This window comes from Pseudomonas arcuscaelestis, assembly GCF_016881005.1.
Lineage (GTDB): Bacteria > Pseudomonadota > Gammaproteobacteria > Pseudomonadales > Pseudomonadaceae > Aquipseudomonas > Aquipseudomonas arcuscaelestis.
Genome location: NZ_JACOPV010000004.1, coordinates 285,674 through 401,016, shown reverse-complemented (window position 1 = coordinate 401,016; position 115,343 = coordinate 285,674). Strand labels below are relative to the sequence as shown.

The window sequence follows — 115,343 nt, the reverse complement described above, 5'->3', positions numbered from 1 at the left end:
GGCAGCTGCCAGTCATCGACACTTGAGTGCCACTTCTGGCCCGATGCTTTTTAATTACGCACAAAAAAGCCCAGCAACTGCCAGGCTTGGTTGAAAGATGGGCGGTACGATCACGCGCGCGATGGTGCCATAACCTCAACATTACTCAGGGTCTCATGGGGTTGGCCTCAGCAATCCTCAAGTTTGCTTGCCGGTTTACGCCTCGGTCCGGTCGATAGGCCACCATGCAAGCGACAACGGCCACTGGCGTATAGATCTCGGCGCTTGCATGGCGTACCCGCTCGGGTTTTGGCCCCGCATGTCATGCCGCGCAGCTCATCAGGGAATGGCAGGCTACAGGGTTGCCCGCGCTGCATCCGTCCTGCAAACCAGGCCAGCATAACCGCCTTATTGGCTCTGTGATACGCCTTCCACAGCTTGCGCAATGCGTCCTGTTGGCTGGTCATGGTTCCTACCTTTGTTCTGTTCCTGTTCAGCTATGCGGTGCAGGAAATTTGCGCCGTTGCGCCGATCCGCGCCGATCCCGGTTTTCAGGACTGGCGCGCAAGGCCAGCCCGATAGGGCGATGCGCCGCTGCGCTGACGGGGGGTATGGGGGGCAGCGCGGCGCACTTTTTAGCCTTCATCACTGGCGCTCTGCTTGTCGTTTTGCGTCGATCCCTCAGCCAGTACTAGCCTCACCCGGTCTTTGCGTTGTGGTGTGCGGTAATTCTCCTCACGCACTCGGCCTGAGCGGCGCAGCGCTACCAATGCACGAGCCGCCCGCTTGCTGCCTGCGCTCCCCCTGAAGGTCTGCCCATACTCGGGCAAAGGCTCCAGCGCTTTCATGGCTGAATGCGCGCCCGGGGTCAGGCTGGCCGGAACGTTAATGCCTGCTTCAATTGCAGCTCGAAGGGCGCGGACAATCTCGGTTTGGTCGAAGTGCTCAGTAGTCAGCATGGCCCCATCGCTTCCGGCTTCAGGCATCAGTACATCATCTGTGAACACTAGGCGCAGTGGGTCGGCTCGGGTAGATAGGTTGGCTTTTTCATGTTCGAGCACAATCGCGCCATCTTGCTCCGTGAGCGCTAGACGTGACCGGGCGCTGTTGTGCCAAGCTGTGGAACCGCTGTAGCTGTTGCCCTGGCTGCCATTGCGGGCGGCTGACTTGTCGATATGCGCCAGCAGCACCACAGCCGCATCATGATTGCGCGCTATGGTCGCCAAGGCACGGACAAAGGCACGGACGGCGCGGCGGCTGTTTTCGTTGGCGTCGAATGCGTCTGAAGCGTTGTCGATGATTATCAACCCAGCACCTTGCGCACACTCGGCAAGCTCACGGAATGCCCTTGTAAACTCTGGCTGTGCGTTAAAACCATCGCCCTCGGTCATCAGTGCAGAGAACGCCTGCGTGCCGTCCAGCAGACTCATATGTGGCAACACCTCGTCAGACTCCAGCTTGAACGCTTCAATAATCCGGCGCAGACGTAGGCGCACAATGCTTGGCTCGTCCTCCAGGCTCACGAACAGCACCGGCAAGCGCTCGGTATCATGCCCAGCAAACGGACGGCCAGCAGCCACATGCGCACCTATTGCCAGCGCCAGACTCGACTTGCCGATGCCACCATGCCCACCGAACAGAGTTACATGGCGACGGGGCAGCCAAGGCTTTACGGCAAAGCGCACAGGCTCCAGGCTGGCGCTCATTACGTCATCAAGCGCAATGGCAATCAGTGCCGGCTCGGGGATCGGCTCCAGAAACTCGGGAACATAAGGGCGGTTAGGCACAGTACGTGTTCGCTTGTTTTTTTGCTGAGCTTTATCGGGAGTGAGGCCGTTAGCCTTAGCCGCTGCAACAAGCATTTCAGGCGTCCAAGGTTTATCGTCGGGCAATCGGCCAGAATCAGCAGGCGGCGATCCAGCAATGGGATCATCATTCACTTGGTCGATGTGCTGACCATTGTCACTCTGCATGGCCTCCATGTCGGTATAGGCATCCACGGGAATCTGTTCCCAGTCGGGCGGCGTAAGGTCGCTCATGTTCACGCCTCCCCGGTGGATTGCTGATCAATCGGGCCAGCGAGGTAATACTGCGCGATACCGTGATGGGTACGCCCTTGGTCGTCAGTTTTGCTTATACGTACGGCGTCTATCGCATGGCCACGCTCTTTCAGCTCCTTAATACGTGCGGCGGGCATTAGGATATTCAGCACACGGCGGGCTGTGATTGTGTCTATCGGGCCAAGTTTCAGGCGTGCGAGAAGGCGGGCACGTTGGGCGCTGGTGCTGCTATGATCGGGGCGCGTTGAACTATTAGGGCTGGCCTGTTGGTCGGCCTTATTCTTGTCTGTCATCTCATGCCACCTCGCCCTGACGGGTGGCCAGCCAAGCATCAAGCTCAGACTTGCGGTAGCCCACTGCACGAGCGCTCAATTTAATCTTGCGCGGGAAGTCTGCGGTCTGGCTCAGGCGCCAAAGCGTGACAAGGGAAATGCCGCCCAAGTAATCGGCGGCTGATTGGTTGCTGCGGATGATGTCGGATTGATGTTGCATATTGTGAAGCCTCCTGTAATGAGAGACCTCAAGCTATTGGCACCGGCTTTGACGTTCAGGGGTCAACAATTCAGTTCATTTCTGATCTTTTTCCCAGCACTCCACGATTTTAGGGGCTAGCTCATTTGACGGGGAGTTATCTAGCAGCAGCGTGCAGCGGCAGAATAGCCGGGCCTTAATGATGTTCAGTTCCGCGATATCGCTAGCCATTGCTGGCCTCACAGACGCATCAGTGCGCTGAAACCCCGATCTCTTAAAGTCACGAACCATGCGCTTGATATTCGGCCCACTAAGCCCCGGAACACCATCCACGCGCAGAGGGATTAGCTCCTCTGTTAGATGCGCCGATATGCGCTCATAGCGTTCATCGGTTAGGCCGCCTTTGAACCTCTCGTCCATATGGAAGCAATACCACGCCCACATGGTGAGCGATTCGTGCTCATCCTTTGGCCGGCCCACTTCGTTGTGCCAGCCTTTCGCTCCACCTTCTAGCTGGCGCTGCAATCCATCGAGGATGAAGTTTTGCAGGTCATCAGGGACGCTCATTCCGTGCTTACGGCGCCGGATATATTGGCGCAATGCGCGCTCAGCATCTTCACGTCCGACTTTCTCGCCTCTCAGTGCTGAATAATCATCACCTGACCTGATACGAAACATCATTTGGCCAACTCCTTAACCGTCCCAGTTCCAAAATGTTTGGCCATCACACACGCCCCCGCAGTTGCACCACGTTGCCCGCAGGCACGACTCCCACAAGGTCATCCAAGTAGCGCGCCCACCTGTCCAAATCAGCGCGCTTTTCCGGTAGATAGCTCCAACGGTCATAGTGCTTTGCCTGTACCCCGCTCCGACCATGCGACAGCAGCCAAGCGCGGCGCTCCTGATTCACGCCCAACGCTGCCAAATGGGTTTCGATAGTTGCGCGCATGTTGCGCCAGGTGAAACGGCGGGCCTTGCCCTCTCCCGCCAGGCGTTCACCTAGACCCTGAAAAATATCCAGTGCAGTACCCGGCGCAATCGTCACTTTGCCTCGCAGAGAGAACGGGCCAGGGGCTTTACCTTCGCTCTCTAGGGCTAGCAACGGGGCCAAAATCTCGCCCAGACGTTCGACCATTGGCAGAAGATGCTCACGCGGCGGGGTGCCCTTTCCACCTTTCAGATCCAGCAAACGCATTACCGGGCCATGCTCGCCATCGTCGTATAGGTCCTGCCAAGTAACACGGCAAAGCATTTCCACGCGCTGCCCGGCGAGATAAAGCATGGCCTTGGCGATAGCACGGCGACGCTCAGGTAGATCCTCGACAGCGAGAACGGCAGCCCTCAATTCATCCTTGGTCAGCGCCCAAGTGTTCGCCTGGTTAGCGCCCTCGATGGTCGGTACGTCACGCGCCGGATTGAATTTCAATCCATATTGAACGGCGTCACCCGCACGCAGTGGGTTAAGGTCGTTCGCCAGCCCAAAGGAGAATGCCGCTTGCAGATAGCTGCGTAGCTTGTCCGCTTGGCGCTTCTTGCCATTGGTGGCGTTAGCTGTGGTGAGCCGCACCCCGCGCCCTTTGCTGGCGGCTGGCCGGTTTAGGCAATGGCGCAGAAGCTCAGCAATATCACCGGGCTCGACCTCCTTAGCTTTACGCGCGGACAGCTCAGGAAATGGGGTTAGCACGTTCAGTTTTAGAGCGCCGCGCACTTCCTTGGCACTGGTCTTGCCACGTCTTTCCATATCCTCGACATAGGCGTCGAGCAACTGCGCAAAAGTGCCTTGCCTGGCCTCCAGATTCGCGGCTCGCTGCGCGGTGCGCTGGCGTTCACTTTGGGCGTTCTGGTAATCCTCAATGGTAGAGAACCCGCGCACCTCCAGCGACCTAGCAGCGGCATAAGTCCGCCAATCAGTCAGGGGCCTATCGGTATAGCTGCCCAGCTTGAGCCTCTCTTGCTTACCGTCACGGCGCAGACTCAGATAGACCAGTATTCCACTAATCCTGCGTTCAAAGATCAGCGAGCCTGAGCCCTTCACGTCCAGCGCCTCGGACAAAGTGCCTTTTTTCAAGGCATTGATTCTGCTGTGAGCTAGTTTCTGCGCCACTTTCAGCCCCTAAAACCGCTTAACGAATTGCTCAACGAATGCCAGCAATATAGGGGATTTTTGGGAAATGTCACGAAACGAATGATCTGGCCAAAAGCCTTGTATTTACTGGATTTATTACTCCATAACGTTACACAAAATTAAGCAATCTTATGCCTCATAATCCTTTGGTCCACGGTTCGAGTCCGTGTGGGCCCACCAAACAGAAAGCCGCGCATTGCGCGGCTTTTTTATGCCCGTAAGGAAAACGCCGCCACTACCAGTGTTAGCCACCTCTCGACTTACACCGGATGATCGTCTTACAAGCACGTGACAAACGGGGCGAACGCATTGCTAACTCGTTGATTCAAGACATCTTTCAATAAAGCAATTGGCCATCAGCGCCACGGATGGCTGATATCCCGGTAGAATGCCCTGCGCGTCCCTGCGAGCTGCCAACGCAGCAGGGACCATAGGTTCAAAGCACAGCAGTTTTGGTGGCGGGGGACTCCATGGAGGTCGCCAAAACGACGATTGAAAGACACGTGCGGTACACGTGCATTCCATTAGCTAAGATCAAGATGAGGGCTCGTACGCTTGAGCGCGCCTTCTGCAGATGTGAGCTGCGAAGTACTCATGCGGTACAGTACAACTTAGGGGTTTTTGTTTATGTCTGCTCAGCGTCACGATGCTACTGATTCGCCGTTGGTGACAGTGATCATCGCGTCCTACAATCATGCGCGTTATATCGAAACGTGCATCAACAGCGTCATTAACCAGACTTATAAGAATATAGAGTTACTGGTCATCGACGATGGTTCCAAGGATGACAGCCAGGCAATTTTGCAGCGACTGCAAGCGCAGCACGGTTTCGATTTGAAGTTGCAAGCCAACCAAGGCCTGGCTCGCACCCTGAATGATGCAATTGAGCGCGCACGCGGTGAGCTGATTGTGCCGTTCGGCTCCGACGACATTATGTTCCCCCATCGCATCGCCACCCAGGTCGAGTACATGCGTGACAAGCCTGAGGTGGGGATCTGCTCGGCCAACATCGAAACCATCGACCAGGATGGTAAGGTGATGGGTCCTCGCGAGCAGCGTAAGCGCAATCTGCCCTTTCGCCGCCTGGATTTCGATGATCTGTTTCTCGACCGCAAGCCTGGGCCAATGGCAGCAACGTTGATGCTGCGCCGTGAGGCCTTGGATAAAGTGGGCGGTTTCAATGCCAATATCCGCCTGGAAGACGTCTATATCGAGCTGGCAATCACCCGCGCCGGTTACTTTATTGACGTGCTCGGCGAGGTGCTGGCTCAGTACCGCGACCACCCCAGCAATACCTTCAAGAACGGCCGCTTCATGGTGGATAACGTACTAAGGACGTATGAGGTGTTCCGCGATCATCCACGCTACGAGTGGGTGTGCATGAATTTCCGTAACTCCATGCTGCTCAAGTACGCCAACCGCGATAAGGCCCTTGCCCGGGAGATCCTGGCGGAAATCCCGGTCAAGTTCTGGAACAAGAAAACCTTGCGCGGTATGTGGCGACTGATCAGCTCTGCGAAGATGCGCGGTCACGCTTCCAGTAAATAAGCGATTGCCCGTAAACCATCGCCAACGGTAGCCAGATCAAGAACCAGTGTTCTTTTGGGCGTGACATGAAGGCGCTGCCTTCAGTCAGGCCCGAGGCGAAACCGAACACCAGCCAGGTGGCCGCCAGGGTAACGGCTGGATGCTTGCGATAGATCCAGCTGAAATACATCGCCAGGCCATAAAGCGTCATCCACAGCACCAATCCTACGATACCGCCCGCGTACAACACACCCAGCTCAATGTTGTGGGGGTCGGAAAGCTTGCGTATTCCGGGAATGGCCACCGTCATGGGGCTGTCGTATCCATGGCCCAGCCATGGGTGCTCGCCAATCTGGCGCAACGCGTCCATCCAGATAGCCGGACGGTAAGAGATACCGCGCTGAGTGACCGCTTCAGGGTGAAGAATCGCGACGCCCAACAAAGCCAGCGCCGCCAACCCCAGCGCAATCATCCCGCGACGTCGATCGCCGACGATCAGCAACCAGATCAGCGCCCCCGCAAGACCAACCAAGGGTGTCCGTGAACCAGTGGCAAGGATGGCAGCGCCTAGCAGCGCCAGGCAAATAATCGGCAAAGGACTCAGTGGGCTCCGCGCCTGAAACCACGAAGCCAGCCAGAATGCAGCGAATGCCCCAAAGACGTGACCAGTGAGAAGCGGGTTGTAGAGCGCGCCGTACCCAGTCAGTCGGTAACGAAAGATGGAAGGGGTGTTGAAGGCGAAATACAGAAGCGAAAGCCCCGCAGCTACAGCAGCGATGATAGCTGCCAGGCGCGTGAGCTGCCCAAGGCGCTCAGGGGTACGCAGGGCAATGATGCCTGCGGCAAACATCAGCATGGCAATGTACAGCGGGCGCTTGAGCAAGCTGCCGACCGAGTTCTCGGTATCGGACCAGGCAAGACTCAGCATGGTGTAGGCGCTGAAGGTCAGGAAAGCAATAAATAAAGGGTTACTCGTCAGGGGCTTGAGCAAGCGCGGACGCAGGATCAAGGCCAGCAGAGTTGGAAAGGCGAGAAAGATATAAAAGGATTTATGGTAGTGCGGGCGCTCCCAGGCCCAGAACATTCCTGTCAGCGTGACCAGCCAGCCAAGCGGCAGCAAGTAGCCAATGATTAGATTCCCCAGACGCTGGGGGGTGGATTGGGTCAATACATCCGTTGACATGAAGCGTGCTCGTCAAGTTGAGAGGCTAGATTGTATGTGTTGAGCGAGCTTGTAGCGAGGCTGAACCCGCACTAGCACACTCCAGCACAGGTATTCACCGCGTGAGGAAGCTTGCCGGGCAGCGTGGGGTATGGATAGGCTAACGGGTTTACCTCGTCCGCCACGCTACGCGCCAACCCAGAGAATATCCATGTCCGACAGTCGCCCCATCGCCCTCGATGAAATCGACCGCCAACTGATTTCGCTCTTGCAGATCAATGCCCGCGAAAGCGTTGCCATGCTTGCCCGGCAGTTGGGCATCGCCCGCACGACTGTCACCTCGCGCCTGGCGCGACTGGAAAAAACCAAGGTCATCAGCGGCTATGGCGTGCGCCTTGGACAGCGTTTGATTGACGGTGGGTTGCAAGCCTATGTCGGGATCAAGGTGCAACCACGCTCGGGCAAGGAGGTGGTACGCCGCCTTGGTGCCATGGGCCAAGTGCAGCAGCTCTGTGCAGTGAGCGGTGAGTTTGATTATGTGGCCTGGCTGCGCAGCGATTCGCCGGAGCAGTTGGATCAGTTGCTGGATCAAATCGGCAGTGTCGAGGGTGTGGAGAAGACCACCACTTCGATCATTCTCAGTAGCAAGGTGGACCGTGGCTGGAACTGATCGCGAGGCAAGTCCCCTACTAGCGCAGTTGTCGATATGACGGAAGCGACATGCAAATAGGCGACTTGAAGTGCAAATAGACGACACTCTGCTTCTTAATTACGTAACTCACACGCTCTAAACTGACCGCCAGCGTTTTCTATACTCAAGCTTCGCGTGCAGCGCAGCCCTGGCAAGGTCATCCCATGAATAAGAATAATCGTCATCCCGCCGACGGAAAAAAACCTGTCACCATTTTTGGCCCGGATTTCCCGTTCGCTTTTGATAACTGGATTGAACACCCGGCCGGCCTGGGCAGTATTCCGGCCGAACGCCACGGTGAAGAGGTGGCGATTGTCGGTGCCGGTATTGCCGGCCTGGTAGCGGCGTACGAGCTGATGAAGCTCGGCCTTAAGCCGGTGGTGTATGAAGCGTCGAAGATGGGTGGCCGACTGCGTTCGCAAACCTTCGAAGGCACCGATGGAATCATCGCCGAATTGGGCGGCATGCGTTTCCCCGTTTCCTCCACTGCGTTCTACCACTATGTAGACAAGCTGGGCCTACAGACCAAGCCTTTTCCTAACCCGCTGACACCCGCTTCGGGCAGCACGGTTATCGACCTGGAAGGCCAGACCCACTACGCCGAAAAACTTTCGGACCTGCCGCAACTGTTCCAGGAAGTTGCCGATGCCTGGGCCGATGCGCTCGAGGAAGGTTCCCGTTTCGCAGAGATTCAACAAGCTATTCGCGACCGAGATGTGCCGCGTCTCAAGGAACTCTGGAACACCTTGGTGCCGCTGTGGGATGACCGCACCTTCTACGACTTCGTCGCCACCTCCAAAGCCTTTGCCAAACTCAGCTTTCTGCACCGGGAAGTGTTCGGTCAGGTCGGATTCGGCACCGGCGGCTGGGACTCGGACTTCCCTAACTCGATGCTGGAAATCTTTCGCGTGGTGATGACCAACTGCGACGACCACCAGCATTTGGTCGTAGGTGGCGTCGAGCAGGTTCCGCTGGGCATCTGGCGCCATGTGCCCCAACGTTGCGCCCACTGGCCGGAGGGCACCAGTCTCAGTTCACTGCACCGGGGTGCGCCGCGTCCTGGGGTCAAAAGCATTGCTCGCCATGCCGATGGGCGACTGGCGGTTACCGACAATTGGGGCGACACTCGCCACTATGGCGCCGTGCTGACAACCTGCCAGAGTTGGTTGCTGACCACCCAGATCGAATGCGAGGAATCGCTGTTCTCGCAAAAAATGTGGATGGCCCTGGACCGTACCCGCTATATGCAGTCGTCGAAGACCTTTGTCATGGTCGACCGGCCATTCTGGAAAGATAAAGACCCAGAAACCGGCCGTGATCTGATGAGCATGACCCTCACCGACCGCCTGACCCGTGGTACTTACCTGTTCGACAACGGTGACGATAAGCCGGGGGTGATCTGCCTGTCCTATTCCTGGATGAGCGACGCCCTGAAGATGCTTCCGCACCCGGTGGAAAAGCGTGTAAAGCTAGCCTTGGATGCACTGAAGAAAATCTATCCAAAAGTAGACATCGCCGGGCACATCATCGGGGATCCGATCACCGTGTCCTGGGAAGCCGATCCGCATTTCCTCGGTGCCTTCAAAGGCGCCCTGCCCGGCCACTACCGCTACAACCAACGCATGTACGCGCACTTCATGCAGCAGGAGTTGCCTAGCGAGCAACGCGGTATCTTCATCGCCGGTGATGACGTGTCCTGGACTCCAGCCTGGGTCGAAGGTGCCGTGCAAACGTCGCTCAATGCGGTGTGGGGTATCATGACTCACTTCGGGGGGCACACCCATCCGGATAACCCAGGCCCAGGGGATGTGTTCCACGAAATCGGCCCCATCGCCCTGGCCGACTGACGGGAGTAAGGCCATGCGCATCGCGCTGTATCAAGGTGCACCGCAACCATTGGATGTACCCGGCAACCTCGAGCGCCTGCACCAGCAGGCGCAGCTGGCAGCCGCCCGCGGTGCCGAGTTGCTGGTATGTCCGGAAATGTTCCTGACCGGCTACAACATTGGCAGCGAAGCAGTGGCACGTTTGGCCGAGGCCGATGACGGGCCGTCGGCCATGGCCGTGGTGGAGATAGCCCAGAGCAATCGCATCGCCATTGCCTATGGCTATCCGGAACTGTCCGACGACGGTCGGGTGTACAACGCGGTGCAACTGATCGACGCTCACGGCAGCAGCTTGTGCAACTACCGCAAGACCCACCTATTTGGCGGTCTGGACCGGGCCATGTTCAGTCCAGGTCCAGACCACTTTCCAGTCGTGGAACTGAACGGATGGCGCCTGGGGTTGCTGATCTGCTATGACATCGAGTTTCCAGAGAGCGCTCGGCGCCTGGCATTGGCCGGCGCTGAATTGATTCTGGTGCCCACTGCGAACATGGTGCCCTACGATTTCGTTGCCCAAGTCACCGTGCGCGCCCGTGCCTACGAAAACCAGTGCTACCTGGCATACGCCAACTACTGTGCAGCAGAAGACGAGATCCACTATTGCGGGCAAAGCAGTATCGTCGGCCCCGACGGCAGCATTCTGGCCATGGCCAGTCGCGACCCGTGCCTGCTGATGGCAGACCTGGAGCTGCAACGGGTACATGAAGGCCGCGCCAACACTCCTTACCTGCACGACTTGCGACCCGAGCTGTATGGCGATCCGCGCAATCGCGGATAATCCGTTAGCATGACGGTTCGCGCTTCAACGGAACCGTCATGCCCAGCACTGTGCAACACCTCACTCTCGACAATGGCCTGCAAGTCACGCTACGCCATGCCCCGCAGCTCAAGCGCTGTGCGGCCGCGATACGGGTGATGGCAGGCAGTCATGACGCCCCACCTACTCATCCGGGCCTGGCCCACTTTCTTGAGCACCTGCTGTTTCTGGGCAATGACCGCTTCCCCCTCGACGATGGCCTGATGCGCTATGTGCAACGCCACGGTGGGCAAGTCAATGCAAGCACCCGCGAGCGCACCACTGACTACTTTTTCGAAGTCCCGCAGGCAGCATTTGCCGGTGGGCTCGAGCGCTTATGCGAAATGCTCGCCCGTCCGCTATTTGATTTACAGCGCCAGTCGCGCGAGCGCGAAGTGATTCATGCCGAATTCATCGCCTGGTCACGCAATCCTCAAGCTCAGGCGCAGTTTGCATTGCTGCAGAGGGTTTCCAGGGGGCACCCGCTGAGTGCTTTCCATGCAGGCAATCGCTATAGCCTGCCGATCCACTGCCACGCCTTTCAGACGGCCTTGCGAACGTATCACCAACGTTTCTACCAGGCCGGACAAATGGTCTTGAGCCTGAGCGGACCACAAAGCCTTGAACAGCTACAAACCATGGCATGCGCTGCTGCCAACAATTTCGCCACAGGCGAACGAGTAGAACAGGCCGCAGCGGCGCGACTTGCCGACAACACGCTCACACCACAGCGCAGTGAGCAGCAACTGGACCTTTTGCACGCCATCGAAAACCAGCCTACGGGGATGGAACACGCCATCGAATTTCTCGCCACCTGGCTCACCGATGCGCGCCCCGGCGGGCTGCTGTCAGCGCTACGTCGGCGAGGCTGGGGGCAAGCACTGGAGTTCTCGTCCCTATACAGCTTTGCAGGGCAGGCGCTGCTGCACACCCGGCTGAAGCTTAACGGAGGGGCCACAGATACGCAGGTACGAACGCTGCTTGCGGATTGGTTGAGGTTTTTCCGCGACGTGGACCGAACTTCGATAAACCAGGAGTACGCAAAGTTACAGCGCCGTCGTGCACAAACCGCCACAGCCTTGGAGTTAGCCTGTCGTGACAGCGCCTCTCGCCCCTATCAGGCCCTGGACACCCAAGCCGAGCAAGCCTTGAACAGTTTGCTCGAGGCGCTTGTGCAGCACACCTTGCCGTCGGCCACCGAACAGTGGCATTTGCCCGCTGCAGAGCCGTTGCTCGCGGTACATCGACCTGCTGATCAGTACAGCCACGTAACGCCTACAGGCTTATCCATCAGTTCGCTGCTGCCGCCGATGCGCCAGCAAGGCTTTGTCTACGTGCGCTGGCAAGTTAGCGCGGGAATCGATGAACGACTCTGGCAGGTGCTCGACCGCGCATTGCAGCCACTGCGCGAGCGCGCAGAAAGAGCCGGGGTGACATTACAGTTCGATTCCTGTGCCAGGTTCTGGCAGTTACGCTGCACGGGCAGCCCTGACGCTGTCGTTGCGACAATGGCAGAGACCCTGCACGCACTGCAGCATCCAGATGCCTCCAGCTGGATTGCGAGGTCTGCCGATGAAGTCGATAAGATGCCAATCCGTGCCTTGCTCCGGCAACTTCCCGAGCAACTCATCGGTGGCCCCGACGCCACCCTGCACGCAGGCGAAGTTTGTCAAAGCGATCTCCAGCGGCTCTGGGCCCACGCTCGTTGGCAGGCAATGGCAACAGGGCTGGACGAGCTTGCACAGCAAGCCCTCAACAGTGTGCTGCAAGATATACCCGGGAAGCCGGGACTGCTTTGCCCCGCGCCTGCGAAAACTGCGCGCGCTTGGCAAATGCTGCCCCCTGCGGCCAATGAACAGGCTGTGCTGCTGTTCTGCCCGTTATCCAGCGAAGACGAAGCCTGCGCACGCTTGCTGGCACAGCACATTCAGGGGCCGTTCTATCAACGCTTTCGCGTCGAATTGCAGCTGGGCTACGCCGTTTTCAGCGCCTTCCGTCAGATCCAGGGCATCAACGGGCTGGTGTTCGGCGTGCAGTCACCGAATACAAGCCATGAGCAAATCCTCACGCATATCCATGGGTTTCTCACCGCGCTGCCTTCTACCCTGCACTGCGACGCCGGGATCCGCCAAGCACTGGCCGAACAAATGAGCGAGCCGACAATGAGCAACGCCGAGGTCGCCGAGTGGGCCTGGCAGGCGCTCTTGGCTGGGCGAGGCAAGGCGTCCTTGCACGCACTTCAACAACAGATTCACGCCGTTGATGAGGTAACGCTGCGCCAGTGTGCAGATGACCTGCTGCACGCCAAGCGGGGCTGGCTGTGCCTGGCCAATGGTCCAGCACCTCTTCACGGCAATTGGTCGAAGCACTGATTCTTACTGAATATGTAACGACGTTTATCGAGGATTTAACCATTCAGTACGTAGAATTTTAGTAAGATAGCGCAATCCCAGCTATTTGAACCCCTCATGACCCGAGAGGACTAAATAGGTAGCTGTCAAACCCCAGACCCATCCGGAAGGAGTCAATCCATGTGGACCAAACCTGCTTACACTGATCTGCGTATCGGCTTTGAAGTGACCATGTATTTCGCAAGCCGCTGAGTCAGCCTGCGGTACAACGCCTCGGTCAGCCGGGGCGTTTTTATTTCAAAACCCGGCAGGAGCAGCTATGTACATCCAGATTCTAGGTTCCGCCGCAGGTGGCGGTTTCCCGCAGTGGAACTGCAACTGCGTGAACTGCAAAGGCTTTCGCGACGGCACATTGCGCGCCACGGCGCGCACCCAATCGTCGATTGCCCTGTCTGACGACGGTATTCACTGGGTACTGTGCAACGCCTCGCCGGATATTCGCGCACAACTGCAGGCGTTCGCGCCCATGCAGCCCGCGCGCGCCTTGCGCGACAGCGGTATCAACGCCATTGTTCTGCTCGACAGCCAGATCGATCACACCACCGGCCTGCTGAGCCTGCGTGAAGGCTGCCCGCATCAGGTGTGGTGCACCGAGATGGTCCATCAAGACCTCTCCAGCGGTTTTCCCTTGTTCACCATGCTCAGTCATTGGAATGGCGGCCTGCAATGGAACCGCATCGAGCTACAAGGCAGCTTTGTCGTCGAAGCATGCCCGAACCTGCGCTTTACCCCCTTCCCGCTGCGCAGCGCAGCCCCGCCCTACTCGCCACACCGTTTCGACCCACACCCAGGCGATAACCTCGGCTTGATGGTCGAAGACCTGCGTACCGGTGGCAAACTGTTCTACGCCCCGGGGCTGGGCCAGGTGGACGACAATCTGCTGCAGATGATGGGTGACGCCGATTGCCTGCTGGTGGATGGCACCTTGTGGGAGGACGATGAAATGCAGCGCCGTGGTGTCGGCACTCGCACCGGCCGCGAAATGGGTCATTTGGCGCAGAATGGACCGGGTGGGATGCTGGAAGTCCTTGAGGGTTTTCCAACCCAACGCAAGGTGCTTATCCACATCAACAACACCAACCCGATTCTCGATGAAGACTCGGCCGAACGCGCCGAACTGGATCGCCGTGGCGTCGAAGTAGCCTTCGACGGCATGAGCATCACCCTTTAGCAGGAGCTGACATGAGCGACGCCACAGCGCTGTCCCCCGCCGAATTCGAACATGCCCTGCGCGCCAAAGGCGCGTACTACCACATCCATCACCCCTATCATGTGGCGATGTACGAAGGCCGGGCCAGCCGCGAGCAGATTCAGGGCTGGGTAGCCAACCGGTTCTACTACCAGGTCAACATCCCCCTCAAGGATGCGGCAATTCTGGCCAACTGCCCGGACCGCGAGATTCGTCGAGAGTGGATCCAGCGCCTGCTCGACCATGACGGTGCGCCTGGCGAGGACGGTGGCATCGAGGCGTGGCTGCGCCTGGGCCAGGCGGTAGGGCTGGATCCCGAGCAGTTGCGCTCCCAAGAGCTGGTGCTTCCCGGTGTACGCTTTGCTGTGGACGCCTATGTGAATTTTGCTCGCCGTGCCAGCTGGCAGGAAGCCGCCAGCAGTTCGCTGACCGAACTGTTTGCCCCGCAGATCCACCAATCGCGCCTGGACAGCTGGCCGCAACACTATCCCTGGATCGACCCGGCTGGTTACGAGTACTTCCGTACGCGCCTGGGCCAGGCGCGCCGAGATGTCGAACATGGGCTGGCAATCACGCTGCAGCACTACACTACTGTTGAGGGCCAGCAGCGCATGCTGGAGATCCTGCAGTTCAAGCTGGATATTTTGTGGAGCATGCTCGACGCCATGAGCATGGCCTATGAGCTGAACCGTCCGCCCTACCACAGCGTTACCAGCGAACGGGTCTGGCACAAAGGAATCACCTTATGAGTTTTGATCGTACGCAAACCCCAAAATGGCGCCCTGGCTACCGCTTCCAGTACGAGCCGGCGCAAAAGGGACATGTCTTGCTCTACCCCGAGGGCATGATCAAACTGAACGAAAGTGCAGCCCTGATTGGCGGGCTGATCGATGGCCAGCGTGATGTTGCCGGGATCATTGCCGAGCTGGACACGCAATTCCCCGGGGTAGCCGAGCTCGGTGATGATATCGAGCAGTTCATGGAGGTCGCCCGTGCCGAACACTGGATCGTCCTTGAGTGAAGTACCGGCCAAGCCTGAGGTCGGGTTACCGCTGTGGCTGCTGGCCGAGCTGACCTACCGCTGCCCACTGCAATGCCCCTACTGCTCGAACCCATTGGATTTCGCCGCCCAAGGCCAGGAACTGAGCACCGACCAGTGGTTCAAGGTTATGGCCGAGGCCCGGGAAATGGGCGCCGCACAGCTGGGGTTTTCCGGTGGCGAGCCGCTGGTGCGCCAGGACTTGGCCGAGTTGATCGGCGAAGGCCGGCGCCTGGGCTACTACACCAACTTGATCACCTCCGGCATCGGGCTAACCGAGGAAAAAATAGCGACCTTCAAAGAAGCTGGCCTGGACCATATCCAGATCAGTTTTCAGGCCAGCGACGAACAGGTGAACAACTTGCTGGCCGGCTCGAAAAAAGCTTTTGCACAAAAGCTCGAGATGGCTCGAGCGGTGAAAGCTCACGGCTATCCGATGGTGCTCAATTTCGTCACCCACCGTCACAACATCGACAAGATCGATCGCATCATTGAGCTGTGCATCGCGCTTGAGGCCGATTTTGTCGAGCTGGCCACCTGCCAATTCTACGGCTGGGCCCATTTGAACCGGGTCGGCCTGCTACCAACCCGTGCACAGCTGGAGCGCGCCGAACGCATTACCAATGAGTATCGCGAGCGACTCAAGGCGGCCGGTAATCCGTGCAAGCTAATTTTTGTCACACCCGACTATTACGAAGAACGCCCCAAAGGCTGCATGAACGGATGGGGCAGCGTATTCCTTACCGTGACACCGGATGGCACCGCCTTGCCTTGCCACGGCGCGCGACAACTACCGGTGCAGTTCCCCAACGTGCGCGATCACAGCATGCAGCACATCTGGTACGACTCATTCGGTTTCAACCGTTTCCGCGGTTATGACTGGATGCCCGAGCCGTGCCGCTCCTGCGATGAAAAGGAAAAGGACTTCGGCGGCTGTCGCTGCCAGGCCTACATGCTCACCGGTGACGCCAGTAATGCTGACCCGGTCTGCGCCAAATCTGCGGACCACGGGATTATTCTCAAGGCCCGCGAGGAAGCCGAGCACGCCCAGTTGAACATTGATGAGTTGACCTTCCGCAATGAGCGTAACTCCCGAGTCATCTTCCGCGGCTGAGCGATTCAGCGCCGAACAGGCAGTCGCTGCCGGCACCGATTTCGCCGAATTGAAGGTTGGGCCGCAAGGCCTGTTCTGGAATGAGTTCCGTCCCCGCGATGGTGCTTGCCGAGTCTGGCACTGGCGCAACGGCCAGGCGCACTGTCTGACGCCGGATGGCTATAGCGTTCGCAGCCGCGTCTATGAATACGGCGGTGGCAGCTTTTGCCTGAACGATGAGGGCTTGGTGTTCGTCAACGAGGCCGACCAACAACTCTACACCCAGGATCTGCTCGGCGGCCTGCCTCAACCGCTTACACAAGGCGAGCGTCGTTACGGTGATCTGCGCTGGGCTGCTGGTCAGGTTCTGGCCGTTGAAGAAACCCATTGCGCAGACCGAGTGGAACATCGCCTGGTGGCAATAGCCCCGCAATTGCGCGAGGTGTTGGCCCAAGGTGCGGATTTTTATGCCGCACCCACCTTGAGCGATGATGGCTCGCGCCTGGCGTGGATCGAATGGAGCAGGCCCGACCAGCCCTGGACCGCTACGCGGCTACTCTGCAGTGTGCGCAAAGCTGATGGTCAGTGGGGACAGCCACGCTGTATCGCAGGCAACCAAGGGCCAGCGCAATCCCTGCAGCAACCGCGTTTCGACAGCCATGGACGCTTGTATTGCCTGTCAGATCGCAACGGCTTCTGGCAACCCTGGGCAGAAACTGCACAAGGCTGGAGCGCCCTGCCTGCCGCACATGCCGATCATGCCGCCGCACCGTGGCAATTGGGCGCCAGCACCTGGCTTGGGCTGGATGAACACCACTATCTGGCTACCTGGTTCGAAGATGGCTTCAGCCGTTTGGGTCAGTGCCACAACGATGGTACCCAGCAACTGATAGACACGCATTACAGCCGTTTACGCTGCCTGGACCTGGATCAGGACTTTCTCTACGCCATCGCTGCGTCACCGACCCGCCCGTCGGCTGTCATTGCCATCGATCGCGTCAACCATTGCGTAAAAGTGCTGGCGGGTGGCGCACCGCCTTTGCCTGCAGAGCGCATCAGCTGTCCGCAGCCGTTGCGCTATCCCAGCGGTAACGGCATCGCCCACGGTTTCTTTTATCCGGCGATGAACGATGTACAGCGCCCGCCTCTGATCGTCTTCGTGCATGGTGGACCAACCTCGGCCTGCTACCCGGCCCTTGATCCACGTATTCAATACTGGACCCAGCGCGGTTTCGCCGTGGCCGATCTCAACTACCGCGGCAGCAGCGGCTACGGTCGGGCATACCGCCAAGCCCTGCATCTGCGCTGGGGAGAAATAGATGTCGAAGATGCCTGTTCGGTGGTTGCGCACTTGGCCTCACGTGGCCTGATCGATCCGGCCAAGGCATTTATTCGCGGCGGCAGTGCCGGTGGCTACACCACACTTTGCGCGCTGGCCTTTCACTCTATATTCCGCGCTGGCGCCAGTCTTTATGGTGTCAGTGATCCCCAAGCCCTGGCTCGCGCAACGCACAAATTCGAAGGGGATTACCTGGACTGGCTGATCGGTGATCCGCTCAAGGATGCCGAGCGCTATAAACAACGCACACCGCTGTTGCACGCAGCGAACATCAAGGCACCGGTGATTTTCTTTCAGGGGGAACTGGACGCCGTGGTAGTGCCAGAACAGACACGCTCAATGCTCGCGGCCCTCAAAGCCAACGGTATTCGTGCCGAGGGGCATTTCTACCCCTCGGAGCGCCACGGTTTTCGCACGGCGGCCAACCTTGCCCACGCGCTGGAAGAGGAATGGAAGTTTTATCGGCAGGTGCTGGAAGACAACTGATGGGTTGGCTTGGCCATGTGTGCACTGCCAGCACCGTTGAAAGTTATCGCTTGGCGATGATGTACACCGCATGGACGATGCCCGGAATATAGCCCAGCAACGTCAGCAGAATGTTGAGCCAGAAGGCGCCGCCAAAGCCGACCTGCAGGAATACGCCAAGTGGCGGCAGGAGAATGGCGATGATGATGCGAATAAAGTCCATTGGGCAGTTCCCTTCAAAGATGTACTAGAACTGACTGTAGCGCTGCCCCAGGGTTCAACCCACCCAGAGCAGATAAAAAAACGCCCCAGGCCAAAAACTACAGGCCCGGGGCGATGCGCAGGAACGCGAGACGGTTCGGTTACTTCACCAAAGGTGAAAAAAATCAGGCAGTGGCTTCACGCCGCTGGTGCTGTTGCGCCGAATGCACCCGGGCAAAAGCCCTGGCCAGACGCAACAGCATTTCATCGATATTGCCCTTGCTTACGGTCAGTGCTGGCGACAAACGCAGCACATCGGCTTGCGGCGCATTGAGCAGCAGTCCTTCATGCAGGGCGGCCTTGACCAGTTCAGCGGCATTGTCTTCGCTAAGCTGCAGCGCCCACAACAGGCCCTGGCCGCGTACTTCGCTCTGTCCATAGCGGCCGGCGAGGCGGCTCAAGCCATCGCGTAAATGGCGGCCGGAGTCCTGAACTTGCTCGAAAAAGCCCGGCTCCAGCACAGTCTCCAATACCGCAAGACCGGCAGCACTCATCAGCGCATTGCCATGGTGGCTGCCTTCAAGTTCGCCCGCTTCGGCGCAGCAGGCACTGCCACGGGCCAGTAAAGCGGCCAGTGGTACACCACCCCCCAAGCCCTTGCCCAAGGTGATGATGTCGGCGCGCACGTCGTAGGTTTGCTCGGCGAGCAGTGCGCCACAGCGGCCGACACCGGTCTGCACTTCATCGAGAATCAACAGGATGCCCAACTCACGGCATAGACGTTCGACGCCCTTGAGGTAGGCAGCAGTAGCCGGAATGACACCGGCTTCGCCCTGAATAGGCTCAAGCATGATCGCCACGGTGCGCGAATCGACAGCGGCGTGCAGCGCCTCCAAATCATTGAAGGGTACCTTGCTGAAGCCTGGCAGTTCCGGCTCACAGCGAATGCACTGTGAAGGATCGGAAGCCGACAACGCACCCAGGCTCCGGCCGTGGCAGCTCTGGCTTGCAGTAATGATGTGGTAGGCGCCGTTACGGTGCAGCTGACCCCATTTACGCGCCAGCTTGATCGCCCCTTCGCAGGCTTCGGCCCCGCTGTTGAGCAGATAGGCCTGATCACTGCCCGTACTCTGGCAAAGCAGACTTACCAACTTGAGCAAGCCACGATTGTGAAAACCGGCACCCGGATTGATCAACGCCTGGGCCTGACTGCCCAAGGCTTTCACCAGCACACTCGGGCTATGGCCGAGGCTGTTGACTGCACAGCCTTGCGTGAAATCGAGATAAGCGTGACCTTCGCTGTCCCATAGCCAGGAACCCTGGCCGCGGACAAAAACCTGCGCTGCGCGTTCAGTGGCAGGCATCAGGTAATCAATAGGAAGCACCTCGGGGCTGGCAGCAACCGGCACCGGCTTGGGCTCGGCCACAACGGGCGCTGGACGTCGAAAATTGAACAAATTCATATTTTCAACCCTTTTGCCAAGCCTATGTAAACAACATCCCGATACATGGTGTTCATCGCGCCTTGTGGCCCTGCAAGCCTTGTGAATACGGGATAGACTAGGCGTATTAGCGGCTAACAGCCATTTGGTTTTTCGAGCATTTTTGATAAGTATTACTTATGGATTTTCGCCAACTGCGTTATTTCGTCGCGGTGTATGAAGAGGGCCATGTCGGGCGGGCCGCCGAGCGCCTTTCCTTGTCGCAACCGGCGCTCTCGCAACAGATTCGGCAACTGGAACACAGCCTGGATGTCAGCCTGTTCGAGCGCAGCAACAAGCGCTTGCTGCCGACCCTCGCTGCGCACACGTTATACAACCATGCCCTGCCCCTGCTCGATGGGCTGCAACGGGCCCGCGAGGCGCTGCGCAACTTCAAGGGACAATCACTGCGCACTCTGGCCATTGGTGTATTGCAGATTGTAAGGCCGAGCCTGGTGCCACAGCTTCTGGATCGAGTGCGCAAGGCTCAACCCAACCTGGTAGTACAAATTTACGAGCTGTCGGGGCTGGAGGTCGAAAGGCGCTTGCTCAATGGCACGCTGGATATCGGCATCAGCTACCTGCCGCCACGCCAACCAGGTCTACACGGCTTGATGCTGTACGAAGATGAGCTGCAGCTTGTAATCCCCAAGACTCACCCTCTGCGGGAATTCAAGAAGGTCTCGCTTAAACAGGCGGCAGAGTTGCCCATGCTGCTGCTCGGCGAAGAGTTCCAGGTGCGCCAGATCTGGCAGACGCAACTGGCCAACCTCGGACGGCGACCGCACGTGCAGGCAGAAATGAACAACATGGCCGGTATTCTCGACAGTCTCGGTCACACCTCCCTCGCAACAGTGCTGCCCGGGCGCGCCAAGGAAGTGGTCGAAGACGATCAGGAACTGCTCTGGAAGCCGCTGAGCGAGCCTCGCGTGCCACTCAAGATAGGCCTGGTGTTTCGAGATGCGCAGCGCCAGCAGGCCACTGTCGAACTGTTGCGCACACTGCTGGAAGAAGAAGCTGATCCGAGGCAGATGGGGGTATCACCGCTGGATGTGCTCGGCTGACGTGGACCCGGACTTTTCTGCAGGCAAAAGAAAACCCCGCCGAGGCGGGGTTTTGCAGACTGTTTCCCTGACATCCATTTCGCCCCACCATCCTGGCAGGAATCCTTCGTGTCCGTGTTCTATCCTTGGCGCTTCCTGCGCTACGTCCATGCAAGTAGATTAGCGGTGGATCCAATCTTTCGATAGAGGCGAAAAGTCACCACGTCGTGTAGGAAAAAGCTTACACGACGTGAGGCTATCAGAACTGTGCGGCATCCAGCAGATACAGCGATTCGCTACCGGCTTTCACCGAGGCGCTGAGCGAGTGAATCCGCGGCAGCAGGCGAGCGAAGTAAAAGCGAGCAGTGCCTAGCTTACTGGCATAGAAATCATCTTCGCCATGCTTGGCCATCGCCGTGCGCGCCATAAGCGCCCACATATAGGCGTAGGCGGTATAGCCAAACGCTTGCAGGTATTCCACCGATGCAGCGCCGATTTCGTTGGGGTTGTTCTTCGCTCGATCAAGCACCCAGGCAGTCAGGTCATCCAGATTGTCCAGGGCAGCGTTCAGCGGCGTGACGAACTCGCTCAATTCATTGCCAGCAGTGGCGGTGAAATGGCGAATTTCGTCGGCGAACAGCTTGTACAGAGCACCGCCACTGCCTACTACTTTACGGCCCATCAGATCCAGCGCCTGAATACCGTTGGTGCCCTCATAGATCTGGGTAATGCGCACGTCGCGAACCAGTTGCTCCTGGCCCCACTCACGAATGTAGCCGTGACCGCCGAAGACTTGCTGACCATGCACCGTGGTCTCAAGGCCCAGGTCGGTCAAGAAAGCCTTGGATACCGGGGTCAGCAACGCGACGAGTTCCTCGGCACGCTTGCGGGTCGGTGCATCTTCGCTGTACTTGGCGGTGTCCAGTTGCATGGCTACATAGGTAGAGAACGCGCGACCACCTTCGTTGAACGCTTTCATCGTCAGCAGCATGCGACGTACGTCCGGGTGAACGATGATCGGGTCGGCCGCCTTGTCCTGGGCCTGCGGCCCGGTAGGGGCACGACTCTGCAAACGGTCACGCGCATATTCGATAGCATTTTGGTACGAGCGCTCTGCCGAAGCCAGGCCCTGGATTCCTACGCCAAGACGCTCGTAGTTCATCATGGTGAACATGGCCGCCAGGCCCTTGTTGGGCTCGCCAACCAGATAGCCCACCGCTTCGTCGAAGTTCATGACGCAGGTGGCCGAAGCCTGGATACCCATCTTGTGTTCAATCGAACCACAGTTGGCCGGGTTGCGCGCACCCAGGCTGCCGTCGGCGTTGACCATGAACTTGGGCACCAGGAACAGGGAAATGCCCTTGGGACCCGCGGGTGCATCCGGAAGTTTGGCCAAGACCAGATGAATGATGTTTTCAGTCAGGTCGTGCTCGCCACCGGTAATGAATATCTTCGTGCCACTGACTTTGTAGCTGCCGTCAGCCTGGGGCTCAGCCTTGGTGCGAATGATGCCCAGGTCGGTACCTGCGTGAGGTTCGGTCAGGCACATGGAGCCAGCCCAGATACCGGCATACATGTTCGGCAGGTACTTTTCCTTGAGCGCTTCGCTGGCATGGGCGTTGATCGACAGGCAGGCGCCAGCGGTCAGCATTGGGTATAGCCCGAACGCCAGGCTCGAAGAGTTGACCATTTCCTCGACCTGGGCCGAGATCACCTTGGGCATACCCATGCCGCCATAGGCAGGATCCCCACCTACACCCACCCAGCCACCTTCGGCGTAAGTTTTGTAGGCTTCGATGAAACCGGCTGGCGTGCGCACAGCGCCGTCGTCCCAATGGCAACCCTCTTCGTCACCGCTGCGGCTCAGCGGCGCGATGCTCTTGCCAGTGACTTTGCCAGCCTCCTCCAGCACCGCCAGGGCGGTCTCCTCGTCAACCGCATCCGCCAAACCCGGCAACTGAGCCCAGAGTTTGGCGACTTCGAAGACTTCATTGAGGACGAAGCGCATATCACGCAGGGGCGCTTTATAGTCAGCCATGGCAACCTCTCACACTTGAGTCGGGGACGGTCCCGCAGGACCGTGTCACTGTTATGCGAGCAGTGTAACCGAACAACTTTTGCGAGACATAGGGTCATCACATGACCAGGCAGTCAAATCAAGTCACGCCGTGCGCACAGCCCCGCGCTTGGCTTGGTACCCATGAGCCATGACGCAATTGCGACCCGCGCCCTTGGCGCTGTAGAGCGCCTGATCCGCCGACTTGAGCACTGCATCGGGTGAGCGATGATCGATGAGGCGCTCGCTCACCCCAATGCTGATAGTCACCGATACGCTCGCTGCGCCCGTCCCACTGCGTCGTTGACGACCTTGTTGATCGTCCTGAGGACGGTTGTCCTGGTTACGCAACTGGATGTTGTAATTGGCGATCACTTCACGCACCGCTTCCAGGTGCGGCATGCATTCCTCGATGCTCTTGCCGGCGAACACCAAGGCGAACTCTTCACCGCCATAGCGATAGGCTCGACCGCCACCGGTGACCTTGGACAGCTTGCTGGCGACCAGGCGTAGCACCTGGTCGCCAACATCGTGACCGTGGGTATCGTTGAATTTCTTGAAGTGATCGACGTCAGTCATGGCCAGCACGTAATTGCGCCCCAGGCGCTGCATACGCTCATTGAGTGCTCGACGGCCAGGCAAGCCGGTCAGCTCATCACGGAAGGCCATTTGATAAGCCTCGTGGGACACCGCAGCAGCAATCATCAACATCACCTGACTGCACATGATGTTGAGGGTGAAGGGTAGGATGAACGTCTTCGGCAGCATCCAGAATATGCCGATCAGGCCTATGACCTGTGCGGCATGCAAGGGCCTCGGCTCACGCAGGTATTGCACCACCAGCACGGCGAAGGCGACGAAGAACACCGGATAGGCCAGCTGGATCAAGCTCATCCATTGACCGTGCAGGGCAGGCCAGCGAATCTCGGCCAGCCACCCCAGCAGTGCCTGGGGAAAACTCTGCTCCAGGCCCAGGGCAACACTGCCGACAGCCAGTAGCACCGCGAAGCGTGCAACCATGTCCTGGAACAGATGCGTGCGCTCCTGCCAGGCGCCGTATAGCGCGAACATCAGCGGCAGCAGCAAACAGACAAGATGGAACACCACCGCTGCGTCTTCACGGACAAGGCCATTGTCGCGGTAGAAATCGGTTTGGGTATCGAGCAGAAAATAGGCGATGTACACCGTGACCATCAGAAACAGTTCACGCTGACGGCGATAAACAGCGCAGTAGGCGCCACCCAGTAACAGCACCAGGGTAGGCAGGACATTGAACAGCGATGTGAAGAAGACACTCAGGTCTCTGACATAAGCGGCGGCGAGCCCGGAAACCAACAGGCAGACAGACGGCAAAAAGTGACTTGGTCGTACAGCGGATAAACGAAACAAGGGTAATCTCCGACCCGGCAGATCAATAATGGCATTGTGCCTTTAATGTGTCGGCAGCGCACATGAATAGATGAATACACTTGGTCGGAACTGCATAACTCTTTTCCCGAGCGTTTACCCTGCACTCGGATTTCACCGTCGCTGCGCGCCCATTCCTACGCTTTATGCAGAAAAAAAAACGCCTGCCGATTAGGGCAGGCGTTTTTCGCTACAGCAGATGACTTAGTACGAAAGACCGAAATGCTCTTCGTTCATGTCCATCAGGTTATTGGCACCCGACAGCATCGTGGCAACATGAGTGCGAGTACGCGGCAGGATACGCTGGAAGTAGAAGCGTGCAGTCTGCAGCTTGGCGGTGTAGAACGCTTCATCGCTAGTGCCGGCAGCTAGTTTCTCGGCAGCCAGACGAGCCATGTCGGCCCAGAAGTAAGCCAGGCAGGCGTAACCGGAATACATCAGGTAGTCCACCGAGGCAGCACCGACTTCTTCGCGATCTTTCATCGCAGCCATACCAACCTTCATGGTCAGCTCGCCCCACTCTTTGTTCAGTTGGGCCAGCGGTGTGACGAACTCGCTGATAGCTTCGTTGCCTTCATTGCCCTGGCAGAACTTGTGCACGATCTTGGTGAAGCCCTTGAGTGCTTCGCCTTGTGTCATCAACACTTTACGGCCGAGCAGGTCCAGTGCCTGGATACCGGTGGTGCCTTCGTACAACATCGAGATACGGCTGTCGCGAACGTTTTGCTCCATGCCCCACTCGGCGATGAAGCCGTGGCCGCCATAGATCTGTACACCGTGGTTGGCCGACTCAAAGCCAACTTCGGTCATGAATGCCTTGGCAATCGGCGTCATGAACGCCAGCAGGGCATCGGCTTTCTTCTTCTCTTCTTCGTCCTGGCTGTACTTGACGATGTCGACCTGCTTGGCAGTGAAGTAAACCATGGCGCGGTTACCTTCAGCGAAGGCCTTCATGGTCAGCAGCATGCGACGTACATCCGGGTGGACGATGATCGGGTCAGCAGCTTTTTCCGGCGCTTTGGGCCCCGTCAGCGAGCGCATTTGCAGGCGGTCGCGAGCGTATTTCAAGCCACCCTGGAACGCTACTTCAGCATGTGCCAGGCCTTGCAGTGCGGTACCCAGGCGCGCAGTGTTCATGAAGGTGAACATGCAGTTCAGGCCTTTGTTGGCCGGGCCGATCAGGTAGCCGGTAGCGGCGTCGAAGTTCATCACGCAGGTGGCGTTACCGTGAATGCCCATCTTGTGCTCAAGCGAGCCACAGGACACTGCGTTGCGCTCACCCACAGTGCCTTCGGCGGTCGGCATGAACTTCGGCACGATGAACAGGGAAATGCCTTTGGTGCCAGCCGGTGCATCCGGCAGGCGTGCCAGCACGATGTGGACGATGTTGTCGGCCATGTCGTGTTCACCGGCCGAGATGAAGATCTTGGTGCCGGTAACTTTGTAGGAACCGTCGGCCTGAGGCTCGGCCTTGGTGCGCAGCATGCCCAGGTCGGTACCGCAGTGAGGCTCGGTCAAGCACATGGTGCCGGTCCACTCGCCGGACACCAGCTTGGTCAGATAGGTTTCCTGCTGCTCGGGCGTACCGTGCTCGGAGATGGTGTTCATCGCCCCGTGGGACAGGCCAGGGTACATGCCCCACGACCAGTTCGACTCACCCACCATTTCGCTGACTGCCAGGCCCAGCGACTCGGGCAGACCTTGACCACCGTGGTCGACGTCATGCGCCAGGCTTGGCCAGCCGCCTTCGACGAACTGCTTGTAGGCTTCCTTGAAACCGGTCGGGGTCTTAACACCCGACTCGCTCCAGGTGCAGCCTTCCAGATCACCAACGCGGTTCAGCGGAGCCAGAACCTGTTCACAAAACTTGGCGCCCTCTTCAAGAATGGCGTTAACCATGTCTGGAGTGGCGTCCTGGCAAGCCGGCAGGCTCTGATAATGCGCTTCGTAACCCAGCAGCTCGTCACGAACGAAGCGAATATCACGCAAGGGGGCTTTGTAATCCGGCATAGCGATGAACCTCTGCTGATGAATCCTGGATAGGGAGACCGCGACAGACCGACCAGCGCTTGGCGACTTTCGGTCAAACAGTTGTTTGAAACATACGTTTACGTCGAAAACTTGTCAAGCGTCAACCAGGCAGCGGTTCACGCGTGCAAGACTATCCCGTTCAGCCAGCAAAACGCTTCGCGCACGCGCAGGCAAGCACCTGGCAGCAAGGCCAAGGTGCTGATACTCAAAGATTAGAGGGAAGCGCTCAAAGTGCGCGGCGTGGTGCTCAGGCGTAGGTGTCGATCAGCGTGCCAAGCATTTCGTCGGATGCTTTGGCGACTTTGACCCCGAGCTCAACCTGATGTTTGCCCAAGGCCATTTCCACAGTACTGGTAGCCAGGTCCATCTGTTGGCTGCGATCAACCGCACGCAGGCGCTCGGCCTGATAGTCACTGGATTGGCTGGTGGCGGCACGTTCGACGGTAGTATTGGCGATCTGGCTGGCGGCCTGATCAACGCGGTTCTGTCCGGCCTGGATCGTGCCGAGTCCTGCGTAGAATGCTGAGTTGCCTGAGATTTCCATGTCGAGACTCCATGCCGCAAAAAGGCGAACAGCCACTATTGAAACAAACAATCAGGCAAAAGGCCCGTTGAAATGAATAATGGCATGCTGCCATGTGATAGAGCCTGACTAGTCCAGCAGGTCCAGTTGCAGGTACTCCGCCACCGCCTCGGCGCTTGCCTGCTTGAGTTTAGGCACTCGACCAAGACAGGGCGCAGGCAAACGCTCAGCCAGGCTCGCCAGGTTTTCTTCCAGACGCGAGGTACGCGGGTCAACGATGTTGGCCACCCAGCCAGCCAGTTGCAGGCCGTCGCGAGCGATGGCTTCAGCGCTGAGCAACGCATGGCTGATGCATCCCAGGCGAACACCCACTACCAGTATCACCGGCAGTTGCAAGGCAATGGCGAGATCCGACAGGTTGGCCTGGTCGCAAAGCGGCACGCGCCACCCACCCGCACCTTCGATCAAGGTGAAGTCCGCGCCCTGCTCCAGAATCTGGCGCATGGGCGTCAGAAGCCCTTGCACACTTAACACCACCCCTGCCTCTCGAGCCGCCAAGTGAGGCGCAATGGCAGGTTCGAAAGCAAAGGGATTGACCTGCTCGTAGGGCAACTTGATCGAGCTTTGCGCAATCAGCGCCATGGCATCGTCGTTGCGTAGTCCTTTGGCGGTGGCAATGCACCCCGATGCCACCGGCTTGGCACCGAGGGTAGTCAGGCCTGCCAATTGCGCGGCGTGCAGCAAGCCGGCAGCGACGGTGGTCTTGCCGACATCGGTATCGGTTCCCGCAATGAAGTAGCCCGGGCTCATATCACTTCCCTTCCATCAACGGTTTTTGCAGTATCCCGTAGACCACCTGATAAGTAGCTGGCAACCCTTGGCTTTGACGAAACTGCTCGTAGGCACGTAACAGTCCTTGCATCCGCTCTCGACCGGTCAACCCCGCGGGTCGGCCCGGATTGAGATTATGCGCACCCAGGGCCTTGAGCTCGTGGGTCAGGCTGCGCACATCGCTGTAGTGCAAGACATGCGGCCGAACCTCCAGTGCCTGCACGTGCAGCCCGCTCGCGGCACACAGACGCTGATACTCCTGCATTGGGCGGAAGCGATTGACATGCACCATGCCATCGACTGCCTGCCAGCTTTCGCGCAGCTCATGCAACGTGCCTGCACAAAGGCTGGTAAAGGCCAGCACGCCGCCTGGCTGCAAAACCCGTCTGGCCTCATCGAGCACCGCACCAAAATCGCTGCACCATTGCACTGCCAGGCTGGTAAAGATCAGTTCGACACTTGAGTCCTGAAGTGGCAGGCGTTCGGCATCGCCGACCACATGAGCATGGGCTCCACCCTGCGACCGTGCGTGCTGGAGCATACCCTCGGCGATATCCACGGCTACACCTGCAGCCTGAGGAAAGCGACGGTGCAAGGCGCGACTGAAGTAGCCGGTGCCGCTGCCAAGGTCTAGCCAACGATGAGCTTCAAGGCGCACGGGCAGTTGCTGAAGCAACGCATTGCCCACCGCTCGCTGCAACTCTGCAACGCTGTCGTAACTGGCGGCAGCGCGCGAGAACGAGGCGGCCACCTGACGCTTGTCGGGCAACGCACCGGGCAAGGCCGGCAGGGAAAGATCAGTCATCGCCACTCTCATGTACAAAGGCCTTTATGGCAGCTGCCAACTCATGAGGTGTTTCCATAACAAAACCATGAGCACTGTCTTCAAGCAGCCCGACTTCCACGTCGGGTAATTCCTCGAGCAATACACCGGCAACCTCCGCCGGAACCAGGCCGTCACGGCCTGCAAACAGATGCAACTGCGGGCCCGCGTAGGCTTGCAGGGCAGGTCGGGTATCCAGCCTGCCAAGCACTTCGAGCCCGGCTACCAATTGTTCTGGAGCAGGTTCAGGCATGCTGGCACTGAGCAGGCGGGCCAGGCTGCGGGCATCCTCGGCCCCTTGGCTGCACAGCGAAACAAAGCGCTTGAGCGTCACTTGGGTGTGATAGCGGCAGCCCTCGACGAACGTCTGGAACGTATCCACAGCCATGCCATGCTGCCAATCTGGACGACTGACAAAACTGAGGTTACTGCCCAGGGTGATCAGCCCGCAGCACTCATCCCCCCGCCGCGCAGCCAACTCGGCAGCCAGCATCCCGCCCAACGACCAACCGCCAAGCCAGACATTGCGCGGCAACTGCCGGTCGAGCTTGTCGAGCCAGTCATTGGGGTCGTTGGATACCAGGCTGGGCAAGTCCTGAATTTCAACCTGCAGGCCGGGGTCGATAGCACGCAACGTTGCCACCAACGGCTGTAATGCAGAACGGCCCAGGCCCCAGCCCGGCAGAAGTATCAATCGATTACGCATCAGCGGGCTCCAGCAGCGGATAACAGTCGGCCAATGCATCCAACAATAGCTGCACCTGGGCTTCACTGTGCGCCGCGCTCAAGGTGACTCGCAGACGAGCACTGCCAGCCGGCACTGTCGGTGGGCGAATTGCCGTGACCAGCAGGCCACGCTCTCGCAGCATCTGCGAAAGGCGCAATGCCCGCGCACTGTCACCGATCAGGATCGGCTGAATGGGGGTAAAGCTGTCCATCAACTGCAAACCGATCTGCTCTGCACCGCTGCGAAACTGCTGAATCAGCGCGGCCAGATGCTCGCGGCGCCAGTGCTCGCTGCGCAACAGTTGCAGGCTGCGCAAGGTTGCGCACGCCAATGCCGGGGGCTGGCTGGTGGTATAGATGTAGGGACGCGCGAATTGAATCAGACACTCAATCAATTCCTCGCTACCCGCTACAAAGGCACCGGCCGTGCCACAAGCCTTGCCCAGTGTGCCGATCAATACCGGTACCTGCTCACAGCTCAAGCCGAAATGCTCAACGATTCCGCCGCCGTTACGGCCCAGCGTTCCCAGGCCATGGGCATCATCAACCATCAGCCAGGCATCGCCAGCCTTGGCTGTCGCCGCCAGCGCCGGCAGATCGGCGATGTCGCCATCCATGCTGAAAACGCCATCGGTAACGACCAGGGTATTGCCCACCGCCTTTTCCAGACGACTGGCCAGGCTCTTGGCGTCATTGTGCAGATAACGGTTGAAGCGGGCGCCGCTGAGCAACCCGGCATCGAGCAAAGAGGCGTGATTGAGACGATCCTGCAACACCGTATCACCCTGGCCGACCAATGCCGTGAGCGCGCCGAGGTTGGCCATGTAGCCTGTGGAAAACAGCAGCGCACGCGGACGGCCGGTAAGTTCGGCGAGCGCCTCTTCCACCTCGTGATGGGGAGTGCTGTGGCCGATCACCAGATGCGATGCTCCACCGCCCACGCCCCAGCGCTCGGCCCCGGCACGCCAGGCTGCGATAACCTCGGGATGATTGGCCAAGCCAAGATAATCGTTGCTGCAAAAGGCCAGCAATGGTTGACCATCAACCACTACCTGCGGGCCTTGCGGGCTCTCCAGCAATGGCCGCTGGCGATACAGGTCGGCGGCGCGACGTTGCTCCAGCCGCGCGCGCAGATCAAATGCCATGACCGCCTCAGGCCGAGGCGGCGTTGTAGAACAGCTCGCTGCTCTTGTGCTCGATCAGCGCCTGCTCGATGGCTGCCTGATGAACTTCGTCGGCATGCTCCTCCCGGGCTTCGGGCTGGATTCCCAGACGGGCGAACAGCTGCATATCCTTGTCAGCTTGAGGGTTGGCAGTGGTCAGCAGTTTCTCACCGTAGAAAATCGAGTTGGCACCGGCAAAGAAGGCCAAGGCCTGCATCTGCTCGTTCATCGCCTCGCGCCCCGCCGACAAGCGCACATGCGACTTCGGCATCAGGATCCGCGCGACCGCGAGCATGCGAATAAAGTCGAATGGGTCGACTTCTTCGGCGTTCTCCAGCGGCGTACCGGCAACCTTGACCAGCATGTTGATCGGTACCGATTCAGGGTGCTCCGGCAGGTTAGCCAACTGAATAAGCAAGCCGGCACGGTCATCCAGCGACTCGCCCATACCCAGGATCCCGCCCGAGCAGATCTTCATGCCGGCGTCACGCACGTAGGACAGCGTTTGAAGGCGCTCGCTGTAAGTGCGGGTGGTAATGATGCTGCCGTAGAACTCAGGCGAGGTATCGAGGTTGTGGTTGTAGTAGTCCAGCCCGGCCTGCGCCAACGCCTCGGTCTGTTCCTGGTCGAGCTTGCCCAGGGTCATGCAGGTTTCCAGGCCCATTGCCTTCACCCCTTTGACCATCTGCAGCACATAAGGCATGTCTTTAGCCGACGGGTGTTTCCAGGCGGCGCCCATGCAGAAACGAGTTGAACCAATGGCTTTGGCGCGGGCAGCCTCTTCGAGGACCTTCTGCACTTCCATCAACTTCTGCTTTTCCAGTCCGGTGTTGTAGTGGCCGGACTGTGGACAATATTTGCAATCCTCCGGGCAGGCGCCGGTCTTGATCGACAACAAAGTCGAAACCTGAACACGGTTGGCGTCGAAATGCGCACGGTGCACGGTTTGCGCCTGGAACATCAGGTCATTGAACGGCTGCTGGAACAGCGCCTTGACCTCGGCCAGGGTCCAGTCGTGACGTGTTGTTGCAGTTGTGCTGGCGCTCATCGGCGATTCCTTGTTTAGGCTTATCAAGCGCCGGACAAGGATTGCCCGCCAGCGCATCACGGATAGTTCGCATAGTTAAGGAAGCCAGATGCGCTGTCAACTGCAACTGAAACGCATGGTTTACAAGTGTACAAATATTAATCAGCAGTGTTTGCTCTGCAACGAAACCACCGAGCAGCCTTACCCGCTCTGCGTGGCCTGCGAGATCGAACTGCCCTGGCTGGGCGATGGCTGCCAGGTTTGCGCACTGCCGTTGCCCATGCATGGCTTGACCTGCGCACAGTGCACGCGTCGCGCACCCGCGTTCTACCGGGTTGAAACACCTTGGCATTACGGTTTTCCGCTGGATGCTCTGATCAGTCGGTTCAAGTACAACAGCCAGTGGCCAACAGGACGCCTGCTGGCTCAGTTGCTCGGTCGCTGGTTAACACATCGCTTTGGCGAAGGTCTACCGCGTCCGACGCTGCTTTTGCCTGTTCCCTTGAGCCGTCGCAAGTTGCGTCAGCGTGGCTATAACCAGGCCGCAATGCTGGCTCGCTGGTTGGCCACGCACACTGGAATTCCCTGCACAGAGCTAAGCCTCAAGCGTCTGGTCGATACGCCAGCACAGCAAGGACTGAAGGCCCGCGAGCGTAAGCGCAACCTGCACCAGGCCTTTGCCATTGAGGATACCCAGGCACTCGAAGGTCGACATGTGGCGCTCATAGACGATGTGCTAACTACCGGCGCCACTGCGCAAGCGATCGCCAGTCTGCTGCGCAAGGCTGGAGTCCGCCGGGTCGATGTCTACTGCCTGGCGCGCACCGCCAAGCCTGGCAGTGCTTGACTTGCCGCCAGGGTACGGGCACTTTCATGCCAGATACCATCCTCGATATCCGTCTAGTCCCATGCCCTTGCCTGCCCTGCTCACTCAACACATTGTGCGTCGCCCCCAGCGCATTGCCCTGCTCCAGCACATTGCCGAGCAAGGCTCGATAACCCGTGCGGCAAAGAGTGCCGGCATGAGTTACAAGGCCGCCTGGGACGCCATTGACGAGCTCAACAATCTCGCCGCAAGTCCGTTGGTGGAACGCAGTGTTGGCGGGCGCGGCGGTGGTGGCGCGAAGCTGTCCAAGGAAGGCCTGCGAGTATTGCGCCTCTACCAGCGCCTGCAGGCATTGCAGGCGCAAATTCTAGAAGCGGCCGAAGACGCCAGTGATCTCGACCTGCTGGGCCGCCTGATGCTGCGCACCAGTGCGCGCAACCAGTTGCAGGGTCGTGTTCAAGCCATTCAGGCAGAAGGACAATACGACCGAATCTGCCTGGCCCTGGCCGGCGACCTGAACATTGAAGCGCTGATTACCCGTGACAGCACCCAGCGCCTTGAGCTTGCGCCCGGAGCAACTGTAATTGCCTTGATCAAGGCTGGCTGGTTGACCCTGCTGGCGCCTCAGGAAACCCTAGAAGAGGGTTACAACTGTTTGCAGGCCAGGGTCGAATCCTTGCTTGCAGAAGTTTCGTCGCCCACTGAAGTTCGTCTGGCACTGACCAACGGACAAACGCTGTGTGCCTTCGCCGAACCTGCCTGGCTCGACCGTCATGCCGTGGTTCCCGGGAGCGAGTTACGCGTTCAGTTTCAACCGTCCTACGTACTTATCGGAACGCCTGCATAAAAAGCGACACAAAACCGTCATAAGTGCTGACTAAGGTGACTGCCAAACCCGCAGGAAGCCTGTCATGAACCTATTAGAAGAACACCAACCAACCGATCTTGAACAACTGGCGAGCTTGAGTCGGCGCCGCTTCATCGGCGCCGGTGCCCTGTGCGGCGCCGCCTTGTTCCTGGGCGGCAACCTGCTTAGCCGCAGCGTGATGGCCGCCAGTGTCAGTACGGCCAATAGCAGTCTGCTCGGCTTTGCCAGCATTCCCGCCGCAACCGCCGACAGCATCAGCCTGCCCGCCGGCTACAAGGCCTCAGTGCTGATCAGTTGGGGGCAACCGCTGCACGCCAATGCCCCCGCGTTCGATGTATCCGGACAAGGCACAGCCAAGGCTCAGGAAGTGCAGTTTGGTGACAACAATGACGGTATGAGCCTATTTCCCTTCCCGGGTGATGAAAATCGCGCGTTGATGGCCATCAACAACGAATACACCAACTACCGCTACCTGTACCCACACGGCGGTCAGCCGACTTCGGCTGAAGAGGTGCACAAGGCTCAGGCGGCCGAAGGTGTATCGGTAATCGAAATCCAGCGCAGCAACGGTCAATGGCAGTTTGTCCAGGACTCGCGCTATAACCGGCGCATCCACGGCAACTCACCGATCCGAATCAGCGGCCCTGCCGCTGGCGATGCGTGGCTCAAGACCGCTGCCGACAACAGCGGCCGCAAGGCCCTCGGCACGTTCCAGAATTGCGCCAACGGCAAGACGCCCTGGGGTACCTATCTGACCTGCGAAGAAAACTTCACCGACTGCTTCGGCAGCAGCGATCAGGCACAGCAATTCGATGCCGGGCAAAAGCGCTACGGTGCTTCGGTCAGCGGCAAAGAGATCGGCTGGCATCCCCACGACCCCCGCTTCGATCTGGCGAAGAACCCCAACGAACTAAACCGCCACGGCTGGGTGGTGGAAATCGACCCGTTCGATCCTGATTCAACCCCCATCAAGCGCACGGCGCTGGGTCGCTTCAAACACGAGAATGCGGCGCTGAGTGAAACCCGTGATGGCCGGGCTGTGGTCTACATGGGCGACGATGAGCGCGGCGAGTTCATTTACAAGTTCATCAGCCGCGACCGCATCGACCATAAGACACCCAGCGCCAACCGCAGCCTGCTTGATCACGGCACGCTCTATGTTGCTCGCTTCGACGACGGCGATCAGCACGCCGACCACCCGCGCGGCAAAGGCCAGTGGCTGGAAATGACCCACGGCAAGAATGGCCTGATCGCTGCCAACGGCTTCGCCAGCCAGGCACAGGTGCTGATCCATGCTCGCCTGGCCGCCAGCCAGCTCAAGGCAACGCGCATGGACCGCCCGGAGTGGATCGTTGTCAGCCCCAAGGACGGCCAGGTGTATTGCACCCTGACCAACAACGTCAAACGTGGAGAGGAAGGCCAGCCTGCAGGGGGCCCCAACCCGCGCGAAAAAAACCTCTATGGGCAAATCCTGCGCTGGAAGGAAAGCGCTGACGATCATGGCGCCATGAGTTTCGACTGGGATCTGTTCGTAGTGGCTGGCAACCCGTCGGTACATCCGCACGATGCCAAGGGTGGCTCCAGCAACATCACCCCGCAAAACATGTTCAACAGCCCCGATGGGCTGGGGTTCGATGCCGATGGTCGCTTGTGGATCCTTACCGATGGCGACTACAGCAACAGCGGTGATTTTGCCGGCATGGGCAACAACCAGATGCTGTGCGCCGACCCGGTCAGCGGTGAAATCCGTCGCTTCATGGTTGGCCCGGTGGCGTGTGAGGTAACCGGCATCGCTTTCGCCGCAGACCAGCGCACCCTGTTCGTGGGTATCCAGCATCCAGGTGAAACCGGCGGGTCGACCTTCCCCGAGCACCTGCCCAATGGCAAGCCGCGCTCATCGGTCATGGCTATCCGCCGAGAGGATGGTGGAATCGTCGGGACCTGAGCCGGGCTAAGCGGCGGGGTGAATGTGCGATACCATGCAGGGAACCGCACAGCAGGAACTGACATGTCCCATCCCTTCGAAACGCTCACGCCCGACCTGGTTCTCGACGCCGTAGAGAGCATCGGCTTTCTCAGCGATGCTCGCGTTCTGGCGCTCAACAGCTACGAGAACCGTGTCTATCAAGTGGGTATCGAAGATGCCGAGCCGCTGATCGCCAAGTTCTATCGCCCGGATCGCTGGAGCAACGCTGCAATTCTCGAAGAACACAGCTTCACTGCTGAACTGGCCGATTGTGAAGTACCCGTGGTGGCGCCACTTATCCACAACGGTGAGACCCTGTTCGAACACAGCGGCTTCCGCTTCACCTTGTTTCCTCGCCGCGGTGGCCGCGCGCCGGAGCCTGGCAACCTGGACCAGCTCTATCGCCTCGGCCAATTGCTCGGTCGCTTGCACGCAGTCGGCGCCACTCGACCATTCGAACACCGCGAAGCACTGGCGGTGGATAACTTCGGACACGCCTCACTGGCCACGCTGCTCGAGGGCAACTTTGTACCCAAGAGCCTGCTACCGGCCTTTGAATCAGTAGCCCGGGACTTGCTCAAGCGGGTAGAAAACGTTTACGCCAACACTCCACACAAAACCATTCGCCTGCATGGTGACTGCCACCCCGGCAACATGATGTGCCGCGATGAAGTTTTCCACATCGTCGACCTTGACGATTGCCGCATGGGGCCAGCTGTCCAGGACCTGTGGATGATGCTCGCCGGTGATCGCCACGAGCGCCTCGGGCAACTGGCCGAGTTGATGGATGGCTACAACGAATTCCATGAATTCGACCCACGCGAACTGGCATTGATCGAGCCACTGCGCGCCCTGCGCCTGCTGCATTACAGCGCCTGGCTTGCCCGGCGCTGGGACGACCCGGCGTTTCCGCGCAGTTTCCCCTGGTTTGGACAGGAGCGTTATTGGGGTGATCAGATACTCGCCTTGCGCGAGCAAATGGCCGCTCTTGACGAAGAACCACTGAAATTGTTCTGAAGCGCGCCCGAGTCTGTCTACAATAGCGGTGCTTTTAGTTAGCTGCCTAAGCAAGGAATCTGCATGCACGCTGCCAACCCCCGCCGCGGTTATATCCTGGGCCTGAGTGCCTACATCATTTGGGGTTTGTTTCCCCTATATTTCAAAGCACTACAAAGCGTTCCGGCGGTGGAAATCATTGTCCATCGCGTGCTCTGGTCAGCCCTGTTCGGCTCCCTGCTTCTCTTGGTGTGGAAACACCCGGGCTGGTGGCGCGAATTACGCGAGAACCCCAAGCGCCTGGCAATTCTAGCCCTTAGCGGCTCGTTGATTGCTGGCAACTGGCTGACCTACGTCTGGTCGGTGAACAACGGTCGCATGCTCGAAGCCAGTTTGGGCTACTACATCAACCCACTGATCAACGTGCTTCTGGGCATGCTGCTCTTGGGTGAACGCTTGCGCCGTCTGCAATGGGTTGCCGTCGGCCTGGCAGCACTGGGGGTGGCTCAGCAGGTCTGGCAGGTTGGTAGCCTGCCCTGGGTTTCATTGGTGCTGGCGTTGAGCTTTGGCTTCTATGGACTGATCCGCAAACAAGCGCCGGTTGCAGCCCTGCCCGGACTAGTGGTGGAAACCTGGATGCTGGTACCCCTGGCAGTCGGTTGGCTGCTTCTGAACCCCCTGGCGGCAAGTGCCAATCCAGACTTCTACACCAGCAGCGAAGCGCTCTGGCTGGTTGCCGCAGGCCCTGTCACGCTGATCCCGCTGGTATGTTTCAACGCGGCAGCCCGCCATCTGCCCTATACCACTCTGGGCTTCCTGCAGTACCTGGCGCCTACCCTTGTTTTGCTGCAGGCGGTACTGCTTTTTGGTGAGCATTTGTCGAACAGCACACTGGTTGCCTTCATGTTCATCTGGGCAGGCCTTGCCCTCTACAGCGTCGATGCGTGGTTGAGCCTGCGCCGACGTCGCTGATCAAAAAACGTACAAACCCGTGCAAGCCACGCCCGTCGTGGCCTGCAGCAACCTCTCCCAAGGTTATCCACACCCTCATCCCCGTACTTTGTGCACAAGCTGCTGATTATTGGTGGTTTTTTGCTCAACCTTCGCAAAGCCACGACCCACCTGGGCTAGCGCCAGCTTCCCCCAGCTTATCCACAGGCCGGTCCCCGGCAAATCGGGATAACTATTCTTCCGGGCGCAGCTTGAGTTCAACCATCAGGTCGTCGGCCAGCGCTTCGAGCTTGGTTTGCAACGACTCCAGGGAAAGGGTCAGTGGCATCGCCAACAAAGCGTCGGCGTGAAACAGCGGCTCGCTGCTCATGGGCGCTGGTCGTACATCCGTGGTGAAGCGCTCCAGATTGACCCCCTGCTCGGCAAGCAGACGCGTTATGTCCCTGACAATGCCCGGGCGGTCATTGCCGACCAGTTCCATCGCGATCGGTTTCCAGGTGCATGAGGGTTCAATACCACTCTCGGCAATCAACACGCGAATGTCGTACTTGCTCAATGCCTTCAGAGCGCCGACTAACTCGTCGTAGGATTCAGCCGGCACCGCCACGCGCAGGATGCCGGCGAACTGACCGGCCATGCGCGACATGCGGCTTTCCAGCCAGTTGCCGTTGTGCTCGGCAATGCATTCGGCGATGCGTTCTACCTGGCCTGCCTTGTCTGGGGCGATTACTGTCAAAACGAGATGATCCACGCGCCATTCCTCTGCTGATTGCCTTGAAACGCCCAAAAACTCGGGGCGCGCAGAAAGTATAGGCAAGCCGCGGCAACCTGCCGCAGCAGCTTTTTCAAAGCAATCGTGTACTGTTTCAAGATTTATCTGGAACAATCCGTCACTTTTTTGAGAACATGCTGTCTCCCGGCGTGAATTTCTGCGACTTATTAGTCGCAGAACGACGTATTTAGTCTGATTTTCACAACTGCGGCGCATCATGTAGTATGCCGCTGCGTGGACTACAAAACGTTCAAACCGATGTCTGCCAAGGCGCCTGCGAAAATACGCAACCGCCCGCCAGCCCGTCTGGCAGGCCGCACCCAGCCGCCCAAAGGGCAAGTTCTGGTGCCGTATTTAGAGAAGCGCGAAAGGCTTAAATAGAAGAGCAATAGCTGAGCAGAGAGAGTGAGGCAAGCAATGACTGAACACGTTCAAGTCGGTGGCCTTCAGGTCGCCAAAGTCCTGTTCGACTTCGTGAACAACGAAGCCATTCCTGGAACCGGCGTCAACGCCGAGCAGTTCTGGGTGGGGGCAGAAAAGATCATCAACGACCTCGCTCCAAAGAACAAAGCACTGCTGGCCAAACGTGACGCACTGCAGGCACAGATCGATGCCTGGCACCAGGCGCGTCAAGGCCAGGCTCACGATGCCGTGGCTTACAAAGCCTTCCTCCAGGACATCGGTTACTTGCTGCCAGAAGCAGCAGACTTCCAGGCTTCGACCCAGAACGTCGACGACGAAATTGCCCGCATGGCCGGTCCACAGTTGGTTGTGCCGGTGATGAATGCGCGCTTTGCCCTGAACGCGTCCAACGCCCGCTGGGGCTCGCTGTACGATGCCCTGTACGGCACCGATGCCATCAGCGAAGCTGGCGGTGCGGAAAAAGGCAAAGGCTACAACAAGGTTCGCGGTGACAAGGTTATCGCCTTCGCCCGTGCCTTCCTCGATGAGTCCGCACCACTGGCTGCTGGCTCGCACGTCGATTCCACTGCCTACCGCATCGAAGGCGGCAAACTGGTCGTTGCCCTCAAAGGCGGCAGCAACAGTGGCCTGCGCGATGACGCACAGCTGATCGGTTTCCTCGGCGACGCTTCAGCGCCAACGTCCATTCTGCTCAAGCACAATGGCCTGCACTTCGAAATCCAGTTCGACGCCAGCACTCCGGTCGGCCAGACCGACGCTGCCGGGGTCAAGGACGTGCTGATGGAAGCCGCCCTGACCACCATCATGGACTGCGAAGACTCGGTTGCCGCTGTCGATGCCGACGACAAGGTAGTGATCTACCGCAACTGGCTCGGCCTGATGAAAGGCGACCTGTCGGAAAGCGTCAGCAAAGGCGGTCAGACCTTCACCCGGACCATGAACCCGGACCGCGAATACACCGCACCTAACGGTGGAACAGTGACCCTGCACGGTCGCTCCTTGCTGTTTGTGCGTAACGTCGGCCACTTGATGACCATCGACGCAATCCTCGACAAAGATGGCAATGAAGTGCCAGAGGGTATTCTCGACGGCCTGATCACCAACCTTGCCGCAATTCACAACATCAACGGCAACACCAGCCGTAAGAACAGCCGTACCGGTTCGGTCTACATCGTTAAGCCGAAGATGCACGGTCCGGAAGAAGCAGCGTTCACCAACGAGCTGTTCGGCCGCATCGAAGACGTTCTGGGTATGAAGCGTAATACCCTGAAGGTCGGCATCATGGACGAGGAGCGCCGTACCACGGTCAACCTCAAGGCCTGTATCAAAGCCGCCAGTGAGCGTGTGGTGTTCATCAACACCGGCTTCCTCGACCGCACCGGTGACGAAATCCACACCTCCATGGAAGCAGGCGCTGTCGTGCGCAAGGGCGCCATGAAAACCCAGAAGTGGATTGGCGCCTACGAGAACTCCAACGTCGATATCGGCCTGGCTACCGGTCTGCAAGGCCGCGCCCAGATCGGCAAAGGCATGTGGGCCATGCCTGATCTGATGGCCGACATGCTCGAGCAGAAAATCGCTCACCCGCTGGCAGGCGCCAACACTGCCTGGGTACCGTCGCCGACTGCCGCAGCACTGCATGCATTGCACTACCACAAGGTTGACGTATTCGCTCGCCAGGCCGAACTGGCCAAGCGTGCGCCTGCGTCGGTGGATGACATTCTGACCATTCCGCTGGCAACAGACACCAATTGGTCCGAAGAAGAAATCCGCAACGAGCTGGACAACAACGCCCAGGGCATCCTCGGTTACGTTGTGCGCTGGATCGACCAGGGTGTCGGTTGTTCGAAGGTGCCAGACATCAATGACGTCGGCTTGATGGAAGACCGCGCGACCCTGCGCATTTCCGCCCAGCTTCTGGCCAACTGGCTGCGTCACGGCATTGTCAACGAGGCCCAGGTACTGGAAAGCCTCAAGCGCATGGCTCCGGTAGTCGACAAGCAGAACGCCAACGACCCGCTGTACCGTCCGCTGGCACCAAACTTCGACGACAATATCGCCTTCCAGGCGGCCGTCGAGCTGGTGGTAGAAGGCACCAAGCAGCCGAACGGCTACACCGAGCCGGTCCTGCATCGTCGTCGTCGTGAGTTCAAGGCCAAGAACGGCCTGTAATCGCGTCGCCTTTATCGCGAGACAGGCCCGCTCCCTCAGTGGAGCGGGCTTGCCCCGCGATTTGCTTCAAGTAATCCCCAATTCCTTACGCACCAACTCCATCAATTTGTCCAAATCAATCGGCTTGAGCAGAAAGTCGACAACACTCAAATGCATCGCCGCAATGGCATCAGGAACATCGGCATCACCGGACACGATGATGATCGGCAGGGCTGCCTTTTCCGATTCGCGAATCTGGCGGATCAATTCAAGTCCATCGAAAGGCTGCATGCGCAAATCTGTAATCAACAGACCAATTCCGCGCTCACCCTTTAGATACGCCAGCGCCCGCTGGGCATTTTCCGCCGTCACGCATTTGATACCTTGGGCTTTCAGGTAACTGGCCAGCGCCTCCCGAGCCAGCTCATTGTCATCGACGATCAACACTTTCTGCGCAGCAGCCTTCGGCGCTGTAATCGTTGCCAGCGCTTCGCGCTCGGCATCACTGAGGATGTCGTCTTGGTCGGGCATAGCTCTCTCATCATCGATGACGCGGAAAAATCTCCCTTGAATCAAGTTCAGACCGCTTTTGATCGCCTTGCAACCCGCCTTTCGTCGGCAATTTGACAGCCGGCGTGTTTCTCAACCTGTCCGTCGCATTGTTTAGACTTACGTCCAATGGGCACCGGCGACACTGCAACCGACCATGAAGGTCGAAAACAACAAGGTCGATGTATACAGCTCGACATAAATTTGCGGTAACGCTCATGAGCAAAATGGACGCCTTCACCCAGGCCGGAAAGACTGCAGTCATGCAGAACATCCAGGGGACCCTGCAGTTTCTGCAACGCTTTCCTCCTTTCAACCAGATGGAGAACGCTCACCTGGCGTTTCTCGTCGAACAATGCCAGCTGCGTTTCTATGCAGCCAATGACAGCATCATCAAACCCAATGACGGGCCCGTAGAGCACTTCTACATCGTCAAGCAGGGTCGAGTTGTCGGCGAGCGCCAACATGAAACGCGCCCCGGTACTGAAACCACATTCGAGATCACCACTGGCGAGTGCTTTCCCCTCGCCGCATTGCTTGGCGAACGTGCCACCCGCACAGAACACCTGGCCGGCGAAGACACCTTTTGCCTGCAACTGAACAAAGCGGCATTCATTCGCCTGTTCGCGCTTTCCGAGGTTTTTCGCGACTTCGCCCTGCGGGGCGTCAGCAGCCTGCTCGATCAGGTCAATCAACAGGTCCAGCGCCGTGCCGTGGAAACCCTCGGTACCCAGTACTCACTCAACACCCGCCTCGGTGAGTTGGCCATGCGCCACCCGGTGACCTGTGAATCGAATACACCAGTACGCCAAGCCGTGGCACTGATGCATGAGCAGCAAGTCGGCAGTATTGTGATCGTCGACGGGCAGCGCTTTCCCATCGGTATCTTTACCCTGCGCGACCTGCGCCAGGTAGTCGCCGATGCCAGCGCTGATGTCTCGGGTCCCATTGCCGAGCACATGACCGCCGATCCGTTCTACCTCAGCCCGCAGGCCAGCGCTTTTGACGCCGCCATTGCCATGACCGAACGCCACATTGCGCATGTGTGCCTGGTGGAGGACAGACGCCTTTGCGGCGTGGTGTCGGAGCGCGATCTGTTCTCTCTGCAGCGTGTTGACCTGGTGCACCTGGCCCGCACCATTCGCCACGCCGCGCGGATCGAGAACCTGGTGTCGTTGCGTGGCGAAATTGGGCTACTGGTCGAGCGCATGCTCGCCCACGGCGCCTCCTCGACGCAGATCACGCAGATCATCACACTGCTCAACGACCATACCGTATGCCGGGTGATCGAACTCGCTATCCAGGACAAGGGCGATCCCGGTGTGCCCTTCAGTTGGCTGTGTTTTGGCAGTGAAGGCCGGCGTGAGCAAACCCTGCACACCGACCAGGACAACGGCATTCTTTTTGAAGCCCGCGATGCAGCCCAGGCTGCGGAAATTCGCGGTCGCCTGCTGCCACTGGCCCAGTACATCAATCAGGGCCTGGCTCAATGCGGTTTTACCCTGTGCAAGGGCAACATCATGGCCGGCAATCCCGAGCTCTGCCTGTCGCGCTCGGAATGGGCACGCCGATTTGCCGCGTTCATTCGCGAGGCCACGCCGGAAAATCTCCTGGCCTCCAGCATCTATTTTGACCTGCGAGTGGTCTGGGGCAATGAAAGCGCCTGCGAACAGCTACGCCAGAGCATTCTCGAGCAAGTAGCCGATAACCGTCTGTTTCAACGCATGATGGCTGGCAACGCCTTGCGCCAGCGCCCGCCCGTAGGTCGTTTCCGCGAATTCGTACTGACCCGCCAGGGCAGCGATAAAGCCGCCACGCTCGACCTCAAGGTCCAGGGGCTGACCCCCTTTGTCGACGGCGCCCGTCTTCTGGCATTGGCCAATGGCATCAGCGCCAACAATACCCTGGAACGCCTGCGCGAACTGGTTAGCCGTGAAGTGATCGACCCACTCGACGGTGCCGCGTATGAAGAGGCCTACCACTTCATCCAGCAAACCCGCATGCAGCAGCATCAGTTGCAAAGCCGGCAGAACCTGCCCTACTCCAACCGCGTTGACCCGGACAGCCTCAATCATCTGGACCGGCGTATCCTGCGCGAATCATTGCGCCAGGCGCAGCGACTGCAGAGCAGCCTGGCATTGAGGTATCAGTTGTGAGTCTTTTTGCCTGGCTACGCCCTCGACAAATCGATGAGCAGATCTGCCAGCGCGTCGCCCAGCTGGCACCTGCGGCCGCGCTCGGTGACAACACCTTGCGCTCTCAACGCTGGGTTGTGCTCGACCTGGAAACCAGCGGCCTGAACACCCAACGTGACCAGGTACTTTCGATTGGCGCAGTGGTCATCGAAGATGGCGCGATAGATTTCAGTCAGCAGTTCGAGCGCACGCTCTATCAACGCGACCACAAGCTGACCTCCAGCGTGTTGATCCATGGCCTGGGACCCAGCGCTATTGCAGCAGGTTGCGATCCAGCCGAGGCACTGCTCGACCTGATGGCTTTTATTGGCGACAGCCCCGTATTGGCCTTTCATGCCCCATTCGACCAGCGCATGCTCGCACGCGCCCTGAAAGACAACCTCGGCTATCGCCTGCAGCACCCGTTCATCGACGTCGCTGAACTGGCTCCCCTGCTGAACCCGCAGCTAACCCTGCGCGAAGCCGGGCTGGACGACTGGACAGCCTGTTTCGGCCTCGAAGCGGTAGAACGCCACAACGCCAGTGCCGATGCCATGGTTACTGCCGAACTGGCCCTGATTTTATTCAGCCAGGCGCGGCGCCAGCAGTTGGACAGCCCGGCCCAGCTCGACCAACAGTTGCAACGTTGGCGGCGCCGACGTCAACAAAGTCACGGCTTTTAACATCATCCGATGAGCGTCAATTGCGTTTCACAAGGAGATTCTGTAACAATCGCGAATAATTCTCGTTAGTTAACACATCTTTTTCGGGGAACGCCTTGTCGTCCGCACAAAGCCCACACAGTGAGCTGGTCGGTACGCTCTACCGCGACCATCGCAGTTGGCTACTCGGCTGGCTACGGCGTAATATCGCCTGCGCCGACCGTGCCGAAGACCTCAGCCAGGACACCTTCGTGCGCTTGCTGGGTCGCGATCAATTGTCGGCGCCGCGTGAACCTCGAGCCTTTATCCTGGCGATCGCCAAGGGTCTGTTGTTCGATCATTTTCGCCGTGCGGCACTGGAACAGGCCTATCTGGCCGAGCTGATGCTGATCCCCGAAGCCGAACAACCTTCCCCGGAAGAACAACATCTGATTCTTGAAGACCTCAAAGCCATTGACCGCCTGCTGGGCAAACTGTCGAGCAAAGCGCGAGCGGCTTTCCTCTACAACCGCCTCGACGGCCTGAACCATTCGCAAATTGCCGAACGCCTGGGTGTGTCCGTTTCCCGCGTGCGCCAGTACCTGGCCCAAGGCATGCGTCAGTGCTACATCGCGCTGTACGGCGAGCCGACATGAACAGCAAGCCGGTCAGCGCCACGGTACTGGACGCCGCGATTGCCTGGCAGCTGTGCCTGGATTCAGGCAGTGGCAGTTGCGACGAACGCGCAGAGTTTGCCCTGTGGCTGGCTGCCAGCGAAGAACACCAACGGGCATGGATGCAATTAGGCATGCTTGACCAGCGCTTCAGCGCCGCAGCCGGGCCTGCGCGCCAGGCGTTGCTGCAATCACGCGCCGGGCTGCGCCAGCGCGTGCGCAAATTGGGAGGTGGCCTGGCCAGCCTGGTGGTGGCAGTTGGCTTTTTGGGCTGGGTCAGCAGCTATCAATCGCTGGGCTATTGGCTGGCAGATCAACGTACAGCCACCGGCGAGCAACGCAGCATGCGCCTCACCGACGGCACCTTGATCAGCCTGAATACCCATTCGGCGGTGGATATTCGCTTTGATGAAAAAGAACGCCTGATCGTCCTTCACGAAGGTGAGATCTCCATCGAGACCGGCCACAAGGATGATCGTCCTTTCATCGTCGCCACCGAGGACGGACGCATGCGGGCGCTCGGTACGCGCTTCCTGGTCAAGCTCGAAGACCAGGGGACGCGCTTGAGCGTATTGCAATCGGCCGTGGCCGCCAGGCCACAGGACAGCGGCAACGAGCAAATCCTGCACGAAGGTCAGCAAGTGTTGATGAGCCAAGACCAGCTCAGCCAGATCGATGGGCTGAGTATGGGCGCCGACGCCTGGACACGCGGCATGCTGGTGGTCGACAACGTGCGCCTGGGCGACCTGGTCGAAGAACTTGCCCGATACCGCAGTGGCTACCTGAGCGTGGCACCGGAGGTGGCCGACCTGCGCATCACCGGCAGCTTCCCGCTGAACAACATCGATCTGGCCCTGACGTCGTTGCTGCCGACCCTGCCCGTGCAGATCGAACAGCACACCCCCTGGTGGGTGACGGTGGCAGCGAAGCCCGACACCCCTTAGACAATCCCGTGGGAGCCGGCCTTGCCGGCGTTAAACCACGTCCGCAGCGCTGGTTGAAATATTAATCTAAATTATTTTCACTAAGCCCTATCACTTTTCCAATCTCACTCGGCAAGGAAGCTAGTTAGCACTTATTCGTCGAGGAGTTGCTGCATGTCCCGCGTTTTCGATACCTTCCTGCGCCCTAGCCTGCTGGCGTTGGCCATTGCCCTGTCCGCTCCGGTGGTGAGCACTTCGCTGGTTGCTGCCGAGCAATCCAGCCAGCGCACCTACAACCTGCCAGCAGCGCCGCTGTCGAGCACCCTGAACCAGATCGCAAGCCAGGCCGGCATTGCCCTGTCGATGGACCCGGGACTGACCAACGGACTTACCTCGGCCCCGGTCAACGGTCAATACAACGGCGTCGGCGCATTGCAGGCCGCGCTGCGTGGCACGGGTTTGCAACTGCAGCAAAGCAGTGCGGGCACCTACAGCCTCGTCGCGGCGCCGGAAGGTGTCATGGCCTTGCCGGAGACCAGTATCAATGCCACCGGTGATCTGGAAAGCGCGTGGGGGCCGGTAGAAGGTTACGTAGCAACTCGCACCGCTGCGGGCACCAAGACTGATACAGCACTTGTCGAAGCACCTCGCTCAATCTCTGTCGCCACCCGGGAGCAGATGAGCGACCGCGGCGTGCAAAATCTCGATGACGCCGTTCGCTACATGCCTGGCATCGTTGCCAGCAGTTTCGGTAGCGACACCCGCGCCGATTGGCTGCGTGTACGTGGTTTCGAACCCACCCAGTTTCTTGATGGCCTTCCGTTACCAAAAGGCGTGTATGCCAACCCCAAGCAGGAAACCTGGAATCTCGATCGCCTCGCCCTGCTGCGCGGTCCGGCATCGTCGGTATACGGCCAGACTCCACCGGGTGGCATGCTGGACATGGTCAGCCGCCGCCCCAGCGAAGAGTCGAGCAATGAAATCGAAGTCCAGTACGGCAGCGACAACCATCGTCAAATTAACTTCGCCAGCACCGGGAAGATCGACGACGAAGGGCAATTCCTTTATGGCCTCAGTGGTGTGGTACGCGACAGCGGTACTCAAATCGATCATGTCGATAACAAACGCTACAACATTGCGCCCAGCCTGACCTGGAATATCGATACCGATACCAAACTGACCCTGCTCTCGCAGTTCACTCGTGACGATACTGGTATTACCAGTCAGTTCCATCCACTGCAGGGCACCAAGCTCGACTCACCTTTCGGTGATATATCCCACCACAAGAATCTGGGCGATCCTGATTGGGAATACTACGACCGCACCTACTACGCACTGGGTTATGCCTTTGAACATCGTTTGAATGATGTCTGGCAGTTCCGCCAGAACCTGCGATACACCAAATCGGAATTGTCATTCCAAGCCGTTACTGTCGGCTCCTATCCTTTCAGCCAAGTGGATGATGAGGGCAACATTGCTCGTTCTACCACCAGCACTGACGAAGACATCAGCCAATTTGCAGTAGACAACAACCTGCAGGCTAACTTCGACACCGGTGCTATCAGCCATACCCTGCTGATCGGGCTTGATCACCAACGTTCCGATACCACTTACACATCGATCTTCGGATCGGCCCCGCCAATCAACGTCAACAACCCGATTTATGGCCAGCCAATCGTCCGCCCTCCGCGCTCGGATGCCTTCTACGACTACAACCAAAAGACCGTCCAGACCGGCCTGTATGTACAGGATCAGATGGCCCTCGATCAATGGCGCCTGACTCTGGGTGGACGCGAAGACTGGGTCCACACCGGCACTACTTATTACAGTGACGACGATGCAACCAACACCGACCGCTATAAAAACTTCAGCGGCAATGCGGCAATCAGTTATGTCTTTGACTCAGGCTTCGTGCCCTACCTCTCTTATGCTGAGTCCTTCCAGACTGCGACCAACGCGGGCACATCCCCTGACCAATCTTTCAAACCCACCGAAGGTAAACAATGGGAGCTGGGCATCAAGTACCAACCTCCCGGCTCCAACACGCTGTTGAGCGCTGCCGTTTACGACCTGACACAGAAAAATGTCTCGGTTACCTCGAACGTCGGAAACGTGACCATCACCAGCCAGACCGGCGAAGTGAAGGTGAAGGGTCTCGAACTGGAGGCGGTCTCCGATGTGACCGAAAATCTCAAAATTATCGCTGCTTACACCTTGGCCAAGTCAGAAGTGCAAAAAGGCATTTATAAGGGCAATCGCCTGCAGCTTATGCCTAACCAACAGGCATCCCTGTGGGCAGACTACACCTGGCGCAGCGGAGTATTGGACGGTTTCGGCATCGGCGCAGGTGCGCGCTATACCGGCAATACCTATGGAGACCAAGGCAATACCTGGTTGGGGAAGGCTGATGCGTTCACTGTGTTTGACGCAACTGTTCACTATGACCTGGGCCGCCTGGATAACAGCTTGAAAGGCGCGTCTATCAAATTGAACGCCACTAACCTGTTCGACAAAGATTACATCTCTACCTGTGACGGCTACTACTGCTACTACGGTGATCAACGCAGCGTAGTGGCCAGTGCTACCTATCAGTGGTAACGCGTTTAGTTGGCAGCATCACTAGCCGCCCCACAGGGCGGTTTTGGCTTGTTCTGAAGGCTGTAGCATGAAAAGTAAAACCATACGCCGCTGGTCCTTTGTCCACACCTGGACCAGCCTGATCTGCACACTGTTCCTGCTGATGCTGGCAGTGACCGGTTTGCCGCTGATCTTTCACCATGAGATCGACCACCTGCTGGGCGATGCACCGCAGTTGCAGGAGATGCCGGCCAACACGCCAAAACTCGACCTGCAACAGCTGGTGCTCAAGGCCCAGGCTCACCGTCCGGGTGAGGTCATGCAGTACTTTGGCTGGGACGAGGATGACAGTAACGGTGTAATAGCGATCATGGCGGCCACCGCCGGTACCGAGCCGAATTCCTCGCATACTTTCATGCTCGATGCCCGCACCGGCGATGCCGTGGAAATGCCCTCGGCCAATGGCGGCTTTATGATGACCATGCTGCGCCTGCACGTGGATATGTTTGCCGGACTGCCCGGAAAACTGCTGCTGGCGTTCATGGGCTTGCTGTTTGTGGTGGCGATCATCTCCGGTGTGGTGCTCTACGCACCGTTCATGCGCCGCTTGGAGTTCGCCACCGTGCGTCATGAAAAATCGCGTCGCCTGCGCTGGCTCGACCTGCACAACCTGATCGGCATCGTCACCTTGACCTGGGCTTTGGTGGTTGGTGTTACCGGGGTGATCAGCGCCCTCTCGGACCTGGTCATCGCAGCGTGGCGCAACGACAGCTTGAGCGCCATGGTTGCGCCATACCGTGATGCGCCACCGCTCACCGAACTGGCGCCGGTCAGCCGCGTACTGGACATTGCCAGCGAAGCAGCACCAGCAATGGTGCCGGACTTTATCGCCTTCCCAGGCACGCGGTTTTCCAGCGAACATCATTACGCGGTGTTCATGAAAGGCGGTACGCACCTGACAGCACATCTGCTGACACCGGTACTGATCGACGCCTCGACGCTGGACGTCACGGCAATCGGCGATCGCCCCTGGTACATGGATGCAATGGGACTGTCACAGCCGCTGCACTTCGGTGACTACGGCGGACGACCGATGCAGATTCTCTGGGCTGTGCTGGATGTGCTAACCATCATTGTATTGGGCAGCGGCGTGTATCTCTGGCTGGTACGTCGCCGTGCCGCCAGGCCAGTAGTCGCAGCACAAGCGGGAACCGTGCAATGAAGCGCAAGTCTTCGGGTTTTGGCGCCGTTTTCGGCATGCCAACGCTGATTGCCCTACTTGGCTCGCTGGGGCTGTTCGCCGCTTTGTTGGGTGACGGCTGGTGGGATGCGCTGGCCTGGGTCGGTCTGGGCTTGCCAGCCTGGTACGGCTTGCGCGGTTTCTGGCCAGTCGCCAAGTAAGCTTCACCGGGCAGCCCCCGCCCACGGCACTCATGGGCTGTGGGAGGGGGCCTGTCCCGCGATGGCGCTACGTCAGTCAGCCAGATTCGGCAAACACTCATCCAGCCGCTTGTACAATGCGCTGCCACTTGGCCAGTTACGCAACAACCGCGCCCGATCACGGGCAAAGGCTGGGGCGAAGCTGAGTTGAGTGACGTGCTGGCACATGGCGTCCAGGTCAATCAGAGACCAATGATCGTTCTGCCAGAACAGGTTGTGTCCCTTCATGTCGCCGTGGCTGATGCGCTCATGAATCAGTTGCTTCAACAATGCCTGCAAGGCCTGGAGCTGCGCTTCAGGCACTTCGCCGCTGTCGACATACGGGGCGAAACATTCGATCAGGTCCGGCCCATCGGCGTACTCGGTCACCAGGTAGGCGCGGCTGCGCAAGCCCATCACCCGCTGTTCCAGCACCGCTAGTGGCCGTGGCGTGGCGATGCCGAGAAACTCCAGGCGATGCCCTTCGATCCATGAATGCCAGGCGCGGCTTGGACGCCAGAAACGCTTGAGCCAGTGTGCCGTGTTTTTGATGTTGTAGCGTTTGAGTACCAGTGGCCGACCGTTCACGTCGATACGCGCGACACTGGCGGCACCTCCGGTCTTGTACATATGGCCCTGGTCGATCAGCGTGTCGGCCTGCTCCAGCACTGGCAGCAGGGCCGCCACTTCGTCGCGGCGAATCGAGCGCAGGCCGGAAGGGCCACGCTCGACGCTGAACAACGTGCACTCACGCCCCGCCTTTTCTAGGTAATCCTTCAGGCGCCAGCTGCGCACCTTGTCGATCTGCTTCTGCAAGGCTTCCAATGGCAAGGCATGCTCGGCATTGGCTAGCAGGTAATGCACCAGCAGCTCTTCGATGAAAGGTTCCAGGCGCTTGGGTAATTGGGCGAAAAACACCCCAAGGTTTTGCAACACTTGTGGGCGCGACAATGGCTTGCCCGGCGTTTGCGCCTTGATTCCGGCACCGTCGATCAGGTACAGCTTGCCGCCTTGACGCAACAGGTTGTCCAGGTGCAGGTCTTCTTGCCACAGTCCTTTGGCGTGCATCCCAGCCACAGCAGCCAGGGCTTCGCCGAGCACCAATTGCTGCTCGTCCGCGAGCGGCGGCAGGGCTTCAACCGCTGCCCAGGCATCGGCCAAGCTCTGCGCACCTTCCAGAAACTCGAACAGCAACCAACCGCCTTCGCCCTCGCGCAGACCATCGGCCAGTAGCAACGGCGTAGTCAGGCCCTGGGCCGCTAGCAAGCGCACCCCTTCGAGTTCACGCTGAAAATGCCGAGAGGCACTGCTGCCTACTAACAACTTTGCCAGCACCGGCTTACCACGCCAGACACCGGCCCCTACATAACGCTGCCCTGGCAACACGCGCAGCAGCGTGAGCAACTGCAGATCAGCACTGCCTGCGGCATCGGCCAGGCCAATGCTCAGGGGAAGTTCCGGGTGACGCCCGGCATTGTTCAGTTCGGACAAACGCATCAGCGAGCCTCTTTCTCACGGCGACGGCGCACCAGGCGCTGCAGCCAGCTATCGACCAGCGGACTATCGGCCGGCTGGTCCAGGTAACTGGCCAGCAGCAGACGCACTTCAGCCTCGCTCCAGTTCGGCGCGCGGCGCAACAGTGGTTCAAGATCCTTGAGGCGGTCACGCATTCCCAGCAACAGCGGCCGGGTCTTTTCCAGATCGATCAGTTGCGCCAACCAGCCATCGCTGCGTTCACGCAGGAAAATATGTTTGGGATAGAAGCAGCCATGCACCTGACCGGCAGTGTGCAACGTCCGCGCCAGTTGCCCGCAGGCGCGCAGGATGCCCTGGCGCTGGCCGATGTCCAGCGTCGACCATAACCCCAGCAGACCATCCAGGTCGCTCCACTCATCCAGTGCACGGGTAAGCAGAATCGCCCGGCGCTCGCCTTCGATCTTGCGCTCACCGTAATAGACCGCCTGCAGGGCCGGAATCCCCAGCTTTTGGTAGCGGCAGATATTGCGGAACTCGCGGGCAAAGGTCGGCTCCCCAAAGGGCCGGTGCAAGGTGCGGGTCAGGTAGTCGCTCTGACGCTTGAGGTAGTAACCCTTACCCTCCAGCTCCAAACGGAAAACGCTACTCCAACCACCGCGACCGGTATTGGGCTCATCCACCGCGTCGAGCTGAAGCGCCCATAGCTGGTCAAAACCATTGAGGCCGTGGCGCTCAAGCAGTGCCAGCTCGGCCTTGGCCAGAAAATCAGTCATTCCCGTCCCTCGAAAAACGTCACCACATGCCGTACACGACGCTTGTCCGCCGCGTTCAGGCGCTCCCGCCCGCGATACTGCAGATAGAAGCGCAAACGCTGGGTGGCCGACAAATGATACTTGGCCACTTTGTCCAGGCACGCCAGGTCTTTGGTGATTCGATAACGCAGCATGAAGCCCCACCAGAAATCGCCCGTCGGGCAATCGATCAAGAACAGGCGAGCCTGGTCATCAACCAGCAGGTTGCGCCACTTCAGATCGTTATGGGTGAAGTGGTGATCATGCATCACCCGGGTGTGCCGGGCCAACTGGCGACTGACATGGTCAACCCAGCCGCGATCAGCCAGGCGTGGGTCCTTGCGCTCCGCCAACGCCGAAAGGTCTTCGGTGCGCGGCAACTCGCGGGTGATCATCGCGCCACGGGCAAAACTCAGGCCGCTGCGCTCCAGCCCCCAGGCCACCACCTCGGCAGTGGGAATATCCCACTTGGCGAACTGCTTGAGGTTCTGCCACTCAGCCTTGATGCGCGGGCGCCCAAGGTAACGGCGCAAGCCTTTGCCAGCACCGGTATAGCGCTTGACGTAGTAGTTGACCCCGTCGCGCTCGATGCGGATTACCTCACTGAGCGGATCGTGAGTCAGGCGCTCGCCCTGCAAGGCAAAAACCGCTTCGATACTGCCAAAGTCCGCCGCCAGTGCCTGATAACCAGGCGCCAGTGTCCAACTCGCCATCAGAGCGCGTCCCCGTATCGTTGTTTACGCTCGTAGAGCTTCTGGGCCTTGCCTTCCAGCCAGCGCAGCAGCGCGGCTTCCTCGGCAAGGATCTGGCGCAGCGGCTGCTGGAAGTAACCACGCAAGAAGCGCAGTTTGTCACGCCGGGTAAGACCGATATCCAGCGCCGAGAAATACAGCGCGGCCAGGTCCTTGTTGCGCCAGCGTCGGGAAATGGTGGCCCGAGTCTGCGCGCGGTGCAGATCGATCACCGACAACTTGAAATCATCGGCCGTCACTTCGCGGTCGGCGTGCAGCAAAAAGTGACAGATGTAGCAGTCACGATGATTGACCCCGGCCCGGTGCATCATTCCGGTCATGCGCGCCACTTCGGCGATCAGCGCATGTTTGAGGCGCGGCGCAGGCGGCTGCTTGACCCAGTCAATACTGAAGTCTTCCAGGCTGACGGTCGGCGCCAGTTCTTCGGTAACGATGAACGAGTGCTGTGCCGCCGGGTTGCTGCCACGTTCGCCATAGGCAACCGCGGTCATGGTAGGCACCCCGACCTCGTGCAAGCGCTGGACTGCCCGCCACTCCTGGCCGGCACCGAGCACCGGCAGTTTGGCGGTGAACAGATTCTTGAAGATCTCACCCCAGCCAATGCCACGGTGAATCTTGACGAAGTAGCCACGTCCCTCGACTTCGGTGCGCAAGGTGCGACGCCCTTCCAGCTCGCGGTACACCTGGCCTTGCAGGTTCTCCACGGCATCGAAGGCATCGCGCCCGGCCCAAAGGCGTTTGAACGGTTCGGCCAATATCAGTTTCATTTACGCTCCGTGGCCAGAATCACATCGGCGGCATGCTCGGGCATGCTGTAGAGGTCGGCACTGTCGGCGAACGCCAGCCCGTTACGCGCCCAGGTGGCACGGGCACTGTCATCTTCGAGCATCCGTTGCAGATACGCATTGGCCTGTTGCTGCTCGAACGGCTCATCCAGTACCAGGCCGCTATCGGCCTCGGCAATGTAATGGGCATATCCACACACAGCCGACACCAGCACCGGCAGGCCGGCAACCAGCGCTTCCAGCAACACCGTGCCGGTGTTTTCGTTGTAGGCCGGGTGAATCAACAGGTCAGCGCCAAGCAGGAAGCGCGGAATATCGCTGCGACCCTTGAGGAACTGAACCTGATCGGTCAAACCAAGGGCGGCGCTTTGCAGTTGGAACACCTTGGGATCATCCTGGCCGATTACCATCAGTCGGGTACGTTTACGCAACGCCGAAGGCAAGGACGCCAGCGCCTTGAGACTGCGGTCGACGCCCTTGGTCTTGAACCCCGAACCAATCTGCACCATCAGCAGTTGGTCATCCTTGAGGTCGAACTCACGGCGGAACTCAGCACGTATCTCGGCGGCATTGGCAGGGGCGCGACGGTCCTGGGAAATGCCCGGTGGCAGCAAGTGGAAGCGCTCCAATGGCGTGCCGTAATGCTTGATGAACAAGGGTTGCTGGACCTCCGAGATCATCAGGACCTCGGTCTTGGCGTCCTTGGCAAACACCGCCCGCTCATACTCGGCAAAGTGCCGGTAGCGGCCCCAACGCCGATACATCGAGTTGCGCAGGTTCTGCGCCTTGTCTTCGAAGCAACCGTCGGCAGCGTAGTAAACGTCCAGCCCCGGCATTTTGTTGAAGCCGATCAGGCGATCCACCGGACGCTTGGCAAGGTCTGCCTCCATCCAGGCGGTAAGCTTTTCGTTACGCCGATGGTTGAACAGTGCCTTCACGGGCGCAACCAGCACCTCAAAGCCTTCAGGCACCTCGCCTTCCCAGATCAGCGTGTAGACGCGGATCTGATGGCCTCGGCGCTGGCATTCCAACGCGATACGCATAAAGTCGCGCTGCAGGCCGCCGAAGGGGAAATATTTGTACAGCACAAAAGCCAGTTGCATTAACGAACATCCTCAGCCAGCAGCAACGCGCGCAATTGGCTCGCCACACGCTCGGGATTCAGGCGAGTGAAGCACAGCGGCCACTCGCGTTTGAGATCGAACCGGCGCTGATCTTCAGCGCTCGGTTTGTAAGTGCATTTTTTCTGCAGGCACGGTGCGCAGGAAAAATCGCTGCCCAGGTGCACCTGCGACTTGCCATAGGCACCGGTCAGGCCGGGGTTGGTCGGGCCGAACAGGGACAGCGTCGGCACATCGAGCGCCGCTGCCAGGTGGCCAAGGCCGGTGTCTACCGCCACACACGCTTTGGCAGCTGCCAACACGCGGGCGACACCCACCAGGTTCAATTTGGGCAGTACCTGACAGTTGTTCAAGCCTTTGGCGATTCGCTCGGCGCGAGCTTGCTCTGCCGCGTTGCCCCATGGCAAGCGCACCTCAAGACCTTGTTGGCCCATACGCTCGGCCAGTTGCCGCCAATAGGCCTCGGGCCAATGTTTGGTCGCCCAGGTAGTACCGTGCAGGAACACCACGAACGGCGCAGCCGGGGGTAACTGCAGGCGATCGAGATCCAGCCCATAATCGCCAAGGCCCGCAGGCAAATCGTAACCGAGGGCCAGGGCAAACAGCTGGCGCACACGCTCTACCGCATGCTGCCCCCGCTGTACCGAAAAGCGCCGGTCATAGAAGCGGCTGGACAGCCCTTCACGGGCCGAATAGCGGTCCAGACCGGCCACCGGTGCCTTCACGTAACGGGTTAGCCAGGCAGACTTGACCAAGCCCTGGGCATCGATCACCAGGTCATACTTGGTCTCGCGCAGGCGCTGCTTGAACTGGCGCCACTCGCCATTCTTGAAGGTCTGCCAGAGATTCTTGCGCCAACGGCGGATCGCCACCGGAATAACCTTGTCCACTGCCGGATGCCAGCTGGGGATCTCGGCAAAACCTTCCTCGACCACCCAATCGAAGCGAATACCGGGAATCGCCCGGGCCGCATCGGTCAGCGCCGGCAGCGCATGAATCACGTCCCCCAAAGAAGAGGTCTTGATTAGCAATACCCGCACTTAGTCGACCTCGGCCATGACATCGATCAGGCTCGGACCATTGAGGCGCGCCAAGGCAGCCTCCACCGCCTCGGGTTCGAGCTGACGCAAGCAATTGTAGTGGCCGAAACGGCAGGTACGGTCAAAGCACGGGCTGCATTCCAGCCCCAGGCGCACCACTTCGACCTGATCGGCCAACGGTGGGGTAAAGCCCGGCGAGGTAGAGCCATAGACCGCAACAAGCGGGCGGTTCAGCGCGGCCGCGACATGCATGAGGCCGGAGTCGTTAGATACCACGGCATCGCTGCACGAGAGCAGGTCAATGGCCTCGGCCAGTGACGTTTCGCCGCTGAGATTGCTTGCCTCTTCACGCAGGCCGGGAATCAGCCGATCGCGAATCGACTCGCCCACGGCAAAGTCATTCTTCGAACCGAACAGCCAGACCTGCCAACCCTCACGAATCCTGGCCTCGGCAACTTTGGCGTAATGCTCCGAAGGCCAGCGCTTGGCCTCGCCAAACTCGGCACCCGGACACAGCGCCAACACTGGGCGATCCAGGCTCAGGCCAAACTTGGCGAGCGCGGCATCACGACTGGCGGCCTCGATCTGCAGGCTCGGACGCGGGTACGGCTTGGGCAGCTCGGTACCCGGTGGATACGCCAGCGCCATGAAGCGCTCGATCATCAGCGGATAACGCGCCTTGTCCAGCTTGCGCACATCGTTGAGCAGGCCAAAACGCATTTCGCCGCGCCAGCCGGTACGCTTGGGAATACCCGCAAAAAACGGTACCAGCGCCGACTTCATCGAGTTAGGCAGCAAAATTGCCTGGTCGTACTGACCGGCCAGGGACTTGCCAATGCGCCGCCGCGTCGCCAGTTCCAGCGCGCCGTGGCCGAGCGGAAAGCTCAAGGCCTGGCGAACTTCAGGCATGCGTTCGAGGATCGGCCGGCTCCACTCGGGGGCCAGCACGTCGATCACACACGCCGGATGTTGCTGCTTCAGGCAATGGAACAGGGTTTGCGCCATTACCATGTCGCCCACCCAGCTGGGGCCAATGATCAAAATTCTCATGCTTTATCCAGAAACGATCAGGGAGGCTGCAGCCTGTCCGCGAACAGCCTGGCCTCCCCTCTTTATATTCAGGCTATATATGGACCAGTGTACGCCACTCGGGCTGTAGTGTGGTCGTGGCAGGCTTCCTGCCGCCTGGTTCGCCTGGTTCAACAGCTTATGTCAGTCCCAGCTCACCCCAGATCCGTCGCACTTCGCGGCGTTCCTGAACAAACTGGGTGGCATCGATCACCCCGGCCTGCTTTTGCAGCGCCTGTCGATGAGCAGCGGAGCGAAACGCCTTGTACACCTCACGCAGCAGCACCGCATCACTTGCGGGCATCAGCCCGACTTCTTCAAGGCCTTCGAGAATGCGGATGTTGTCGGTGTAGCGCAGCAGCTCCGGGTGCTCGTGAGACCAGGCCAAAGCGGCGTATTGCACCATAAATTCGATATCGACGATACCACCGGCATCCTGCTTGATATCGAAGGGCACACCGGCCTCGAAAGCATTGGCGCCGGTACCAGCAGCGCTGACCTTGGTCCCGAGGTTGTCTCGCATCTTGGCCCGCATCTCGCTGACTTCGGCCTGTAGCTTGGCCAAGTCACGCGCCTGGCCGAGAACCTGTGCGCGCACGGCTTCGAAGGCCGCCCCCACTTGCGGACAACCCACCAGCACCCGCGCCCGCACCAGGGCCTGATGCTCCCAGGTCCAGGCCTCGTTTTGCTGATAGCGCTCAAAGGCGCCCAGCGAACTGACCAACAAACCCGATGCGCCGGAAGGACGCAAACGCATGTCTACATCATAGAGCTGCCCAGAGTTGGTCTGGGTGGTCAGCAGGTGAATGATGCGCTGACCCAGGCGGGTGAAGAACTGCGCGCTGTCGATGGGCTTGGCGCCATCGGTTTCAGCCTGCGGATCACCGTCATGAATGAATACCAGATCAAGGTCCGAACCATGACCAAGCTCGATACCACCGACTTTGCCGTAGCCAATAATGATGAAGCCCGGGTCACACAAGCTGCCATCACTGCGCTTGGGCTGACCATGACGCGCCACGGTCTGGCGCCAGGCCAAGGCCAGAACCTGGTTGAGAATGGCTTCGGCCAGCCAGGTGAGGTAATCACTGACTTTCATCAGCGCCAGATTGCCGGCGATCTCGGAAGCAGCAACCCGCAGGCTATGGGCCAGTTTGAAGTGACGCAGTGCTTCCATCTGCTGCTCAAGATCGTCTTCCGGAATTCGCGTCAGGCGCTCACGCAATTCCGCTGCCAACTCTGGGGCCAGCGGCGGGCTGAACAAACGGCCTTCGTTGAGCAGTTCATCAAGCAGCAACGGGAAGCGGGTGATCTGCTCGGCGATCCATGGGCTGGCGGCGCACAGGGTCAGCAAGCGGCGCAACGCTCCAGGGTTCTCGGTCAACAACACCAGATAGGCCGAACGCCGAGCTACCGCCTCGACCAGCGGCAATACCCGCTCCAGCACCAGGTCTGGATCGGCATGTTCAACCGCCTGGGCCAGCAAGCGCGGAATGAAGGCATCGAGGCGCTCACGCCCCAGCCGCTGCATGGCGCGCAATTGTGGACTGGAACGCAGCCCGGCAAGCTGCTTGAGCGCCTTGCCGGGATCAGCAAAGCCGGCGTCCTGAAGTTGACGGCAAGCGGCCTCTTCATTCTGAGCCTCTTCCCACAACGGCAGCCACTCACCGCCAACAATCACTTCACCTTCTTCGCTTTCATCTTCATCGGGATCGGCAATGACTTGCCGGAAGTGCCAGTCGATCCGCCCGCGCCAATGCATCAGTTGCTCATGAAAACTCGCCCAGTCAGCAAAACCGAGCATGAAGGCGATGCGCGCACGGTCCAGTTCATCGTCAGGCAGCATTTGTGTCTGGCGGTCGGCAATCGCCTGGATCGCGTGCTCGGTGTAACGCAGAAACTCGTAACCCTCGCGCAATTCGGCAACCACCGCAGGCGGCAGGTAGCCCTGGCCCTCAAGGGTCGCCAGAACCTTGAGCAGCGGGCGCTGCTGCAGACTCAGGTCTCGTCCACCGTGTATCAACTGGAAAGCCTGGGCAATGAACTCGACTTCGCGAATACCACCGGCCCCCAGCTTTATATTGTCGGCCATGCCTTTGCGCCGCACTTCCTGCTGGATGAGCTGCTTCATGGTGCGCAGGGCTTCGATGGCCGAGAAGTCCAAGTAACGCCGATAAACGAACGGGCGCAGCATATCCAGCAACTGCGCACCGGCAACCTGGTCACCTGCGACCACCCGCGCCTTGATCATTGCGTAGCGTTCCCAGTCGCGCCCTTGATCCTGGTAATACTGCTCCAGCGCATTAAAGCTGAGCACCAGGGCGCCAGCCGAACCATAAGGACGCAAGCGCATGTCGACCCGGAACACAAAGCCGTCGACGGTAATAGGGTCCAGGGCCTTGATCAGGCGCTGCCCCAAGCGAGTGAAGAACTCCTGGTTGTCCAGCGAACGCTTCACCCCTTCCGTTTCGCCACCTTCGGGAAAGGCGAAAATCAGGTCGATATCCGATGACAGGTTCAACTCGACCGCACCGAGCTTGCCCATGCCCAGCACCACCATATGCTGTGGCAATCCGCTGCGATGGCCCATGGGGGTGCCAAACTGCTGGCAATGACGTGGGTACAACCACTGATAAGCCTGATCGATGCAAGCATCGGCCAGGTCAGAGAGGTCGCGGCACGACTGCACCAGGTCAGCCTGGCGGTTCAGGTCACGCCAGATAATCCGTACCTGCTGGCGGCTACGTTGGCGGCGCAGATTGCGCGCCAGTTCATCTTCGCTCTCGGCAGCCTGCGTAGCACCTGCGATTTGCGCACACAGCTCTCCTGGCGCAAAGCTGCGATCCAGTTCACCGCTGCTGACCAGATCGAGGAGCATGGCCGGGTCGCGCAGCACCTGTTCGAGAACAAAATCGCTGGCAGCGGTTACTCGAGTGAACTGATCCCAACGTTCGTCGGTCCAGTCATCCACAGACAATGAAGGCGTCTGCGCAACGGCTGCGCGCAAGGATTGCGCGTTGCGACTGATCAACGGTTCAAGGGTGGTTGGCACTTCGACCAGCAGTGGCAGGCTCATGGTCTATCCTTGATCGGCGAGTAAAGTTTGCCAGCGAGTGGACGAAAGCTGCATGACCACGGTTGGACTGTCGTACAAAAGTTAGAAATAGCTGAAAAACCTGATTCTCTGGCAGAAACCATCGCAGCAAACCTTTTCGTAACTTGTTTTTAACTACCGGTATCGTTTTATCCCACAACCTGAACAGAGGCCACGAGCCATTTTTCTGTAGTTTTACTACTCCTTCTTCACCTCAAAAGCATGAAATGGTGATTCATTTGTAGTAAAACTACACAACGCCGGTACACTCTCCGGTAATCCAAGAATTTCATGTCGTCTGCCCAAAAGGCCAGTCGCAAACTCAGGCAACCGATTCTGGAAGCCTTTCCGCCCTGGAGCAAGCCATGCAAGACCTCGATCCCGTCGAAACCCAGGAATGGCTGGACGCCCTGGAGTCGGTTCTCGACAAAGAAGGCGAAGACCGCGCTCACTATCTGATGACCCGTATGGGCGAGTTGGCCACCCGTAGTGGCTCTCAGCTGCCATATGCCATCACCACGCCGTACCGCAACACCATCCCCGTTACCCACGAAGCACGCATGCCTGGCGACCTGTTCATGGAACGCCGCATCCGTTCGCTGATCCGTTGGAACGCGTTGGCCATGGTAATGCGCACCAACCTGCGAGATTCGGATCTGGGCGGCCACATTTCGAGCTTCGCCTCCAGCGCCACTCTGTATGACATCGGCTTCAACTACTTCTTCCAAGCCCCGACCGACGAGCATGGCGGCGACCTGATCTACTTCCAGGGCCACACCTCGCCAGGCGTCTACGCCCGCGCGTTCATGGAAGGCCGCATCACCGAAGACCAAATGAACAACTTCCGCCAGGAAGTCGATGGTCAAGGCCTGTCGTCCTACCCTCACCCATGGTTGATGCCTGACTTCTGGCAGTTCCCAACCGTTTCCATGGGTCTGGGCCCGATCCAGGCGATCTACCAAGCGCGTTTCATGAAGTACATGGAAAGCCGTGGCTACATCCCTGCCGGCAAGCAGAAGATCTGGTGTTTCCTGGGCGACGGCGAGTGCGACGAGCCAGAATCCCTGGGCGCGATCTCCCTGGCAGGCCGCGAGAAGCTGGACAACCTGATCTTCGTCATCAACTGCAACCTGCAGCGCCTCGACGGCCCGGTTCGCGGCAACGGCAAGATCATCCAGGAACTCGAAGGCGTGTTCCGTGGTGGTGGCTGGAACGTCAACAAAGTCGTTTGGGGCCGTTTCTGGGACCCTCTGCTGGCCAAAGACGTCGACGGTATCCTGCAGCGTCGCATGGACGAAGTCATCGACGGCGAGTACCAGAACTACAAGGCCAAGGACGGCGCGTTCGTCCGTGAGCACTTCTTCAACTCCCCAGAACTCAAGGCCATGGTCGCCGACCTGTCCGACGACGAGATCTGGAAGCTCAACCGTGGTGGCCACGACCCGTACAAGGTCTATGCAGCCTACCATCAGGCGGTCAACCACAAAGACCAGCCAACCGTCATTCTGGCCAAGACCATCAAAGGTTATGGCACCGGTGCTGGTGAAGCGAAAAACATCGCGCACAACACCAAGAAAGTCGACGTCGACAGCCTGCGTCACTTCCGTGATCGTTTCGACATCCCCGTCAAGGACGAAGACCTGGAAAACCTGCCGTTCTTCAAACCTGAAGAAGGCAGCGCCGAAGCCCGTTACCTGGCCGAGCGCCGTGCTGCCCTGGGCGGTTTCGTGCCTCAGCGCCGCGCCAAGAGCATGAGCATCCCGACCCCACCACTGGAAACCCTCAAGGCTATCCTGGACGGCTCGGGCGACCGTGAAATCTCCACCACCATGGCCTTCGTGCGAATCCTCGCGCAGCTGGTCAAGGACAAGGAAATCGGCCAGCGCATCGTTCCGATCATCCCGGACGAAGCCCGTACCTTCGGTATGGAAGGCATGTTCCGCCAACTGGGCATCTACTCGTCGGTCGGCCAGCTCTACGAGCCAGTCGATAAAGACCAGGTGATGTTCTACCGCGAAGACAAAAAAGGTCAGATCCTCGAAGAAGGCATCAACGAAGCGGGCGCCATGTCCTCCTTCATCGCTGCCGGTACTTCGTACTCGAACCACAACCAGCCGATGCTGCCGTTCTACATCTTCTACTCGATGTTCGGCTTCCAGCGTATTGGTGACCTGGCCTGGGCTGCTGGCGACAGCCGCACCCGTGGCTTCCTGATCGGCGGTACCGCCGGCCGTACCACCCTCAACGGTGAAGGCCTGCAGCACGAAGACGGTCATAGCCACTTGCTGGCCGCGACCATCCCGAACTGCCGCACCTATGATCCGACCTACGGCTACGAGCTGGCGGTGATCATTCAGGACGGCATGAAGAAGATGACCGAAGAGCAGCAGGACGTCTTCTACTACATCACCGTGATGAACGAAGCCTACACCCAGCCAGCCATTCCGGCCGGCGCCGAGGAAGGCATCATCAAGGGCATGTACCTGCTCGAGGAAGACACCCGCGAAGCGGCACATCACGTACAACTGATGGGCTCCGGCACCATCCTGCGTGAAGTGCGTGAAGCGGCGAAGATCCTGCGTGAAGAGTTCAACGTCGGTGCCGACGTCTGGAGCGTCACCAGCTTCAACGAACTGCGTCGCGACGGCCTGGCTGTAGAGCGCAGCAACCGTCTCAAGCCGGGTCAGAAGCCGCAGATCACCTACGTCGAAGAGTGCCTGGCTGGCCGTAAGGGTCCAGTCATCGCGTCCACCGACTACATGAAGCTGTTCGCCGAACAGATTCGTCAGTGGGTACCGAGCAAAGAATTCAAAGTCCTGGGTACCGATGGTTTCGGTCGCAGCGACAGCCGCAAGAAGCTGCGTCACTTCTTCGAAGTCGACCGCCACTTCGTCGTGCTGGCTGCACTGGAAGCCTTGGCTGACCGTGGCGACATCGAACCGAAGGTCGTGGCTGAAGCGATCACCAAGTTCGGCATCGACCCGGACAAACGCAACCCACTGGACTGCTGAGGAGTATTTTAAGTGAGCGAACTCATTCGCGTACCTGACATCGGCAGCGGTGAAGGTGAAATCATTGAGCTGTTCGTCAAAGTTGGCGACCGCATCGAGGCTGACCAAAGCCTGCTGACCCTGGAGTCCGACAAGGCCTCCATGGAAATCCCGGCCCCCAAGGCCGGTGTTATCAAGTCGCTGAAGGTCAAGCTGGGCGATCGTCTGAAAGAAGGCGACGAACTGATGGAACTGGAAGTCGAGGGCGCAGCTGCTGCGCCTGAGGCTCCGGCCGCCGCCCCTGCTGCTGCCGCTGCACCTGCTGCTGCACCCGTTGCCGAGGCCCCAGCGGCCCCGGCAGCGGCGCCCGCTGCTGCCACTGTCCAGGACATCCACGTTCCGGATATCGGTTCTTCGGGTAAAGCCAAGATCATCGAAGTACTGGTCAAGGTCGGCGACACCGTCGAAGCCGACCAGTCGCTGATCACCCTGGAATCGGACAAAGCCTCGATGGAGATCCCGTCTCCAGCCGCTGGCGTGGTCGAAGCCGTGATTGCCAAGCTGGACGACGAAGTCGGTACCGGCGACCTGATCCTCAAGCTGAAAGTGGCTGGCGCTGCTCCGGCTGCTGCCCCAGCACCTGCCGCTGCCGCTCCGGCGCCTGCCAAGGCTGAAGCTGCACCAGCTGCCGCTCCTGCCGCTGCGCCAGCACCTGCTGCAGCTCCGGCTGCTGCCCCAGCCGCTGCCAGCGGTGCCAAGGTTCACGCCGGCCCTGCCGTGCGTCAGTTGGCCCGTGAGTTCGGCGTCGAGCTGAGTGCTGTATCGGCAACTGGCCCGCACGGTCGCATCCTCAAGGAAGACGTACAGGTTTACGTCAAATCCATGATGCACAAGGCCAAGGAAGCTCCAGCCGCCGGTGCAACCGGTGGTGCTGGCATCCCGCCGATCCCGGAAGTCGATTTCAGCCGTTTCGGCGAAATCGAAGAAGTGCCGATGACTCGCCTGATGCAGATGGGTGCTACCAACCTGCATCGCAGCTGGTTGAACGTGCCGCACGTTACCCAGTTCGACAGCGCCGATATCACCGAGCTGGAAGCCTTCCGCGTTGCGCAGAAAGCCGTTGCAGAGAAGGCCGGCGTCAAGCTGACCGTACTGCCACTGCTGCTCAAGGCCTGTGCCCACCTGCTCAAGGAACTGCCAGACTTCAACAGCTCGCTGGCGCCTAGCGGCAAAGCGATCATCCGCAAGAAATACGTCAACGTCGGTTTCGCCGTAGACACTCCGGATGGCCTGCTGGTGCCGGTGATCAAGAACGTCGACCAGAAGAGCCTGCTGCAACTGGCTGGCGAAGCGGCGGCCCTGGCTGAAAAAGCCCGGACCAAGAAACTGTCGGCTGACGACATGCAAGGCGCCTGCTTCACCATTTCCAGCCTCGGCCATATTGGCGGCACCGGCTTCACGCCGATCGTCAACGCGCCGGAAGTGGCGATCCTGGGTGTTTCCAAGGCAACCATCCAGCCAGTCTGGGACGGCAAGGCCTTCCAGCCCAAGCTGATGCTGCCGTTGTCGCTGTCCTACGATCACCGCGTGATCAACGGTGCAGCTGCCGCGCGCTTCACCAAGCGCCTGGGCGACCTGCTGACCGACATCCGCACCATGCTGCTGTAATGCTGTTTCCTGTCTCCCTCTGCCGAGGGAGACAGGGTCCCTTTTCGAGCTGCCACGCTCGTACCTCAACCCCGTCACTTTGGCGGGGCTTTTTTTGCCCGCCATTCCAGCGCCCGTGTCATTGCCAGCTACGGTGCGGCTCAAGGTTTCAGCTTCAAGGCCGACAAAGTATGCGCAGGGTTCTGTATTGCTTGTAAGCCTCAGCTGCATGATGCAACCTTGCCAACACGCGTAGTAGCAAATTGCATTATCTTCGCGAACAGCCTCCTTGAAGCGAGTTCTCAATGAAAAGCCAACCCGATGCCGCCAGCCGTATGGTGGCCGAGGTCGTGACGCAATTGCCCGTGCCTTCGCGGCTCGGCATGCTGCGTTTCGAACGGCTGAATGAGGCGAGTTGGGCCCTGCTATACCTCGACCCCACATGTGAACGCCAATTTGGCCTGGCTGCGGTCGAGCTCTGCGCGTTGGTAGGATCACCTTATGCCAGCCTGATGGAACCCGAAGCTCGCTACAAACTGCATGACGCCATCCAGTTGCAACTGAGCCAGCGTCCGCACTATCTGGTGCGTTACACCCTACACACCGCTCAAGGACCGATGCACGTGCTGGAGGTGGGTGAAGCCTACAAGCAGCACAACCGTCAGTTGCTACGCGGCTATCGGACCGTGATCGACACCCAGCCAGGGGAGGGTCCGGACCTCAGCGCTGCCGACCTGGAAACCCGCAACAACCGCCTGCAGATCGCCCTGCAACTGAACCAGCAAGCCCAGCAGGAACAGCTTGAACATCTGGAGCGGGTACGCGCCCAGCAGGAGTTGATCCTGCACCTGGCCCGTCATCGCTACAGCGCCGGCAACTCACTGCTTGAAGCCGCCGAACTGATCACCCGCAGCGCCTGCGAGATCTACAAGATCGACTGCGCAAGCCTCTGGTATCTGGAGGGGCAGCGTCTGGAGCCGATTTCCGCCTATTACCGCGTAGCCCAGGAACATCACCTGCCTGAGCCCATCGACGCCAGTTGCTTCCCCGACTACCTCGAGGCCTTGCATACCAGCCGCGCCATCGACGCTCACAATGCGACCCACGATCCGCGTACCCGGGAAATGGCCGAAAGTCTGCGCCCGCGCGACATCAATGCCATGCTCGACGCCAGTATCCGTATCGATGGCCAAGTGGTTGGCGTCTTGTGCCTTGAACAGACTGGCTCGGCGCGGGCTTGGCAGACAGACGAAATTGCCTTTGCCGGTGAACTGGCCGATCAATTCGCGCAGGTTATCAACAATCACAACCGGCGTACCGCCACCAGCGCCCTGTACCTGTTCCAGCGCGCCGTAGAACAAAGCGCCAATGCCTTTTTGCTGGTCAACCGCGACGGCGTGGTCGAGTACGTCAACCCAAGCTTCACCGCCATCACCCAATACAGCACCGACGAGGTCCACGGCCATCGGCTTTCGGAGCTGCCCGCGCTGGAGAACCTCAGCGAGTTGTTGTTCGATGCGCAATCGAGCCTGGCCATGAGCAACAGCTGGCAAGGCGAGTTCAAAAGCCGACGCAAGAACCTGGAGCCGTACTGGGGGCAGCTATCGATTTCCAAAGTTTACGGTGACAACCGGGAACTGACCCATTACATCGGTATCTACGAAGACATCACCCAAAGCAAACTGGCCCAGCAGCGCATTGAACGCCTGGCCTACACCGACAACTTGACCAGCCTCGGCAATCGCCCGGCATTCATCCGCAACCTCGACGAACGCTTTGCCCTCGACAGCGACAGTCCCATTTGCCTGCTGCTGGTGGACATCGACAACTTCAAGCGGATCAACGACAGCCTCGGTCACCAGACCGGTGACAAGCTGTTGATCAGCCTGGCTCGGCGTCTGCGCAACAGCCTCAGCGCCGGAGGCAGCCTGGCACGTTTTGCCAGTAACGAATTCGCCGTGTTGCTCGAAGACACCAACATCCACAGCGGCCTGGAGATTGCCCAGCAGTTGCTGCGTACGCTCGACAAACCAATGTTCGTCGACAACCAATTGATCAGCGTCACCGGTTCCGTCGGCCTGGCCTGCGCGCCGCTGCACGGTCGCGACCCGCAAACCCTGATGAAAAATGCGGGGCTTGCGCTGCACAAGGCCAAGGCCAACGGCAAGCATCAGGCGCAAGTGTTCACCGAGGCGCTGAACGCCGAAGCCAGCTACAAGCTGTTCGTTGAAAACAACCTGCGCCGCGCCCTGACCCAAAATGAACTGGATGTGTTCTACCAGCCCAAACTGTGCCTGCGCAGTGGCCGCCTGCTGGGCCTGGAGGCCCTGCTGCGCTGGAACCACCCTGACAAGGGCATGATCCGTCCGGACCAGTTCATCAGCGTTGCCGAAGAGACCGGGTTGATCATTCCCATCGGCAAATGGATCGCCCGCCAGGCCTGCCGCATGAGTCAGCAGTTGAGCAGGGCCGGGCTGGGCAACCTGCAAGTGGCGATCAACCTGTCGCCCAAGCAGTTTTCCGATCCTGATCTGGTGGCCTCGATTGCCAAGATTCTCGAAGAAGAAGCCCTCCCGCCCCACCTGCTGGAGCTGGAACTGACCGAAGGCTTGCTGCTTGAAGCCACCGAAGACACCCACCGCCAGCTCGACCAGCTGAAAAAACTCGGCCTCACCCTGGCGATGGACGACTTTGGTACTGGTTACTCCTCACTTAGCTACCTGAAGAAGTTTCCGATCGACATCCTCAAAATCGACCGCAGCTTCATTCATGAGATTCCCGCCAATCAGAACGACATGGAAATCACCTCGGCGGTGGTAGCCATGGCTCATAACCTCAAGCTTAAGGTTGTTGCCGAGGGCATCGAGACCGCCGAGCAGCTTGCGTTCCTGCGCCGCCATCGTTGCGACGTTGGCCAGGGCTATCTGTTCGACCGGCCGATTCCGGGGACTGAGCTGATTGAGCGACTCAAGCGTTATCCACGCGGCCCAATCGCCTGACAGCGGCGTAACACTCGGGCACACTAAGACTCTATCCCTTATCGTCCTACTTCAAAGAGGAATGGGTTTATGGTCCTGCGCTCGGAAATCCTGGTGAACAAAAACGTCCTGCCCACTGCGGAACAGGCCCTGCCTGGCCGCGAAACTCCCATGACCCTGCCAGAAAAGCACTACGTGTTCAAAGACACGCCGTTGCTTGGCCCGTTCTTCGAGAACGTCGGTTTCGCCATCTTCGGCCTCGGCTGCTTCTGGGGCGCCGAACGACGCTTCTGGCAACGGGAAGGCGTCGTCAGCACCGTCGTTGGCTACGCTGGCGGCTATACGCCAAATCCGACGTACGAAGAAGTCTGCTCGGGCCTGACCGGCCACACTGAGGTGGTGTTGGTGGTCTACGACCAGGACAAGGTCAGCTACGGCGAACTGTTGGCCATGTTCTGGGAACTGCACAACCCGACACAGGGCATGCGCCAGGGTAACGACATCGGCACTCAGTACCGCTCGGTGATCTACTGCACCACCCCCGAGCAACTAGAAGAAGCGCAAGCCAGCAAGCAGGCCTACCAGGCTGAACTGACCAAGGCCGGCTTCGGCGAAATCACCACCGAAATTGCCGAAGCGCCAACGGTCTACTTCGCCGAGGCCTACCACCAGCAATACCTGGCCAAGAATCCCGAGGGCTACTGCGGGATCGCTGGCACGGGCGTATGCCTGCCGCCCAGCCTGCAAGGCAACTGAGGGTCGAACATGAGCGCAGCAAGCATGACCCTGTTCCACGCCCCGGCCTCGCCCTTCGTTCGCAAGGTCATGGTAGTGCTGCACGAAACCGGGCAAATCGATCGCGTAACGCTGCAAAGCGTCAATCTGACGCCGATCAATCCAGTCGCCGAGCTCAACCAGGGCAATCCTGCAGGGAAAATCCCGGCCCTGCGCCTGGCCGATGGCAGCGTGCTTCACGACAGCCGGGTTATCTGTGAATACCTCGATCAGCAGCATGTGGGTATTGCACTGATCCCCAAGGAAGGTTGGTCGCGCTGGCATCGCCTGACCCTCGCCTCCCTTGCCGATGCGATCATGGATGCGGCGGTACTGACGCGCTACGAAACCTTCCTGCGCCCGCAGGAAATGCGCTGGGACAGCTGGATCGAGGCACAACAGGAAAAAATCCGTCGCGGCCTGACAAGCCTTGAGCAGGAGCACATGGCGGAACTGAGCTCGGCCTTCGACATCGCTGCCATTGGCGTGGCCTGCGCCCTGGGCTATCTGGATTTGCGCATGCCGGACTTCGGCTGGCGCGAGCAGCAACCCAAACTGGCGGCCTGGTATGCCCAGGCCAGCCAGCGGGCGTCGATGTTGGCTACCGATCCTTCGGTTTGACCCATCCTATCGTGGGGTACACCCCCTCCCACTGCGGGAGTGGGCTTGCCCCGCGATGTAGCCAGCGCTCAATCCGCCGAGCCAGCACCGCCCCCACCCGCCGCTCCTCTCGCAACCCCCTCATTGCTGTCTCCCCGACCCAACGCTGTACCAGTCCAGGCGACGGGTCAGAACCATGAATACACCCAGCATGCCGAACAACAGCAACGAGCCCATCAATAATGCATAGTCTTCGGCGCTGAGTAGCCCGTACAGCATCGCGTAAAGCACCGCCAACCCCACGGCAAAGGCCGCTGCTCGCATCAGGCTGTGCAGCACGTGGCAAAGGTAGAAGCCGATCAGCAGCACACAGGCACCTGCAGACAACAGGTAGGCCAGGCCAAAGCCCAGGTGTTCCGACAACGACAACAGCAGCAGGTAGAACAATGCCAGCGCAGCGCCCACAAGGGCGTACTGGATTGGATGCACGCTGAGGTTCTTGAGAATCTCGAAGAGGAAGAATCCGGCGAAGGTCAAGGCAATGAACAGCAGCGCATATTTGATCGCCCGTTCACTCTTGAGGTATTGATCCACCGGATCGACGAAGCTGACGCCAAAGGCGCGGCTATGAAACTCCTCGCAACTGGCATTGACCACGCATTGCGTCAAAGCATCCTTGAGGTTGGTGGAGAAAAACGAGGTCTGCCAGCGTGCAGAGAAACCACCCGCGTCAATCGTGCGGCTGCTCGGCAGGTAATTGCCGACAAAACTTGGATGCGGCCAGTTGGCTGCCATGCTGACGGTGGTGCTACGACCAACCGGCAACACATGAAACTGACCGGTTCCCTGCAAGCTGAGATCGAAGGCGTAGTCGAACCGGGTTTCTGTCTTGCTGTTGAGATCGCCGAGCATCACATGAACCCCGCCGCCCAACCAGCTCAAGGTGGTACCGGCCTGAAAATCCAGGCGCTGGTCGTTGAACTGAAGCTGCAAGCCTTTTTCGATGCCGCGGATGTCACTGATGCCCACGGCCAGAAACGCGGGGTCGAAGCGATAGTCGTCAACGTCTTCAGTAATACCCCAGTTTGCTGGCACCTTGAATTGACCGCTGATGTGGTTGTTGGCGTGGAACAACCGCGTCTGATAGATGCCTCGTGAACGCAGCTCGGTGTCGATGTTCGACTTCAGCTCGAAGGTATCCGGCAGAAAGTACAGCAGGCCACTGACTTGCTTGGCTTGCTCGACGCTCTTGCCGTCTTCAGTCTTCCAGCTTCGTTCGGTTTTACGGTACGGCACCACCAGCACCGGACCGCTGATCTGCTGACTGTAGCTGGCACTCTGGGCAATGTTCTCAATCACCTCGTCACGCAGCGACTGTCGCTCGTCAATCAAGCCACTGATCATCAGCAGCGGGATAAGCAGAAGCACCACCAACAAAGCGATGGTGCCCAGTTTGATACTCAAGGTTCGGTTCATAAAGCAAGGCTCCGGTTTCGATAAGCAGAGTCTGCTTGTTCAAAATGGAGCCCTTGGGAAGTTGTATGGAGACTGCGTGCAGAGTATGTGGAATTTCAGCCCAGGCGCTTGGCGGGCAACCACAATCGAACCCGAACCCCCGCTTCGGCGTTGGCGACCTCCAGCGAGCCACCATGCAGTTGCATCACCTCCTCGACGAAGTTCAAGCCCAAACCCGTACTCTTGCGCCCGCTCAGTGGTCGCGGTAGCGAATAAAAGCGCTCGCTCAAACGGCCCAGGGCGTACTCGGGAATCGCCTCGCCCTGGTTGAACAGACTCAAGGCCACGCGCGCACCGTGTTGCTCCAACTCAAAAAGCAGCAAGCCGCCAGGTGGCGTGAAGTCCAGGGCGTTGTCCAACAAATTTGCAATGGCCTGGCGCATCAGGAACGGCTCGCACAGCAGTCGGGTTTGAGCAGGCACACGTTGGCGCACCTGCAAGCGATTGCTCTCGATACGCGCACTCTGGGCCAGCAACAACTCATCGATCAAGGCTGCCAACGCTACTTGTTGCTGTTCTTCCAGCGCTTGCATCTGCTCGACCTGCGCCAGATTGAGCAGGCGCTCGATCAACTGCTGCATGCGGGCGCTTTCGCTTTCGATGTTGCCGGCAAAGCGCTGGCGCTGTTCCTCCGACATTGGCCCCTGCAACAGCTCCGAGGCCCCGCGGATGGCCGCCAGTGGACTCTTGAGTTCGTGGGTCAGCGTATGCACATAGCGTTCGACGTAGTCCTTGCCTTCCAATTGCGTGCGCATCCGTTCGACCGCCGCAGCCAACTGCCCCAGCTCACCACCTCGGTAGCGCGGCAGTGTAGTGCGCTCGCCTTCACTGACAGTCTGGGCGTAATGAGTCAGACGCCGCAACGAGCGCGCCAGCCACCAAGACAACGCAGCGCCAACCAGCAAGCCCAGCCCGATCAGGCCTACTCCCAGGTACAGCAAACGCTGCTCGGAACGGTCGATGTAAGGTTGCAGCGACTTGTTCGGCTTGGCCACGGTGACCACACCAATAATTTTGCCTTCATCGAGAATCGGCGCGGCTACGTGCATGACCGATGACTCGGCATCATCGGGGTCGCTGCGGGTCGAGCGCGCACCGTACTCACCGCGAAGCGTCAGGTAGACGTCATTCCAGCGGGAATAGTCCTGGCCCACGGCCTCTCCACTGGAGTCGAGCAGAACCTTGCCCTTGGCATCGGTTACATAGATACGGTGGTTGACCTGATTTTTCGACAAGCCCCAGATCTCGGCCCTTGGCTGACGCTGACCGTACGCGCGCAACAGCAGCGGCAAACGACTCTGGCCCAGGGTGCCAGCCTTGACGTCATCGTGAAGTATCTCGGCCAGCAGGTTGGCGGTGTCCACCAGGGTTTCTTCGGTGGACTGACGCACGCCCGGGCGGATCTGCTCACGCACCGTGCTCAGAATGAAATAACCGGTCAGCCCGACAAACAGGAAATAGACCAGAAAGATCCGAATCCCAAGGCGCATCAGCTATGGCCTGGACTGTAGCTGTAGCCAAGACCGCGATGAGTCTGGATCGGTTCGGCGTCGACGGCAACCTGACGCAGCTTGGCCCTCAGGCTTTTGATGTGACTGTCGATATTGCGCTCGTAACCGGCCTCGGCAGCCACACCTACAGCGTCGAGCAGCTGCTCACGACTGAACACCCGCTCGGGTTGATCCAGCAAGCTCTGCAACAGACGAAACTCATGACGAGTCAGACTCAAGGCCTGGCCACGGTAGCTAATCTGCATGCGCTGGGTATCGACATGGAACACCGCTGTCACGCTGCTCACGGGTTCAGCGCGTGGCGCCATACGCTTGAGAATCGCCCGTACCCGAGCGGCGACCTCGCGTGGACTGAACGGCTTGACCACATAATCATCGGCACCGATTTCCAGGCCCACCACGCGGTCGATTTCACCGTCGCGCGCACTGAGGAACATCACCGGTACGTCACTGAAACGCCGCAATTGGCGACAGGTTTCAAAACCGCTGATGTCCGGCAAACCGATGTCGAGGATGATCAGGTCGGCGGGGTGCAGACGCTGCTGCTCCAGGGCAGCATTGCCGAGTGTCACCCACTCGGTGCTGTGGCCGTCGCCTTGCAAGGCAAAAATCAGCGTGTCGGCGATCGCCGCTTCGTCTTCAACAATAAGTATGTGGGGCACGGGAGCTGCAAGCCTCAAGCTACAAGCTTCAAGTAGAAGCAGATAGCGTGACGTTACACTGAAGTGCCTTTTCTTGCAGCTTGCAGCTCGACGCCTGGAACTGACGCCGCTATCAACACTCGGGCTTGCCGGCGGTGAAGCGCCGCGCCGGGTTCACCGCTGCCTTGAATTCGCGCAAGGCCTTGGCACCGATCAACAGCGGGTAGTTGAAGCTGCTGCGGTCGGTGAGGTTCACCTCCACCGTGCGTTTGACGTCGCCCAGGCAAAGCTCAAGATCAACCACCGGGCGCTTGCTGACTTCCGCACCTTCACCGTCTTCATCTTCGTCAGCGCGGTTCTTGATCTTGCTGATGCGCGCCAGCTTGTGTTCGTAGACCTTGCCGTCGGACTCCTTGGTCGCCAGGCGAAAACGCACCCAGTCCTCTCCATCACGGGTGAACATTTCGATGTCCTTGGCCGACAGCGACGCGGTGAGGGCGCCGGTGTCCATCTTGGCTTTCAAGGTTTCCCCCGCAAACTCCGGCAGTGTGATGTATTCGTAGCGGCCATACAGGGTTGGTTCAGCAGCCATCACCGGAAGGGCCAGCAACGACAGCAATGCGAGTACAGGTTTCACAGGATCCGCTTCCTTGAGATAAGACAGTGATTAGACTGCGAAGGCTGGATAGGTTCGCGCGAACAGTCTATTCAACACAATGTGAAACATTTGTGCCCTGCAACCGGACCCGAGCATTTGGCGTATGCCGTTAGGGTGCTTATCATTGCCGGTCGCCTACTTGAATATAAGAGCTTTCTTATGCGCCGCTTACTAACGGGCATTCTTGTGACCTCGCTGTTGCTGCTCAACACCTTGGTCCTGATCGGCCCGCTGATGGTCTTTGCCCTGTTCAAACTGGTTTTGCCCGGCCGTTACCGTGATTACGCTTCATGGGCGGTAATGTGGATTGCCGAGACCTGGGCCGAAATCGACAAACTTATTTTTCGCGTGTGCATTCCCACCCAGTGGGAGGTTCGCGGTGCTGACGGCCTGCGCCTGGACACATCGTATCTGGCCATCAGTAACCATCAAAGCTGGGTAGATATTCCGGCACTGATCCAGGTGCTCAACCGGCGCATCCCTTTCTTCAAATTCTTCCTTAAAAAGGAACTGATCTGGGTGCCACTGCTGGGCTTGGCCTGGTGGGCGCTGGATTACCCGTTCATGAAGCGCTACAGCAAGGCGTTTCTCGATAAGCATCCGCAACTCAAGGGCCAGGACCTGGAAATCACCAAGGCTGCCTGCGAATTGTTCAAGCGCCAGCCGGTAACCGTGGTCAATTACCTTGAGGGCACACGCTTTACCGAGGCCAAGCGTGCGGCGCAGCAGTCACCGTTCAAACACCTGCTCAAACCCAAGGCGGGAGGCGTGGCCTTCGTTCTAGCAGCGCTGGGCGAGCAACTGGACGCCCTGCTCGACGTGACAATCGTCTATCCCGGCGACAAGGCGCCGGGGTTCTGGGATTTACTCAGTGGCGCGGTTCCCAAGGTCATCATCGATATTCAGGTACGCGAACTGGACCCGGTGCTGTGCAAGGGTGACTACGAAAACGATCCTGCTGTGCGCCAGGCGGTGCAGGACTGGGTCAACCAGCTCTGGCACGCCAAGGATCAGCGTATCGAAACCTTGAAGGCGGCGCTTGATCAGTCGCTGGCGAGCCCGCGAGCACAGGCCTGAATGATTTGATTAAAACCTGTCTTAATAATCAACATTAGGGATTCTTCTTTGCTATTGGCCATTTAACTGGATAAAAATCGAGCAATAAATAAATACAAAAACGCTCGGATCGATAAATGGCCAATCAACCCAGCAATGCTGCCCAGGCAGATTCCGCCCAACTGCGCCGCGTCCTCGGCCTTCCTGCCCTGGTGTTCTTCGGCCTGGTGTACATGGTTCCCCTGACCATATTCACCACCTACGGTATCGTTACCGAAATTACCGGAGGGCGCACCGCTGGTGCCTACCTGGTCACCCTGCTGGCCATGCTGTTCACCGCGACGTCCTACAGCTTCATGGTTCGGCGCTTTCCAGTGGCCGGCTCCGCCTACTCCTACACCAATCTGGCGTTCGGACCGAGCGTCGGCTTTCTCGCTGGCTGGTCGCTGCTGCTCGATTACCTGTTCATTCCGATGATCAATTACCTGCTCATCGGCCTGTTCCTGAATATCGCCTTCCCAAGCATTCCGGTGTGGACGCTCATCCTCGGCTCGATCACCCTGGTCACAGTATTGAACGTGATCGGCATTCACTCGGTGGCCAAGGCCAGCAACCTGATTGTCGGCGCCCAGATCATCTTTATCGGTGTTTTTGTGGCGCTGTCGTTCAAGACCCTGGGCGCAGGTGCGCCAGTCGATGTGCTCTCGCCGCTGCTTGGCGATGGCAGCCAACCGGGCTTTACCCAGTTGATGGCGGGTGCAGCCGTACTGTGCTTGTCGTTCCTTGGCTTCGACGCGGTGTCGACCCTGGCCGAGGAAACCAAGGATCCACGTCGTGACGTACCACGGGCGATCATCCTCACGACGCTGGGCGCCGGCTTGCTGTTCACCCTGCTGGCCTACATCAGCCAACTGGTACTGCCAGGAAGTCATTTCGCCAATACCGATGCGGCGGCCAACGAGGTGATGTTCAAGGCCGGCGGACAGTTCCTGGCCAACTTCTTCACCGCAGCTTTTGTCGCTGGCAGCCTGGGCTCGGCCCTGGCGTCGCAAGCGGCGGTATCGCGAATCCTCTACACCATGGGCCGCGACAACGTTTTGCCACAGCGCTGGTTCGCCAGACTTTCGCCGCGCTTCGGTACACCTGTAGTCGCAACCTTGGTGGTTTCGGCATTTTCACTGCTGGCGCTGATCATCGACCTCGCCACCCTGGCATCGCTGATCAGCTTTGGGGCGCTGGTGGCATTCTCGGCGGTAAACCTGGCGGTGATTCGCACGCACTTGATCAGTGAAACCTGCCATCGCAACCTGTCGGGGTTGCTGCGTTATGGTCTGGTTCCCCTGGTGGGCATGAGCCTTACCCTGTGGCTTTGGACCAGCCTGTCGACCCTGACCTTGACCATAGGTTTGAGCTGGTTCGGTCTGGGCCTGGCATATCTGCTGGTGCTCACGGGCGGCTTCCGTCGCCCGGTGCGCATGGTGAATTTTTCCGAAGCGGGCTAAGCGACGTTATACCGACGGTATGGCCGCAGGTGTCCCCCACAGACCGCCAAGGCTCTGCAACAGCGAGCCTGCAACGCCCTGCTGACCGAGGTACTGCAAAATCAGCGGGGCAAACTGGCCAATCATGCCGGAGTCCATGCCCAGGGCACTGAAAGCGTTGTTCAGATCAGTGGTATCTTTAACATTGTCGCCCAGGGCATTGCTCAAGGCCGACGACTTACCGCTCTTGCCAAGCAAATCGCCCAGCCCGCTCAAACCACCCAGAGCATTTTCGCCGGAAAGCATATCCAGCCCCGGCACGGCTTTGCTCAGTTGTTCGTAATCGGTGCTGCTCAACTGATTACGGGCAAGCCCCAGCAAGGCACCGGTACCGCCGATGGCCTGCTCAGGGGTAACTTTCAGCTCACTGCCGAGGGTATTGAGTAAATTCGCCGAAGCGGCGGGCGCCTGCACCGCAGCGTCGTCCTTGTTGCCTTGCATGGCAGAAACGGCATTGGCCGCATCGCTGAGATTAAAGGCAAATGCCGAGCTGGCAGCCAGGGTCATCAGAGTGACCAGTGCAAAACGTTTCATGAATAGACCTCGTCAGCCGTAAAGGCAGGGAAAACGAGGATTGGACTGCTCGGACGGCCGAATGTTCCGCGGTTGCCGCCGAGCCTGGGCCACATAAAGACCCAGGGGATTATCCGCATTGGGATGCGCTGTGGCTTTGAGCGTATCGCTGGGCACGCCCGCTTCTACCGAGTAATGATGCAAGTGCGGTGGGAGCGGCCGTGCCTAGCGATGGCCTTACGCCGCGCTGAACAGTTTGTGCGGATCGATCACAAACTTCTTCGGTACCCCGGCATCGAATTCGCCATAGCCTTCGGGCGCCTGATCCAGGCTGATGACCTGCACACCCACTACTTCGGCAATGTTGATGCGGTCCCACATAATGGCCTGCATCAGCTGACGGTTGTATTTCATTACCGGTGTTTGACCGGTGTGGAAGCTGTGCGACTTGGCCCAACCAAGGCCAAAACGGATGCTCAAGCTACCGATCTTCGCCGCAGCATCCACCGCTCCCGGGTCTTCTGTGACATACAGGCCAGGAATGCCAATCTTGCCCGCTACCCGCACAACGCCCATCAGTGAGTTGAGCACGGTGGCCGGGGCTTCATGCTTGGCACCGGCGTGGCCATGACCACGCGCCTCAAAGCCTACGGCATCGACTGCGCAGTCGACTTCCGGCTCGCCCAGCAGGTTGGCGATCTGCTCATGCAGCGGGGTGTCCTGGGACAGATCGGCAATTTCGAAACCTTGTGCCTTGGCGTGAGCCAGGCGTACCGGATTGACGTCACCGACAATGACGACCGCAGCACCCAGTAAACGCGCCGAAGCTGCGGCAGCCAGACCCACCGGGCCGGCGCCGGCGATGTACACCGAGCTGCCCGGACCGACACCCGCAGTGACCGCTCCGTGGTACCCGGTTGGCAGGATGTCGGAGAGGCAGGTCAGGTCGCGGATTTTCTCCATGGCCTTGTCGCGGTTGGGCAGTTTCAGCAAGTTGAAATCGGCGTACGGCACCAGCACGTACTCGGCCTGGCCACCGGTCCAGTCGCCCATGTCGACATAGCCATAGGCACCACCGGCACGCGCCGGGTTAACGGTCAGGCAGACACCGGTGTGTTGTTCCTTGCACGAGCGGCAGCGGCCGCAGGCGACGTTGAATGGCACTGAAACCAGATCACCGATCTGCAGGTTCTCAACATCCCGACCTTTTTCGATCACCTCACCGGTGATTTCATGACCCAGCACCAGACCGACCTGAGCAGTGGTACGGCCACGAACCATGTGCTGGTCCGAGCCGCAGATGTTGGTGGAGACCACCCTGAGAATCACCCCGTGCTCGATCTTCTTGCCACGCGGATCCTGCATTTTCGGGTAGTCAATTTTTTGCACCTCGACCTTACCGCCGCCCAGATACACGACACCACGATTACCAGACATGCTTTTACCTCGCTAAAGTTTGTTGTTATGTAGCGGTGCAAAGTGCGCAGCCCGCAGGCGGCGCTGTATTACTGGAATCTGTTGTTTCCATCGCGGGGCTTGCCCCGCGATCAAAGCACGACCGTTCTGTTGGCGTTCAAGAACACCCGTCGCTCGATGTGATACCCCACCGCCCGCGCTAACGTCAGGCACTCGATATCACGGCCCTTGGCGATCAGGTCTTCGGGATAATGACTATGATCGACCGACTCCACGCCCTGGGCGATGATCGGCCCTTCGTCGAGGTCGTTGTTGATGTAATGGGCCGTGGCCCCGACCAGTTTCACGCCCTTGTTGTAAGCCTGGTGATAAGGTTTGGCGCCCTTGAACCCGGGCAGCAGGGAGTGATGAATGTTGATCGCCCAACCATCGAGCTTGCGGCACAGCTCTGGCGACAGTACTTGCATGTAGCGGGCAAGAATCACCAGCTCGGCCCCAGACGCCTCGATTACCTGCAGCACCTTGCGTTCTTGCGCCGGTTTGTCGTGCGGATCAAGGGCGAAGTGGTAGTAGGGAATACGGTGCCAATGAGCCAGCGGCTCAAGGTCGGGATGGTTGGAGATCACCGCCACAACGTCCATGCTCAACTGCCCGATGCGCTGGCGGTAAAGCAGGTCGTTGAGGCAGTGGTCAGCTTTGGAAACCATGATCACCACTTTCGGCCGATGCTTGGGCGCAGTCAGCTCGAACAGCATGCCGAAGGCTTCGCCACGCTCGGCAAGGCCGGCGCGAAAATTGACCTCATCGAAATCATTCGACTGGCGGAACTCCACCCGAATGAAGAAGCGCCCAGACAAACGGTCATCGAACGAGTGGTGCTCGGTGACATAGCAATGCTGCTCGTACAAATATCGGGTCACCACATCCACAGTGCCGAGCAGGCTCGGACAGTCAGCGGTAAGAATCCAGGTGTCCGGTGCTCGGCTCATGATCTCGCTCCCTAGGCCTCGATGCTCAAACCGTATTCAGCCGCCGCGTCCTGCAGCCACAGCCACCAGTAGTCGGAGAAGCTACGACGAATGAGCAACTCCCAGGTTTCCTCGCCAGTTCGGCGGATCACCAACTGCGACTTGGCGAACACCGTGCCCACAGCCTTGCCGACCGGGAAGTTGTTTGGATGTACATCGTAGCTGGTGGATTTCATCAGCACTTCGCGAACATTCGGGCCGCTCAGTTCCAACAGGGTTTGCCCGCCACTGACATTGACCACCTGGATGTGCTGCCCCTCGAGGGCATCACGCAGTTTCTGTTCGACGGCGAACTCCTGGCCACCAGCAACGATCAGCAGCCATTCATCCGGACCCAGCCACTGCAGCGACATCTCGCCATTGGCGACTACCGTCAGTGCCACCGGTAACTCCAACCCCAAAGCCTTGAATACCCCACCGGCAAAAGCCGGATCACGGCCATCGCCACGCAAGGTCAAATGACCCAGAAACTTGTGCTCGCGCAGGGTCACCCCGGCGTTCTTGCGGCCTTTGCCGACCAGGCTGGACAGGTCGGCGTGATGCAGTGGCGACTCTGCCTTGACGTCGTTGCCTGGGCGTTGCTGGTAAACGTTGATCGTGCTCATTACTCACCTGCCTTGAATTCTGTGGACCTGCCTGTAGCAGCGGCTTGCCCCGCTATGCGCTGCCGGCTGCAGCGAAGTCATCGCGGGGCAGTGCTCACACCTAGATGTTCTGCCGCTCGCCCTTTGGATCGAAGAACACCGAGGAGCAGATCTCTGCCTCGATCACGCTGCCATCGGCCTGCGGCGAGTAGACGCGCTCGCCGATACGCTTGAGCCCGCCTTTGACCACGCCCATGGCGAAGGAATAGCCCAGGGAGTTGCTGGCGTAGCTGGAGGTCACGTGACCGACCATGTCCATCGGAATCGGTTGCTTCGGATCGAAGACCAGTTGCGCGCCTTCAGGCAGCCATTTGTTCGGGTCCACAGGCTTGAGACCGACCAATTGCTTGCGGTTTTCCCGCACGCAATCCTCACGGTTCATACCGCGCCAGCCGATCCACGAAAACGGCTTGGTCCGGCCCACACACCAGCCCATGTTCAAGTCATCCGGGGTCATTGAGCCGTCGGTGTCCTGGCCTACGATGATGAAGCCCTTCTCGGCCCGCAGGACGTGCATGGTCTCCGTGCCGTAAGGGGTAAGGTTGTACTGCTTGCCCGCCTCGGCGATTTTCTCCAGCACGCCCATAGCGTAGTTGGCCTGGATGTTGACCTCGTACGAAAGCTCCCCGGTAAAGGAAATACGGAATACCCGTGCTGGTACGCCGGCGACCAAACCTTCTTTCCAGGTCATGAACGGGAAGGCGTCCTTGTCCAGATCGATATCACTGACTTCACTCAGCAGTTTGCGGCTGTTTGGCCCAGACAGGGTCAAGGTCGCCCAATGGTCGGTGACCGAGGTGAAGTACACCTTCAAGTCAGGCCATTCGGTCTGCTGGTAGATTTCCAGCCACTGCAGCACACGCGCCGCGCCGCCCGTGGTGGTGGTCATGATGAAATGATTTTCGCCGACACAGGCGGTTACGCCGTCGTCGAAGACCATGCCGTCTTCCTTGCACATCAGGCCATAACGGGCCTTGCCCACATCCAGCTTGGTCCAGGCGTTGGTGTAGATACGGTTGAGGAACTCGCGTGCGTCCGGGCCCTGGATGTCGATCTTGCCCAGGGTCGAGGCGTCGAGCAGGCCGACGCTGTCGCGCACGGCCTTGCATTCACGAGCCACCGCGGCATGAATGTCTTCGCCATTGCGCGGGAAGTACCACGGCCGCTTCCACTGCCCAACATCTTCAAACTCGGCACCGTTTTTCAGGTGCCAGGCATGCAGTGCGGTGAAGCGCACCGGTTCGAAAAGATGACCGCAATGCCGCCCGGCCACGGCGCCAAAGGTGACCGGCGTGTAGTTGGGACGGAACATGGTGGTGCCCATCTGCGCAATGGTGATACCCATGGAGCGGGCAGCAATCGCCAGACCGTTGATATTGCCCAGCTTGCCCTGGTCGGTACCGAAGCCCAGCGCGGTATAACGCTTAACGTGCTCGACCGACTCGAAACCCTCACGCGTGGCCAGTTCGATAGCCGCAGCGGTCACGTCGTTCTGCTGGTCGACGAATTGCTTCGGCGCCCGCGCAGTGTTCTTGTCGTGGGGTACCTGGAACAGCGCAATCGTCGCTTCCTCCTGACGCGCCAACACTTTTGGAAGCGTCCCCGGCACAGCCTTGAAGCCCGCTTCACTTGCAGCGCGCACGCCACCTTCGTAGCCATCGGCCAGCGAATCGCCCAAGGCGAAAACGCCGTTTATGCCACCGACACACACGCGTTTTTGCGGTGCATCACCAGGTACAAAGCCAAGAATGTCATCACGCCAGGTCGGCTTGCCGCCCAAGTGCGAAGCCAGATGCACCACCGGGCTGTAGCCGCCGGAGGTGGCCACCAGATCGCAGTCCAGCCATTCGCCCGGGCTGGTAATTTTATGTGCCTTGACGTCAATCGCGGCCACGCGGGCAGCGGTTACATGCTTGCTGCCGCGGGACTCGATGACCGCACTGGAGGTGAGAATCCGAATGCCCTTGGCCCGTGCCTCTTCCACCAGCGATCCACGAGGATTGTGGCGGGCATCGGCAATGGCGACCACTTTCAGACCGGCGTCGTGCCAGTCCAGCGCCACGCGGTAGGCGTGGTCGTTATTGGTCGACAGAACCATATTACGGCCCGGTGCGACACCATAACGACGCACATAGGTAGAGACCGCACCGGCAAGCATGTTGCCCGGCACATCGTTGTTGCCATACACCAGCGGACGTTCGTGAGCGCCGGTCGCCAGCACCACACGCTTGGCCCGCACCCGATGCATACGCTGGCGCACGGTACCTATCGGCGCGCGATCGCCGAGGTGGTCGGTCAGGCGCTCGTGAATGGTGAGAAAATTGTGATCGTGATAGCCGTTGACCGTCGCCCGTGGCAACAGGGTGACTTCACGCATGCCTTTGAGTTCCGCTACAACAGCTGTAACCCATTCAGCCGCAGGTTTGCCATCGAGGCTCTCACGGCTGTCGAGCAGGCTGCCGCCGAACTCTTCCTGCTCATCGGCAAGGATCACCCGCGCACCGCTGCGACCTGCTGCCAGCGCCGCCGCCAGACCGGCGGGACCTGCGCCAACGATCAGCACATCGCAGTGCTGACTCATATAGTCGTAGCTGTCCGGATCGTTCTCCAGCGGGGCGCGACCAAGGCCCGCCGCCTTGCGGATGTACTTCTCGTAAGTCATCCAGAATGACTGCGGATACATGAAAGTCTTGTAGTAGAAACCCGGTGGCATCAACTTGCCGCCAACCTTGCCGAGAATCCCCATCATGTCGGTGTTCACGCTCGGCCAGCCATTGGTGCTGGTGGCCACCAGGCCCGCATACAGCGCCTGCTGAGTGGCGCGCACGTTTGGCACCTGAGTGGCTTCGGTCGCACCGATTTGCAGGATTGCGTTCGGCTCTTCAGAACCAGCCGCGATGATCCCGCGAGGACGCGAGTATTTGAAACTGCGCCCGACAATATCCACGCCGTTGGCCAGCAATGCGGCAGCCAGGGTGTCACCGGCATAGCCCTGATAGGTCTGACCGTTGAAGGTGAAGTTCAACACTTTGCTGCGATCAATGCGACCGCCGTTGGACAGGCGATAGACCTGGCTCATACCTTTTCTCCCTGACCACTGACTGCCAACTGCGGGCTGGTGCTTTTGCCGGTCACTTGCGGCTTGGCGCCGATCGGATAGGTTTCCAGAATTTCGTAGGTCACCGTGTCACGGGTGGCGTTGAAGTACTGGCGGCATCCGGCAGCGTGAATCCACAGCTCGTGGTGCAGGCCGCGGGGGTTGTCGCGAAAGAACATGTAGTCGCCCCACTCCTCGTCGGAGCAGGCGTTAGGGTCCAGCGGCCGCGGAATATGCGCCTGGCCTGCAGCGTGGAACTCTTCCTCGGAACGCAGCTCGCCGCAGTGGGGACAGAAGATATGCAACATGGGGATTTCTCCTGTTAGTGGGCGACAGCGGCAGCGCCGTGTTCGTCGATCAGTGCGCCGTTGTGGAAACGGTCGATGGAAAAAGGTTTGGCCAGCGGGTGCATTTCGCCCTTGGCCAGACTGGCGGCAAAGACGTTGCCTGAACCCGGCGTGGCCTTGAAGCCACCGGTGCCCCAGCCACAGTTGAAAAACATGTTCTTGACTGGGGTCTTGGAGATGATCGGGCAAGCGTCCGGCGTAGTGTCGACGATGCCGCCCCACTGGCGGTTCATGCGCACCCGCGAAAGAATCGGGAACATTTCGACGATGGCTTGCAAGGTGTGTTCGATTACCGGGTAGGAACCGCGCTGACCGTAGCCGACCCACCCATCGATACCAGCACCGATGACCAGATCGCCCTTGTCGGACTGGCTGATGTAGCCATGCACGGCGTTGGACATGATCACACTGTCGATGATCGGCTTGAGCGGCTCGGACACCAGTGCCTGCAGCGGATGCGACTCGATCGGCAGACGGAAACCGGCCAGCTTGGCCATGTGCCCGGAGTTACCTGCGGTGACCACGCCGACACGCTTGGCACCAATGAAGCCCTTATTGGTCTCGACCCCGATGACAACGCCGTTTTCCTTGCGAAAACCGATCACTTCGGTCTGCTGGATCAGGTCAACGCCCAAGGCGTCGGCGGCGCGGGCAAAGCCCCAGGCCACGGCATCATGACGGGCGACACCACCGCGCCGCTGCACAGTGGCGCCGATGATGGGGTAGCGGGTGTTTTTCGAGCAGTCCAGGTATGGAATCTCATCGGCGACCTGCTGGGCATTGAGCAGCTCGCCATCGACACCGTTGAGGCGGTTGGCACTGACCCGACGTTCCGAATCACGCATGTCCTGCAGGGTGTGGCACAGGTTGTAGACCCCGCGCTGGGAGAACATCACGTTGTAGTTGATGTCCTGAGACAAGCCTTCCCAAAGCTTCATCGCGTGCTCATAGAGATGCGCCGACTCGTCCCACAGGTAGTTGGAGCGCACGATGGTGGTGTTGCGTGCAGTGTTGCCACCGCCCAACCAGCCCTTCTCGACCACTGCAACGTTGGTGATGCCGTGTTGCTTGGCCAGGTAGTAGGCAGTGGCCAGGCCATGCCCGCCACCGCCGACGATGACCACGTCGTAGACCTTTTTCGGGGTCGGTGTGCGCCACATGCGCTGCCAGTTTTCGTGATGGCTGAGCGAGTGTTTGAAGAGGCCGAAGCCCGAGTAACGTTGCATAGTTTTCACTCCTGGAGCACTCAGCGATAAACCGGGAAATCTGCACAGAGTGCCGACACGTTCTTCGCCACATCGGCCTCGACATCGGCATCACCGAGGTTGTCGAGAATGTCGCAGATCCAGCCGGCCAGCTCTTCACACTGGGCAACCTTGAAGCCACGGCTGGTGACGGCCGGGGTGCCGATCCGCAGGCCAGAAGTGACGAACGGTGACTGCGGGTCATTCGGGACGGCGTTCTTGTTGACGGTGATGTGCGCGCGGCCCAGGGCAGCGTCGGCATCCTTGCCGGTCAGGCCCTGACGAATCAGGCTGACCAGGAACAAATGGTTGTCGGTGCCGCCGGAAACCACATCGAAACCGCGATCGATGAACACCTTGGCCATGGCCTGGGCATTGTCGATGACCTGCTGCTGATAGGTCTTGAAGCCAGGCTCCAGAGCTTCCTTGAAGCACACCGCCTTGGCCGCGATCACATGCATCAGCGGGCCACCCTGAGCGCCAGGGAATACGGCTGCATTGAGCTTCTTCTCGATTTCTTCGTTGCTGCGCGCGAGGATCAAGCCCCCGCGCGGGCCACGCAGGGTTTTGTGCGTCGTGGTAGTGACCACGTCGGCATACGGCAGCGGGTTTGGATAGAGGCCCGCAGCAACCAGGCCGGCAACGTGCGCCATGTCGACAAAAAGATAGGCCCCGACCTTGTCAGCGATCTGACGAAAACGTGGGAAGTCGAGGGTTTTCGAGTAGGCTGAGAAACCGGCAACGATCATCTTCGGCTTATTTTCCACCGCCAGACGTTCGACTTCGTCGTAGTCGATCAACCCTGTGCCGGTATCGATGCCGTACTGCACGGCGTTGTACAACTTGCCCGATGACGACACCTTGGCGCCGTGGGTCAAATGACCACCATGCGCCAGGCTCATGCCGAGGATGGTGTCACCTGCTTGCAACAGAGCCAGGTACACGGCGCTGTTGGCCGAAGAGCCTGAATGCGGCTGGACGTTTGCATAGTCGGCGCCGAACAATTGCTTGGCGCGATCGATAGCCAGTTGCTCGACTTTATCCACATGCTCGCAACCGCCGTAGTAGCGCTTGCCCGGATAGCCTTCAGCGTATTTGTTAGTCAGGCCGCTGCCTTGGGCCTGCATGACGCGCTTGCTGGTGTAGTTCTCCGAGGCGATCAGTTCAATGTGATCTTCCTGGCGTTGCTCTTCGGCATTGATCGCCGCCAGCAGTGCATCATCGTAACCCTGGATCTGGTCTTGCTTGCTGAACATTGCGTCTCTCCCGGCAGCGGCATCGGTTCTTATGGGGCAATCGCCCTTTTCAGCGATGGTATGACCGACGCAGACAGCCTAGATGCCTACGCACGCCTTGCAGTGGTGCGTTTACGACATGCAGCCTCATCGCGGCACAAGCCTGCGCCAACAGGGCTGGCCAGGAGCAGGCTTCCCCACGATGCTTTGTATAGGCGACGCTACATTTCTTGGTTTAGAGTGCTGATCTGCGTCGTTCACAGGACAGTGTCATGACAGATCAAAGCCAGCAATTCGCCAGCGACAACTACTCAGGTATCTGCCCGGAAGCCTGGGCCGCGATGGAAAAAGCCAACCAGGGTCACGACCGCTCCTACGGCGACGACCAATGGACTGCCCGTGCCGCCGAGTACTTTCGCAAACTGTTCGAAACCGATTGTGAGGTGTTCTTCGCCTTCAACGGCACCGCGGCCAACTCACTGGCGCTGTCGTCCCTGTGCCAGAGCTATCACAGCGTAATCTGCTCCGAGACCGCCCACGTCGAAACCGACGAATGCGGCGCTCCGGAGTTCTTCTCCAACGGTTCAAAACTGCTGACTGCCCGCAGCGTGGCTGGCAAGCTGACCCCCGAATCGATTCGTGAAGTCGCGCTGAAACGCCAGGACATTCACTACCCCAAACCACGCGTGGTCACCATTACCCAAGCCACCGAGGTGGGCAGCGTCTACCGCCCGGACGAACTCAAGGCAATCAGTGCCACCTGCAAAGAGCTTGGCCTGAACCTGCACATGGACGGCGCCCGTTTCAGCAACGCCTGCGCCTACCTTGGCTGCTCGCCAGCCGAGCTGACCTGGAAAGCCGGCGTCGATGTGCTGTGCTTTGGTGGCACCAAAAACGGTATGGCCGTGGGTGAAGCGATCCTGTTCTTCAATCGCGATCTGGCTGAAGACTTCGACTACCGCTGCAAGCAAGCCGGTCAATTGGCCTCGAAAATGCGTTTTCTGTCTGCCCCTTGGGTAGGCTTGCTCGAAGGCGACGCCTGGCTCAAATACGGCGCCCACGCCAACCGCTGCGCACAGTTGCTCAGCCAATTGGTAAGTGACGTGCCAGGTGTGGAGTTGATGTTCCCGGTCGAAGCCAACGGGGTGTTCCTACAGATGTCCGAACCTGCTCTGGAAGCCTTGCGCAACAAGGGCTGGCGCTTCTACACCTTCATCGGCAGCGGTGGTGCACGATTCATGTGCTCTTGGGACACCGAAGAGGCGCGGGTTCGGGAATTGGCGGCAGACATTCGCGAAGTGATGAATGCCTGACAGCCGCATCGCGGGGCAAGCCGAGTCGTCGCAGTAGCACGAGCCAGCTTGCCCCACGAATCGATCTACAACCTGAAGCCACCCATCTGCCGCGCCAGGTCATCCGCCAAGCCGCGCAGTGCCTGACATTCCTCTCGACACCCCTGCACTTCCGACGCTGTCTGCCGCGCCAGATCGGATATTCCCTGAACAGTACGATTGATCTCTTCAGTCACCGCCGACTGCTCTTCAGTCGCCGTCGCCACTTGATGGTTCATATCGCTGATGTGTTCGACCTGATCGGTAATGGTGCTCAGTGAAGCGCCGGTCTGCTGGCTGGATTGCACCCCGGTGCCCGTTGCCACCTGCCCAGCCTGCATCGACGCCACAGCGCTACCGGCGCCATGCTTCAGACGCAGGATCATCTGCTGCACTTCATCGGTAGACACCTGGGTACGTCGGGCCAATGTTCGCACCTCGTCGGCAACCACGGCAAAACCGCGGCCCATCTCACCTGCCCGTGCAGCTTCAATGGCCGCATTGAGCGCCAGCAGGTTGGTTTGCTCGGAAATACTGCGAATCACTGCCAATACTTCGTCAATTGATGCCACTTCATTGGCCAGTTCACCCACGGCGTGGGCGGCCTGGCCAATCTCACCCGACATGCCCTCGATATGGGCAATCGAGCGCCGGACCACTTCACGCGCCTCGAGCGCTTCTGTGCGGGCTGTTTCCGATGCCTGCGCGGCATTGCCAGCATTCTGGGCAATGTCCTGTACGGTAAGGCCCATTTCATGCACCGCCGTGGCGACCATCTCGGTCATTTCCTGCTGACGTCCGGAACGTTCGGCAGTGTTGTCCACCACCTGGGTCACTTGTGCAACAGCACTGTGCAAACGCTCGCTGGTGCGCAGCACTTCGCCAATCAAGGTCCGCTGGCTATCAATAAAGCGATTGAACCCACGGGCCAGATCGCCCAGTTCATCGGCGCGCGATTCATCCAGGCGCTGACTTAGATCACCGCCCCCATTACCAATCGCCAACAGGGCGCCAGTTACCCGACGAATCGGCCGGACAATGCCACGGGCCAACAGCACCACCAGCAACAGCGATACCAGCGCCACGGCGCCGCCAATCAGGCTGGTCAGCCAGACTGTCTCGCGCACAGGAGCGTAGATCTGTGCCTCTGGAACTTCGGCAACCAGAGTCCAGTTCAAGTCGCGAAGTGGCAGGCTCAATGCCAGATAACCCTCGCCATCGCGCTCGAAACGGCTACTGTGCAAACCATCACCCTTGCTTAGCACAGCCTGGGCTGCGGACTCGCCGATTTGCTCGGAGAGTTTTTTCTTGCCGCTCAACTCCTGCTGCGGGTGAACTTGAATCAGGCCATCACTGCGTACCAGAAACACCCGTCCACGCTCACCGAAGCTGAAGTTGTGGATCAGCTCCGACAGCTCGGTCATGCGCAGGCCAAGCCCGGCGATGCCCACCAACTTACCGGCCTTCTCCACCCGATAGTCGATAAAAAGCGCCAACTCACCGGTGCTGCCATCGGTGTCGATGTTGAGCAGGCGCGGGTTGCCGCTGTCGATAAAACCGTAAAACCATTTGTCCGCCGGGTTGCTGCGGCTCAGGGTCCGGTCCAGGCCTTTTTCGTTGTAGTAGTGATTGGTTTCGGTGCCTGCAAACAACGCCGTGAACGCTTGGTTTTTCTGGCGCAAGGCTTCGAGGTACTCAATAAATTGCGGCGCCTGGGCACTGTCTTCACCTGCGGCCAGCCAGTCGCGCAGCAGGGTGTTGTTGGCAATGTCGGCCGCAGCGGTCAGCGGACGGCTCAACATTCGCTCAATGTCGTTACGAATTGCCTCAATGCTTGCCGGCAAGGCGGTGTCGACCAGGTAACGTTCGGTCAGGCGATTGACGGCCACCGAGTAGATCCCGACCACGATAAGAATGCTCACCAACAGGGCTGCGCCCATGCTTGCGATCAATTGCCACTGAATGCTGCGCCGCCAAAACTGCATGAATCTTCCCCTGAGTAAATAAGCCTTGTGCTGCAATAGCCAGGCCAATTGTATACAGACGAAAATACAATAACTCCATTGACCCACAACAATGCCGCTCACTGCCAGCGGGGCAGTGAGCAAGCAAAAGAGAAAATGGGAGTTGCGGGGGCCTGTCAGCTGTCGCCGATGGTCCGGGCAATGGCATCGACCGTGGCGCTGACTTGCTCTTGGTAACGGTCGAGGGCTTGCTGGTGCTGCGCTTGCAGATCGATCTGCTGCGAGCAGAGGTTGAGGGCTGCAAGAACCAGCAGCTTGTCACCGATCAGCGTCGGATATTTACGCTTGGTTTCGGCCAGCGAGGCGTTGAGCATCTGCACGGCCTGCGACAGGGCCTGCTCCTGGCCTTCGGGAGCCTTGATCGAATAATCGCTGCCGAGAATCGACACGACATTGATCGGCTGTGCTGAAGTTCTCATGCGTTGACGGCACCAGCGCTTGCGCGTTCAACCAGAGCCTGAATGCGTGCAGCGGTAGAGCCCTGCTTTTCTTCCTGCTCCATCAGCGCCAGTTGCAGGCTCTCGTTTTCATCCTTGGCCTGGGCCAGTTGCGCGTTGATCTGCTCGTTGCGCTCGCTCAGTTCCTGATTCTTCTGTACCAGGTCGCTGACGAGTTGTTCCAATTGACTGAGGGAAGTTTCCAACATGATTGCCTTCTCGGGTTTTTCAGGGGGCGCACACGATAAAGAAAAGTCCGCGTGCTAGCCAGGGATATCGGGTTAGACGCTTCGGCCTGGTGCAGATTGACCTGGCTTTGGCAGTCTGGTTCCCGCTTCAGGTGTCCGCTTGTCAGGAAAACTGATCGCTGACGCGCAGTTTGTACATCCACCCCTCAAGTCTGCCAAATGTTGACCGATAGGCAAGGCAATCCTCAATCTGTCGCATGAAGTGCGCGCTATTTTCCCCCTCCGGAAGACCACTATGTCCCTTCGTAACATGAATATTGCCCCGCGCGCGCTGCTGGGGTTTGCCCTTATTGGCGCCCTGATGCTGGGGTTGGGTCTGTTCGCGCTGAATCAAATGAGCAAGATTCGCCAGGCTGGCGAAATTATCGAGAATTCCACCGTACCGAGCATTACCAACGTTGATCAGCTCACCCAGTTGACCCTGCGCCTGCGTACCCTGTCGTATCGACTGCTACTCAATCGCGAAGCCGACACGCTGCAGAACACACGCAACCTGATCGCCCAGCGCAACCAGCAGATCGACGAAGCCCGCAAGGTCTACGAACCGCTGATCTATGGAGCCCAGGAGCGTGCCGCCTATAACCAGTATGTGCAGTTGCTCGGCCAATACCGCGAGCTGGAGAACCGTATGCAACTGGCCTCGCAGAACAATGACCTGGAAACCCTGCGCAACCTGATCAACCGCGACATGCTCAACAGTTCCGAGCAGATCAACAGCGTCATGGATCAATTGGTCAGCATCAACACCGAGCAAACCCGTACGATCAACCAGACGGCTGCGCAGCAGTATTCCAACGCCGTCACCCTGGTGGTCAGCCTGCTGCTGTTCGCCACGGTGCTGACCCTGGGCTGCGCCTTGCTGCTGACCCGCAGTATCGTCAAACCTATCGATGATGCCCTGCAGGCTGCCGAACGCATTGCCGAAGGCGATCTCACACGCAACATCCACATCGAAGGTCATGATGAAGCCGCACGCCTGCTGCGGGCCATGGCCAAGATGCAAGACAAGCTGCGCGACACACTGCAGTTGATCGCCGGCTCTGCCACTCAACTGGCTTCGGCTGCCGAAGAATTGAACAGCGTTACGGACGAAAGCGCCCGAGGCCTGCAACAGCAAAACAACGAAATCGAACAGGCCGCCACCGCAGTCACCGAAATGACCAGCGCCGTCGAAGAAGTGGCGCGCAATGCCGTCAGCACCTCGGAAGCGTCCAAGGAAGCCACGCGCTCGGCAGGTGATGGCCGCGACCTGGTGCTGGAGACTGTCAGCGCCATTGAGCGCATGAGTGTCGATGTACAGGGCACTGCCGATCTGATCGGCAACCTGGCGGAAGAATCACGCGATATCGGCAAGGTTCTCGACGTCATTCGCGGCCTGGCAGACCAGACCAACCTGCTGGCACTCAATGCCGCCATCGAAGCGGCACGGGCCGGTGAAGCCGGTCGTGGATTTGCCGTGGTAGCTGATGAAGTCCGCGCCCTGGCGCATCGCACCCAGCAATCAACCAGCGAAATCGAGCGCATGATCGGCAGTATCCAGGGCGGCACCGAACAAGCAGTCAACTCCATGCGCAACAGCACCGAACGCGCCGAGTCGACGCTCAATATTGCCCGCGGCGCAGGCCTGGCGCTGGACACCATTACCGGTGCGGTAGCCGAGATCAACGAGCGTAATCTGGTAATCGCCAGCGCTGCCGAAGAACAGGCCCAGGTGGCTCGCGAAGTGGACCGCAACCTGGTCAACATCAACGACCTGTCGGTGCAGTCGGCCACCGGCGCCCACCAGACCAGCGCGGCAAGCGCCGAGCTGTCACGTTTGGCAGTTGACCTGAACGGGCTAGTGGCACGCTTCAGCGTCTGATCATCGCGGGGCGAAAGCCCCCAGTCAGAACTCGATACGCACGTCGCCCTTGGGCACGCTGCAGCAAGAAAGGATATAGCCTTCGGCGACGTCATCATCGGTGATGCCGCCGTTGTGCTCCATCTCCACCTCGCCGCCCAGCTTGAGCACCTTACAGGTGCCACAGATGCCCATGCCGCAGGCCTTGGGAATCATCAAGCCAAGCTTGGCCGCCGCCGCATGCACGGTTTCGCCGGGCGCCACGCGAATGCTCTTGCCGGTGGCGGTGAACTCGACCTGATGCAGATCAGCATTGTCTACCTCCGGTGCATCAGCTGCCTGTTCGGCAAGCTCGACTGCATCGGCCTTGACCTCGGCCGGGGTCGCGCCGAAAGACTCCTCATGGTAACGGCTCATGTCATAGCCACTGCCTTCGAGCATGCGCTTGACCGCGTGCATATAGGGCGTAGGCCCGCAGCAGAAGATTTCCCGCTCCAGATAGTCCGGGGCAATCAACTCCATCAGCTTCTGGTTCAAATAACCACGATAGCCCGCCCAGGGCTCACCCAGGCCATGCTTCTCGCAAATAATGTGCAAGCTGAAGTTGTCGATTCGCGACGCCATGTGCTCAAGCTCGCGGTGATAAATGATGTCTTTGGGCGAGCGCGCGCTGTGCACAAAGACCATGTCGACATTGGCGTTGGTGTCGTAGAACCAGCGCGCCATGGACATCACCGGCGTGATGCCGACCCCACCGCTGAGGTACAGCACTTTAGGGCTCGGGAAATCGATGGCATTGAACAGCCCGACCGGACCGTGAACCGCCAGTTCCTGGCCCTCGTGCAGGGTGTCGTGCAGCCAGTTGGAGACCTTACCGCCCGGTACTCGCTTGATGGTCACGGAAAAGCTGTAGGGCACCGAAGGCGAGCTGGAGATGGTGTACGACCGCATAATCGGCTCGCCATCAATCTCCAACTCCAGGGTGACGAACTGCCCGGGCTTGAAGAAGAACATGATCGGCTGGTCGGCCATGAAACAGAAGGTGCGCACATCCCAGGTTTCCTGGATCACCTTTACGCAACGCACGATGTGGCGGCCGTTGGCCCAGGTCTGGGTGCTGACCGGATTGAGGAAGGTGTTGGACATGCTCATCTCCACGGCCGACTGCGGCCTCATGGTTGCGATTCTGCTCAAGCGCCATGCTCGACACATTCCTATCCGCGACATCTGCGTGCTTATCGCGACCAGCCCCCTGTAACAAGGGCTGTGGCGTCGGAAACGGATCTGATCATGTCGCCCATGGATATGGTTCACACCCGCTTCAAACGCACACTCCATCGCAAATGATCCTGCTGTAATTGCCTTGCGTCGCCATAACAACGATTAGCCACTTTCACCGGCCACAGCACTGGCCACGAGGACCTACACGATGGACGTCACCGCAACTTTGAGTCTGGGCGATCCACTGGAACCTGCGCGCAAGGCGACTGCCGAGATGCTGCAGAGCCGCGAGCGTACGTTCTCGCTGCCGCAGCCGTTCTATTGCGACGAGCGCCTGTTCCAGATCGATATGGAAGAGATCTTCCAGAAGGAATGGTTGATCGCCGGGATGACCTGCGAAATTCCGACCAAGGGCAACTTCCTCACCCTGCAGATCGGCAAGAACCCAATCCTCGTGGTGCGTGGTGCTGAAGGCCAGGTACATGCCTTCCATAACGTCTGTCGTCACCGTGGCTCGCGCCTGTGCACCAGCGACAAGGGCAAGGTCGCCAAGCTGGTCTGCCACTACCACCAGTGGACCTACGAGCTGGACGGCCGTCTGCTGTTCGCCGGCACTGAAATGGGCGCCGACTTCGACATGAAGCAGTACGGACTCAAGCCGGTCAACGTGAAGACCGCTGGGGGCTACATTTTCATCAGCCTGGCTGAGAATCCGCCAGCCATCGACGACTTCCTTGCCACCCTGACCCATTACATGGAGCCCTATGACATGGAGAACACCAAGGTGGCGGTGCAAACCACCTTGATGGAAAAGGCCAACTGGAAGCTGGTGCTGGAAAACAACCGCGAGTGCTATCACTGTGGCGGGTCGCATCCGGAACTGCTGAAAACCCTGCTGGAGTGGGATGACGTAACCGACCCGCGCGCCGACCAGGCATTCAAGGACCATGTTGCCGCTTCAGCGGCGGCCTGGGACGCTGAAAAGATTCCCTACGCCCATGCAAGCTTCGGCCTGCGCAACCGCATCGTGCGCATGCCGTTGCTCAAGGGCACCGTGTCCATGACCCTGGATGGCAAGCAGGGTTGCCAGAAACTCATGGGGCGGATCAAGAACCCCGATCTTGGCTCGATGCGTATCCTGCACCTGCCGCACTCCTGGAACCACTGCATGGGCGATCACATCATCGTCTTCACGGTATGGCCGATCAGCGCGCAGGAAACCATGGTCACCACCAAATGGCTGGTGCACAAGGACGCAGTCGAAGGGGTCGACTACGATCCAGCACGCATGCGCGAAGTCTGGGATGCAACCAACGACCAGGACCGTCGCCTGGCTGAAGAGAACCAGCGCGGCATCAACTCCACCGCCTACCAACCTGGGCCGTACTCCAAGACCTACGAATTTGGCGTAGTGAACTTCGTTGATTGGTACAGCGAACGTATGTTGAGCAACCTGGGAGCAGCGCCTGCGCCGTACCTCAAAGGTGTGGCCGTTCAGTAGCGCCTGATCGCGGGCAAACTCGCTTCTGGCTTCTGCGAGAGTGGGTTTGCCCCGCGACGCTGTACAAATTTCAACCAACCCCCGCTATCCCCCGGCCCCACTGGGCGCCTCGATACAGCAAACACTTTATCCACAGGTCAACCCACAGCAAATGTGAGCAAGTGACTGTTTTCCTGGATAAAATATTTTGATCAAAAATCAACCAATCCAACGTAAGCCTTTAAATACGTAGCCTGCAGGGGAATGGCAACACCTTATCCACAGAGAGGCCAACAGACTTTGTGTGCAAAAGTTGTGTCAGCAAAAAACGATTGTGGATAAGGCATAAAACGCCTTAATTACCGTGACTTAAGCGGGACAAACACAGCAATTGTATGTTTTTTAACCAACATCGTGCAGCCCTTGATCCACGGGGCTCTCAGCCATACGCAAACATATTATCCACAGAGCCGCCAACAGCGATTGTGGGCAATATCATCGCAGCAGGTAAGAGAAAACCTCGATAAATCCGTTACTTAGCCTGGTTGTTTTTTGACCATAACGCCGAAAGGCACGCAGTGCGTGCCTTCCAGCCATACACAAACACTTTATCCACAGATCAGCCAACAGACTTTGTTAGCAACTGCTCAGCGCAATACACCCTCTTCAACCAGCAGCTTCAGTATCGCCTCGGCACCTGTTTGTGGCGTAACGTCCTTGAGCACTTGCCCACCGCCGCCACTGGCCTTGGCCGTGGCTGCTTTCATACGGTCGGCGCCACTTTTGGCCTTGATTACCTTCAAGCGCTTGGGCCTTGGTTTGGCCGGTTGCAACTCGGCATCTGTGAATAACTCGTCCTCGACGATCTGCACCTGGCGAGCGGCCAATACACCCCTACGGGCTGGCCCAAAGGCGCTCTGACGCGGTTTGGGCGCGGCGTTATCCACAGTCGCCAGCAGTGGCAAGCGCACTTTAAGCCGACGTCGCTGGCCGCGCGGCAGCGCCTGCAACACCTGGGCGACGCCGTTGTCGATAGATTCGACCTCGGCAAGCCCGACCACCAGTGGCCATCCCAGGCGCTCCGCCAGCAGAAACGGCAGCATGCCCGAACCTTCACCGGTTTCTGCTTGAGTTCCAGTCAACACCAACTGTGCTCCGGCATCTCGCAAATAGTCGCCGAGAACGCCCAGGGCGTCGGCCCCGGCGGGCTGCTCGAGCACATCCAATTGCCCAAGCCCCATGCCCAGGTACGCGCGCAAGGCCGGCTCCTGTGGATTACCTGCATGCAGAACCTGCAAGCTATCCCCAGCCAACTGCAAACCCAGCTCCACTGCGCGGGCGTCCTGCTCGGCACGCCGGGTGCGACCTGAGCTTGGGTGAGCACCGATCGAAACAAGACTGATGACCTTGGTGTTCATAGCTGACCCTGTCCTTATGCCGCGTCGCGCTTGGCGCCGTTGCGATAGTTTTCCACAGCCTCGATGAGTGCCTGCAGAATCGCCGCACTGTCACCGATGACTGACAAATCGGCACGTTTGATCATGTCGCAGCCAGGGTCCATGTTGATCGCCACCACCTTATCGCAGGCGCCAATACCCTGCAGGTGCTGGATTGCTCCAGAAATACCCACAGCCATGTAGACGCGCGCAGTCACCCAGGTTCCTGTGGCACCCACCTGGCGATTGCGCGGCATGAAGCCGTCATCCACGGCCACTCGCGATGCCCCTTCAGTGGCGCCCAGCGCTTCGGTGGCACGATGAAATAACTGCCAATCCTTGACCCCGTTGCCTCCCGACACGATGAATTCAGCTTCAGCCATGGCTATCGCAGCGGGATCGACGGCCACCGGGCCGAGGTCTTCAATACGCGACAGGCTGCGAGCCACACTTGTGGATAAGTGTTCAGGCAAGGCTTCGTGGCGTGTTTCACTGACCGGGTCGGCACATTCAGCGCCAGCCAGAATCAGCCGCGGCAGACCACGAACAAGATCTTGCTGACCTGCGCCAGCGCGACCACTGCACTGCCCCTCCTTTACTTGCCAGACCCTGGTTGCCGGCCTTTCGTTGATGGCGGCAGCAAAGCGCCGGCCCAGCTCACCCCCACCGGTACGGCTGTCCGGGAGCAGCCAATGGCGCGGGTTAACCTGGTTATCCACAGCCCGTAACCCCTGCACCAGTTGCTCCGGTGCATAACCTGCAAATTCATCACCCTCCACGATCAGTAGGCGATCAACGCCGGCTGTGGAAAAGTTGTTTTCCTTGTGTTCACCGAACACCACGGCCAATACCGCGCCCTCACTACCCGCCAGACTGCGCGCCAACCCCAGCAGATCACGGTCGTGACTGCCCAGGCGTCCACCGACCATATCCGGGACCACGGCAATGTAGAATGCCGGCTGTATCACTTGATGCAGCGGCAACTCCACCGCCACGGCTGCACTTCGCTTGTTGCTGGTGCCCTGCTGGGCGCCGCTGCGGTCAATGCGCTTGATACCGTTGGGGCCAATGAAGCCAATCCCATGAAGATTCTTGCGGATGATGCCGTCAGGCCCCATCCAGCTGTGCTGCTGAGTCTGTTGCATAGCCGCATGCAACGGATGCAAACGATTACGGGCAATCCACTCGGCGCGTGGATCGCGGCGGATAATGTCGCTCATCAGTGCACCTCCGCAGGTTCACGCTTTGCTGGCGCAGGCTTGCTGCTCGGCGCCTGCTCTTCGAGCAGGGCGTCGGCCACCAACTCCGCCAGGTCTTTGATCAATGGCCGTGGTTCGACCACACCTTCAAGCATCGCCGTGCACTGTGGACAACCCACCGCGACCAGTTCGGCTGCGGTCTCGCGAATGTCCTCCATGCGCATGTCGGGGATCCGTTGCTTGCCCGGAATATCGGTTATAGGTGCACCGCCACCGCCGCCACAGCAACGGGAACGCAAGCCCGAGCGCTGCATTTCCTTCACCTCGATGCCCAGGGCACGGAGTACTTCACGCGGCGCCTGATACTCACCGTTGTAGCGCCCCAGGTAGCAGGGGTCGTGATAAGTGACACTGCCCCCTTTGTGCTGCCTCAGGTTCAGGGCGCCAGCGCCAATCAACTCGGCAATGTAAGTGCTGTGGTGCTGCACTTGATACTCGCCACCAAAAGCGCCGTATTCGTTCTTGAGCACGTGAAAGCTGTGCGGATCGCAGGTAACAATGCGCTTGAAGCTGTATTTGCCCAGGGTCTGGATATTGCGCCTGGCCAATTGCTGAAAGGTCGCCTCATCGCCCAAGCGCCGCGCAACATCGCCACTGTCGCGTTCTTCAAGACCGAGCACGGCAAAGTCCACTTGCGCCGCTTTCAGCACTTTGACGAACGCACGCAGCGTGCGCTGGTTACGCATGTCAAAAGCACCGTCACCCACCCAGAACAATACGTCCGTGCTTTGGGTGTCAGCGAGCAGGTTGAGGTTGAGATCTGCCGCCCAGTTCATTCGCCCCCCTGGTGCGAAGCCCCCCGGGTTGTCGGTGGCGATCAGGTTGTCCAGTACTTCGGCGCCTTTGTTTGGCGTCGCGCCCTTTTCCAGGGTCAGGTGGCGGCGCATATCGACGATGGCATCGACGTGCTCGATCATCATCGGGCACTCTTCCACACACGCACGGCAGGTGGTGCACGACCACAAGGTTTCAGCATCGACCAGACCATTGACGATCGGTTGATGCGCATTGCCGCCGTGCTCACCCACAGGCTTGCCCGGATACGGGCTACCGGCAAACTTGGCATCGGTGCCACCTGCCAGGCCAACGACCATGTCCTGGATAAGTTTTTTCGGGTTCAGCGGCTGTCCTGCAGCAAAGGCTGGACAGGCCGCTTCGCATTTGCCGCACTGCACACAGGCATCGAATCCGAGTAACTGGTTCCAGGTGAAATCCTTCGGTTTCTCGACCCCCAGCAATGCCTGGGGATCTTCCAGATCAATGGGTTTAAGGCCGGTAGAACGGCCGCCATTGAAGCGCTCGGCACGCCGGTGCCAAGCCAGGTGCAAGGCACCGGCGAATGCATGCTTCATCGGCCCGCCCCAGGTCATGCCGAAGAACAACTCCGACACACCCCAGAGCACGCCAACGCCAAGCAGGGCCACCAACAGCCAACCCCCAAAGCCTTCTGGAAGAAGGCCTGCCACCGGCAAGGTGGCGATGAAGAAACTTGCGGCAAACACCAAAAGGCTTTTCGGCAACCGCATCCACGGCCCCTTGGACAGGCGTGAGGGTGGATTGAGCCGGCGCTTGTAGACGAACACTGCACCGGCAAACATCAATGCCGTGGCAAACAGCAAGGCATAGCCAAGTATCTTGCTATGCAAGCCAAAACCGTGAACCACAATGGCCAGCACCGCAGCCAGCACGAAACCGCCTGCAGTAGCCACGTGAGTGTTGGCCATGTATTTGTCACGGGCGACCACATGGTGCAAATCGACCATATAACGTCGTGGCATAGCCAGCAGACCGCCAAACAGATCGACCTTCGAAGGCCGGCCTTGGCGCCACATCCGTACACGCCGCAAGGCGCCGAGGACCGCCAGGCCCAGGGCTGCGAACAACAGGATGGGGATCAGGGTGTTCAACATGGGAAACTCCCACAGCAATCGCGCTTTAAAAAACACCGTGGGAGCGGGTTTGTCCCGCGATAGCCATGAAGCTCACACACCGCTATCGCGGGGCAAGCCCGCTCCCACAGGGGATCAGAAGTCCTTGCACAGGCGCAAGGCGTCGTAGATCGCGGCATGCGTGTTGCGCTGCGCCACGCAGTCACCGATGCGATACAGCAAATACCCATCGCCCGCCTGACTGAGGATCGGCTGCGGCTGGATCGCGAACAGTGCCTCGACATCGATCTGGCCCTTGTTGCGCGAACCCTCCTTGAGACCGTAGTAGAGCGCCTCGTCTGGCCGCACACCGTTCTCGATCACAACCTGATCCACCACCCGCTCCTCTTTGGCGCCGGTGTATTCGTTTTCCAGCACCGCCACCAACTTGTCGCCCTCGCGGTAGACCTTCTCCAGCGCCAGGTCGCCGGTCATAATCACTTCCTTGGGGTACATGCTGCGGTAATAGGTCGGGAACGACGTACCGCCGATGGCCACGCCCGGCTTGATATCGTCGGTGACAATCTCGACCTGGCTGCCTTTGTCAGCGAGGTAGTCGGCGACTGACATGCCGGTGAACTCGCAAATGGTGTCGTAGACCAACACGTTCTTGCCCGGTGCAACCTTGCCATCGAGCACGTCCCAACTGCTTACCACCAGCCCTTCAGCCGCGCCCCAGTGTTCGTTCTGCTCCAGGAATGGATGCCCGCCCACCGCCAGGACGATCACGTCCGCACGCAAGTCCTCAATGGTGTCGATGTCAGCAGCAGTACCCAGGCGCAGATCGACCTTCAGGCGCGCCAGCTCCAGCTGGTACCAGCGCGTGATACCGGCGATCTGGTCGCGCTGCGGGGCCTTGGCGGCAATGCTGATCTGGCCGCCGATGGCATCCTTTTTCTCGAACAGGGTCACGTCGTGGCCGCGCTCGGCAGATACCCGCGCCGCTTCCATCCCGGCAGGGCCGGCGCCCACCACAACCACCTTGCGCTTGGGCCCGGTGGTCTTTTCAATGATGTGCGGCACGCCCATGTATTCACGGGAGGTGGCGGCGTTCTGAATGCACAGCACATCCAGGCCCTGGTACTGGCGATCGATGCAGTAGTTGGCACCGACACACTGTTTGATTTGATCGATCTGGCCCATCTTGATCTTGGCGATCAAGTGCGGGTCGGCGATGTGGGCACGGGTCATGCCGACCATATCGACATAGCCGCCTTCAAGAATACGTGTGGCCTGGTTCGGGTCTTTGATGTTCTGCGCATGCAGAACAGGAACCTTGACCACTTCCTTGATCCCGGCCGCCAAGTGCAGGAACGGCTCCGGTGGATAACTCATGTTGGGGATAACGTTGGCAAGGGTGTTGTGAGTGTCGCAACCTGAACCGATCACTCCGAAGAAATCGAGCATGCCAGTGGCGTCGTAGTACTTGGCGATTTCCTTCATGTCCTCGTGGCTGAGACCATCCGGATGGAATTCGTCACCACAGATACGCATGCCCACACAAAAATCCGGCCCCACTTCGGCACGCACCGCCTTGAGCACTTCCAGGCCAAACTTCATCCGGCCTTCGAAGCTGCCGCCCCACTCATCGGTACGCTTGTTGACCCGTGGGCTCCAGAACTGATCGATCATGTGCTGGTGCACGGCCGACAACTCGACGCCATCCAGGCCGCCTTCCTTGGCCCGGCGTGCTGCTTGTGCGTAGTTGCCGATCACCCGCCAGATTTCCTCCGGCTCGATGGTCTTGCAGGTGGCACGGTGCACCGGTTCGCGAATGCCCGAAGGCGACATCAGGGTAGGCCAGTTGAAGCCATCCCAGCGCGAACGACGGCCCATGTGGGTAATCTGGATCATGATCTTGGCGCCGTGCTTGTGCATGGCGTCGGCAAGGTTCTGAAAGTGCGGAATGATGCGGTCAGTGGACAAGTTCACCGACGCCCACCACTCCTGCGGGCTATCGATGGCCACCACCGAGGAGCCGCCGCAAATAGCCAGGCCAAGGCCGCCCTTGGCTTTTTCTTCGTAGTATTTGACGTAACGCGCAGTCGTCATCCCGCCATCGGTGGCGTAGACCTCGGCGTGAGCGGTGCTGAGTACGCGGTTGCGGATGGTCAGCTTGCCGATCTGGATCGGCTGGAACATTGCTTCGAAAGCCATGGAGAAATCCTCGACTTACAACGGCTTGACGATGAACAGGCCGTCATCGTGGCCTTCTTCCGAACCGCCGTAGACCTGCTCGGCGACCGTACGAGTGGTGCTACCACGGGCTGCCAGGATCTGATCCATAGCCCCGGCAAACCAGCCGGTGAACATGTAATCGACCTTGCGCCCGACCTTGCCGTACACATAGACGAATGCCGAGTGCTCGAGCCTGACGCTGGCGGTGCCTTTCTCCAGGTCGATATCTTCGATCTTGAACAGCCCCCAGCCGCGCTGCGACAAGCGCTTCATGTAGTGCTCGAACACTGCTACACCTTCCAGGCCATGGCATTCAGCTTCTTTTTCGCACCAGTGCCAGGCGGACTTGTAGCCAGCTTTGTAGAGGATCTCGGCATAGGCATCAGCACCCAGTACTTCCTCGATACCCATGTGGTTGTTGACGAAAAAGTGCCGTGGCACATAGAGCATTGGCAGGGCATCGCTGGTCCAGACACCGGTTTCGCTGTCGACTTCGATAGGCAATTGCGGGGCGATCTTGGCCATGGAAACTCAACTCCAGAAATTTTGATTGGCTGCCCCTGCGCCGATGGCAGGGGTGCAAGACGGTTACTGGCGGCTTATTCGCCCCAGACATCCTTCAGAACGTTGACCCAGTTTTCGCCCATGATCTTGCGCACCACGCGCTCGCTATGGCCGCGCTTGAGCAAGGTCTCGGTGAGGTTGGGGAACTCGCCTACGGTGCGGATCCCCAGCGGGTTGATGATCTTGCCGAAGCTGGTCAGACGACGGGCGTAGCCCTTGTCATGGGTCAGGTACTCGAAGAAGTCCTGGCCATGGCCCTGAGTGAAGTCAGTGCCGATACCGATAGCGTCTTCACCCACGAGATTCATGGTGTATTCGATCGCTTCGGCATAATCGTCGATGGTCGAATCGATGCCTTTGGCCAGGAACGGCGCGAACATGGTCACGCCAACAAAGCCACCATGGTCGGCGATGAACTTCAGTTCCTCATCAGACTTGTTGCGCGGGTGCTCCTTGAGCCCGGAGGGCAAGCAGTGGGAGTAGCACACCGGCTTTTTCGATTCGAGAATGACCTCTTCGGAAGTCTTGGAACCGACATGGGAAAGGTCGCACATGACCCCCACACGGTTCATCTCAGTGACGATTTCACGACCGAAACCCGACAAGCCTCCGTCACGCTCGTAGCAGCCGGTGCCGACCAGGTTCTGGGTGTTGTAGCACATCTGCACGATACCGACGCCCAACTGCTTGAACACCTCGACGTAGCCGATCTGGTCTTCATAAGCGTGGGCATTCTGAAAGCCAAAAAGGATCCCGGTTTTGCCCAGCTCCTTGGCTTTGCGGATATCGGCAGTGCTACGCACCGGCATCACCAGGTCGGCGTTCTCGCGGATCAGTTTCTGGCTGGCAGCAATATTGTTGACCGTAGCCTGGAAGCCCTCCCATACCGACACCGTGCAGTTGGCGGCAGTCAGGCCTCCTTTGCGCATGTCCTCGAACAGCTCACGGTTCCATTTGGCAATAATCAGCCCGTCGATAACGATGCTGTCGGCGTGTAACTCGGCTGGGCTCATCAGGCGGTCCCCTTTTTTTGAGTTGGGTTGCGCCAAATCTTGTGCCGGCGCTTTAGGGCCAGCATATGCCTAGGGATCAGGTCGCCCCGATGCAAAAACGACAGGGGAATTGCCGAAAGCGTCAAAGGGGGGGAGTTCGCAGGGCTGCACCTCATTTTCACCAGCGCCGTAGCCTCAGTCTGCTCGTGTCACTCCAGATACGCTTATAGGTGCTCACCGATACTGTTCTTTCGCAAGGTGCTGAGAGAGAATCCTCGTCCATGCTCCGCGGGGAGGATGTCTGCTTGAAAACGATAATTGGGCTGTTGCTCGCTACGCTGGCCTTGGGGGCTAACGCCACTGAAGAGGACAGTACTCCGTGTGACAACGTCGAGACCGACCAGCAAAGCTATGACTGCGCACTGTTCAGCCGCTCCAGCGCAGAACGGGAGCTCAACGCCGCGCTTGCTGACCTGTTGGACCGGATCAAGGAACAATACGCCGGCCAGAGTGCGAAGATCAGCGAAGTCAGCCAACGCTTGAGCAACGCACAAAACCTCTGGAAAAAGCTACGTGACGCCGACTGCCAAGTCGAAACCTTCGACCAGGCCCCGGGTAAATCCTTTGAGACGGCAATGAACACCTGCCTGGCGCAACGTAGCGACGATCGCTCCGAATACTTGCAGTCCCTGGGGCTGCAGAACTCCGATTGAGAACAGTATGAAAATCTGCGGAATTGAAATCAAAGGCAGCGAGGCGCTGCTTGCCGTCGCCACGCTGGACGGCGCCAATCCGGTGCATGTTGCCTTGGCGACAAAAAAGATCGCGCTTGAAAACGACGAGCTGGCGGAAAACGTCAAAGCCTTCGCCAATCAGGCCCGACAATTTTTTGCCGAGCACGGCATCAGCCATCTGGCGATCAAAAAGCGCAGCAAGAAAGGCGATTTCGCTGGCGGCCCGACAACCTTCAAGATCGAAGGCGTGTTGCAACTGCTGGAAAACTGTACGGTTGAACTGGTTTCACCTCAGACCGTCAGTGCACAAGCCAAGAAACATAATTTCGAGCTGCCAGGCTCGCTTAACAAGTACCAGCATGAAGCATACAAAAGCGCCTGTGCGTTGTTGCTCAAGCGCAGCTGAGGCTCATCCCAAAGTCCCGGCGCATGGAAAAACATGCTGCTGATAGTGCTCGACACGTTCCGACAAAGTGGTTCCCAGGCCCCTCACCCTGAGGCAGGCCATGAAACTGACGTTAAGGAACCTGGATATGAGCACCAGCATCACTCAAGCCGACATGGACAAAGCAATCGAGAAGCTCAAGAAAGAGGGCGAAGATCGCGTACTGATGGTTGCCAACACCGTGTGTATCTTCGCACCTGACGTACCGGCCGGCGTGGCAGAAGATGTTCTGGCGGGTATGCGCCTGATGAACCTGTCGGCCAACAAGAAGTTCGACAAGGAAACTCAACAGCGCGAGTGGTACAACTACTACAACGACGGCCTGGGCAAATTTGGCTGGACCTTGACCGGCGCAGCTCACGCTGAAGAAGCTATCGACAAGGAAGACACCACCGCCGCCGCACTGGCCACGCGTATAGTCACTGTCAGCCTTGGTCACAATCATCGTCTCTCCAGGTGCGTAAAGCGTGCCTTCGAAGTCACCGTGACTTCGCCAAAAGCCCAGAACCTGCTGGAAGAAAGCAGCCTGAGCGTTTCGGGTAAATCGAGCACCCTTCAGGTAGCAGCGTGTGAAATGACCCCGCAAGGCTTGCCAGTCATGCACATGACCAGCGTCCAGATGAGCTACGACAAGGCGGAAAAAGCCCACGGCTCGATAGGCCGCAAAGTCGACAAGTCCAACACCCGAGTCTACCGTGCATCGCAACAAGGCTCCTTCAGCGTTCGCCAGTTCGAAGCCATGCGCAAAGCGGTGACCGAAAAGCTCGCCAGCCAGGCAAACGACATCCTCGATCTGGATATCTAAGCATGTGGCCAGGTATCAACCTGTTGATGCCTGGCCTGACGCCAACTCAACGGCTTCAGGTGACGCCATGACACAAAGCCTTCCCCCCCACTCCAACACCCAGGACATGCCCAGCACGGCGCTTTTCTCTTCGCCCCTATCAATCAGCCAGGACGCAGGACTTGTCACCGATCTGGTCGAGGACACCTATCAATGCCTGCGCTTGGCGCAGTTGATCGCCAACGACCGATTTGTCAGGGAGATACAGGCCAAGGAATGGTTTGCCAGTTTCCTGGAAACCTTGAAAGAACTGGGCTTCAAACTGATCGAACACACCCGCAAAGCGATTCCTTACAACCCGTCTGACGATGTGCTCAAAGACGTCTTCGAGGGCTGGCTACCACCCCCAGCGACAGCAAAATCAAGCTTTAACTCTGCGGCAAAAAACGCAATCAATGAAATGCAGCCGTCGGTGGACAGCCTGTATCGCAAGTACACCAGCTCGACACACCTGAGCATCACCCTGGGTGCGGATCCTGGCGAACCACTGACGGCCATTCTGTTTCATGTGCTGTGTACCCACGACCCTGAAGCCCCTAAGACTCGTCTTAAACTGGAACTCGATCACCTGGGAGCAGTGTTCGACAAAGGTGCATTCAACTCCCAGCGCAAAAAAGTCCAGGCCCAGCTCGACGAATTTGCCAAGCTCGATCAAGTCCTTGACGTCTAATGAGCACGCATCAATCGACGCTCTTCGCGTGGGCAGTTGCCGAAGTGACGTTTGTAGCGTCGGGCAAAGTAGGACGGAAGTTCGAAGCCACAAGCCAGGCTGATCTGGGTGACGCTCATGTCGGTCTGCGCCAACAGTTGGCGGGCTTTCTCCAACCTCAGCGACAAGTACAGATTGCTCGGGGTATCGTCCAGATGCAGGCGAAACAGTCGCTCGAGTTGACGTCGGGTCACCATCACCTTGGACGCCAACTCCAGCGTGCTCAACGGCGTCTCGGTATGTTTTTCCATCTCGCCGATCACCTGCACCAGCTTGCGGTTGCTGATCCCGTAGCGGGACGCAATCTGCATGCGTTGGTGGTCTTGGCGCTGACGTATGCGGCCAAGCACGAATTGCTCAGACACTTGCACCGCCAGTTCACTGCCGTGGGCCTGGGCGATGAGGTCGAGCATCAGATCGATCGAAGCAGTACCGCCGGCACAGGTGATGCGCCGGCGATCGATTTCGAACAGTTCCTGCGTAACCTCAAGACGCGGATAGCGCTCCTTGAATGCTTCGATGGCCTCCCAGTGCAAGGTCACTCTATGACCATCGAGCAGACCGGCCTGCGCCAACACCATCGCGCCGGTATCGATACCACCGAGCACCACACCTTCATGGTCGAAACGACGCAAGGTTTGCTGCATCGCCGACGAAAAACAGGCCAGCGGCTCGAAGCCGGCGACCACCAGCAACAGGCTCGCGCCCACCTCTTGGCCGAGAACGCCATCGGCATTTATCGACATGCCATTGCTGGCCTGCACAGGCCCGCCGTCGATACTGACTACGCTCCAGCGATAAAGCGCAGCACTGAAGCGATTGGCAACTCGCAGGGGCTCCACCGCCGAAATGAAACCCATGGCGGAGAATCCCGGTAGGAGAAGAAACTGGATCAATTGCGACATTGAATGCTCCCTCTTGGCTGGTCGCCAGCGTGCAAGTTTTAGTCGCCACCGTGCGTTTTACAACCCCGTGACCGGCGTAGCGTGTGTAAACGGTCCGCAGAGACCGGCCCCATAACAATATGCACTGCCGTTGGAGAGCCACCATGCACAGCTTGATCCGCCGCAGCCTGTTGTCCCTCGCCCTCAGCGCCACAATCGCCACCCCCCTGTTAGCCGCCGAACCCGCCGCCTGCAAAGACGTACGTCTTGGCGTGGTCAACTGGACCGACGTCATGGCCACCAGCGCCATGGCCCAGGTTCTGCTTGACGGCCTGGGTTACAAAACCAAGCAGACCAGTGCCTCGCAACAGATCATTTTCGCCGGTATCCGCGACGACCGATTGGACATGTTCCTGGGTTACTGGAACCCGATCATGACGCAGACCATCACCCCCTTCGTCACTGCCAAACACGTCAAAGTTCTCGATAACCCGAGCCTGGATGACGCCCGTGCGACCCTTGCAGTTCCCAAGTACCTGGCAGACAAAGGCCTGAAGACATTTGCCGATATCGCCAAATTCGAGAAAGAGCTAGGCGGCAAGATCTATGGAATCGAGCCTGGCTCCGGCGCCAACACTCAAATCAAGGCGATGATTACCAAGAACCAGTTCGGCCTGGGCAAGTTCCAGCTGGTGGAGTCCAGCGAAGCCGGCATGCTCGCCGCTGTAGATCGCGCGGTACGCCGCAAGCAGGCCGTGGTGTTCTTCGGTTGGGCGCCGCATCCGATGAACGTCAATATCGATATGGCCTACCTGAGCGGAAGCGAAGACGCCCTGGGTCCGGATGAGGGCCGCGCCACCGTGTGGACCGTTACCGCTCCGGATTACGCCGAGCGCTGTCCGAACGCTAACCGCCTGCTGACCAACCTCAAATTCACTGCCGAAGACGAGAGCCGCATGATGCAACCGCTGCTCGACCACAAAGATGCCCTGGCGTCCGCCCGCCAGTGGCTCAAGGATCACCCTGAAGACCAGAAGCGCTGGCTTGAGGGCGTGACCACCTTCGATGGCAAACCGGCTGCCGAAAATATTCAGCTCACTGCCAACTGACAGATCCCATTACGGGGCAAGCCCGCTCCTACAGGAAGCCGCCATGAACCACGACGTCATCATTACCTGCGCCCTGACCGGCGCGGGTGACACTGCCAGCAAGAGTCACTTGGTCCCGGTTACCCCCAAGCAAATTGCCGAAGCCGCCGTGGAAGCGGCAAAGGCCGGTGCAACCGTGGTGCATTGCCACGTTCGCGATCCGCAAACCGGACGCTTCAGCCGTGACGTAGCGCTGTACCGCGAGGTAATGGAGCGCATCCGTGAAGCCGATGTGGACATCATCGTCAACCTCACTGCCGGCATGGGCGGCGATCTGGAAATTGGCCCAGGTGAAACACCCCTTGAGTTTGGTAGCGGCACCGACCTGATCGGCCCGCTGGAACGGCTGGCCCACGTTGAAGCGCTGTTGCCGGAGATCTGCACGCTCGACTGCGGCACCCTCAACTTTGGCGACGGCAACAGCATCTATGTTTCGACACCCGCGCAGTTACGGGCTGGGGCCAAGCGCATCACCGAACTGGGGGTGAAAGCCGAACTGGAGATTTTCGACACCGGGCACTTGTGGTTCGCCAAGCAGATGATCAAAGAAGGCCTGCTCGACGATCCGTTGTTCCAGCTGTGCCTGGGTATCCCGTGGGGAGCGCCAGCCGACACCGCCACCATGAAAGCCATGGTCGACAACCTGCCAGCCGGCGTGACCTGGGCCGGGTTTGGCATTGGTCGCATGCAGATGCCAATGGCGGCCCAGGCAGTCCTGCTTGGCGGCAACGTACGGGTAGGTCTGGAAGACAACCTGTATCTGGACAAAGGCGTGCTGGCCAGCAACGGACAGTTGGTCGAGCGCGCCACGCAGATCCTCAGCCGTCTTGGTGCCCGCGTGCTTACCCCAGCCGAAGGCCGAGCAAAAATGAACCTGAGCCGTCGCTGATCAGTGGAGTAGGAAATGAGCTTTATCACCGAAATCAAGACTTTTGCAGCGTTGGGCAGTGGTGTAATCGGCAGCGGCTGGGTGGCTCGCGCCCTGGCGCATGGCCTCGATGTAGTGGCTTGGGATCCGGCACCGGGCGCTGAGGCCGCTCTGCGCAAACGCGTTGCCAATGCCTGGCCGGCACTGGAACAGCAGGGCCTGGCGGCAGGAGCGTCACAACAGCGCCTGCGGTTTGTCAGCACCATCGAAGAATGCGTACGTGATGCCGACTTCATTCAAGAGAGCGCCCCGGAGCGCCTTGAGCTCAAACTCGACCTGCACGGCAAAATCAGCGCCGCCGCCAAGCCCGACGCCTTGATCGGTTCGAGCACTTCCGGACTGTTACCCAGCGAGTTCTATGAATCATCCACCCGCCCTGAACGCTGCGTGGTCGGTCACCCGTTCAACCCGGTGTACCTGCTGCCTTTAGTGGAAATTGTTGGCGGCAAGAAGACCGCGCCTGAAGCCATCGAGGCCGCAAAAACCGTCTATACCGCGTTGGGTATGCGCCCCCTGCATGTACGCAAGGAAGTCCCGGGGTTCATTGCCGACCGCCTGCTCGAAGCGCTATGGCGTGAAGCACTGCACCTGGTCAACGACGGTGTGGCGAGCACCGGTGAAATCGACGATGCGATACGCTTTGGCGCAGGCCTGAGATGGTCGTTCATGGGCACCTTCTTGACCTATACCCTGGCCGGAGGCGACGCTGGCATGCGCCACTTCATGGCGCAGTTTGGCCCGGCCCTGCAGCTACCTTGGACGTACCTGCCGGCGCCGGAACTGACTGACGGCCTGATCGATGCTGTGGTCGAAGGCACCAGCGAACAACTGGGCGAGCGCAGCATTAGCGCGCTGGAGCGCTATCGTGATGATTGCCTGCTGGCTGTACTTGAGGCAGTGAAAACCACCAAAGCCAAACACGGCATGGCCTTCAGCGACTGACCGGAGCCCTCTGATGCCCGCACTGATCACCTACAAAACCCCAGTCCAGGCGGACTGGGTCGACTACAACGGGCATCTGCGCGATGCTTTCTACCTTTTGATATTCAGCTATGCCACCGATGCATTCATGGACCGCATCGGGCTTGATAGTGACAACCGCAGCGCCAGCGGCAACTCCTTGTTTACCCTGGAATGCCACCTCAACTACCTCCATGAGGTAAAGCTGGGCACTGACGTCTGGGTGCAGACACAGGTCATTGGCTTTGATCGCAAACGCCTGCACCTGTACCACAGCCTGCACCGTGAAGACTTTGAGCCGGTGCTGGCGGCCAGTGAACAGATGCTGCTGCACGTAGACCTCGCCGGCCCACGCTCGGCGCCCTTCGCGCCCGAGGCGATGGAACGCTTGCAAGAAATTTTCGCTGACCAGATAGACCTTCCAGCAGCGCAATTCGTGGGCCGGTTGATTGCGCTTCCCACATAGCATCCTGCCCTAAAAACGACCTGCTCTTAGGTAAAGCAGCCATTGCCACATTCTGCGCTTGCCCCACTGCAGTGGTGCCCACAGAATCGACTGACGATCACACCTGCAAACAAGGACAAAAGCCATGATGCATGCGGATTTGATTGATCAGGACGACCTGTTGAGCCAATTGCGCGCTCTGGGTTTCGAAATGCCGACCGACGCCAGTGCCGAGCAGGCCTGCGAATGTGCGGTGCGTGGCTTGAGCGAGCAAAGGGCCAAAGCCCTGAAGGGCCTGGTAGAGCAGCTGTACACCGGCAATGCGACCATTCTGCCGGCGGTGCGCCAGGCCATCGAAAAGCAGTTGTTGCCCGCCTTGGCCGAATTCAACAATCGCTGAAAGTAAGGGGCAAGCCCGCTCCCACAGGTTGCTGATCACCTGTGGGAGCGGGCTTGCCCCGCGATAAATCCAACCTGACCTATAGCCTCACGCTGGCAAATGTCGACTCGTTACGCGCCTGGCTCAGCGCCGACATAGGCCCCGCCAGTGGCGACAGCACCATTGCCTGTGGAATCGGCATCATCGCCACCTGCTGCGCCGTGTTGGAGCCCACACGTTCGTCACGCGGCGGAATGCCGAAATACTCGCGGTAGCACTTGGAGAAGTGCGGGGTAGAAACGAAGCCGCACACCGAGGCCACTTCGATGATCGACATGGGGGTCTGCTTGAGCAATTGCCGGGCGCGAATCAGGCGCAGCTTGAGGTAATAGCGCGACGGCGAGCAGTGCAGGTATTTCTGGAACAGTCGCTCGAGCTGGCGACGCGATACCGCCACATACACCGCCAACTCGTCCAGATCGATCGGCTCTTCCAGGTTGGCTTCCATCAGCGCAACGATTTCCTGCAGCTTCGGCTGGTTGGTACCGAGCATGTGCTTGAGCGGTACACGCTGGTGATCCTGCTCGTTGCGAATTCGCTCGTAGACAAACATCTCGGAAATCGCCGCCGAAAGCTCACGGCCATGATCGCGACTGATCAGGTGCAGCATCATGTCCAGCGGCGCAGTACCGCCGGAGCTGGTGAACCGGTTACGGTCGAGGGTGAACAGTCGGGTGCTCATGCTCACCCGCGGGAAGGCTTCCTGCATCGCCGCCAGGCATTCCCAGTGCACGCTGCAATCGAAGCCGTCGAGCAGCCCGGCGCACGCCAGCGCCCAACTGCCGGTGCAGACCGCACCCAGGCGGCGCGACTGGCGGGCCTGGCTTTGCAGCCAGGTCACGTGCTCGCGAGTCACCGTGCGCTGAATACCGATGCCGCCACAGACAATAACGGTATCCATGGCCGGTGCCTTGTGCATCGCGGCATCGGGAGTGATTTGCAAGCCGTCACTGGCCCACACCTGACCACCATCCACGCTCAAGGTACTCCAGCGATACAGCTCGCGCCCGGACAGTTGGTTAGCCATGCGCAGCGGCTCGACGGCCGAAGCCAGGGAGATAAGAGTGAAGTTATCCAACAGCAGGAAGCCGATGGACTGTGGCGTGCGGTTCTGGGTTGGGGTCCCGGAGTTGTACGACGTCATCGCGGTATCTCCTCACACAATGCAGGTTGCGCCTCAGGCAGGCGCGGGCTTTTTTTGTCACGGCCCCAATTCGAATGCAGGGGCTTTGGTAATCACAACGCAATTGCCGTGCCTGAAATTGAATGGCTATTCAACAAAACCCAAAAACGACGTCGCGCAGCGTCTATCTGGCAACTGTTCCAAGCTTGGGTTTTAAACGCAAAACACCGTGCTAGCGCTGCTGCACGGGAGACATGAGCAATTCGGTAGCACTTGTGGGAAGGATGCCCAGAAACGACATTTCCGAGTGTCACCCCAGGCACAAGTGGCCGGGGTAACAGCCTTCTTCAGCAAGCGTTCCAAGAACCTGATAGAGACACGCGCCAAAAGGTGGCAGGCGTGCCAGGCACGGGCATAAATAGCGCAGGCCAGATCAACACTCGATGGCGCTCACGGCCAAGCCGCCACGCGAGGTTTCCTTGTACTTGTCGTGCATGTCGGCGCCCGTGTCGCGCATGGTGCGGATCACTCGGTCAAGCGAGATGAAGTGTTCACCGTCACCGCGCAGCGCCATTTGTGCCGCGTTGATTGCCTTCACCGCAGCAATCGCGTTGCGCTCGATGCAAGGCACCTGAACCAGGCCGCCAACCGGATCGCAGGTGAGCCCCAGGTTATGTTCAAGGCCGATTTCAGCGGCGTTCTCCAGTTGTCCCGGCGTTGCGCCTAACACTTCTGCCAAGCCTGCCGCCGCCATCGCACAGGCCGAACCAACCTCACCCTGGCAGCCCACTTCAGCGCCGGATATAGACGCGTTTTTCTTGCACAGAATACCGACCGCCGCCGCGCCGAGAAAAAAGTCGACCACGCAGGCTTCGCTTACCTGGTCGCTAAAACGCATGTAGTAATGCAGCACCGCCGGAATGATCCCGGCAGCACCATTGGTTGGCGCGGTTACCATGCGCCCGCCTGCAGCGTTTTCCTCGTTGACCGCCAGGGCATATAGATTGACCCATTCCATGGCGCTCAAGGTCGAACCAATCACATTGGGCTTGTTCAGTTCCAGCAAGCTGCGATGAAGCTTGGCGGCGCGGCGCTTCACATTCAGCCCGCCGGGAAGAATGCCTTCGTATTTCAGACCGTTTTCAACACAGGCCTGCATGGCATGCCAGAGTTTGAGCAGACCGGCTCGAATCTCTGCTTCGCTGCGCCAGACTTTCTCGTTTTCCAGCATCAGTTGCGACACGCGCATGTCGTTTTGCTTGCACAGCGCCAACAACTCAGCAGCACTGTTGAAATCGTAGGGAAGCTCGGTGTTGTCAGCATCCAGCACGCCGCTCGCTGCCTGCGCCGCATCGACCACAAAGCCGCCACCGACCGAGTAATAGGTATCGCGATGCAGCTCGCCCGCAGCGCCTTCAGCAATCAGGGTCATGGCGTTGGGATGGTAAGGCAGGTTTTCATCCAGCAGCAGCATGTCGCGGCGCCAGGCAAAGCCGACCTGCAGCCGCCCATCGAGCAGCAAGGTGTCTGTTTCGCGCAATGCAGCGATGCGCGGTGCAATCTGCGACGGGTCGATTGCATCCGGCCACTCGCCCATCAGGCCCATGATCACCGCGTTGTCGCTGCCATGGCCGATGCCGGTAGCCGATAACGAGCCGTACAGGCGCACCTCGACGCGTTGTACCTGCTCAAGCTCGCCACGATCACGCAGCCCCTGGACAAACAACGCTGCTGCGCGCATGGGCCCGACGGTATGAGAACTGGATGGACCAACGCCGATCTTGAACAGGTCGAACACACTGATGGCCATGGCGCAAACTCCTGAATGAGCAGCCACCCACAACCCAAGCCAAGGGCGTTGCAACTGCTACGCTGAAAAGGCGGCAATCCGCCGAACTCGCGCATCATCAGGCTTTTGAACGCACGTCTGACGTCTACAACCGACGCACTCTTGCCCAGCAACGCCGCCAGTTGTCAGCACCGTCCCTGCGCCGTTTTTTTGCGGTGCAGCGCCAGCAAAACTACGTTTACAGGGCCGGACAAACCTGTAAACGACCTCATCGACACTGGAAGCGACCCTGTCTGTACTGGATACGACGCACCCTGTAGGCGTTTGATTTTCGCTGTTAGATGATCGGTATCGACTCGATTGCACGGCACCTGTCCCGCTATCGCCCGATAGCCCGGCCCGACCGAATGCAAAACATAAAGCACGGCGGTCCCGTGGGACATCCGACAAAAACATCAGGAGTCCATTGAATGAAAGGTTCACCCTCGTTATTGCTGGCCACGCTGTTGAGTGTGCCGCTGCTGGCTCAGGCCGCAGAGCCGGAGCAGTGCCATACCGTTAACTTCTCTGATGTCGGTTGGACCGACATTACCGTGACCACCGCCGTTACCAGCGTCGTGCTGCAATCGCTGGGGTACAAGACCAAAACCACCATGATCTCGGTGCCGGTGACCTACAAGTCGCTGGCCGATGGCAAGAATATGGATGTGTTTCTCGGCAACTGGATGCCGACAATGGAAAACGACATCAAGCAGTACCGCGATGCCGGCACGGTGGAGACCGTACGGGCCAACCTTGAAAACGCCAAGTACACCTTGGCCGTGCCCCAGGCGCTGTATGACAAAGGCCTGAAAACCTTCGCCGATATCCCCAAGTTCAAGAAAGAACTGGACGGCAAAATCTACGGGATCGAACCCGGTAACGACGGCAACCGCACCATCCAGAGCATGATCGACAAGAACGCCTTCGGCCTCAAGGACGCCGGTTTCAAGGTGGTCGAGTCCAGCGAAGCCGGGATGCTTTCGCAAGTTGATCGTGCTGCCCGCCGCGGCAACGATGTGGTGTTCCTGGGCTGGGAGCCCCACCCGATGAACACCCGTTTCAAGATGAAATACCTCGATGGTGGCGATGACTTCTTCGGTCCTGATTACGGCAAGGCCACCGTGCTCACCAATACCCGCAAGGGCTATGTGCAGGAATGCAGCAACGTCGGTCAGTTGCTGAAAAACCTGTCCTTCACCCTGGACATGGAAAGCACCCTGATGGGCAACGTCCTGGACGACAAGATGAAACCCGACGCAGCTGCCAAGGCCTGGCTGAAAAAGAACCCCCAAGTACTCGATACCTGGCTGGCTGGAGTTACCACCGTTGACGGCAAACCCGGCCTGGAGGCGGCAAAGGCCAAACTCACGCAGTAAGCACCACCTGCGGCGGGCCCGTCCCGCCGCAGGCTGTCTTCAATCTTATGCAGGTGGACGCTCGCTATCATGCTGATCGATCAAAAAATACCACTGGGCCAGTACATCGCAGGCTTCGTTGACTGGTTGACGCAACATGGCGCCAACTACTTCGATGCCTTCGCTGAAGCACTGGAATTGATGATTCACGGAGTGACCGGGGCACTGACCTGGTTCAACCCCTTCGTCCTGATCGGCCTGATTGCAGTGATCGCGCACCTGATTCAGCGTAAATGGTCGCTGACCGCTTTCTGCGTACTGTCTTTCCTGCTGATCCTCAACCTTGGCTACTGGCAAGAAACCATGGAGACCCTGGCACAGGTACTGTTCGCCACTATGGTCTGCGTGGCCATCGGCGTACCGCTGGGAATTCTCGCCGCGCACAAACCGATGTTCTACACCGCAATGCGCCCAGTGCTGGACCTGATGCAAACAGTACCCACCTTCGTCTACCTGATCCCGACCCTGACGCTGTTCGGTCTGGGGGTGGTTCCCGGCCTGATCTCAACGGTGGTGTTCGCCATCGCTGCACCGATCCGCCTGACCTATCTGGGTATCTGTGATGTGCCCCAGGAACTGCTCGACGCCGGCAAGGCATTCGGTTGTTCGCGCCGCCAGCTGCTGTCGCGCATCGAGCTGCCCCATGCCATGCCGAGCATCGCTGCCGGCGTTACCCAATGCATCATGCTCTCGTTGTCGATGGTGGTAATTGCCGCGCTGGTAGGCGCCGATGGCCTGGGCAAACCTGTAGTCAACGCACTGAATACTGCCGATATCGCCCTGGGCTTCGAAGCCGGTCTTGCAATCGTGCTGCTGGCGATCATGCTCGACCGTATCTGCAAACAACCCGACGCACCGGCAAGGAGTGAAGCATGAGCATTATTCGCTTCGAAGATGTAGACGTTATCTTCTCCAGCCGACCGCGTGAGGCACTCAGCCTGCTCGACCAAGGCCTTTCGCGGGAGCAGATTCTGAAAAAAACCGGGTTGGTAGTCGGCGTGGAAAAAGCCAACCTGGATGTCAACAAAGGTGAAATCTGCGTGTTGATGGGGTTGTCTGGCTCGGGCAAGTCGAGCCTGCTGCGCTGTATCAACGGCCTCAACACGGTGAGCCGAGGCAAGTTGTTCGTCGAGCATGAAGGCTCGCATATCGACATCGCCCATTGCACCCCGGCGGAGCTGAAAATGATGCGCACCAAGCGCATCGCCATGGTGTTCCAGAAGTTCGCCCTGATGCCTTGGCTGACAGTGCGCGAGAACATCAGCTTCGGCCTGGAGATGCAGGGTCGCCCGGAAAAGGAACGGCGCAAACTGGTCGACGAGAAGCTCGAGCTGGTGGGTCTTACCCAATGGCGCAACAAGAAGCCCGACGAACTCTCAGGCGGCATGCAGCAGCGTGTGGGTCTGGCCCGCGCCCTGGCCATGGACGCCGATATCCTGCTGATGGACGAACCTTTCTCCGCCCTTGACCCGCTGATCCGCCA

At 59.1% G+C, this 115,343-nt stretch carries 100 protein-coding genes and 2 pseudogenes (1 of these 102 cut by a window edge); 48 read left to right on the top strand and 54 right to left on the bottom strand.

Annotated features, from left to right (window positions below):
• Positions 1-167 precede the first annotated feature (167 nt).
• The 6 genes from H8F21_RS29960 to H8F21_RS08155 all read right to left on the bottom strand — a co-directional run bounded on the left by H8F21_RS29960 (position 168) and on the right by H8F21_RS08155 (position 4,614).
• Positions 168-305, bottom strand: coding sequence for an HGGxSTG domain-containing protein (locus H8F21_RS29960; RefSeq protein ID WP_413243031.1), 138 nt, complete (start codon positions 303-305; stop codon positions 168-170).
• Between the two features lie 309 nt (positions 306-614).
• Positions 615-2,018, bottom strand: coding sequence for an AAA family ATPase (locus tag H8F21_RS08175; RefSeq protein ID WP_203584201.1), 1,404 nt, complete (start codon positions 2,016-2,018; stop codon positions 615-617).
• A gap of 2 nt (positions 2,019-2,020) precedes the next feature.
• Positions 2,021-2,332, bottom strand: coding sequence for a helix-turn-helix domain-containing protein (locus tag H8F21_RS08170; RefSeq protein WP_203584200.1), 312 nt, complete (start codon positions 2,330-2,332; stop codon positions 2,021-2,023).
• A gap of 1 nt (position 2,333) precedes the next feature.
• On the bottom strand, positions 2,334-2,531 hold the full coding sequence (locus H8F21_RS08165; RefSeq protein ID WP_203584199.1) for a helix-turn-helix transcriptional regulator: 198 nt from the start codon (positions 2,529-2,531) through the stop codon (positions 2,334-2,336).
• Positions 2,532-2,606: 75 nt separating this feature from the next.
• Positions 2,607-3,191 (bottom strand): hypothetical protein, encoded by a 585-nt coding sequence (locus H8F21_RS08160; protein ID WP_203584198.1) that lies wholly within the window; start codon positions 3,189-3,191, stop codon positions 2,607-2,609.
• A gap of 43 nt (positions 3,192-3,234) precedes the next feature.
• Complete coding sequence (locus H8F21_RS08155; RefSeq protein WP_203584197.1) at positions 3,235-4,614, bottom strand: tyrosine-type recombinase/integrase; 1,380 nt, start codon at positions 4,612-4,614, stop codon at positions 3,235-3,237.
• Positions 4,615-5,262: 648 nt separating this feature from the next.
• Between H8F21_RS08155 and H8F21_RS08150 the strand changes: the two genes are divergently transcribed.
• Positions 5,263-6,183 (top strand): glycosyltransferase family 2 protein, encoded by a 921-nt coding sequence (locus H8F21_RS08150; protein ID WP_203479866.1) that lies wholly within the window; start codon positions 5,263-5,265, stop codon positions 6,181-6,183.
• On the opposite strand, the gene H8F21_RS08145 is transcribed toward H8F21_RS08150, so the two are convergent.
• On the bottom strand, positions 6,143-7,345 hold the full coding sequence (locus H8F21_RS08145; RefSeq protein WP_203479867.1) for an O-antigen ligase family protein: 1,203 nt from the start codon (positions 7,343-7,345) through the stop codon (positions 6,143-6,145). The two genes, H8F21_RS08150 and H8F21_RS08145, sit on opposite strands and share 41 nt — an antisense overlap.
• A gap of 190 nt (positions 7,346-7,535) precedes the next feature.
• Here H8F21_RS08145 and H8F21_RS08140 point away from each other — a divergent pair, with 190 nt between their 5' ends.
• The 10 genes from H8F21_RS08140 (at position 7,536) to H8F21_RS08095 (ending at position 18,254) form a co-directional block, all read left to right on the top strand.
• The gene (locus H8F21_RS08140) at positions 7,536-7,994 is read left to right on the top strand and encodes an Lrp/AsnC family transcriptional regulator (RefSeq protein WP_136474192.1); all 459 of its coding nucleotides are present in this window, start codon (positions 7,536-7,538) and stop codon (positions 7,992-7,994) included.
• A 185-nt stretch (positions 7,995-8,179) separates the two neighbouring features.
• On the top strand, positions 8,180-9,862 hold the full coding sequence (locus H8F21_RS08135; protein WP_203479868.1) for a flavin monoamine oxidase family protein: 1,683 nt from the start codon (positions 8,180-8,182) through the stop codon (positions 9,860-9,862).
• A gap of 13 nt (positions 9,863-9,875) precedes the next feature.
• The gene (locus tag H8F21_RS08130; RefSeq protein WP_203479869.1) at positions 9,876-10,679 is read left to right on the top strand and encodes a carbon-nitrogen hydrolase family protein; all 804 of its coding nucleotides are present in this window, start codon (positions 9,876-9,878) and stop codon (positions 10,677-10,679) included.
• 38 nt (positions 10,680-10,717) lie between these two features.
• Entirely contained in the window at positions 10,718-13,069 is a 2,352-nt protein-coding gene (gene pqqF / locus H8F21_RS08125) for a pyrroloquinoline quinone biosynthesis protein PqqF (RefSeq protein WP_203584196.1), read from the top strand.
• A gap of 159 nt (positions 13,070-13,228) precedes the next feature.
• Positions 13,229-13,300 carry a pyrroloquinoline quinone precursor peptide PqqA gene (pqqA, locus tag H8F21_RS08120; RefSeq protein WP_008365141.1) on the top strand — a complete coding sequence of 24 codons (72 nt, stop codon included), beginning with the start codon at positions 13,229-13,231 and terminating at the stop codon, positions 13,298-13,300.
• Between the two features lie 67 nt (positions 13,301-13,367).
• Positions 13,368-14,279, top strand: a complete 912-nt coding sequence (pqqB, locus tag H8F21_RS08115) for a pyrroloquinoline quinone biosynthesis protein PqqB (protein WP_203584195.1) — start codon at positions 13,368-13,370, stop codon at positions 14,277-14,279.
• A gap of 11 nt (positions 14,280-14,290) precedes the next feature.
• Complete coding sequence (gene pqqC, locus H8F21_RS08110) at positions 14,291-15,046, top strand: pyrroloquinoline-quinone synthase PqqC (RefSeq protein WP_136474187.1); 756 nt, start codon at positions 14,291-14,293, stop codon at positions 15,044-15,046.
• Complete coding sequence (gene pqqD, locus H8F21_RS08105) at positions 15,043-15,318, top strand: pyrroloquinoline quinone biosynthesis peptide chaperone PqqD (RefSeq protein ID WP_203479872.1); 276 nt, start codon at positions 15,043-15,045, stop codon at positions 15,316-15,318. Before pqqC ends, pqqD begins: the two co-directional genes overlap by 4 nt.
• A complete protein-coding gene (gene pqqE / locus H8F21_RS08100; protein ID WP_203479873.1) occupies positions 15,290-16,450 on the top strand; it encodes a pyrroloquinoline quinone biosynthesis protein PqqE in 1,161 nt (386 codons plus the stop codon). The genes pqqD and pqqE overlap by 29 nt, the downstream gene beginning before the upstream one ends.
• Positions 16,416-18,254 (top strand): S9 family peptidase, encoded by a 1,839-nt coding sequence (locus H8F21_RS08095; protein WP_203479874.1) that lies wholly within the window; start codon positions 16,416-16,418, stop codon positions 18,252-18,254. The genes pqqE and H8F21_RS08095 overlap by 35 nt, the downstream gene beginning before the upstream one ends.
• 43 nt (positions 18,255-18,297) lie before the next feature.
• Here the strand turns inward: H8F21_RS08095 and H8F21_RS08090 are convergent, their stop codons facing one another.
• Both H8F21_RS08090 and H8F21_RS08085 read right to left on the bottom strand, forming a co-directional pair.
• Entirely contained in the window at positions 18,298-18,456 is a 159-nt protein-coding gene (locus tag H8F21_RS08090; protein ID WP_003177654.1) for a YqaE/Pmp3 family membrane protein, read from the bottom strand.
• Between the two features lie 163 nt (positions 18,457-18,619).
• Positions 18,620-19,897 (bottom strand): aspartate aminotransferase family protein, encoded by a 1,278-nt coding sequence (locus H8F21_RS08085; protein ID WP_203479875.1) that lies wholly within the window; start codon positions 19,895-19,897, stop codon positions 18,620-18,622.
• A gap of 158 nt (positions 19,898-20,055) precedes the next feature.
• On the opposite strand from H8F21_RS08085, the gene H8F21_RS08080 reads away from it, so the two are divergent.
• Positions 20,056-20,979 (top strand): LysR family transcriptional regulator, encoded by a 924-nt coding sequence (locus H8F21_RS08080; RefSeq protein ID WP_203479876.1) that lies wholly within the window; start codon positions 20,056-20,058, stop codon positions 20,977-20,979.
• A gap of 238 nt (positions 20,980-21,217) precedes the next feature.
• Here H8F21_RS08080 and H8F21_RS08075 read toward each other — a convergent pair whose 3' ends face one another.
• The 9 genes from H8F21_RS08075 to bioB all read right to left on the bottom strand — a co-directional run bounded on the left by H8F21_RS08075 (position 21,218) and on the right by bioB (position 31,566).
• Complete coding sequence (locus H8F21_RS08075) at positions 21,218-22,996, bottom strand: acyl-CoA dehydrogenase C-terminal domain-containing protein (protein ID WP_203479877.1); 1,779 nt, start codon at positions 22,994-22,996, stop codon at positions 21,218-21,220.
• Positions 22,997-23,119: 123 nt separating this feature from the next.
• Positions 23,120-24,403 (bottom strand): GGDEF domain-containing protein, encoded by a 1,284-nt coding sequence (locus H8F21_RS08070; RefSeq protein WP_203479878.1) that lies wholly within the window; start codon positions 24,401-24,403, stop codon positions 23,120-23,122.
• Between the two features lie 222 nt (positions 24,404-24,625).
• Positions 24,626-26,431, bottom strand: a complete 1,806-nt coding sequence (locus H8F21_RS08065; RefSeq protein WP_203479879.1) for an acyl-CoA dehydrogenase C-terminal domain-containing protein — start codon at positions 26,429-26,431, stop codon at positions 24,626-24,628.
• Positions 26,432-26,699: 268 nt separating this feature from the next.
• Positions 26,700-26,996: a pyrroloquinoline quinone biosynthesis protein PqqE gene (locus tag H8F21_RS08060; RefSeq protein WP_203479880.1), complete on the bottom strand. Its 297-nt coding sequence runs from the start codon at positions 26,994-26,996 to the stop codon at positions 26,700-26,702.
• 108 nt (positions 26,997-27,104) lie between these two features.
• On the bottom strand, positions 27,105-27,785 hold the full coding sequence (bioD, locus tag H8F21_RS08055) for a dethiobiotin synthase (protein ID WP_203479881.1): 681 nt from the start codon (positions 27,783-27,785) through the stop codon (positions 27,105-27,107).
• Position 27,786: 1 nt separating this feature from the next.
• Positions 27,787-28,611 carry a malonyl-ACP O-methyltransferase BioC gene (gene bioC / locus H8F21_RS08050; RefSeq protein WP_203479882.1) on the bottom strand — a complete coding sequence of 275 codons (825 nt, stop codon included), beginning with the start codon at positions 28,609-28,611 and terminating at the stop codon, positions 27,787-27,789.
• Complete coding sequence (locus tag H8F21_RS08045; RefSeq protein ID WP_203479883.1) at positions 28,604-29,335, bottom strand: alpha/beta fold hydrolase; 732 nt, start codon at positions 29,333-29,335, stop codon at positions 28,604-28,606. The genes bioC and H8F21_RS08045 overlap by 8 nt, the downstream gene beginning before the upstream one ends.
• Positions 29,328-30,500 carry an 8-amino-7-oxononanoate synthase gene (gene bioF / locus H8F21_RS08040; RefSeq protein ID WP_203479884.1) on the bottom strand — a complete coding sequence of 391 codons (1,173 nt, stop codon included), beginning with the start codon at positions 30,498-30,500 and terminating at the stop codon, positions 29,328-29,330. The genes H8F21_RS08045 and bioF overlap by 8 nt, the downstream gene beginning before the upstream one ends.
• Positions 30,501-30,507: 7 nt before the next feature.
• Positions 30,508-31,566, bottom strand: a complete 1,059-nt coding sequence (gene bioB, locus H8F21_RS08035; RefSeq protein ID WP_203543804.1) for a biotin synthase BioB — start codon at positions 31,564-31,566, stop codon at positions 30,508-30,510.
• A gap of 88 nt (positions 31,567-31,654) precedes the next feature.
• Between bioB and H8F21_RS08030 the strand changes: the two genes are divergently transcribed.
• The 5 genes from H8F21_RS08030 (at position 31,655) to rarD (ending at position 37,173) form a co-directional block, all read left to right on the top strand.
• Positions 31,655-32,392: a ComF family protein gene (locus tag H8F21_RS08030; protein WP_203479886.1), complete on the top strand. Its 738-nt coding sequence runs from the start codon at positions 31,655-31,657 to the stop codon at positions 32,390-32,392.
• A 61-nt stretch (positions 32,393-32,453) separates the two neighbouring features.
• Positions 32,454-33,218 carry a TOBE domain-containing protein gene (locus H8F21_RS08025; RefSeq protein WP_203479887.1) on the top strand — a complete coding sequence of 255 codons (765 nt, stop codon included), beginning with the start codon at positions 32,454-32,456 and terminating at the stop codon, positions 33,216-33,218.
• A 64-nt stretch (positions 33,219-33,282) separates the two neighbouring features.
• Positions 33,283-35,184, top strand: coding sequence for a PhoX family protein (locus H8F21_RS08020; RefSeq protein ID WP_203479888.1), 1,902 nt, complete (start codon positions 33,283-33,285; stop codon positions 35,182-35,184).
• Positions 35,185-35,247: 63 nt separating this feature from the next.
• Positions 35,248-36,222 (top strand): serine/threonine protein kinase, encoded by a 975-nt coding sequence (locus H8F21_RS08015; protein ID WP_203584194.1) that lies wholly within the window; start codon positions 35,248-35,250, stop codon positions 36,220-36,222.
• Between the two features lie 63 nt (positions 36,223-36,285).
• On the top strand, positions 36,286-37,173 hold the full coding sequence (gene rarD / locus H8F21_RS08010; RefSeq protein WP_203479890.1) for an EamA family transporter RarD: 888 nt from the start codon (positions 36,286-36,288) through the stop codon (positions 37,171-37,173).
• Between the two features lie 211 nt (positions 37,174-37,384).
• Here rarD and H8F21_RS08005 read toward each other — a convergent pair whose 3' ends face one another.
• Complete coding sequence (locus H8F21_RS08005; protein WP_203479891.1) at positions 37,385-37,903, bottom strand: glycine cleavage system transcriptional repressor; 519 nt, start codon at positions 37,901-37,903, stop codon at positions 37,385-37,387.
• A gap of 438 nt (positions 37,904-38,341) precedes the next feature.
• Between H8F21_RS08005 and H8F21_RS08000 the strand changes: the two genes are divergently transcribed.
• On the top strand, positions 38,342-40,519 hold the full coding sequence (locus H8F21_RS08000; RefSeq protein ID WP_203479892.1) for a malate synthase G: 2,178 nt from the start codon (positions 38,342-38,344) through the stop codon (positions 40,517-40,519).
• A gap of 66 nt (positions 40,520-40,585) precedes the next feature.
• On the opposite strand, the gene H8F21_RS07995 is transcribed toward H8F21_RS08000, so the two are convergent.
• On the bottom strand, positions 40,586-41,029 hold the full coding sequence (locus H8F21_RS07995; RefSeq protein ID WP_203479893.1) for a response regulator: 444 nt from the start codon (positions 41,027-41,029) through the stop codon (positions 40,586-40,588).
• Between the two features lie 236 nt (positions 41,030-41,265).
• Here H8F21_RS07995 and H8F21_RS07990 point away from each other — a divergent pair, with 236 nt between their 5' ends.
• From H8F21_RS07990 to H8F21_RS07960, 7 genes are all read left to right on the top strand, one after another.
• Positions 41,266-43,203: a DUF294 nucleotidyltransferase-like domain-containing protein gene (locus H8F21_RS07990; protein ID WP_203479894.1), complete on the top strand. Its 1,938-nt coding sequence runs from the start codon at positions 41,266-41,268 to the stop codon at positions 43,201-43,203.
• Entirely contained in the window at positions 43,200-43,904 is a 705-nt protein-coding gene (locus H8F21_RS07985) for a 3'-5' exonuclease (protein ID WP_203479895.1), read from the top strand. The genes H8F21_RS07990 and H8F21_RS07985 overlap by 4 nt, the downstream gene beginning before the upstream one ends.
• 95 nt (positions 43,905-43,999) lie before the next feature.
• The gene (locus H8F21_RS07980; RefSeq protein WP_203479896.1) at positions 44,000-44,518 is read left to right on the top strand and encodes an RNA polymerase sigma factor; all 519 of its coding nucleotides are present in this window, start codon (positions 44,000-44,002) and stop codon (positions 44,516-44,518) included.
• A complete protein-coding gene (locus H8F21_RS07975; protein WP_203479897.1) occupies positions 44,515-45,480 on the top strand; it encodes a FecR domain-containing protein in 966 nt (321 codons plus the stop codon). The genes H8F21_RS07980 and H8F21_RS07975 overlap by 4 nt, the downstream gene beginning before the upstream one ends.
• Positions 45,481-45,633: 153 nt before the next feature.
• Positions 45,634-48,057 carry a TonB-dependent siderophore receptor gene (locus H8F21_RS07970; RefSeq protein ID WP_203479898.1) on the top strand — a complete coding sequence of 808 codons (2,424 nt, stop codon included), beginning with the start codon at positions 45,634-45,636 and terminating at the stop codon, positions 48,055-48,057.
• Positions 48,058-48,124: 67 nt separating this feature from the next.
• Positions 48,125-49,258, top strand: coding sequence for a PepSY-associated TM helix domain-containing protein (locus H8F21_RS07965; protein WP_203584193.1), 1,134 nt, complete (start codon positions 48,125-48,127; stop codon positions 49,256-49,258).
• Complete coding sequence (locus H8F21_RS07960; protein WP_203479900.1) at positions 49,255-49,437, top strand: hypothetical protein; 183 nt, start codon at positions 49,255-49,257, stop codon at positions 49,435-49,437. Before H8F21_RS07965 ends, H8F21_RS07960 begins: the two co-directional genes overlap by 4 nt.
• A 72-nt stretch (positions 49,438-49,509) precedes the next feature.
• Here the strand turns inward: H8F21_RS07960 and H8F21_RS07955 are convergent, their stop codons facing one another.
• The 8 genes from H8F21_RS07955 to glnE all read right to left on the bottom strand — a co-directional run bounded on the left by H8F21_RS07955 (position 49,510) and on the right by glnE (position 59,564).
• A complete protein-coding gene (locus H8F21_RS07955) occupies positions 49,510-50,952 on the bottom strand; it encodes a lipopolysaccharide kinase InaA family protein (protein ID WP_203584192.1) in 1,443 nt (480 codons plus the stop codon).
• Positions 50,952-51,704 (bottom strand): lipopolysaccharide kinase InaA family protein, encoded by a 753-nt coding sequence (locus tag H8F21_RS07950; protein ID WP_203584191.1) that lies wholly within the window; start codon positions 51,702-51,704, stop codon positions 50,952-50,954. Before H8F21_RS07950 ends, H8F21_RS07955 begins: the two co-directional genes overlap by 1 nt.
• Entirely contained in the window at positions 51,701-52,435 is a 735-nt protein-coding gene (locus H8F21_RS07945) for a lipopolysaccharide kinase InaA family protein (RefSeq protein WP_203584190.1), read from the bottom strand. Before H8F21_RS07945 ends, H8F21_RS07950 begins: the two co-directional genes overlap by 4 nt.
• Positions 52,435-53,241, bottom strand: coding sequence for a lipopolysaccharide core heptose(I) kinase RfaP (rfaP, locus tag H8F21_RS07940; RefSeq protein ID WP_203584189.1), 807 nt, complete (start codon positions 53,239-53,241; stop codon positions 52,435-52,437). The genes H8F21_RS07945 and rfaP overlap by 1 nt, the downstream gene beginning before the upstream one ends.
• Positions 53,238-54,362 carry a glycosyltransferase family 4 protein gene (locus tag H8F21_RS07935; protein ID WP_136474153.1) on the bottom strand — a complete coding sequence of 375 codons (1,125 nt, stop codon included), beginning with the start codon at positions 54,360-54,362 and terminating at the stop codon, positions 53,238-53,240. The genes rfaP and H8F21_RS07935 overlap by 4 nt, the downstream gene beginning before the upstream one ends.
• Complete coding sequence (waaC, locus tag H8F21_RS07930) at positions 54,362-55,420, bottom strand: lipopolysaccharide heptosyltransferase I (RefSeq protein WP_203479905.1); 1,059 nt, start codon at positions 55,418-55,420, stop codon at positions 54,362-54,364. Before waaC ends, H8F21_RS07935 begins: the two co-directional genes overlap by 1 nt.
• Positions 55,421-56,470, bottom strand: a complete 1,050-nt coding sequence (gene waaF, locus H8F21_RS07925; protein WP_203479906.1) for a lipopolysaccharide heptosyltransferase II — start codon at positions 56,468-56,470, stop codon at positions 55,421-55,423. It lies immediately after the preceding gene.
• A gap of 157 nt (positions 56,471-56,627) precedes the next feature.
• Positions 56,628-59,564 carry a bifunctional [glutamate--ammonia ligase]-adenylyl-L-tyrosine phosphorylase/[glutamate--ammonia-ligase] adenylyltransferase gene (gene glnE, locus H8F21_RS07920; RefSeq protein ID WP_203479907.1) on the bottom strand — a complete coding sequence of 979 codons (2,937 nt, stop codon included), beginning with the start codon at positions 59,562-59,564 and terminating at the stop codon, positions 56,628-56,630.
• A gap of 383 nt (positions 59,565-59,947) precedes the next feature.
• Between glnE and aceE the strand changes: the two genes are divergently transcribed.
• The 5 genes from aceE to H8F21_RS07895 all read left to right on the top strand — a co-directional run bounded on the left by aceE (position 59,948) and on the right by H8F21_RS07895 (position 68,592).
• A complete protein-coding gene (gene aceE / locus H8F21_RS07915) occupies positions 59,948-62,593 on the top strand; it encodes a pyruvate dehydrogenase (acetyl-transferring), homodimeric type (protein WP_203479908.1) in 2,646 nt (881 codons plus the stop codon).
• A gap of 12 nt (positions 62,594-62,605) precedes the next feature.
• Positions 62,606-64,240 (top strand): dihydrolipoyllysine-residue acetyltransferase, encoded by a 1,635-nt coding sequence (gene aceF / locus H8F21_RS07910; RefSeq protein ID WP_203479909.1) that lies wholly within the window; start codon positions 62,606-62,608, stop codon positions 64,238-64,240.
• A gap of 284 nt (positions 64,241-64,524) precedes the next feature.
• The gene (locus tag H8F21_RS07905; protein WP_203584188.1) at positions 64,525-67,218 is read left to right on the top strand and encodes a putative bifunctional diguanylate cyclase/phosphodiesterase; all 2,694 of its coding nucleotides are present in this window, start codon (positions 64,525-64,527) and stop codon (positions 67,216-67,218) included.
• Between the two features lie 69 nt (positions 67,219-67,287).
• Positions 67,288-67,953, top strand: a complete 666-nt coding sequence (gene msrA / locus H8F21_RS07900) for a peptide-methionine (S)-S-oxide reductase MsrA (RefSeq protein ID WP_203479911.1) — start codon at positions 67,288-67,290, stop codon at positions 67,951-67,953.
• Positions 67,954-67,962: 9 nt separating this feature from the next.
• The gene (locus H8F21_RS07895; protein WP_236042935.1) at positions 67,963-68,592 is read left to right on the top strand and encodes a glutathione S-transferase; all 630 of its coding nucleotides are present in this window, start codon (positions 67,963-67,965) and stop codon (positions 68,590-68,592) included.
• A gap of 120 nt (positions 68,593-68,712) precedes the next feature.
• Here H8F21_RS07895 and creD read toward each other — a convergent pair whose 3' ends face one another.
• The 4 genes from creD to rloA2 form a co-directional block, all read right to left on the bottom strand.
• A complete protein-coding gene (gene creD, locus H8F21_RS07890; RefSeq protein WP_203479912.1) occupies positions 68,713-70,047 on the bottom strand; it encodes a cell envelope integrity protein CreD in 1,335 nt (444 codons plus the stop codon).
• Between the two features lie 95 nt (positions 70,048-70,142).
• A complete protein-coding gene (gene creC, locus H8F21_RS07885) occupies positions 70,143-71,576 on the bottom strand; it encodes a two-component system sensor histidine kinase CreC (RefSeq protein WP_203479913.1) in 1,434 nt (477 codons plus the stop codon).
• The gene (gene creB / locus H8F21_RS07880) at positions 71,576-72,259 is read right to left on the bottom strand and encodes a two-component system response regulator CreB (protein WP_203479914.1); all 684 of its coding nucleotides are present in this window, start codon (positions 72,257-72,259) and stop codon (positions 71,576-71,578) included. Before creB ends, creC begins: the two co-directional genes overlap by 1 nt.
• A 112-nt stretch (positions 72,260-72,371) precedes the next feature.
• Positions 72,372-72,875, bottom strand: a complete 504-nt coding sequence (gene rloA2 / locus H8F21_RS07875) for a retropepsin-like aspartic peptidase RloA2 (protein ID WP_203479915.1) — start codon at positions 72,873-72,875, stop codon at positions 72,372-72,374.
• Between the two features lie 180 nt (positions 72,876-73,055).
• Here rloA2 and H8F21_RS07870 point away from each other — a divergent pair, with 180 nt between their 5' ends.
• Positions 73,056-73,973, top strand: a complete 918-nt coding sequence (locus H8F21_RS07870; protein WP_203479916.1) for an acyltransferase — start codon at positions 73,056-73,058, stop codon at positions 73,971-73,973.
• 116 nt (positions 73,974-74,089) lie between these two features.
• Positions 74,090-75,454, top strand: a complete 1,365-nt coding sequence (locus H8F21_RS07865; RefSeq protein WP_203479917.1) for an APC family permease — start codon at positions 74,090-74,092, stop codon at positions 75,452-75,454.
• A 6-nt stretch (positions 75,455-75,460) separates the two neighbouring features.
• On the opposite strand, the gene H8F21_RS07860 is transcribed toward H8F21_RS07865, so the two are convergent.
• The 8 genes from H8F21_RS07860 to glyA all read right to left on the bottom strand — a co-directional run bounded on the left by H8F21_RS07860 (position 75,461) and on the right by glyA (position 85,038).
• Positions 75,461-76,027: a DUF2780 domain-containing protein gene (locus H8F21_RS07860; RefSeq protein ID WP_203479918.1), complete on the bottom strand. Its 567-nt coding sequence runs from the start codon at positions 76,025-76,027 to the stop codon at positions 75,461-75,463.
• Positions 76,028-76,243: 216 nt separating this feature from the next.
• On the bottom strand, positions 76,244-77,443 hold the full coding sequence (gene fdhA / locus H8F21_RS07855; protein ID WP_136474137.1) for a formaldehyde dehydrogenase, glutathione-independent: 1,200 nt from the start codon (positions 77,441-77,443) through the stop codon (positions 76,244-76,246).
• Between the two features lie 110 nt (positions 77,444-77,553).
• Complete coding sequence (purU, locus tag H8F21_RS07850; RefSeq protein ID WP_203479919.1) at positions 77,554-78,411, bottom strand: formyltetrahydrofolate deformylase; 858 nt, start codon at positions 78,409-78,411, stop codon at positions 77,554-77,556.
• Between the two features lie 11 nt (positions 78,412-78,422).
• Positions 78,423-79,055 (bottom strand): sarcosine oxidase subunit gamma, encoded by a 633-nt coding sequence (locus H8F21_RS07845; protein WP_136474135.1) that lies wholly within the window; start codon positions 79,053-79,055, stop codon positions 78,423-78,425.
• Between the two features lie 100 nt (positions 79,056-79,155).
• Positions 79,156-82,173, bottom strand: coding sequence for a sarcosine oxidase subunit alpha (locus H8F21_RS07840; protein WP_203479920.1), 3,018 nt, complete (start codon positions 82,171-82,173; stop codon positions 79,156-79,158).
• Complete coding sequence (locus H8F21_RS07835; protein WP_136474133.1) at positions 82,170-82,499, bottom strand: sarcosine oxidase subunit delta; 330 nt, start codon at positions 82,497-82,499, stop codon at positions 82,170-82,172. Before H8F21_RS07835 ends, H8F21_RS07840 begins: the two co-directional genes overlap by 4 nt.
• A 14-nt stretch (positions 82,500-82,513) precedes the next feature.
• Positions 82,514-83,764 (bottom strand): sarcosine oxidase subunit beta family protein, encoded by a 1,251-nt coding sequence (locus tag H8F21_RS07830; protein WP_136474132.1) that lies wholly within the window; start codon positions 83,762-83,764, stop codon positions 82,514-82,516.
• 20 nt (positions 83,765-83,784) lie between these two features.
• Positions 83,785-85,038, bottom strand: coding sequence for a serine hydroxymethyltransferase (glyA, locus tag H8F21_RS07825; protein ID WP_203479921.1), 1,254 nt, complete (start codon positions 85,036-85,038; stop codon positions 83,785-83,787).
• A gap of 251 nt (positions 85,039-85,289) precedes the next feature.
• Here glyA and H8F21_RS07820 point away from each other — a divergent pair, with 251 nt between their 5' ends.
• Positions 85,290-86,330: a threonine aldolase family protein gene (locus tag H8F21_RS07820; RefSeq protein ID WP_203479922.1), complete on the top strand. Its 1,041-nt coding sequence runs from the start codon at positions 85,290-85,292 to the stop codon at positions 86,328-86,330.
• 65 nt (positions 86,331-86,395) lie between these two features.
• On the opposite strand, the gene H8F21_RS29955 is transcribed toward H8F21_RS07820, so the two are convergent.
• From H8F21_RS29955 to H8F21_RS07805, 4 genes and pseudogenes are all read right to left on the bottom strand, one after another.
• Positions 86,396-87,124, bottom strand: a complete 729-nt coding sequence (locus H8F21_RS29955) for a methyl-accepting chemotaxis protein (RefSeq protein WP_413243030.1) — start codon at positions 87,122-87,124, stop codon at positions 86,396-86,398.
• Positions 87,125-87,259: 135 nt separating this feature from the next.
• Positions 87,260-88,288, bottom strand: a pseudogene (locus H8F21_RS29950) (HAMP domain-containing protein); the annotation flags it as partial.
• Between the two features lie 200 nt (positions 88,289-88,488).
• Positions 88,489-88,791, bottom strand: a complete 303-nt coding sequence (locus tag H8F21_RS07810; protein WP_203479924.1) for a cell division protein ZapA — start codon at positions 88,789-88,791, stop codon at positions 88,489-88,491.
• Complete coding sequence (locus tag H8F21_RS07805) at positions 88,788-89,018, bottom strand: hypothetical protein (protein ID WP_136474127.1); 231 nt, start codon at positions 89,016-89,018, stop codon at positions 88,788-88,790. Before H8F21_RS07805 ends, H8F21_RS07810 begins: the two co-directional genes overlap by 4 nt.
• A gap of 274 nt (positions 89,019-89,292) precedes the next feature.
• Here H8F21_RS07805 and H8F21_RS30175 point away from each other — a divergent pair.
• Positions 89,293-90,063, top strand: a pseudogene (locus H8F21_RS30175) (MCP four helix bundle domain-containing protein); the annotation flags it as partial.
• A complete protein-coding gene (locus H8F21_RS30170; protein ID WP_371922303.1) occupies positions 90,046-90,918 on the top strand; it encodes a methyl-accepting chemotaxis protein in 873 nt (290 codons plus the stop codon). The pseudogene H8F21_RS30175 and the gene H8F21_RS30170, both read left to right, overlap by 18 nt.
• 24 nt (positions 90,919-90,942) lie before the next feature.
• Here H8F21_RS30170 and gbcB read toward each other — a convergent pair whose 3' ends face one another.
• The gene (gbcB, locus tag H8F21_RS07795) at positions 90,943-92,043 is read right to left on the bottom strand and encodes an FAD-binding oxidoreductase (protein ID WP_203479926.1); all 1,101 of its coding nucleotides are present in this window, start codon (positions 92,041-92,043) and stop codon (positions 90,943-90,945) included.
• Between the two features lie 283 nt (positions 92,044-92,326).
• Between gbcB and gbcA the strand changes: the two genes are divergently transcribed.
• The gene (gene gbcA, locus H8F21_RS07790) at positions 92,327-93,619 is read left to right on the top strand and encodes a glycine-betaine demethylase subunit GbcA (protein ID WP_136474124.1); all 1,293 of its coding nucleotides are present in this window, start codon (positions 92,327-92,329) and stop codon (positions 93,617-93,619) included.
• A gap of 626 nt (positions 93,620-94,245) precedes the next feature.
• Here gbcA and etfB read toward each other — a convergent pair.
• From etfB to H8F21_RS07760, 6 genes are all read right to left on the bottom strand, one after another.
• Positions 94,246-95,016 carry an electron transfer flavoprotein subunit beta gene (gene etfB / locus H8F21_RS07785; protein ID WP_203479927.1) on the bottom strand — a complete coding sequence of 257 codons (771 nt, stop codon included), beginning with the start codon at positions 95,014-95,016 and terminating at the stop codon, positions 94,246-94,248.
• Between the two features lie 14 nt (positions 95,017-95,030).
• On the bottom strand, positions 95,031-96,254 hold the full coding sequence (gene etfA, locus H8F21_RS07780; protein ID WP_203479928.1) for an electron transfer flavoprotein subunit alpha: 1,224 nt from the start codon (positions 96,252-96,254) through the stop codon (positions 95,031-95,033).
• A complete protein-coding gene (gene dgcB, locus H8F21_RS07775; protein WP_203479929.1) occupies positions 96,254-98,203 on the bottom strand; it encodes a (Fe-S)-binding protein in 1,950 nt (649 codons plus the stop codon). Before dgcB ends, etfA begins: the two co-directional genes overlap by 1 nt.
• A 114-nt stretch (positions 98,204-98,317) precedes the next feature.
• Positions 98,318-100,378, bottom strand: coding sequence for an NADH:flavin oxidoreductase (gene dgcA / locus H8F21_RS07770; RefSeq protein WP_203479930.1), 2,061 nt, complete (start codon positions 100,376-100,378; stop codon positions 98,318-98,320).
• A 15-nt stretch (positions 100,379-100,393) separates the two neighbouring features.
• The gene (locus H8F21_RS07765; RefSeq protein ID WP_203479931.1) at positions 100,394-100,924 is read right to left on the bottom strand and encodes a DUF5943 domain-containing protein; all 531 of its coding nucleotides are present in this window, start codon (positions 100,922-100,924) and stop codon (positions 100,394-100,396) included.
• 74 nt (positions 100,925-100,998) lie between these two features.
• Positions 100,999-101,976 carry a dipeptidase gene (locus H8F21_RS07760; protein WP_203479932.1) on the bottom strand — a complete coding sequence of 326 codons (978 nt, stop codon included), beginning with the start codon at positions 101,974-101,976 and terminating at the stop codon, positions 100,999-101,001.
• Between the two features lie 284 nt (positions 101,977-102,260).
• Here H8F21_RS07760 and H8F21_RS07755 point away from each other — a divergent pair, with 284 nt between their 5' ends.
• The 4 genes from H8F21_RS07755 (at position 102,261) to H8F21_RS07740 (ending at position 104,648) form a co-directional block, all read left to right on the top strand.
• Positions 102,261-102,668, top strand: coding sequence for a lysozyme inhibitor LprI family protein (locus tag H8F21_RS07755; RefSeq protein ID WP_203479933.1), 408 nt, complete (start codon positions 102,261-102,263; stop codon positions 102,666-102,668).
• 7 nt (positions 102,669-102,675) lie between these two features.
• Positions 102,676-103,095 carry a DUF3010 family protein gene (locus H8F21_RS07750; protein WP_203479934.1) on the top strand — a complete coding sequence of 140 codons (420 nt, stop codon included), beginning with the start codon at positions 102,676-102,678 and terminating at the stop codon, positions 103,093-103,095.
• 127 nt (positions 103,096-103,222) lie between these two features.
• Entirely contained in the window at positions 103,223-103,939 is a 717-nt protein-coding gene (locus tag H8F21_RS07745; protein ID WP_236042934.1) for a hypothetical protein, read from the top strand.
• A 67-nt stretch (positions 103,940-104,006) separates the two neighbouring features.
• Positions 104,007-104,648: a hypothetical protein gene (locus H8F21_RS07740; protein WP_203479936.1), complete on the top strand. Its 642-nt coding sequence runs from the start codon at positions 104,007-104,009 to the stop codon at positions 104,646-104,648.
• On the opposite strand, the gene H8F21_RS07735 is transcribed toward H8F21_RS07740, so the two are convergent.
• Positions 104,645-105,592 carry a GlxA family transcriptional regulator gene (locus tag H8F21_RS07735; protein ID WP_203479937.1) on the bottom strand — a complete coding sequence of 316 codons (948 nt, stop codon included), beginning with the start codon at positions 105,590-105,592 and terminating at the stop codon, positions 104,645-104,647. The two genes, H8F21_RS07740 and H8F21_RS07735, sit on opposite strands and share 4 nt — an antisense overlap.
• A 143-nt stretch (positions 105,593-105,735) precedes the next feature.
• On the opposite strand from H8F21_RS07735, the gene choX reads away from it, so the two are divergent.
• The 5 genes from choX (at position 105,736) to H8F21_RS07710 (ending at position 109,452) form a co-directional block, all read left to right on the top strand.
• Entirely contained in the window at positions 105,736-106,680 is a 945-nt protein-coding gene (gene choX, locus H8F21_RS07730) for a choline ABC transporter substrate-binding protein (RefSeq protein WP_203479938.1), read from the top strand.
• Between the two features lie 43 nt (positions 106,681-106,723).
• Positions 106,724-107,608 carry a beta-keto acid cleavage family enzyme gene (locus H8F21_RS07725; protein WP_203543774.1) on the top strand — a complete coding sequence of 295 codons (885 nt, stop codon included), beginning with the start codon at positions 106,724-106,726 and terminating at the stop codon, positions 107,606-107,608.
• Between the two features lie 15 nt (positions 107,609-107,623).
• Positions 107,624-108,589, top strand: coding sequence for an L-carnitine dehydrogenase (locus tag H8F21_RS07720; protein ID WP_203479940.1), 966 nt, complete (start codon positions 107,624-107,626; stop codon positions 108,587-108,589).
• A gap of 13 nt (positions 108,590-108,602) precedes the next feature.
• On the top strand, positions 108,603-109,073 hold the full coding sequence (locus H8F21_RS07715; protein WP_203479941.1) for a thioesterase family protein: 471 nt from the start codon (positions 108,603-108,605) through the stop codon (positions 109,071-109,073).
• Between the two features lie 124 nt (positions 109,074-109,197).
• Complete coding sequence (locus H8F21_RS07710; protein ID WP_136474109.1) at positions 109,198-109,452, top strand: hypothetical protein; 255 nt, start codon at positions 109,198-109,200, stop codon at positions 109,450-109,452.
• Positions 109,453-109,531: 79 nt separating this feature from the next.
• Here H8F21_RS07710 and gbdR read toward each other — a convergent pair whose 3' ends face one another.
• Both gbdR and H8F21_RS07700 read right to left on the bottom strand, forming a co-directional pair.
• Positions 109,532-110,635, bottom strand: coding sequence for a choline metabolism transcriptional regulator GbdR (gbdR, locus tag H8F21_RS07705; protein ID WP_136474108.1), 1,104 nt, complete (start codon positions 110,633-110,635; stop codon positions 109,532-109,534).
• A 412-nt stretch (positions 110,636-111,047) separates the two neighbouring features.
• The gene (locus H8F21_RS07700) at positions 111,048-112,424 is read right to left on the bottom strand and encodes an L-serine ammonia-lyase (RefSeq protein ID WP_203479942.1); all 1,377 of its coding nucleotides are present in this window, start codon (positions 112,422-112,424) and stop codon (positions 111,048-111,050) included.
• A gap of 449 nt (positions 112,425-112,873) precedes the next feature.
• Here H8F21_RS07700 and H8F21_RS07695 point away from each other — a divergent pair, with 449 nt between their 5' ends.
• The 3 genes from H8F21_RS07695 to choV form a co-directional block, all read left to right on the top strand.
• Complete coding sequence (locus H8F21_RS07695; RefSeq protein WP_203479943.1) at positions 112,874-113,821, top strand: choline ABC transporter substrate-binding protein; 948 nt, start codon at positions 112,874-112,876, stop codon at positions 113,819-113,821.
• A gap of 66 nt (positions 113,822-113,887) precedes the next feature.
• Complete coding sequence (gene choW / locus H8F21_RS07690) at positions 113,888-114,736, top strand: choline ABC transporter permease subunit (RefSeq protein ID WP_203479951.1); 849 nt, start codon at positions 113,888-113,890, stop codon at positions 114,734-114,736.
• Positions 114,733-115,343 carry the 5' portion of a choline ABC transporter ATP-binding protein gene (gene choV / locus H8F21_RS07685; RefSeq protein WP_203584187.1) on the top strand. 568 nt of this gene lie beyond the right edge of the window, so only the first 611 of its 1,179 coding nucleotides appear in the window; its start codon is at positions 114,733-114,735; its stop codon lies off the right edge, out of view. Before choW ends, choV begins: the two co-directional genes overlap by 4 nt.

Coding starts and splice junctions, on each gene's coding strand:
- H8F21_RS07760 (WP_203479932.1), bottom strand. CDS start 101,976: ATGAGCCCAGCCGAGTTACACGCCGACAGCATCGTTATCGACGGGCTG.
- bioB (WP_203543804.1), bottom strand. CDS start 31,566: ATGAGCGCCAGCACAACTGCAACAACACGTCACGACTGGACCCTGGCC.
- H8F21_RS07865 (WP_203479917.1), top strand. CDS start 74,090: ATGGCCAATCAACCCAGCAATGCTGCCCAGGCAGATTCCGCCCAACTG.
- H8F21_RS07995 (WP_203479893.1), bottom strand. CDS start 41,029: ATGCCCGACCAAGACGACATCCTCAGTGATGCCGAGCGCGAAGCGCTG.
- H8F21_RS07820 (WP_203479922.1), top strand. CDS start 85,290: ATGACAGATCAAAGCCAGCAATTCGCCAGCGACAACTACTCAGGTATC.
- H8F21_RS07715 (WP_203479941.1), top strand. CDS start 108,603: ATGCCCGCACTGATCACCTACAAAACCCCAGTCCAGGCGGACTGGGTC.
- glnE (WP_203479907.1), bottom strand. CDS start 59,564: ATGAGCCTGCCACTGCTGGTCGAAGTGCCAACCACCCTTGAACCGTTG.
- H8F21_RS08060 (WP_203479880.1), bottom strand. CDS start 26,996: ATGGAAATCTCAGGCAACTCAGCATTCTACGCAGGACTCGGCACGATC.
- H8F21_RS07960 (WP_203479900.1), top strand. CDS start 49,255: ATGAAGCGCAAGTCTTCGGGTTTTGGCGCCGTTTTCGGCATGCCAACG.
- H8F21_RS08140 (WP_136474192.1), top strand. CDS start 7,536: ATGTCCGACAGTCGCCCCATCGCCCTCGATGAAATCGACCGCCAACTG.
- H8F21_RS29955 (WP_413243030.1), bottom strand. CDS start 87,124: ATGGTCGCCACGGCGGTGCATGAAATGGGCCTTACCGTACAGGACATT.
- choX (WP_203479938.1), top strand. CDS start 105,736: ATGCACAGCTTGATCCGCCGCAGCCTGTTGTCCCTCGCCCTCAGCGCC.
- H8F21_RS07750 (WP_203479934.1), top strand. CDS start 102,676: ATGAAAATCTGCGGAATTGAAATCAAAGGCAGCGAGGCGCTGCTTGCC.
- H8F21_RS08090 (WP_003177654.1), bottom strand. CDS start 18,456: ATGGACTTTATTCGCATCATCATCGCCATTCTCCTGCCGCCACTTGGC.
- H8F21_RS07945 (WP_203584190.1), bottom strand. CDS start 52,435: ATGGCGAGTTGGACACTGGCGCCTGGTTATCAGGCACTGGCGGCGGAC.
- H8F21_RS08020 (WP_203479888.1), top strand. CDS start 33,283: ATGAACCTATTAGAAGAACACCAACCAACCGATCTTGAACAACTGGCG.
- dgcB (WP_203479929.1), bottom strand. CDS start 98,203: ATGTTGAACACCCTGATCCCCATCCTGTTGTTCGCAGCCCTGGGCCTG.
- H8F21_RS07845 (WP_136474135.1), bottom strand. CDS start 79,055: ATGAGCACGATCAACGTTTACCAGCAACGCCCAGGCAACGACGTCAAG.
- H8F21_RS07895 (WP_236042935.1), top strand. CDS start 67,963: ATGAGCGCAGCAAGCATGACCCTGTTCCACGCCCCGGCCTCGCCCTTC.
- H8F21_RS07905 (WP_203584188.1), top strand. CDS start 64,525: ATGAAAAGCCAACCCGATGCCGCCAGCCGTATGGTGGCCGAGGTCGTG.
- dgcA (WP_203479930.1), bottom strand. CDS start 100,378: ATGGCTTTCGAAGCAATGTTCCAGCCGATCCAGATCGGCAAGCTGACC.
- H8F21_RS30170 (WP_371922303.1), top strand. CDS start 90,046: ATGGCCAAGATGCAAGACAAGCTGCGCGACACACTGCAGTTGATCGCC.
- rfaP (WP_203584189.1), bottom strand. CDS start 53,241: ATGAAACTGATATTGGCCGAACCGTTCAAACGCCTTTGGGCCGGGCGC.
- H8F21_RS08085 (WP_203479875.1), bottom strand. CDS start 19,897: ATGAATTTGTTCAATTTTCGACGTCCAGCGCCCGTTGTGGCCGAGCCC.
- creD (WP_203479912.1), bottom strand. CDS start 70,047: ATGAACCGAACCTTGAGTATCAAACTGGGCACCATCGCTTTGTTGGTG.
- pqqB (WP_203584195.1), top strand. CDS start 13,368: ATGTACATCCAGATTCTAGGTTCCGCCGCAGGTGGCGGTTTCCCGCAG.
- H8F21_RS08015 (WP_203584194.1), top strand. CDS start 35,248: ATGTCCCATCCCTTCGAAACGCTCACGCCCGACCTGGTTCTCGACGCC.
- etfB (WP_203479927.1), bottom strand. CDS start 95,016: ATGAACACCAAGGTCATCAGTCTTGTTTCGATCGGTGCTCACCCAAGC.
- H8F21_RS07695 (WP_203479943.1), top strand. CDS start 112,874: ATGAAAGGTTCACCCTCGTTATTGCTGGCCACGCTGTTGAGTGTGCCG.
- H8F21_RS08165 (WP_203584199.1), bottom strand. CDS start 2,531: ATGCAACATCAATCCGACATCATCCGCAGCAACCAATCAGCCGCCGAT.
- H8F21_RS07970 (WP_203479898.1), top strand. CDS start 45,634: ATGTCCCGCGTTTTCGATACCTTCCTGCGCCCTAGCCTGCTGGCGTTG.
- H8F21_RS07840 (WP_203479920.1), bottom strand. CDS start 82,173: ATGAGCCAGGTCTATCGCCTGTCCAACGGCGGTCGCATTGATCGCAGC.
- msrA (WP_203479911.1), top strand. CDS start 67,288: ATGGTCCTGCGCTCGGAAATCCTGGTGAACAAAAACGTCCTGCCCACT.
- H8F21_RS07745 (WP_236042934.1), top strand. CDS start 103,223: ATGAGCACCAGCATCACTCAAGCCGACATGGACAAAGCAATCGAGAAG.
- H8F21_RS08030 (WP_203479886.1), top strand. CDS start 31,655: ATGCGCTGTCAACTGCAACTGAAACGCATGGTTTACAAGTGTACAAAT.
- glyA (WP_203479921.1), bottom strand. CDS start 85,038: ATGTTCAGCAAGCAAGACCAGATCCAGGGTTACGATGATGCACTGCTG.
- H8F21_RS07860 (WP_203479918.1), bottom strand. CDS start 76,027: ATGAAACGTTTTGCACTGGTCACTCTGATGACCCTGGCTGCCAGCTCG.
- H8F21_RS08170 (WP_203584200.1), bottom strand. CDS start 2,332: ATGACAGACAAGAATAAGGCCGACCAACAGGCCAGCCCTAATAGTTCA.
- H8F21_RS07975 (WP_203479897.1), top strand. CDS start 44,515: ATGAACAGCAAGCCGGTCAGCGCCACGGTACTGGACGCCGCGATTGCC.
- gbcB (WP_203479926.1), bottom strand. CDS start 92,043: ATGTCCAACACCTTCCTCAATCCGGTCAGCACCCAGACCTGGGCCAAC.
- H8F21_RS07870 (WP_203479916.1), top strand. CDS start 73,056: ATGCGCCGCTTACTAACGGGCATTCTTGTGACCTCGCTGTTGCTGCTC.
- bioD (WP_203479881.1), bottom strand. CDS start 27,785: ATGAGCCCGGGCTACTTCATTGCGGGAACCGATACCGATGTCGGCAAG.
- H8F21_RS07810 (WP_203479924.1), bottom strand. CDS start 88,791: ATGAGAACTTCAGCACAGCCGATCAATGTCGTGTCGATTCTCGGCAGC.
- H8F21_RS08145 (WP_203479867.1), bottom strand. CDS start 7,345: ATGTCAACGGATGTATTGACCCAATCCACCCCCCAGCGTCTGGGGAAT.
- H8F21_RS08130 (WP_203479869.1), top strand. CDS start 9,876: ATGCGCATCGCGCTGTATCAAGGTGCACCGCAACCATTGGATGTACCC.
- H8F21_RS07700 (WP_203479942.1), bottom strand. CDS start 112,424: ATGGCCATCAGTGTGTTCGACCTGTTCAAGATCGGCGTTGGTCCATCC.
- H8F21_RS07830 (WP_136474132.1), bottom strand. CDS start 83,764: ATGCAACGTTACTCGGGCTTCGGCCTCTTCAAACACTCGCTCAGCCAT.
- H8F21_RS08025 (WP_203479887.1), top strand. CDS start 32,454: ATGCCCTTGCCTGCCCTGCTCACTCAACACATTGTGCGTCGCCCCCAG.
- H8F21_RS07725 (WP_203543774.1), top strand. CDS start 106,724: ATGAACCACGACGTCATCATTACCTGCGCCCTGACCGGCGCGGGTGAC.
- H8F21_RS08065 (WP_203479879.1), bottom strand. CDS start 26,431: ATGCCGGATTACAAAGCCCCCTTGCGTGATATTCGCTTCGTTCGTGAC.
- H8F21_RS07955 (WP_203584192.1), bottom strand. CDS start 50,952: ATGCGTTTGTCCGAACTGAACAATGCCGGGCGTCACCCGGAACTTCCC.
- H8F21_RS08175 (WP_203584201.1), bottom strand. CDS start 2,018: ATGAGCGACCTTACGCCGCCCGACTGGGAACAGATTCCCGTGGATGCC.
- H8F21_RS07710 (WP_136474109.1), top strand. CDS start 109,198: ATGATGCATGCGGATTTGATTGATCAGGACGACCTGTTGAGCCAATTG.
- etfA (WP_203479928.1), bottom strand. CDS start 96,254: ATGAGCGACATTATCCGCCGCGATCCACGCGCCGAGTGGATTGCCCGT.
- H8F21_RS29960 (WP_413243031.1), bottom strand. CDS start 305: ATGACATGCGGGGCCAAAACCCGAGCGGGTACGCCATGCAAGCGCCGA.
- H8F21_RS08135 (WP_203479868.1), top strand. CDS start 8,180: ATGAATAAGAATAATCGTCATCCCGCCGACGGAAAAAAACCTGTCACC.
- H8F21_RS08075 (WP_203479877.1), bottom strand. CDS start 22,996: ATGGCTGACTATAAAGCGCCCCTGCGTGATATGCGCTTCGTCCTCAAT.
- H8F21_RS07805 (WP_136474127.1), bottom strand. CDS start 89,018: ATGTTGGAAACTTCCCTCAGTCAATTGGAACAACTCGTCAGCGACCTG.
- rarD (WP_203479890.1), top strand. CDS start 36,286: ATGCACGCTGCCAACCCCCGCCGCGGTTATATCCTGGGCCTGAGTGCC.
- gbdR (WP_136474108.1), bottom strand. CDS start 110,635: ATGACGTCGTACAACTCCGGGACCCCAACCCAGAACCGCACGCCACAG.
- gbcA (WP_136474124.1), top strand. CDS start 92,327: ATGGACGTCACCGCAACTTTGAGTCTGGGCGATCCACTGGAACCTGCG.
- creC (WP_203479913.1), bottom strand. CDS start 71,576: ATGCGCCTTGGGATTCGGATCTTTCTGGTCTATTTCCTGTTTGTCGGG.
- H8F21_RS07990 (WP_203479894.1), top strand. CDS start 41,266: ATGAGCAAAATGGACGCCTTCACCCAGGCCGGAAAGACTGCAGTCATG.
- pqqC (WP_136474187.1), top strand. CDS start 14,291: ATGAGCGACGCCACAGCGCTGTCCCCCGCCGAATTCGAACATGCCCTG.
- H8F21_RS07720 (WP_203479940.1), top strand. CDS start 107,624: ATGAGCTTTATCACCGAAATCAAGACTTTTGCAGCGTTGGGCAGTGGT.
- H8F21_RS08000 (WP_203479892.1), top strand. CDS start 38,342: ATGACTGAACACGTTCAAGTCGGTGGCCTTCAGGTCGCCAAAGTCCTG.
- H8F21_RS08080 (WP_203479876.1), top strand. CDS start 20,056: ATGGATTTTCGCCAACTGCGTTATTTCGTCGCGGTGTATGAAGAGGGC.
- H8F21_RS07765 (WP_203479931.1), bottom strand. CDS start 100,924: ATGGCCAAGATCGCCCCGCAATTGCCTATCGAAGTCGACAGCGAAACC.
- bioF (WP_203479884.1), bottom strand. CDS start 30,500: ATGGCATTTGATCTGCGCGCGCGGCTGGAGCAACGTCGCGCCGCCGAC.
- purU (WP_203479919.1), bottom strand. CDS start 78,411: ATGAGCCGAGCACCGGACACCTGGATTCTTACCGCTGACTGTCCGAGC.
- H8F21_RS07950 (WP_203584191.1), bottom strand. CDS start 51,704: ATGACTGATTTTCTGGCCAAGGCCGAGCTGGCACTGCTTGAGCGCCAC.
- pqqF (WP_203584196.1), top strand. CDS start 10,718: ATGCCCAGCACTGTGCAACACCTCACTCTCGACAATGGCCTGCAAGTC.
- H8F21_RS07935 (WP_136474153.1), bottom strand. CDS start 54,362: ATGCAACTGGCTTTTGTGCTGTACAAATATTTCCCCTTCGGCGGCCTG.
- H8F21_RS08150 (WP_203479866.1), top strand. CDS start 5,263: ATGTCTGCTCAGCGTCACGATGCTACTGATTCGCCGTTGGTGACAGTG.
- H8F21_RS08045 (WP_203479883.1), bottom strand. CDS start 29,335: ATGCGTAATCGATTGATACTTCTGCCGGGCTGGGGCCTGGGCCGTTCT.
- H8F21_RS07965 (WP_203584193.1), top strand. CDS start 48,125: ATGAAAAGTAAAACCATACGCCGCTGGTCCTTTGTCCACACCTGGACC.
- bioC (WP_203479882.1), bottom strand. CDS start 28,611: ATGACTGATCTTTCCCTGCCGGCCTTGCCCGGTGCGTTGCCCGACAAG.
- H8F21_RS08095 (WP_203479874.1), top strand. CDS start 16,416: ATGAGCGTAACTCCCGAGTCATCTTCCGCGGCTGAGCGATTCAGCGCC.
- fdhA (WP_136474137.1), bottom strand. CDS start 77,443: ATGTCTGGTAATCGTGGTGTCGTGTATCTGGGCGGCGGTAAGGTCGAG.
- waaF (WP_203479906.1), bottom strand. CDS start 56,470: ATGAGAATTTTGATCATTGGCCCCAGCTGGGTGGGCGACATGGTAATG.
- H8F21_RS07835 (WP_136474133.1), bottom strand. CDS start 82,499: ATGTTGCATATCTTCTGTCCCCACTGCGGCGAGCTGCGTTCCGAGGAA.
- H8F21_RS08160 (WP_203584198.1), bottom strand. CDS start 3,191: ATGATGTTTCGTATCAGGTCAGGTGATGATTATTCAGCACTGAGAGGC.
- H8F21_RS07735 (WP_203479937.1), bottom strand. CDS start 105,592: ATGTCGCAATTGATCCAGTTTCTTCTCCTACCGGGATTCTCCGCCATG.
- H8F21_RS07740 (WP_203479936.1), top strand. CDS start 104,007: ATGACACAAAGCCTTCCCCCCCACTCCAACACCCAGGACATGCCCAGC.
- pqqD (WP_203479872.1), top strand. CDS start 15,043: ATGAGTTTTGATCGTACGCAAACCCCAAAATGGCGCCCTGGCTACCGC.
- aceE (WP_203479908.1), top strand. CDS start 59,948: ATGCAAGACCTCGATCCCGTCGAAACCCAGGAATGGCTGGACGCCCTG.